A 115,343-nucleotide genomic window follows, 5' to 3' on the forward strand; every position below is an offset into this window, starting at 1 on the left:
CCAGTCCCTGCGTCTTGCCGGCAAGCGCAGTCGGCAGGCTGGTGACGGGTTCAAGATAAAGCGCGTAAGTGGAGTGATGGATCGGCAGTACCTTGCCAGGCCGGAGCTTATCCACGAAATCGGCGGCATGATTTGCGCCCATGCTGATCTGCCCGAGGGGTCCTGAAGTGCCGACGCCGCCAAGATGTGGAATGAGCACGTCCGGCGATCCGAAACCCTTGAGCGCGTCGAGGACATTTGGCGTCGGGAAGGTATCGCCGGTCCAATAGACCGACTTTGCCCAGTCGCCCTGGCGGATCTCCAGCCAGTAGCCATTACCTGGGCCAAGCAGCGAGGCAATCTCCGGGTTTTCCGAGTGTTCGGCAGGTAGTGCGGTCAGCGAGAGCGTGACGTCACCTCTGGTGATCACGTGAGGTTTCATCCAGTCGGCTACCTGAACCTGCGTGAACCCCTTTGCGGTCAATCGCTCCCGGTCATGTGAGGGAACGAGGAATGGCATGTCCGGGGCAATTGCGCTTTCCGCCGTCTGGTCGAAATGATCTTCATGCAGGTGGGACAGCAGGACTTGATCCACCCTGGAAAGATCGACACCGCGAAACGGGGTCAGCCGTTTGTGTGCCACCACGTCGGGTCCCGTGGCGAGATCGAACATCTCGTTGGGATCACCCATGCGGAATGCTTCCTCACCTTCACCGAAAGCCGGGTCGGTCAGGAGGGTGAGGCCCCCGCATTCGATCAGCATGGTTGCACCGCCGAGCCAGGTGATGTCGAGCCGGGGAGATCCTGTTGCGGTTCTTGCGGGAGCGGACGAAACACCGGTCAAGATTGCCGGAGCAGCCAGCGACATGGTGCCGACTGACTTCAGAAAACTGCGCCGTTTCATGGGAATACCTCTTGGGACCGTTGATGGTGCGTTGTAGGTAGACCGCAGATATTGTTCGGTGTAGCTGTATAAAAATGAACAATCTGGCTGAAAATGTCGCGCAATGACAACGTTGGCACATCTGGAAACCTTTGTTGAAGTGGCCGGTCTTGGCAGTTTCGCTGCTGCCGCTCGGCAGCTCGACTTGCCGAGATCGACAGTGACCGCTCGTATCAAGGCGCTGGAGGAAGAGCTTGGCGTCGCCCTGTTCCAACGCACGACCAGGCAGGTGCGCCTGACGGTGGAAGGCGAGGCCTACCGGGAAAAGGTGCAGCCGGCCTTGCGGGATCTGGAGGAGGCCGGAGAACAGCTGAAATCGGCACAGGCGCCGCAGGGGATGGTGCGTGTGTCCGTCCCGGTCGACCTGCCGCTGGATGTTCTGGCAGAGGCGATGGCCAGCTTCAACTTACTATATCCGGAGGTCCGGATCGAAGTGCATGTCAGCGATCGACCCGTTGATCTGACCGGCGAGCGGTTCGACTTCGCCCTCCGCGGCAACCGGGTTGCATCGGAAAGTGTCATCGTCCGCAAGATCGCCTCCAGTTTCCTTGTTCTTGTTGCCCGGCCGGAGCTCATGGAAGAGGCGTCGTTCGGCGAGCTGTTGACGTCAGGACGGGTGATCGATCCCGCCGAAGTGCTGGTGGAGGCAGGGCAAGGAGGAGGCGCCCCTGTTTACAGGACGCGAAACCTGCAGCTTGCGCTGGCCCTGGTGCTGAATGGCGGTGTGGCGGGTATCTTGCCGAAATCGATGTGTGCCGAATTCCTGGCGGATGGACGGTTGGTCGAGGCTGCGTGTCCGGTCGATCTGCCGGAGCTGCCGCTCTTTGCGGTCCTGCCGTCACGACGGTTCATCCCCAAGCGCGTTCGCCTGCTGGTGGATCATCTGGCAAGTGCTTTCGGCTGATCGGATTTTACACGGTCTTGCCCCAACCAGACATTGCCGTTGGGCAGCTTGTCGGCTATCACCGCCCCACCAGACATTAATCGATTTATGAAAGGCATGTTCATGAGCTCAAACGGCGCGGCCGCGGAAATCGGCCTGATCGGTCTCGGTACCATGGGTGGCAACCTTGCGCTCAATATTGCCGAACATGGCTTTCAGATCGCGGTGTTCAACCGGACCACGGAGAAGACTGACCAATTCATGGCGAAGGCCGGGGAACTCGCGCCGAAACTGGTTCCGACCAAGACGCTGGAAGACTTCGTCGCGTCCATCAAGACCCCGCGCGCGGTGATCCTGATGGTTCCGGCCGGTGAAGCGGTCGATGCACAGATCGAGGCTCTGCGGCCACTGCTCGACGCAGGCGATCTCATCATCGATGCGGGCAATGCCAATTACCACGACACCAACCGCCGCGCGGCGGAAGCTGCCGAAAAAGGCCCTCGCTTCATGGGGATCGGTGTTTCCGGTGGCGAGGAAGGCGCGCGCTTCGGTCCGTCCATCATGGGCGGTGGTGCGAAGGACGCCTGGGATCAGGTCGGCCATATTCTGGAAGCGATTTCCGCAAAACACGAAGAAACGCCCTGCGCGGCCTTTCTGGGTGAAGCGGGCGCGGGTCATCTGGTCAAGACCGTCCACAACGGCATCGAATATGCCGATATGCAGATGATTGCCGAAGTCTACGGCGTCATGCGCGACGGTTTCGGCATGTCGGCTTCAGAGATCGGGGATGTCTTCGAGAAGTGGAATGGCGGCATCCTGCAGTCCTACCTGATCGAGATTTCCGGCAAGGTTGCCAAGACGGCGGATCCGGACACCGGCAAACCGATGCTCGACATCATCCTGGACAAGGCAGGCCAGAAAGGCACTGGCCGCTGGACGGCCATCGAGGCGCTGATGCTGGGCACCCCGGCAAGCGCCATCGAGGCGGCCGTTGCCGTGCGCAACATGTCCGCGCGGTATGAGGAGCGCAAGGAAGGCGAAGCCGAATTTGGCGCAGCTCCGAGCGGCATGGACCGCGAGGCCGTGACGATCGATGCGCTGGAAGCAGCTCTCGTTGCCGGCAAGATCATCTGTTATGCGCAAGGCTTCGGTCTGATCCTGGAAGCGGCCAAACAATATGGCTGGGCAATGCCCCTGCCGGAAATCGCCAAGATCTGGCGTAACGGCTGCATCATTCGCTCGTCCATGCTGAACGACATGTCGTCCGCACTGTCCGACGACGCCGAACGCAACCTGATGCTGGCGCCGTTCTTCTCGGCAAAGCTGAAGGAAACCGAAGCGATGCTTCGCCAGGTCGTTGCCCAGTCCGCGCTGCATGGTTTGCCGGTACCGGCCCTTTCGGCGGCGCTGTCCTATTTCGACATCATGCGCACCGGCCGCTCAACTGCCAACATGCTTCAGGGCCAGCGCGATTTCTTCGGCGCCCATGGCTTTGAGCGCACCGACAAGGACGGCGGCGGCTACCACGGCCCCTGGGCGATGGGCTGAGGCCAAGAAAATCAGACGCTCAGGCTTTCGCCTGGGCGTCATTGCGGCTCGGCGTGTGCCCTGCGAAGCACTTGTCCGCAATGACGGCGCACGGTTTTGCGCCGCCTCGCAGTGCCGTCCTGGTGGTTACTGCGCCAGTCCAAGTGCCGCCATGTTGGCAATTGACGCCGGCAGGCCGGAATGGTCGCGCAGTTCGATGATCAGACGGGGATCACTCTCGAGTTTGGAAAGTGCGCCGAACACCGAGTGCCAGTTGATGGTGCCCTGCCCAAGCGTCCAGTGGCGGTCGGCGTAGCCATCCGCGTCCTGCAGGTGGATATGGCGCAGACGATTGCCGGCGGCCCTGACGAAGTAATCGACCGGCGGGGCGCCAGTCGTGCCATGGGCATAGTGAGCGTGTCCGGTATCGATAGAGACTTTCACCGCCTGTGAACCGAAGCTCTCGGCAAGCTCTATCCGGGCATAAGGGTCCTTGTCCTCGATGTTCTCGATGACGAGTTCGCAACCGATATCTTCTGCCCGCTTGACTGCGTCGCTCATGGTCAGGTGACAGAGCTCTATCTTGCGCTGCCGGGCATTTTCATAATTGTCGAGGTTGTAGTAGTCCCAGGTCGTATAGGGGCTGTGCACGACCATATGGGTGCCGCCCAGTGCCTCGCAGACTTCCAGTCCTTGCAACAGGCGCTTGCGTACGATCTCGCGGACATCCACGTCCATGCTGTCGACGGTGAAGCCGAAGAAGGGGCCGTGAATGCCGACACGGCCCTGATGGCCGTCCAGCAGTTTTCGGGCCTTCTCGACAATCGGTTTCCAGTCGCCGTTCAGCACTTCTGCCGGCCAGAAGTCCTGAAGTTCCAGATCCCGCGGTTTGTCCAGCATCAGATTGCGATGGGTTTCCAGCGCGTCGACTGTCAGCGCGGCACCAAGAATTGGGAGATCGGTCATGAAACACCTTTGAAGGAGACGAAACGGTTGTCGCCTGATTAGAGGCTGATCCTTGACACTATTGCGACGGAGAGCGGATCAAATTTCAGTATCCACGTTCCCGGTCGACGGCTGGGGGAACCGTACCGTCTTCAAAATACCGGCCGATGTTGTCTGCCACGATCCTGGACGCTGTGCTGATGATGGTCGGGGCGGATATGTGCGGCAGCACCGTGACCTTGTCATGATCCCACAGCGGACTTGACGGTGGCAGGGGCTCTTCATCGAAGACGTCGAGAACGGCATGGCCGAGCGGGCCGTTGTCGAGTTTGTTGATGAGAGCGGCAGTGTCGATAATAGGGCCTCGGGCGAAGTTGATGATCGAGGCGCCCTTCTTGCAGGCGCTCAGCTCGTCCTGGCCGAGCAATCCGCGTGTTTCATCGGTCAGGGGCATCAGCAGGACGATGAAATCCGACTGGCCGAGCACCTCCAGAAGGCCATCGCGACCATGCCGGCAGGCTATGCCTTCAATTGATTTTTCGTTACGGCTCCAGCCGAGTACGTTGAAGCCGTTGGCTTTCATCCGCAAGGCGGCCACTGCGCCGAGCTTGCCAAGACCCAGAACACCAACCGTGCGTTCCTGTGGACGTTCGAGTACATGGTCCTGCCAGACCTTCTGCCGCTGCTGGGCAATGTATCGGGGCATGCCCCTGTGCAGGTAAAGCGTCCAGGCAAGAACCGCTTCCGACATGGTTTCCGCCATTTGCGGATCCGTCAGGCGGACGATTTTCGGACCGTTTGCGGGAAGCTCACCCATCAGGCGCTCCACCCCGGCCCACAGGCTTTGTACCCAGACCAGATTGGGAAGTGCCGCCACATTGGCGGGGTCGGGATTGGCGACGATGGCAACGCGCGCTTCAGATCGTTGGTCTTCCGTCAGGTCTTCGAACAGCTTGACCTCGGCGATGCCGTCGAGAGCTTTCGGCAGTGCTTCGCGCCAGCTCTGGCGCTCATCAGGGCTTGCAGAGGAAACAAAGGGAACGACGGGCCTCATGCGGCGAAAACCCCGGCTTCATCGGCAAAGCCCTTGATTTCGATTGGGTTGCCGGAAGGGTCCTTGAAAAACATGGTGCTCTGCTCGCCGGGTTGGCCCTCGAACCGGACGGTCGGGGCGATGACGAAGGCGAGGTTAGCGTCTGTCAGTTTTTGCGCAAGCGTCTTCCAGGTCTCCATGTCCAGCACCACGCCCAGGTGCGGCATCGGCACCATGTGATCACCGACCTTGCCGGTGTTGGTCGTCTCGAAAGGCTTGCCGAGATGGAGGGACACCTGATGGCCGAAGAAGTTGAAGTCGACCCAGGTCTGCGTGCTGCGGCCTTCCTTGCAGCCAAGCAGGCCGCCGTAGAACGCGCGGGCTTCGTCCAGATCGGTTACGTGATAGGCAAGGTGAAAACAGGGTTGCATCGCTCGGCTCCTTTGAAAATGGATGTTGAGTAGCAGATCCGATTCAAAACATTTAAGATGTTTTTCTGCTTCTGAGCGAAGGAAAATGTTTTGGACACCCGATTTCTTGAAAGCCTGTTGGCCGTTGCCGAAACCGGATCCATTGCTGCGGCTGCGCGGCAGCAGGGGCTCACGGCCGCTGCCGTCAGCCAGCGTATTCGTGTGCTGGAAGCCGAATTGGGGGCAACGCTTCTCAACCGAACGGCACACGCAGCCCTGCCGACCGAAACCTGTTTCCGGCTGTTGCCCGCAGCACGTCGCCTTGTGCGGGACGCGGAGCAGCTGACAAACCGCATAGATGCTGATGGATTAAGCGGTCCATTTCGGCTTGGGGCGGTATCGACGGCCCTTTCGGACAACGTGCCCGCGGTCATCCAGCAGTTCCGGCAAAAGGCGCCTCAGGCGGTGCTGACCGTTCGGCCCGGCACGTCGGCCGATCTTTACGAAGGATTGCGCAGCGGGGCGTTGGACGCGGCCATTACGGTTGCCGCCCCATTTGAATTGCCCAAGGACATCATCTGCAGAACACTGGAGGCGCAGGCTATCGTTCATGCCTTGCCGCCCGAACGCGATCTATCCAAATCCGAGGCAGGAAAACTGCCCTGGATTGTCTATGACAGGCAATCGTGGGGCGGCCGCAAACTCTGGGCGGATTTTGGCGCGTTGGTTGGCGAAGAACACATCCTGTGTGAACTCGATGCTCCGGAAACGATCGCACAGATGGTGTCTCAGGGAGCTGGACAGGCGATTTTGCCCGTCTGGCGAGGGTTGCGGATGCATGGTCCGGAGATGACCTTCAAAGATCTTCAGGGCGGGGCCGGACGCGAAATGGTTTTCTTGCGAAAGCACACTTGTGCCGCACCGGTACTTGCCGACCTCGTGCACAAGGTGTTGCGCGATCAGGTCATCAGTACACATGGTTAAATTCGGCACTTACTGGTTGATCTTATTGAGTTTAAACACCTTTTAAGGGTGAAAAGAATCACTGTCATAGTAAGAAAATTATGTGTCATGACGAATACCGGCATTAAAATGTCGTTTGCAGGCATGTTCACGAAATTTGACGTATGAATGGTATGAGAATTGCGACTATACTGTTGTGCTAGGAGCCTCTTAATGCAATTGTATTGGTCGTTGGGCCTGAGCTCGGTACAAATACCGAGTATGACCTTCTTCTCAAGTAGAGACGGCGGTCAGGCTTATTTCGAGCAAGAACAACGTATATGCGTCAAATGAAGGCTGAATTAATAAGATTTAATCTAGAGGCCTTCAGGGCTCAATTCTGTTCTCAACTCGTTATTCTTTTCCATTGGACGCGCAGGGAGGTGATTGCTTTCACGGAAGCTTTCGCGCGCCGCGCCCAATTCAATCTCAAGCAAACAGACTGCACAGGAGCATCCTCATGAAGAAGTTGTTTGTCTCGGTCGCCGCGACCGCTCTTATCGGCATGGCCTCGTCCGCCATGGCAGAAGAGTGCGGCACGGTCACCGTTGCGGAAATGAACTGGGCGTCGGCAGGCGCTATTTCGCAGATCGACAAGATCATTCTGGAAAACGGCTACGGCTGTACCGTTGAACTGGTGAGTGGCGATACCATGCCGACATTCACCTCCATGAATGAAAAAGGCGAACCGGACATGGCTCCGGAACTCTGGATCAACGCCGTGCGCGAGCCTCTCGACAAGGCAGTTGCCGAAGGTTCCCTGATCATCGGCGGTGAAATCCTGAACGAAGGCGGCGTCGAAGGCTTCTGGGTCCCGACCTATATCGCCGAAGAGCATGACATCTACACCGTCAAGGATGCCTTGGCACATCCGGAACTGTTCCCCGGCGCGGAAGACGAAAGCAAGGGTGCCTTCTTCACCTGCCCTGCAGGCTGGAACTGCCGCATCACCACCGGCAACCTGTTCCGCGCCTTCGGCTTCGACAAGGGCGGCTTCGAACTGGTCGATCCGGGTTCCGCTGCGGGCCTTGACGGTGCGTTGGCAAAAGCCAACGAGCGCAAGGAAGGCTGGCTCGGTTACTATTGGGCACCGACCGCGATCCTCGGCAAGTACGACATGACCCTGCTCGACTTCGAAGTCCCGCATGACAAGGAAGAGTGGGACACCTGCACCGTGATCGAGGACTGCCCGGAGCCGAAGCCGAACTCCTGGGTGAAGTCTGAAGTCTTTACCGTCGTCACCGACGACTTCGCCAACAAGGCAGGCCCGGCCATGGAGTACATCAAGGGCCGCACCTGGGATAACCGGACGGCCGGCAAGGTTCTTGCCTGGATGACCGACAACCAGGCTGCCAACGAAGATGGCGCATACTATTTCCTCGAAAACTTCGAAGATGTCTGGACCCAGTGGGTCAGCCCGGAAGTCGCTGAAAAAGTGAAAGCCGCGCTCTGACAGGCAAAAGAAACAACAGGGGCCGCTCCAATGGTGCGGCCCCAACCATTTGGGGCAAAAACTAAACCATCGGGACAACAAAGATGGATTGGATAGAATTTCCATCGCTGGGTCGAACAGACCTGCTGGCGATCAAGAAGACAATCGACGGTTCGTTCAGAGGCTTCACCAGAACCTACGGCGACTATATCGACAACTTTTTCAACCCCTTGCAAGATTTCCTGGTCTTCCTCGAAAACCTTCTGATCAACTCGCCCTGGCCGATCATTCTCGCGGTTTTCGCGCTGGCGGTTTACTTATTGAGCCGCAAGATCAGTGTTACGGTCGGAACGGTTCTGGCCCTGGTGTTCATCGGGGTGTTCGGGCTCTGGGAAGACACCATGCGCACCGTCGCCATGGTTACCGTATGCACCTTGCTGGCAATTGTTCTGGGAATTCCGATCGGCATCGTGATGGCGCGGTCCGATCGTGTTCAGGGTTTCGTCAATCCGATCCTGGACCTGATGCAGACGATGCCGAGCTTCGTCTACCTCATTCCCGTTGTGATGATTTTCGGTATCGGCAAGGTCCCGGGTCTGATAGCCGTCGTGATTTACGCCATTCCGCCGATGATCCGCCTGACAAATCTGGGTATCCGGCTTGTCGATACGGATGTGCTTGAAGCTGCTGATGCCTTTGGATCCAGCGCCCGTCAGAAGCTGATGAACGTTCAGCTTCCGTTGGCTTTGCCGACCATCATGGCCGGGATCAACCAGTGCATCATGATGTCGCTTTCCATGGTTGTTGTTGCTTCCATGATCGGCGTACGTGGACTTGGGCAGGAAGTGCTTGTTGCCATTAACAACCAGTACCTGACAGCAGGTATGCTCAGCGGCCTGTCCATCGTCGCGATCGCGATCATCTTCGACCGCGCAACCCAGGCTTTCGGCAAGCGCCTTCAGAAACACTCGGAGGTGGTTCATGGCTGAGGCAACGGGTATCGAGATCAAGAATCTCTACAAGATCTTCGGATCGAACGGCAAGGAGATGGTCAAGAAGGTCAAGGACGGCATGTCCAAGTCCGAGTTGAACGAGAAATTCAACCATGTGCTTGGCCTCAACGACATCAACATCTCCATGCCAGGTGGCAAGATCCAGGTGGTGATGGGCCTTTCCGGCTCGGGCAAATCCACCTTGATCCGCCATATCAACCGGTTGATCGACCCGACCGATGGCGAAGTGCTTTATGGCAACGACGATGTCTGCAAGATGTCTCAGGCAGAACTTCGGGAATTCCGCCGCCACAAGACGGCGATGGTGTTCCAGAAGTTCGCGCTGCTGCCACACCGCACGGTGATGAAGAACGCCATCTACGGCCTGGAAATCCAGGGTGTGCCGGTCAAGGAAGCTGAAGAGCGTGCGGCCCGCTGGATTGCCCGCGTCGGGCTGGAAGGGTTCGAGAACCACTATCCCAACCAGCTGTCCGGCGGCATGCAGCAGCGTGTGGGGCTTGCGCGCGCACTCACCAACGATGCTGACATTCTGCTGATGGACGAGGCGTTCTCGGCGCTCGACCCGCTAATCCGCATGGACATGCAGACCGTGCTTCTCGACCTTCAGGAAGAGCTGCACAAGACCATCGTCTTCATCACCCACGATCTGGACGAGGCGCTGCGCCTTGGCGACAGGATCGCGATCCTGCGCGACGGGGCAGTTGTGCAGCAGGGGACCGGGCAGGAAATCGTTCTGAAGCCTGCGGACGCCTACATTGCCGACTTCGTCAAGGAAGTGAACCGTGGCCGGGTGATCCTGGTCGACACGGTCATGGATACGTCCCGGACGCTGGAAAACGGACCGACGATTTCCAGCGGCATCCTGCTGGAAGAAGCGGCCCGGACCTTTGCCGACACGGGCGAGGGCGAGGCAAACATCGTCAACAGCGATGGCCGTCCGATCGGCGTGCTCAACGTGCATGACACGATCTATGCGATGGTGACGCCGGCAACCCACTGAGCCAATGAAGTGTGAAAACATCAAAACCCCGGAGTTCGCTCCGGGGTTTTTTGTATCCTGGGCGGCAACCTCCACTCTTTCTCGGAAGAAGCCTCGGTGTACCTGCAAGAAGAAAAAGCCCCGGAGTGTTTCCGGGGCTTCAGGATTTCCGGAAAACTCGACTTCAGCGCTCTGTGAAGATCGTTCGTGCCGCACGTGTTACAGGGTGCAGCAGGTAAAGGAGGATCGATTTCGATCCGGTGACCACTTGGGCGTTGACCTGCATGCCAGGGCGGATCGGCCGTTCGTGTGAACCGGCGCCGATGACCTGGCCGGGAAAGGCGAGGGTTGCCTTGAAGTAGTATTCGCCGAATTCGTCCTGGAAACTCGAGGCGGAAATGGTCTCCACTTCCGCGGCCACGGTGCCATAGATGTTCGGGTCGTAGCTGGTGATCGTGATGTCGGCCCTGTCGCCGATGTTGATATGGCCGACGTCCTTCGGATTGACCTTCACCTCGGCAACGAGGTTTTCGGACAGGGGGACGATCTCGGCAATCAGATCGCCGGGATTGACGACTGCACCACGACCGGTCGGGCCAAGGCTCTTGACGTAACCTGCCACCGGCGCCTTAACGAACAGGCGGTCCTGCCGGTCTTTCAGTTTGGCGATTTCCTGTTTCAGTTCGTCGCGCTCCTGGGCAATCCTGGCGCGCTCGTCGGCGACATCCCGGTTCACTTCGGCGCCGGCCTGACTGAGGCTGGCCTGGGCTTCGGTCAGCATTTCACGGGCCTGTGCGAGATTGCCGAACAGCTGTTCCAGTGTGACCTGCGACCGCTGAAAATCCCCCTTGGCCTCCAGGAAGCGGCGACGCGACGTGTAGCCGTCTTTCAGCAAACCTTCCTGGATCTGGAATTTTTCCTTTTCCAGTTCGACCTGTGATTTTTGAAGTTCGACCTGTGCTTCCAGGCTGACCACTTCGGCACGCCTCTGGGCGACACGCGCGGTGTAGGCTTCCTGTTCGTCGGCAACCGCCTTGCGGTTGGCGGTCAAGGCTGCCCGTTGCTGGGTGCTCAGGCCATCCACCGACGGGTCCAGGCGCAGGCCAACGGTGTTGGCATCGCTGTATTCCTGTGCAAGCAGACGGCGTTCCTCAAGTTCCAGATAGCTGAGACGGCTTTGAATGCGGGCGAGTTCCGTGGTCGTATCCTGTTTTTCCAGGTGGGCGAGTGGGTCTCCCGCCTGTACCAGCTGGCCTTCCTCAACAAGGATCTCCGAGACGATGCCGCCTTCCAGGTGCTCCACTTTCAAAATCTGGCCGGCAGGCGCTATCTCCCCGATCGTGTTGGCCACTTCCCGGATCTGGCCGACGGCAGCCCACAGCAACAGGAAGCCGGTCGCGATGGTCAGTCCCATGAGGAGGCGTGAATAAAAGGCTGGGGGCACGCCGTCTTCCAATTCCAGCGGAAGGCCGACGCGGCCGTAGACCGCCTTGCGGAGAGTGTCGGGATCGTCTTTTGCTGCCATTGGAAAGTCCTCGGCGGTTGTCTTGCAGCGGGCCGGCGACGGCCCCTTACGTTATTTCGATTGTTGCTTGAGCACGTCCTCAAGGATGTCCTTCGGGGCTCCGGCCATCGCCACCATGCCGTTCTGCATGTAGACAATGTTGTCTGCCATGCGCATGTGGCTGGGGCGGTAGGTCGTGATGATGACGGTCGACTTTCCGCGAACCTGGTCGATCTTCTTCATCAGGAACTTGTCGCCTTCGAAATCCAGATTTCCGGCAGGGTTGTCTAGCAGATAGATCGGGGCAGGGCGCATGAAGGCCCTGGCCAGCAGCAGGCGCTGTTTGACGTTGTCCGGCAGCACTTCGATCAGCTGGCCGGTCAACCGGGTCTCCACACCCTGGGGCAGAATTTCGCCATAGGCGTTGAGGCCGAATTCCTCGAAGGCCTTGCGAACCTGATCGTTGTCCGCCTGCGGATTGGCCATGCGGAAGTTCTGCGCAATCGTACCGTAGAAGAAATCGTGGTGTTCCGGTGCATAGCCGATGGAGTTGCGCCATTCGCCCGGGTCGAGCTGGCGGATGTCGAGATCGTCGACAAGGACAGCGCCCATATGGGGTCGATAAAGCCCGAGCACGGCCCGCACCAGCGAGGTCTTGCCGCAGCCGCTCGGGCCTGTGATCGCGGTGACGGATCCCTGCTCCATCTGAAGCGAAAAATTGCGCAAGGCCGGTTCCTGGCGGGAAGGGTAGCGCAGCACGACGTTGGAAAAGCGGATCGTGCCCTGGAACTGGCGGTGCAGGCTCGGCAGCCTGCCGGGCTGGCGTTCCATTTCGATTTTCAGAAGGCTGTTGATCCGTTCGATCGTCTGCTGGGCCTGGCCCAGTTGCGATACGCTGAGGAAGGCCTGATGCATCGGGCTGAGCGCACGCCAGGAAAGGGCCATGACGGCAATGAGCGCGCCTTGAGACAGGTCCTGGTTCATGACCAGAACGGCTCCGAAACCGAGGACCCCGATGCCGCACAGGGTCATGAACATCTGCGAGACCACTTGCATGACCTGCGACAGTTGCCTCGTCTTCAGGTTCTTCAGCGCAAAGTCCGCGGAAATTGCCCGGTATTTCTCGACCCAGATGTCGTCGGCGGACAGTTCCCGGATGGCCTTTCGCTTCGACAGGATCTCCACGGTGATGTTCTGCATGCGCGATTTTGCATCGCCGGCCTGATTGATTGCCTGTTTCATGCGCGGAACGATGAGCATGGCCGACAGGACATAGAGCACCAGCAGCCCAGCCGGCAGCAGTGCAAGCGGCCCGCCAATGAAGCCGAGAACCATGACGAAAATCACCGAGAAGGGAAGGTCGATCAACGCATTGGCGAGATTGCCGTGAAAGACGTCCCGCACGCCGTCGAACTGCTTCAGACGGGTGATTTGCGCTCCGATGGGGGCGGACGAAATCAGGGGGAGCGGCAGATGCAGGAAATGGCGGAAGGTGGTGTTGGCGACCACCGCGTCGAGCCTGGCGCCCAGGTAAGCCTGGAGATGCGATTTGGTGCCTCTGACCATCCAGTCCATGATCAGCACAAGTGCAATGCCGATCAGCAGCGTGACCAGCACGGAAACGGATTTGGCGCCGATAGCCTTGTCGTAAACGCTCATGACAAAGAGCGGCAGACCGAGCGCCAGGATGTTCGACAGCAGGCCGACGGTCATGATCGACAGCACCGTGCCCCTGAACTGATGGAACAGGCGGGAGGACCAGTGCTGAAAACCGGCGCTTTCGGTGCTGTCATCCGGCTCGATCACGAAGATCTCGGCATCCTTGAGTTCGCTGAAGGCAATGGCGACCGTGCGATGAGCCTCGCCGCTGTAGGCCTGGAACCGGCCGTCGCTCGAGCGCCCCAGGCCGACCAGTAGATTGTCTCCGTGTTTCACCAGGCAGGGAAACTGTTCCGCGGTCAGCTGCTTTGCGGACCGTCCGGTCGGAGTGACCCGAAAGTTCAGCCGGGTCAGCACGGCGCGAAGGTCGAAGATGCCCTTTATGCCTTCAAGGTGAGGCAGGGCTTCGAAGAGATGGCGTTCCATGCCATCCCAGCCGAGGGCTTCCAGAAGGGGCAGCAAACAGGCCTCTGCCGGAGACGCGCGGTCGATCGTACTGCCTGAATGCTGCTGGACACGGGTTTCCAGGTTCATCCGGCTCTCTGCCGGGTTCAGGTTCTGAAAGATCGAATCCGCGTTTTCAAAAGCCGCCAGGGACATGTTCAGCTCCTAAGCCTGCTTTTTGGTGTCGGCTGGCTCGCGCCGCCGCAATTTGTATCGAGGGGTGTTCGGCGTGTCCGGCAAGGCGCTAATCCGGCCGTGCTCCATCAGAAACTGCTTGTCGGCAATGGCGCGGAAAGAAGGGCGGTGGCTGACGATCAACGTCGTCAACTGGCCTTTGAGCCGCTTCAACGCTTCAACGAGCTGGGCTTCGCTCTTGTGGTCGAGAGCGCCGTTGGCATCGTTGAGGATAAGGATCTTCGGTTCGCCTGCGAGCGCGCGAGCAATGGCAATGCGCTGTACCATGCTGTCGGTGAGATTTTCTTCAATCGCGTTGCCGAGCATTGTGTCGTAGCCCAACGGCAGCAGGTGAATATCCTTTTCAAGGCCGATCAGGTCCGCCGCCAATCGGGCTTTTTGCGGGCTCGCGCGAGATCCGAAGAGAGTCAGGTTCTGCAGGATCGTGCCGGCGAACATCTGGGCGTCGTTGCTGACGTAGGCGATGTGCCGGCACAGATACCGGTGGTCGACACCGTACAAATCCTGTCCGTCTATCATGACCTTGCCGGAGGTCGGTTCGATATCACCGGAAATCAGGCGAGCAAGCGTCGTTCGGCCGCTGCCGTCGCTGCCCTCAAAGGCAACGGTTTCTCCGGCATTGATCGTCAGGCTCAGATTCTGGACAGGCACGATCGCATCGCTGCGCGCGGCGAAGCTGGCATTTTGCAGCTTGATGTTGCCGACAATTACCAGGTTCTTGTTTCCTGATCGCTCTTCCTTTGGCAAATCGAACAGGGCGCGCGCTTCGCGGAAATCATGTTTGACCCGCTGCATGTCCGTCCAGTGGTTGATGCCGCGCAGCAAGGGCTGCACGACCTGACCTGCCAGCAGGGTGCAGGCCGCAACCGCCCCGACACTGATGAACCCGGACATAACCATGAGGGCCCCGGCCGACACCACGCAGACGGTTGTGAGGACGGTGAAGAACCCGGAGGAATTCCGTGCCCGGTTGGTGAGATCGATATAGTCGTAGCCAAGGCGAGAATTTTGCGTCTGCAGGCGTTCAAACCTTCGCAGGATGACGGGCTCGAAGGCCATGGCCTTGATGGTGTTGAGGCCGGACAGGACCTCGAAGATGAAATCGTATTTGCGCTGATCCTGCTCCGCGCGTTTTTCAATCAGGCTGTCGATCCTTGTATTTAGAGCGGCGGTTCTCAGGGCAAACAAGGCCAGGAGAACAAGCGGCACGAAGCCGATCGGCCCCCCGATAAGAAACAGGACGGCAAGAAAGAGGAGGCTGGCGGGAAGGTCGATTGCCAGGAGGCGGGCCTGACCACCGTAATGGTCACCCATTGCTTGCAGCGAGCGCAGCGAGTCCAGGTGTTTGGTCACCGTCGCCTCAGAGTTGATGTCCGCTCTGGAGTGCAGAAGACGTCTGGCCGCTTCGACGTTGGCCTGATGGGTGAAAGAGGCTGCAAGCCAGCCTGTCAGATACGACCGTGTCGTTTTCAGAACCGCATCGATCACCAGCACGAAACCCAGTCCTGCGATCAGGATGACGAGCGTGTCGGTCGACTTGTTTGGCAGAATCCGGTCATAGACCTGCAAGATGGTCAGCGGCATCGCCAAGCCGAGGATATTGATCAGGATGGAAGCGGTTACCACCGAGCGCGGGAGTTTTGGTGTTGATACTTTTTCTCCGGTTTCGGAGGAAAAAAACTCCAGTTGCGGCAGTTTGATACTGGAAAAAGTATCAGTGATAAAAGATGCCATAGTAAGCGCCTCCTTGAATACATTAAGGCGCGTAATTGTTTCAAAATCGTTTACCAAAAATACCGCAAATTCTAAATTTACATCAAGTTATACATGTAATTCGAAGATTGAAGTTGGTTTTTATTAAGGTAACCCTGCGCGTGATGACGTTAGGTTTTAACGGAGCACGTGCAAGTCATGGCCGACACCGATACTTCAGCGAATGCAGGCAAACCGGGCGTTTCTTCTTCAACGGAGAACGCAGCAAAGTCCAACGGCGGATCAGAACCGTCGCCTGCACGCATGGAGGCTCAAGCAGGCGATCCCTACCGTCCGGCCGGTGGCAATGATTATTCCCTGTCCGTGGAACCGGAAGATACCGGTGAAGCAACCTTGGCGAACCTTTATCAGGCTGTGCCCCTCGAAGATCGAGGATCTGGTGCTTCAACCCAGGATGCCGAGGGACTTGGCGGCGACGGCGGCAGAGACGGCCAGGGTGCGCATGGGGGGCTGGGTCAGGGATTGGGCGGAGCTGGAACCGGTGACACGCTACTGCCGGACGGCGGTTCCGAAGTGGCCGAAACCGCCGATGGTGGTCCAAACGATGACGGCGGCCTTGGCGACGGTGCCGTTCCGGAAGCGCGTGGACTCGACCCGACGTTGTCTCAATTCGATCTGGGCGGCGATGGCATTCAGTCATCGGGCTCCCAGGTTGGTGACGGAACCAGCGGCGGAGGCGGAGGTGCTGGTGAAGGCGGCGATGGTGGGAACACCGGGGTCGGCCCTGTTGAGGACGTCGACAGCACCGACAATTTTGTAACGGAAAACGCCGCAGGAGGTACCGTTGTCGGCGTAGTCGCCTTTGCGAATGATCCGGATGCGACAGACACGGTCACCTACTCGATCACCGATAGTCGGTTCGATATCGACCCGGATACGGGCGTTATTACCGTTGCTGATGGCGCGGTGATTGATCGCGAGACGACCCCCTATATCGATATTGAAGTGACGGCGACGTCAACGGATGGGTCAACCTCGACCGGGACCTTCCGAATTACAGTTGGTGATGAAAACGAGTTCGACATCGGCCCGGTGACAGACGTTGATGGTGCCGACAACTTCGTCCAGGAGAACTCTGCCGGTGGCACGGTTGTCGGTGTGACGGCGTTTGCTGAAGACCCGGATGCGACAGACACGGTCACCTACTCGATCACCGATAGTCGGTTCGATATCGACCCGGATACGGGCGTTATTACCGTTGCTGATGGCGCGGTGATTGATCGCGAGACGACCCCCTATATCGATATTGAAGTGACGGCGACGTCAACGGATGGGTCAACCTCGACCGGGACCTTCCGAATTACAGTTGGTGATGAAAACGAGTTCGACATCGGCCCGGTGACAGACGTTGATGGTGCCGACAACTTCGTCCAGGAGAACTCTGCCGGTGGCACGGTTGTCGGTGTGACGGCGTTTGCTGAAGACCCGGATGCCACGGACACGGTTACCTATTCCATCACCGATAGTCGGTTCGAGATCGATCCGGATACGGGCCTTATTACCGTTGCCGATGGCGCGGTGATTGACCGCGAGACAACCCCCTATATCGATATTGAAGTCACTGCCACCTCGACAGATGGGTCAACCTCGACAGGAACCTTCCGGATCACGGTTGGCGATGAAAACGAGTTCGGCATTGGGCCGGTGACGGACGTTGATGGTGCCGACAACTTCGTCCAGGAGAACTCCGCCGGTGGCACGGTTGTCGGTGTGACGGCGTTTGCTGAAGACCCGGATGCCACGGACACGGTTACCTATTCCATCACCGATAGTCGGTTCGAGATCGATCCGGATACGGGCCTTATTACCGTTGCCGATGGCGCGGTGATTGATCGCGAGACGACGCCTTTTATCGATATCGAGGTTACAGCCACCTCAACGGATGGCTCAACTTCGACCGGTATCTTCCGGATCACGGTGGGCGACGAGAACGAGTTCGATATCGGTCCGGTGACAGACGTTGATGGAGCCGACAACTTCGTCCAGGAGAATTCTGCCGGTGGCACGGTTGTCGGTGTGACGGCGTTCGCCGAAGATCCGGATGCGACCGACACGGTCACCTATTCCATCACCGATGGTCGGTTCGATATCGACCCGGATACGGGCGTTATTACCGTTGCTGATGGCGCGGTGATTGATCGCGAGACGACCCCCTATATCGATATTGAAGTGACGGCGACGTCAACGGATGGGTCAACCTCGACCGGGACCTTCCGGATCACGGTGGGCGACGAAAACGAGTTCGATATCGGTCCGGTGACGGACGTTGATGGTGCCGACAACTTCGTCCAGGAGAATTCTGCCGGTGGCACGGTTGTCGGTGTGACGGCGTTCGCCGAAGATCCGGATGCGACCGACACGGTCACCTATTCCATCACAGACAGCCGGTTCGAGATCGACCCGGACACGGGCGTTATTACCGTTGCCGATGGCGCAGTGATTGACCGCGAGACGACGCCTTTTATCGATATTGAAGTGACGGCGACGTCAACGGATGGGTCAACTTCTACCGGCATCTTCCGGATCACGGTTGGCGATGAAAACGAGTTCGATATAGGTCCGGTGACGGACGTTGATGGAGCCGACAACTTCGTCCAGGAGAACTCCGCCGGTGGCACGGTTGTCGGTGTGACGGCGTTTGCTGAAGACCCGGATGCAACGGATACAGTTTCCTATTCCATCACCGATAGTCGGTTCGATATCGACCCGGATACGGGCGTTATTACCGTTGCCGATGGTGCCGTGATTGACCGCGAGACGACCCCCTATATCGATATCGAGGTTACAGCCACCTCAACGGATGGCTCAACCTCGACCGGTATCTTCCGGATCACGGTGGGCGACGAGAACGAGTTCGATATTGGACCGGTGAACGACATCGACCCGGCAGCCAACAGCATTTCAGAGACCGCCAATGGGGGCGAATTTGCCGGGATCACCGCCTTCGCCGAGGATCCTGATCCGGCGGACAGTGTCACCTACCAGCTGACTGGTGATGACAGGTTCGAGATCGATCCGGATACAGGTGTCATCACCGTAAAGAATGGCGCGACGTTCGATGCGGAAACAGAACCTTCCATCGAGATGACTGTCACCGCAACGTCAACGGATGGCTCTTCCTCAACTAAGACCTTCACCGTGGCCGTGACAGACAACAATGAAGCACCGGATCTGATCGTTCATCTGGAAAACGGCTCAGAACAGTTTGTCGTCAACGGCAGCTTCGAAATCTATGACGGGGTTCACGGCGGACCAGCCGGGTCCGGCTGGTACGAAAACCCGACTTCGATCGAGGGTTGGACCTACGACAACGTCGATGTACATGAGGCCGGGCACAATACTTATGGCGCGACTGACGGCGGTCATCATCTGGACCTTGCAGCCATGAACAATGGCTGGGCTTCTCAGCAAATAGAGGGGCAGCTTGATGGTCAGGTCTATCATCTGACATTCGACATGAAGTCGCGCGGCGGCGTGGGAGAAAGTGTCGCCGAGGTCTATTGGAACGGCGAGTTGATCGACACGATCGACCCGGCCACTACGGGAACGGGTTGGCAGTCCTATGCCTATGACATCGTTGGCGGATCCGGCGACGGCTCCAATACGCTGACATTCGTTGAGATCGGTTCCGATAACCTGGGTGGTGCGCTGATCGACAGTGTGTCCATCGTTTCCGACAACCGCACTGCGGTCGTCGAGGAATATTACGGCGCAGAGATTGCACCCTTGTCAGTATTCGATCCGGATGTGGGCGATACGCATATATTCACGGTTTCGGACGACCGGTTTGAGGTGGTCGTATCCGGCGACAGATACCTTCTCAAATTGAAAGACGATCAGGCCTTCGACTACGAAACCGAGACTCAGGTGACCCTTGAGGTGACGGCAACCGACCAGGGCGGTCTTTCCGACACGGAGATCGTGGTGATCGACGTGATCGATATCGACGACACCAATTCTCCCATCGGTCCGCTCGCCGACATTGATGCCAGCGCAAACCAGGTTCTTGAAAACGCCGCGGCAGGTGCCGTCGTGGGTCTGACTGCCTTTGCAAACGATCCGGATGCAGGCGACAACGTGAGTTATCAGCTCAGCGGTGACGCGCGCTTCGAGATCGACCCGGTGTCGGGGGTGATCACCGTCGCCAGTGGGGCAAGTTTCGACAAGGAAACCGAACCGGAAATCGATGTTCTGGTGACGGCTACTTCGACTGACGGATCAGTCTCGACCGAAACCTTCACGATTGCGATTGCCGATGCCAATGAGGCGCCGGACCTCGACTTCGATCCGGAACTTGGACCGGGCGTTTCCGTGACGCTGACCTTTGTCGAGGAATATGCCGGCCACAGCAATGTGCTGGGTGTCTTCTACGTGGACGGCAACGGCAATCCCGTGGCCGGCGAAATCGTCTGGGTCAACCAGAACCAATTGACGCCGGGCGATACGGCGACCCTCTATCTGGAAGGCGTCGAAGCGAGCGAAATCGGCTATTTCCTGATCCCGGATGGTGCAGACACGAACAATGGTCTTCTTGCCGGTGACAAGGTGACGTTCCAGAAAGACGGTCAGGGGAACTGGCAGGCCGTCGGACCTGACGGGACGCTGCTGGTTGGGGCCGATGCCAATGTTCTTTTCTCCGGTAACGGGTCACTCAATCCGGATGGTTACGACTACACCGTGGAAAGCGGCATCAGGATCGGCTTTGAGGACATTGCCGGCGGGGGTGACGAGGATTTCGACGACGTCGTCTTTGACCAGACAACTTTCGAAACCACTGCTCGTGCCGCGGTCTATGAAGAAGATCCGGGGGCGGAAATCGGTACCTTGTCGGTATTCGATCCCGATGTCGGCGATACGCACAGCTTCACGGTTTCCGATAGTCGCTTCGAGGTCATATCGATCAACGGTGAGAACATTCTCAAACTGAAGGACGGTGTGGCGCTCGATTATGAGACCGAAACCCAGGTGAGCGTTGAGGTTACCGTTACCGATAGCGGCGGGCTGTCGGACACGGAAACCATCGTGATCGACGTCATCGACGTGGAGCCGGAAGAGCCTGCCGACGACAATGAGCCGATCGGGCCTGTCAGGGATGTCGATACGGCCCAGAATCTGGTTGTGGCGACAGCTGCTGCCGGAATGGTGATCGGCCTGACGGCATTCGCGGAAGATGCCGACGCCGGAGACACTGTGACCTATTCCATCGACGACAGCCGGTTTGATATCGACGCAGACACCGGTGTGGTGACCCTCGCCAGTGGTGCAACGCTGGTTGCAGGCGAGACCATCGACGTGACGATCACCGCCACATCAAGTGACGGATCCCAGTCGAGCGCGGTTTTCCCCGTGACGGTGACTTCGGGTGTAACTGAGAACTCGCCGCCTGATCTGATCGTCGGCAACGCGATCTACCGGCCGGACCAGGGCAACAAGCACTGGGACGATCATCATGATGGCCATTGGGGACATATCAAGGACGGGGAAACGGGGCACTATCATGAAGATGACGGTGTCCATGGTCAGACCTATCACGGCCACGACGACGACTGTACGGGCAACGAATATCACGTTCCCGAAAATCAGGCAGGTGTCGAACTTGTCGAACTTTCGGTAGTGGACCCCGATATCGGCGACACGCACACCTTCACGGTGTCGGATGACCGGTTTGAAGTCGTGAGCAACGGCGACAGCTATCTGCTGAAGCTGAAGGATGACGCGGCAGTCGACTACGAAACGGAGCAAAGCATCACGATAGACGTTACCGCGACCGACAGCGGAGGCTTGTCGGATACCGAGACAATTACCCTGGACGTGGTCGACTTTGATGATGTGCCCCTGTGCGAGGTCGGGACAAGTAATGCCGATACGATTGTTGGGGGCGATTTCGTGGACAGCATTTCCGGACTTGGCGGAAATGACATCCTGCTGGGTCAGGGAGGCAACGACCTCATCTATGGCGGGGCTGGTGACGATGTGATCCGGGGTGGCGCGGGCGACGACGTTCTTTCCGGTGGCGACGGGTCGGATCTGTTCGCCTACATGCTCGGCGACGGGCATGACAGCATTTACGGCGGCGCCGGCGGGAGCTGGATCGATATCGTCGATCTGAGCAAGGCCGCCGATGGCACCGATATCGGAACCTATGGTGTCGACTGGTCCATCACCATGACGGAAGGTTCCATCGAGAGCATCGATGCAGCGGCGGGCGAGATCACCCTTTCGCAGGATTCGGGGGGCTACATCGAGTTTGCCGATGGCGGACGCATCGACTTCACGGATCTGGAAGGCGTTCAGTACTGATCAGCAGGAATGAAAAAAGCGGGCAAGTTACGCCCGCTTTTTGTGTTGCCGGTTATTGAATCGGAGGCAGTGGTTCTGTCTCGATAAAGACGGTGTCGCTGGTCACGACCTCGACGACGGTTGACTGGAAGACATCGTTCTCCGACGGTCCAAGGCGAAGGTCCCAGGTATTGAACTCAGGCATGAGGCGTGGGACCGGTGCCGGCCGTTCCTCGATGATCCCGAAATGCTGCGGCGCCAGCCGGCCAATGTTGGCCAGCAGGAAGAAGTCCGCAATGCGGCTGTCATAGCGTGCCCGGACATGGTCGACCTTGCTGAGCAATAGTTCGCGCTCGCCGTCCAGAACATCGAGCAGGGACCGCTGACCGCTGTCGAATTCCACCTGCAGGCCCTTGACCGCACGCTGGTTGGCCTCAATCGCGCGCTTTACCGCCTTGACCTTCAGCCTTGAGGCAGCCCGCTGCTTCATGGCACGGACAACGTTCTCGCGGATGATCTGCTGGATGTCGTCCAGCTCGTATTCCTGTTGGGCTGCCGTGAAGTTTGCGCGTTTGACCGCGGCAATGTTGCGGCCTCCGGTGAAGAAAGGGGCCGTGACGCGCACGCCAAAGCGGAAGTCTTCTTCGTCCTGATTGCCAAGGTTGCCCTGGTAACCGGTTTGCCATTCGCTTTCCAGCGAGACACGCGGCAGCATGTCGCCGACTGCGGCGCGTGCGGCGTAACGTGCGGCCCTTGCATCTGCCGTTGCGGCGCGGATGGACGGATTGTTCTGCAGCGCGACGTTGATCGCGTCATCCAGACCGGCGGGCTCGATTGTCTGCGGAATGCCAGGCCAGCCGAGCTTGCCCGGCTTTTGTCCGGTCAGGCGCTCATAGACAGCCTCGGAGGCTTCGAGGTCGCCGACCGCCTGGTCGGAATTCCCCTGCGCTTCACCGAGACGGGCAAGCGCCTGTTCGATATCGGTGCGCGTTGCGTCTCCCGACTTGTAACGGGCGCGGGCGGCGTTCACCTCCCGTTGCACCACGTTGGTGTAGGCCCGCAAGTGAGCGAGGATCGCCCGATCGCGAACAACGCGCAGATAGGCATCGGCTGTGTTGAACAGCAGCGTCTGTTCGGCGCCAATGAGCTGGTTGCGACCGGAATTCGCTTCCTCATGAGCCTGGTTCAGCCGATTGACACCCGCGAAACCCTGAAACACCGTCTGGGACATGGAGATGCCCAGCTCGTGGAAGAAGGACCTGTCGCTGTTGCCGCTGCGTTCGCTGCGGAAGGCGTTCTGTTCCCCCAGGTAGGTGCCGGTAACCGTCGGCAGAAACTCGGACCTGGCGGTCCAGACGTCCTGATTGGTCGCTTCGTAACGCGACCGTTCCGCCTTGAGGCCCGGGTTGATGGCGTAGGCCGACCCCATGGCTTCTTCAAGCGACTGGGCGGATACGGTTGCGCTGGCGAAGGAAAGGCTGATCAGTGACGCGCCTGCCAGCAGACCGGCAAGGCGGGTTTTCAATCCGAGCATCAGTTTGGCAGGGGCAGGGAAGGTCGTCATTGCAGCACCGTGATCGTTGTCTGCCCTTAAGGTAAAATTTTATAGTTAATCAAAAGTAAGTTGAGATTAGAGAATATGGCCAAGAATTTTCAGTAATTACCTAGGGTAATATTTGTTTGACGTCGCTTCTTTTAGGATATTGATATTAATATCAAGGTTTAATTTGATAATAATTTAAGTTGAATTCAGTGATAAGTCAGCTTCCCGTTCGGTCTAAGCTCGGGTGAAACTTTTTGATCTGCGAAGGCAGTAGATGTTTCCCGAACAGAAAGCCCTGCACCTGCAGGCATCCGGCTTGTTGCAGGAATTGCAGCTGTCGTTCCGTTTCGACACCTTCGGCGATTACTGGGATCTTGAAGCTATGGCCGAGCAGAACGGCAGAGCGCAGGATTGCCCGGGCATGGGGGTTGGTTTCCAGCGACTGGGTGAAGGCTCTGTCGACCTTGATCTTGTCGAAGGGAAAGGCTTGCAGCGTGTTGAGCGAGGAATAGCCCTTGCCGAAGTCGTCCATGGCAACGCGCACCCCCATTTTGCGCAGCGAGAGGATCGTCTCGTGAACCCGTTCGTGATCCTCGATCGGGGTGGATTCGGTGAGTTCTACTTCCAGGCGTTCTGCGGGCAGGCCTGTCTTCATCAGCACGGTGGAAACGAGACCGGCAAAATCGCAACGGGAGAACTGCAGCGGGGAAGCGTTGACCGACAGCGTTACCGGATTTTCCCAGCAGGCAGCTTCCTTGCAGGCAGCTTCGAGAACCCAATTGCCGATATCCAGGATGATGCCTGACCGTTCGGCAATCGGAATGAAGTCCTCCGGCGGAATCGGACCTTTTTCCGCGTGACGCCACCGGACCAGCGCTTCGTAGCCAATCAACTCGCCAGTCTTTGTCAGATTCTGTTTCTGGAAGACCAGGTTGAGCTGGTTTTCGAGCGTTGCATTGCGCAAGTCAGCCGCCAGGCCCGCCTCCCAGCGATTGGTTTCCTCCATGCCCGTGACATAGGGCTGGATGAGGTTGCCGCCGATCGATTTTGCTTGCTTGGCAGCAAGGTTTGCCCTTTGCACCAGCTTGTTCAGGTCCTTGCCGTCGCGCGGAAACACGGCAAGGCCAATACTGGAGCGGATGGACAGGCGGTAGGAATTCCACTGAACAGGCCTTCGGGCAAGGGAGCGAACCAGACGGGCGAAGTCTACGGCGTCATCCAATGTGTCGAGCGACGGATTGATGACCAGAAATTCGTCACCGTAGAAGCGGGAGATGAAGACCCTGTCGCTCAGGTTGTTTTTCAGTGTATTGGCCAGGGTGCACAGGACAGTGTCGCCGACTTCGTAGCCGTGAAGGTCGTTGATGGCCTTGAACTGGTCCAGGCTGATCAGCACGACGGCGCATGTCTTGCCCTCCAGTTCGGCCTTTTCCAGAAGGTCTGCCGCAGCCTTCTGCACAAAATGCCGGTTTGGAAGTCGTGTCAGAGAATCCTGCAGCGACAGGTGTTTATAGGCTCGCCTGGCCGCGTTTTTCCTGTACCGGTCGAGCAGCGCACCAGTTGCAGCCACAAAGGTGCATAGACCGAAGATGACCAGCGACATCACCATCATGTGCCTTTCGGACATGAGCATGATTTCGCGCGGGAAACTGACTTCGCGAAGGGGCGTGGCCGGGGAATGCACCGGCATGTGTATCGAAACTGCCGACAGGAAAAGGAACAGCGTTGCACTTACAAATGCGCGTCTGGACTGCAGCTGCGGAACGAAACTCATTGCAATTGCCCCAAGGCACGTTCCGAACAGAAATGTCCAAAGGCCGAAGGCTTCGCTCGTATCAGGTAAACCGGCGATCTCCCTGGCCGTCGTCAGCGTCAGACCCATTCCTGCAATGGCAAGGCCAAAGAGGATGCCGCCAAGTTCCGGTGCGAGCCGGATGTTTCGCCGCACAGCAAGCGCATAACCTGAGAGGAGGCCGGCAAAGACGACAAGCAGGGCAAGCAGAGCCGTTTGAAGTCGGTACCCTGATTCCGCGGGAAGCTTTACCGAAGAAAAGGCGATGATCTGGGCCGCCCAGATTGCCGAGGCGCCGACGAGTGCAGACCAGATGAGCCAGATGAACCGCGCAGGGCTTGCATCGCGGTCGACCTTCGCAAGGAGCAGGAAGGAAAAGGCGCATCCGAAGAGACACGTTGCGATCGCAAGTGTCAAAAGAGCATGGTCATGCTCAAAAGACAAAACTGTTGCGACGCGTTCCATAAAAGCTCCCACCGACGGTTGATTTCATGAAAGCTTAAAAAGCATAACAAACTGTGTTTTTTCGGAGTATTTCAAGTATTGCTCATTGTTTAATCTGGTATTGTTGTAATTGCGTATGAAGTATCCGGTCAATTGGTGGCTTTTATTGTCAGTATTGACCTGTTTTACAAGCGGCTTTGGGGCGCATAGGTGCCGCTTCCGGTTTGCCAGCGTGCAATTGGAGCGGAAGAGCTGCTTCTGAAGAGCGTGGCGAAACCTGCCCTTTGTCTGAGTGAGGTGAATTCGTAAACATCTGCCGCCAAAAGCGCGGCATTTTCAGGTAGTGGCGCGTTCTGCAGCACTGACTTGACGCTTCGGTAACTGGAGCATGTCCTTAAGTCACCGTAATTTTTGACAATATTTTTTCAGCCTCAAGAAAGCCCGAAATTCGTGCAAAATCCAGCGAATGAGCGGATCCGGAAGGTCGCGACTCTGCTCGGGTGCCCTGAGGGCATGGGGATGGATAAAATTCTATCGATATAATTAGCAATACGGCATTGATTTGCTTCCAAAACAGGGCGGCCGCGCCGGAGGGCAATGCCTTCAGCGATCAGAAATGCCGCTCCGGCCTCGAGCGAGAGGTGCGGGACAATGCAAACTGTTTAAGACACGTCAGGAGAACGGGTGCATCCCGCAATGCCAACGAAAGCCAGATCTACTCGCGTCGACAACGCTTATGAACGCTTGAAAACCGAGATCCTGAACGGGCAATTGCCGCCCGGATTTCAGGCGCCGGAACCGGACATCGCGACACGGCTGGGCATGAGCCGGACGCCGGTTCGCGAAGCGCTTATCCGGCTGGAGGCTGACGGTCTGGTGGATCTCGTGCCCCGCCGGGGAGCAAAGGTTCTGCCGATTTCGCTGCAGGACATCTGCGAGATCTACCAGATCCTTTCGGCGCTTGAAGCCCTCGCCGCAGGCACCGCTTGCCGCAAGGCGGGCGACGAGACGCTCGCGGAAATCGAAGAAGTGCTCAACGACGCCGATGATGCGCTGAAACGCCAGGACATCGAGGCCTGGGCCGTTCACGATGACAGGTTCCACAGGCTGATGGCCAAGGCGAGCGGCAATCTGCGTCTGGAAGCTGAAATCGAGGGGTTTCTCGATCAGGTCTACCGGGCCAACACCGTGTTGCTGCGCCTGAACAAGGCACCGGCCTCAAATGCTGCCGATCATCGCAAGATTGTGCAGGCGATCCGGGACGGTGACACCGACAGCGCCACGGAGACTGCGCGGTTACACCGTCTCAACGGAATGCTGCGGATGAAGGATGTGCTGCAGGATTGCGGGCTCAGCCACGTTTGATCATTTTGGCGCGGCGGGGGCCGGGCCGGTGGACTGTCCGATGATCAGCTCCGCGTCCAGATGCAGAGACGCCGGTTTGCTGGCCGGGTTGGAAATCATGTTCAGGAGCAGCTCGGCAGCCTTTTCCCCGGCGTAGCGAACCGAGGAGCGGGTGCAGGTGAAAATCGGCACTTCGCCGCTGTTGGGCAGGAAAGACAGGGCATCGTCATGGGTGATGATGGACACGTCCCTGCCTGTCTTCAATCCGCACTGGCCGACAGCGCGGGCGACACCGATCGCCGATATCATGGACGAAATCAGGAAGGCGGTCGGCGGATTGTCACTTTTCAGCATCTCCATCGCATTGTCGCAGCCGTAGGGTTCGGTCATGTCCGCACTGCGCATCAAGGCCGGGTCCGGTGTCAGGCCCCGTGCTGCCAGCGCTTCCTCGAAGCCGCGCCGGCGCCGGTTGGCGAAGTCCATATGTTCCAGACCGTTCAGCAATGCGATCCGGGTGTGGCCGAGGTCCAACAGCAGGTTCGTCGCCCGCTCGAAGGCCCGCCGGTTGTTCATGTCGATCCACGATGTTTCTTCCTCGGCACCCGGGATGCGTCCGTGAACGACGAAGGGCAGATTGAGTTCTTTCAGAAGCCTGTGCCTGCGCTCGTCATTTGCGGGGCCGTGAATGATCACGCCGTCGGCCTTCTTGCGTGAAGCGATCTGCCTGTAGGCGTCTTCTTCCTTGGCATCGTCGACGACGGAAATGATCATGTCGTAGCCGTGGCGCGAATAGGTCTCCCCGGCACCGGCTATGAACTCCAGAAAGATCGGGTTCATCATCTCGTGAATTGAGCGCGGTATGACATGGCCGATGGCCATTGCGCGGCCGGTTGCAAGCCGCCGTGCCTGGCTGTTGGGCGCGTAGCCGAGCTTGTCGGCCATCTCGGTCACGCGTTTGCGCGTTTCTTCGCTGACTTCCGGATAGCCGTTGAGTGCGCGGCTAACCGTGGTCTGAGACAGGTTCAGCCGTTGCGACAGTTCTTTCAGGTTTACGCCATTGCTCATTCTGGCCCAAAACGCTTTGAAAGCGCCCTCCCAACAGGCTGTTATTGAAATGCAACATTAATTCGCGAGTTGTACGCTTGACAAGGCCGAAGCCTGAAGACATGGTTAGGGCCAAATCCAAAGCGGTTTGGATAAAGGGTTCTGGTAGAATTGCCGACCTGGAAAAACGGGTAGGTATTGCTGCAAGGTGGCGAGGTATGCCACCTTGGGTGGAGTGTTCCAGCATAGGGACAATCTGGGAGGACAGATATGAAACTACGTTTGAAAGCCTGCACGGCAGGTCTGGCGCTTGCCATCGGGCTTGGCGCGGGCTCTGCATCCGCGGCTGACCTGAAATTCGCTCCGGGCGAAGGCCCGTTCAACTGGGACAGCTACAACGCATGGGCTGAGAGCGCGCCTGACCTGAAGGGGCAGACCGTGACGATCGCCGGCCCGTGGCTGCAGCCGGAAGACGGCTATTTCCGCAACGTGCTTGCCTATTTCACCGAAGCTACCGGCGCTGAAGTCATTTACACCGGTTCGGATTCCTTCGAACAGCAGATCGTGATTGATGCAGAAGCCGGCGCCGCACCGAATATCGCTGTCTTCCCGCAGCCGGGCCTTGCCGCCGACATGGCTGCGCGCGGCCTGCTGAAGCCGCTCCCGGAAGGCATGGCTGACTGGGTCGCCAACAACTACGGGGCCGGCGAAAGCTGGGTGAACCTCGGCACCTACAAGGATGCCGACGGCCAGGATCAGCTGTTCGGCTTCTTCTACAACGTCAACGTCAAGAGCCTTGTCTGGTACGTGCCGGAAAACTTCGAGGACGCCGGCTATGAAGTGCCGACGACCATGGAAGAGCTGAAGGCGCTGACCGAGCAGATCGTTGCCGATGGCGAAACACCCTGGTGTATCGGTCTGGGTTCAGGTGCTGCCACGGGCTGGCCGGCAACCGACTGGGTCGAGGATCTGATGCTGCGCACGCAGCCGGCTGACGTCTACGACCAGTGGACCACCAACGAGATCCCCTTTGACGACGAGCGTGTCGTTGCCGCGATCGAGGAATTCGGCTGGTTCGCACGCGACGATGCCAAGGTCGCGGGCGGCGCGGGAGCCGTTGCTTCCACCGATTTTCGTGACAGCCCGAAGGGTCTCTTCTCCTCGCCGCCGCAGTGCTACCTGCACCGCCAGGCATCCTTCGTGCCGGCCTTCTTCCCGGATGGCGTCGAGTTCGGCACCGACGTCGACTTCTTCTACTTCCCGGCCTACGCGGAAAAGGATCTCGGCAGCCCGGTTCTCGGTGGTGGCACGCTGATGGCGATCACCAATCCGTCCGACGCGACCAACGAACTGATGAAGTTCTTCGAACTGCCGCTCTCGCATGAAGTGATGATGGCCCAGACAGGCTTCCTCACGCCTCACAAGGGTGCCAACCCGGCAGCCTACAAGGACGACACGCTGCGCGGTCAGGGCGAGATCCTGGTCAATGCCAGCACCTTCCGTTTCGATGGCTCCGACCTGATGCCGGGTGCCGTTGGCGCGGGCACGTTCTGGACCGGAATGGTCGACTATACCGGCGGCAAGGACGCGAAAGCCGTCGCCGAGGAAATCCAGAAAAGCTGGGACGCCCTCAAGTAATCCTTCAGGCGGCCGGTCTCCCCAGGGAGGCTGGCCGTTCTTCTGACGGATCGGCGAAAACGTCCAAGAAACAAAGTTCCTAAACGCAGGAAGCCCCCGGTCTTCCGGGTGCCTCCCCATAATCAATAATGGGAGGGAACGGCCATGCTATCGGACAATCCGGCACTGTTAGGGCTCTTTACCATCGTCGTTGGCGTCGGAGCCTGCCTTGCCTATTTCTTCTTTTCGAATGTCTTTCTCGACAAGGTTCTGTTTCCGGCGCGCGGCCCCAATGCAGGAAAGAACATCAACCGGGCCAACATGATCCGGCCCTGGCTGTTCCTGTTCCCGGCCTTGTTCGCGCTGACGCTGTATCTTGCCTATCCGGTCTTCGAGACCTTGCGGCTGTCGCTGACAGACCGCTCCCAGGGAGGGGCCTTTGTCGGCCTTGCCAACTATCGCCAGATGATGAACGAGGCGAAGTTCTGGGAAGCGGTGCGCAACAACATGCTGTGGCTGATTGTCGTGCCGGCTGCCTCGACGGCTTTCGGGCTGCTGGTCGCCCAGCTCACGGACCGGATCAGATGGGGCAACTTCGCCAAGTCGCTGATCTTCATGCCGATGGCGATCTCTTTCGTTGGCGCATCGGTCATCTTCAAGCTGATCTACGATACGCGCGCCGCGGATCAGAACCAGATCGGCGTTCTGAACGCGATCTGGCTGAAGTTTGACGGTGGCATCGGCTCCGTTGTCTTTCTTCAGCTTCTGCCGACCCTTCTCCTGCTGGCGTTCGCTGTTGTTGTTGCGTATGTGGCCTGGACCTTCGTGCGCGGCATTGTCGCCCGGGGGGAGGACAAGTCGATCTGGCTTCTGCCCCTGCGCCTTCTGGTCGCCGTTGGCGGGATCTGGCTGATCTGGATTTCGCTGAATTCCGCGCTCGGTGTCTGGATTGCCGAAGTGCCCTACGGCGAACCGCAGACTTGGCTGACCTTGCCGCTGTGGAACAACTTCTTCCTGATGGTGGTGCTGATCTGGATTCAAACCGGCTTTGCCATGGTGATCCTGTCCGCGGCCCTGCGTGGCATTCCGGAGGAAACCGTGGAAGCTGCGATCGTTGACGGTGCCAATCCGTTCCAGATCTTCTTCAAGATCAAGGTGCCGCAGATCATGGGGACCATCGTGGTGGTCTGGACCACGATCACGCTCACCGTGCTCAAGGTGTTCGACATCGTCTTCGCGATGACCAACGGCCAGTGGGAGACGCAGGTTCTGGCCAACTACATGTACGACAAGCTTTTCCGTGCCAACGATTGGGGAGTGGGGTCGGCGAGTGCCATCATCATCATGCTGCTCGTCACGCCGATCCTCGTCTGGAACGTTTACAACGCCCGGAAGGAGATGAAGTGATGGCCAGTATTGCTGGGAAAAAATCCGGCCTGACCTGGGCCGTTCAAATCTCCGTCGCAGCGCTCGTTCTGTTGTGGCTGTTCCCGACCGTCGGGCTGTTCGTCTCGTCCTTCCGGACCGCGGACCAGATCTCCAGTTCCGGCTGGTGGGCGGCGCTGTTTCCAGCGGAACAGAACGAGGTCTACCGGACTTCGGATCCGGACGAGACCCGTGTTGCCGACGGAGACCTTTTCACCGTGTCCGGCAACATCTTCGAAGGTGAGCCGCGCGAGATCCGCTCGTGGGGCGTCTCATCCAGAGACGTGTCTGCTTACCAGGCGGGCGAAACGGCGGATATGGGCGATGGCGAAAGCCTGACGCTCCAGGCCGACGGGTCCTATGTCTGGAAGGGCAATGACAAGCAGATCTCCGGCCGTGGCCAGCGTGTTTTCGTGACCGCGACCGTGCCGCCGGAATTCACGCTGGAAAACTACCAGACCATCCTCTTTTCCGGCACCGGACAGGACAACATGGGCAAGGCGTTCTTCAACACGCTGACGGTCACCATTCCGGCGACGATCATTCCAATCGTCATTGCGGCTTTCGCAGCCTATGCCCTTGCCTGGATGGAATTTCCCGGCCGAGCCCTGTTGATCGCCGCCGTTGTGGCGCTGCTCGTCGTGCCGTTGCAACTGGCGCTCATTCCGCTGCTGCGGCTTCATCTCGCCGTCGGTATCGGCAAGGGATACATGGGGGTCTGGCTGGCCCATACGGCCTTCGGCATGCCGCTCGCGGTCTATCTGCTCAGGAACTACATGGTCGGATTGCCACGGGACATCATCGAGAATGCCAAGGTGGACGGGGCGACGGATTTCCAGATCTTCACCCGCATCATCCTGCCGCTCAGCTTTCCCGCCCTGGCGTCCTTCGCCATCTTCCAGTTCCTGTGGACCTGGAACGATCTGCTGGTGGCCAAGGTGTTCCTGATCGATGCCACAGGCTCGACCACGGTGATGACCAACCAGATCGTGGAACTCCTGGGAACGCGCGGCGGCAACTGGGAAATTCTCGCGACGGCGGCCTTTGTGTCCATCGCAGTGCCGCTCTTCGTGTTCTTCGCGATGCAGCGCTACCTCGTGCGCGGCCTGTTGGCCGGGTCGGTGAAATAACATGAACAAAATCAACAATCGGGAGCAGCCGGCATGACATCGTTGTCCTTGAAGAATGTCAGCAAGTCCTATGGATCGGTCGAAGTTCTGCGCAACATCAACATGGAGATCAACGCAGGCGAGCTGATCGTTTTCGTCGGTCCGTCCGGGTGCGGAAAGTCGACATTGCTGCGGATGATCGCAGGACTTGAAAAGATCACCGGCGGAACGCTGGAGATCGACGGTGTGGTCGTCAACGACGTGCCGCCGGCACAGCGCGGCATTGCCATGGTGTTCCAGTCCTATGCGCTTTATCCGCATATGACAGTCTACGACAACATGGCCTTCGCCCTGAAGCTGGCGGGCAAGTCGCGCGACGAAATCGACAAGGCCGTGCGGGCGGCTGCGGACAGGCTGCAGCTCACTGCCTATCTCGACCGCCTGCCGAAAGCACTGTCCGGCGGTCAACGCCAGCGCGTTGCCATCGGCCGCTCGATCGTGCGGGATCCCAAGGTGTTCCTGTTTGACGAACCGCTGTCGAACCTCGATGCCGCCTTGCGTGTCGCCACCCGGATCGAGATCGCACAGCTGAAGGAGAGCATGCCGGAAAGCACCATGATCTACGTCACTCACGATCAGGTGGAAGCGATGACCCTCGCGACCCGGATTGTCGTGCTGCATGGTGGAGACGTGGAACAATTCGGTGCGCCGCTGGACCTTTACGAGCGTCCCGCAAACACGTTCGTTGCCCAGTTCATCGGCTCTCCGGCAATGAACCTCGTCGATGCCAAGGTGACGGCGACCGGCCAGATGACATCCGTCCAGATGTCCGATGGCGGTCATGCGGATGTACCGATTGCCTCGCTCGACAGCGACAAGGGTGCGCGCGTCAAGCTGGGCGTGCGTCCGGAAGATCTCGGCGTTACCGAAGGTGACGATTATCTGGTCGCGGCGAATGTCGAAATCGTGGAAGCCCTCGGCGAGACAACAGTGCTCTATTTCGCGCCGAGAGAAGGCCACGATGCTTTCATTGCCAAGATCCCGGGTATCTACAAGGTCGAAAAGGGCACGGAACTGCGCCTGACGGCCCCGCCGGAAAAGCTGCATCTGTTCGATGGCGAAGGGCGGTCGTTCCTTTACAGGTGACATTCCCGGCAGGGTTGGGTGTTTTTGGTAACACTGTTGCCCCCCCTACCGCCTCGCCACAAGGGGGAGGGGACTAATGCTTTACCGCGCCACTATGTGGGTGCGCTGAAACCCGCTATCCTTTTTCAGGTATTCGGGCAGACAAGTGAGATCTTTTCAATCTGCACGGACTGATCCCCCTCCCCCTTGTGGGGAGGGGTTAGGGGTGGGGGTATTCATCGACTGAAGCTTGGGATACCAACCCCACTTAATCCCTGCCTCTAATCCCGGCAGATCTAATGCTGATGCCCTGCATGGCTGTGCCGGGTTGCATTGATGGATTCGACCTGGGCCTGCATCTCGATATGGCCGAAATCGAATTCGATCTCGATTTCGAATTCCTCTCCTTCCCGGAAAGGGCGGGTAAGGCCGCCGAGGCGCAGGGCCAGGGCGCTGGGAGCAAGAACGAGGGACTTGCCCGGTTGGATCGGAACGGGCGGCAGGGGATCGTAGCCGGTTTCACCGTCCTTCAGGGCAAAGCCGACCAGTTCGACCTTCGAGGCGATGTCGGTGTGACCGCCAACCAGCTTTACCTGCCGTCCGGAGGTGTTCTCGATGTTGACGAAAAGCAGCGCGGAGTTGCCCGAAGTCTGGCGGATCCAGGCGTGGACAGCACGCACGCCTTCAGACGTGCCTTCGTGGCTGTCTTCATCCTCATCGTGATGATGTTCGGCTTCGTCATGCGTTTCGTGTGCTTCTGCATCGCCATGCCCTGTTTCGGAAGCGGTATGTGTGCCGGACGCCAAAGCAGAGTGAGGCAGGCAGAGCAGCAGCGGCAACAGGACGGCAAGGGCGCGCATTTGGGGCAATCCTTCAGGCTTCAGGTCAGGCGCGCAAATCAGTAATGATATTACGTGACATTGCCATGAAGGCAGGAAGAAGCGCGAGCAGCACCGTCAGACTGACGAAACCGGTGATGAGGTGAAACTCCGGCCAGTCGAGCGTTGCCGTCACCAGAATGTCCGTTCGGGCGGTGACGATTGAGGAGAGGACATCGACCGCGATCCAGCCGACGCTGAGCCCGACGGCCGAGCCCAGGACAATCAGGGTGGCGGCATAGGACCAGACCACGGCAAAGACGAAGCGTCCCGGTGCCCCGAGAGCCCGCAGGAGTGCCAGACGCCTGGCGAACAGCCGGGCAAGGGCTATCAGCCCCGTCAGGACACCCGCGGTCACCAGCACCTGGGTCAGCACGGCCATCACCGACATGATCTGACGGAAGTCCCCCATGAGCGCGTGAAGTTGCGCAAGCACCGCGCCTGGGAAGAACGCCATGGTGTCGTCGCGGGTAAACTCGGACCGCAGGGCGTAATTCGCCCAGAGCTCATTGGCATGAACGAGTATCGCCGGTGTTCCCGGGAAATAATCCGCGTCAAACGGCGGGCCGATCTGTGTCTGTCTATCCGGGCCATGGCCATTGGTCAAACCGTGCACTTCCCAGACGCTTTCCACCGGAACGAGAATGGCCTTGTCCCACGGGCTGCCGGTGGGCGGCATCCTGCCGACGATGGTGAGCGCGTGGCCGGCGTGGGCATCTTCTTCCGCGCTGTCACCAATGCCGTGCGCGGGTTCGAATGTCTCGCCAAGCTTCAGGTCGACCCGCGAGCCGGCAACCGCTTCCCCGCTGCCGGCAAAGAGCCTGCCTTCGGCAAGGTTCCCTGCCAGATGGGTGACGAACTGCGGCGTGGTGCCGACAACGGGTGACGACAGATAGCTGTCGCCGAAGGCAATCGGGGCGGCAAGGTCGACGTCGTCATGGGTGGCAATCTCGTTGTAGATCTCGCCTCCCAGAAGCAGCACGTCGCTTGGTTGCAGATAGACGGCGGCAAACATCATGGTGATTTCGCTGCCAGGGGCTGCGACGATCAGATCGAACTTTTCCGCTGCCCGTGCCGTTCCCTTTCTGAGGCCGCGTTCCTGGGCTATCAGGCCAACGCCGATACCGATGGAAATGGCGATCAGGAAAACGAAGGTCAGATTGGTCCAGCGGAAGCGCCAAAGCAGTGCTCCGACCAGCGCCTGAGGCCGGAAGCCCCAGATCACGCTCAGGCCGGTTATCACGGCTGGGAGCAGAAGCAGCACGAGCCACAGTGTGTCCTGGGCAAGCGGCGAAAGGTCCTGCCAGCGGTCTGCGAAAAAGTCAGGCACCGGCGGCCTCCGTCTGCAGCTGGCCGTCCGTCACTTCGACGATCCTATCCATCCGGTCCAGCAGATGCTGGTCGTGGCTGACGGCGATCAGCGTCTTGTTCCGCGCGCGGGTCAGGCTGATCAGGTCTTCGATCAGGGCATCGGCGGTCTTGCGGTCGAGGCTTGCCGTCGGTTCGTCCGCGAGAATGATCTCGGGATCGTGGGCCAGCGCGCGGGCGATCGCAGTGCGTTGGCGTTCGCCGCCGGAAAAACTGTCTACGGTCCGCGCCTCTGCCGGCACCTTGAGGCTCTTGAGAAAATCCCGTGCGGTGTCGGTGATCGACCGGCGCTTCGCTGCCGGGTTGAACGCCGTTGCAAGGGAGGCGTTGCCAAGGGCGCTCAGTTCTTCAAACAGCAGGAAGTCCTGGAAGATCAGCCCGACATGGCTGCGGCGGAACGCGGCGCGGGCGGCGTCGTTCAGCTGCACCAGGTCGGTTGCACCCCAGCGGATATGACCTGTCATGGCCGGATGCAGTCCGGCGAGCGCGTAGAGAAAGGTCGATTTCCCGGCACCTGACGGACCACGCAGGCCGATGGTCGCACCTGGTGTTGCATCAAAGTGATCGCAGGAGAGCAGCACCCGGCCACCGGGTGTCCCGACGCGGAGATCGTCGACTTTAAGAGCAAGATTCATGAGAAGCTGTCAGCTGCGTTCATAGACAGCATCGACAAGTCTTGCCCGGCTGACGAACCCGGTCTCTGGATCCTTGAAGGTTCCCAGTTCCAGAACGCCCCGTGTCACGATCTTGCTGTTGAAGGCGACCACGTCGACTATGCGCTTGGTGTAGATGGCGAGAATGTCCCGCGGCCATTCCGCCTCGGTTTCACAGAACGGGCAAACTGCCATCGGAATCTTGGTGAGCACGAAGAACTGGCTGTCGGCCTTCAGGGGTGGGGCCATGTAGCCACCGACCGATACCCTGGAGCCTTCCAGTGAATGGGCGAGGTCGGAAAAGCTCCGGTCCTTGTTGTAAAGCGTGCGCAACTTGAGGGGGGCATCTGCCGCACAGGCGGTGTCCGGCAGCAGATTCCCGGCAAACGGAGCGAGGCCGAGCCCGGCGATAAGCTGTCTGCGGTTCATGACATCCCTGGTTCTGGCCAATTCATGCTCCTAACTTATCCGGCTAATATGACAAACAGGCAAAGGCCTGCCGGGCGGCAGGCCTTCAGGATCCCTGGCCGGTATTCGACTAGGGATCCCGCTGAGCGCGTGTTGGACGCTGGCTGAAAGCTTATTGGGCGTTCACAGCGTGGTTCATGACGTGGAAGATCACGTTCTGCTCGATGGTGCCATCGACCAAATGTGCCCACGGGCCCTTTGCGTAGACCGCAACATCTTCACCCGAATGGGTTTCGGAGGACTTGGGGATCAGCGCCTGCTGGACGTAGTCCAGATCGGTGGCGGTTTCCTGGTCCAGGTCCGGGCGCGAGCCGGTGTAGTCGTTTTCGCCTTCGCCCTTCTTCAGAACCGAACCGGTGCCGTTCAGATAGCCGATCACGGTGTACGGCTTGCCGTCATCCGCGGTCAGAACCTTGTCGGAATGCTTGATGCCCACCTGAGCAACGTCATAGCAAAGGCCGAGGATGGCCGAGCCGCGGCCGCAATAGCCGTTGAAGGCGATGGCATGTTCGTGGTCGGCGGTGACGATGATGAGCGTGTCTTCATCGTTGGTCAGCTCGTCAGCAATGGCAACGGCTTCTGCAAAGGCGACACCGTCGCGCATGGCGCGGGCCGCATTGCCGTCATGGTTGGCGTGGTCGACGCGGCCGGCTTCAATTTCCAGGTAGTAGCCGCCTTCGTTCTTGGACAGATATTCGATGGCTGCCTTGGTCATGTCGGCCAGGGACGGCTCGTCATTGTCGGCGCGGTCGGCCTCATATTCCATGTGGCTGTTGTTGAACAGGGCCAGGACTGGGCTGGAGCCGTCAAGCTTCAGCGACTGGAAACCGGCGGTGTCGGATGCGAACTGTGCACCCAGTCCGGTTGCACGCTCAACCAGGTCGACATTGTCTTCGCGGCGGCCCTTCAGCCCACCCATTTCCTTGTCCTTCGGCAGGAAGTAACGGCCACCGCCGCCCATTGCCAAATCAACGGTGCCGGCTTCCATGGCGTCGATCAGCTGGGTCGCGATGTCCTTCTGCGCGGTGCAGCCTTCCGGCACGGCGTCTTCCCAGTTGCGGTTCGCGGTCTTGGCGTAGACGGCAGCCGGAGTTGCGTGGGTCAGGCGGGCGGTGGAAACCACGCCGACAGACTTGCCGGCTTCGGTCATCATTTCGGAGAACAGGGCAAGCTGGTTGCCTTCGACGGTGGAGCAATCGTCATGGATGGCTTCTTCGCCGAGGTTGATCAGGTTGAAGCGCTGCTTCACGCCTGTGTTCATCGAACCGGCGGTCGGAGCGGAGTCCGGCGTCTGGGCGTTGATGTTGTAGGTCTTGACCAGGGCGCTGTAGAACTCCGGAGTTTCGTACGGGAGAACGTTTTCCTCGCCCAGCATGCCTTTCTGCTGACCGTCGAAAAGGCGAGTGGCGTAGTTGGTGCCGACACCGTTGCCGTCTGCGATCAGCAGGATCACGTTCTTGGCGCGGTTGGTGTTCGGCTGACGGTCCAAAATGGCCTGAATGGCGGCTTCGCCATCCTTGTACCACTGGCTGGAGGCTTGCGGCAGGGCGTCCTGAGCAAAGGCGACAGAGCCGGTCAGGGCCAGCGCCAGCGAAGTGCAAACGATCGTTTTCATGATATCTCCCGGAGGTGAGGGTGCATCCCGGGAGCTACTTAAAAACGCTGCATGACATCTGATTGACAGTTGGATGACGAAACAGATTTGTTATTTTATTACATAACTTCCACGATTGACTTCAACTCTTCTACTTCTGCGCCGTCATGTCTGTTCTTCGGTAGCGTCTTGTCATCGAACCGCAGGGTTGGCCCCGGCCGGGTCATCGGCCTGGCGGCCTCGTGAAAAGCCCGGGCAATTACAGATAGAAAAATGGAGTCCTGAAATCTGAGGACGCTGTCGCGTCCTGTGTTCCTGGGCTGCCCGCTATCCCCTATTGTCACATCATTTTCATATGAGCGTCGAATAAGGTTCATATGAAAATGTTTTAACGGGCTTCGAAGTCAGGCTTTTTCGAGTCAACATGATGCCTTTGGAGCAACTGGCCTTCTGCATTTGCAGGAGGAGAGGGGACGATGGCGGATCAGAAGAACATGCTTGGGCAAATAGACATTTCAAAGCGTCAGGCCGAAATCGCGGATCTGGTACAAAAGGCAGGGTTTGCGTCCGTCGAGGAACTGGCGGACCGGTTCGAGGTGACCACGCAGACAATTCGCAGGGACGTCAACGGTCTTTGCGAACTGGGGATCCTGCGCCGGACCCACGGCGGCGTCGAGCCTCCTGCGCCGGCGTCCAACATCCATTATTCCACCCGGCAGATCCTCAATCTTCCGGAAAAGCAGCTGATTGCGAAACTGGTGGCCGGCCATGTCGGCAACAACCAGTCGATCGCGTTTTCCATCGGCACCACCCCGGAGATCGTGATGCAGGCCCTGGTTGGGCACGAGAAACTGGCGGTTTTCACGAACAATCTGAACGTGGCCTTCACGGCTTCGGTCAATCCGTCGTTTCAGGTGACCATCACCGGCGGGCGGTTGCGTCATGGCGACCGCGACGTGCTGGGGTCCGCAGCGCAGGCGTTCTTCTCCAACTACAAGGTCGATATCGGCATTTTTGGTGTTGCCGGTGTCGATGAAGACGGCACGCTGCTGGATTTCCACGAGGACGAAGTGGCGGCCCGCCAGTCGATACTCGCCAATTGCCGCCGGTCCTATCTGGTCCTCGATCACAGCAAGTTCGGCCGGAACGCCCATGTGCGCGGCGGTCAACTCAGCGATGTCGATGCGATCTTCACCGATTGCCCGGTGCCGGATGTTTTCCTGGCATCGCTGGAAGGCACGAAAACGGAAGTGTTCGTGGCCGACGACGGGGATGAGGCGTGACATCAGATCCGCATATCCCGGGTGCAAAACCCTCTGGCGCCGGCAAGCCGATCGTCCTTGCAACGGTGTCGCGTACCTGGGGTGAGACGGTGGCCGTCGATGGCCTGTCGATCGATATTCCGGCAGGCTCCTTCACGGCACTTCTGGGGCCGTCCGGCTGTGGCAAGTCAACGACATTGCGCATGATTGCGGGCCTCGAGAATGTCAGCAGCGGACGCATCCTGATCGGCGGAGAGGATGTCACCGGCCGTCCGTCGGCCAAGCGTGACCTTGCCATGGTGTTCCAGTCCTATGCGCTGTTTCCGCATCTCAATGTCGGTGAGAACATCATCTTCGGCCTGAAGGTCCGCCGGGTTGGCAGGACCGAGCGGGACCGGCGTCTTGCACGGGTTGCCGATCTGCTGGGCCTTGGCCAGTTGCTGGAACGCAAGCCGGGTCAGCTTTCGGGCGGTCAGCAGCAGCGTGTCGCGCTTGGGCGGGCAATCATCGGCGAAAAGCCGATCTGCCTGATGGACGAGCCGCTGTCCAATCTCGACGCCAAGCTGCGCCATGAAATGCGGGTGGAGATCCGCGCGCTGCAGCAGCAGCTCGGCTTCACGATGGTCTATGTCACGCATGATCAGGTCGAGGCCATCACCATGGCCGATCAGGTGGTGCTTTTGAATGGTGGCAGGTTGGAGCAGGTGGCGAGCCCGCGGGATCTTTATGAAAAACCGGCGACGCCCTTTGCCGCCCGTTTCATCGGTACGCCGCCAATGAACCTCTTTCCGGCCAATGCCTTCAGGAAGCTGTGCACAGCGCCGGACTTCAAGCTCGGCCTGCGCCCGGAGGCAATGCATCTGGAAGACGGCGGCCCGGTCAACGCGTCTGTTCGTGCCGTCGAGTATCTGGGGGCGGATGTGCTGGCCGATTGCGAAGTTGCCGGCACCGGTTTTCAGGTGCGCCTTCCGGCCAGCCGGGCCTTCACGCCCGGCCAATCCGTGCAGCTCGGCTTTTCGCCGGACGATCTTCATGTTTTCGACGCCGATACCGGCCGCCGCCGGGACGATCTCATTTCCGAGTTCGGAGCCTTGTTGCGCTCCTGACCTGCTGCGCACGCCCGCGTAGACCGACCGCAGACCTGCGGATTTTCGAACCTTAGGAAGTAAACTGATGTTGAAGTCCACTTTCCTGAAAGCCGTTGCGGCAACGGCGCTTTCCTTCAGCACCTGGGCCTCCGCTCAGGCTGTTGATTTGCAATTCTATTTTCCGGTCGCCGTTGGCGGCAAGGCTGCTGACACCATCCAGGAACTGACCGACGCCTATGTTGCGCAGAACCCGGACGTTACAATCGACGCCGTTTATGCCGGCTCCTACCAGGACACTGTCGCCAAGGCGATCACCGCTTCGCGCGGCGGCAACCCGCCCCAGCTTTCGGTGATCCTGTCTGCCGACATGTTCACCCTGATCGATGAAGACCTGATCCAGCCCTTCGACGACTATCTGACCAGCGACGAAGACAAGAAATGGGTCGAAGGTTTTTATCCGGCATTCATGGAAAACAGCCAGACCGGCGGCAAGACCTACGGCATTCCGTTCCAGCGCTCCACGCCGGTGCTCTACTGGAACAAGGAAGCCTTCGAAGCGGCCGGGCTTGACCCGGAGGTCGCTCCGGCAACCTGGGACGAAATGGTCGAATTCGGCAAGAAGCTGACGAAGAAAGACGACAGCGGCAATGTCACCCAGTGGGGCGTGCGTATTCCGTCTTCCGGTTTCCCGTACTGGCTGTTCCAAGGCCTTGCCATCGAAAACGGCGCGATCCTGGCCAATGCCGACGGCAACAAGACCAACTTCGATGATCCCAAGGTAGTCGAGGCGCTGCAGTATCTTGTCGATCTCAGCACCAAGCACGAAGTGATGGCTCCGGGCATCATCGAGTGGGGCGCAACGCCGAAAGCCTTTTTCGAAGGCCAGACGGCCATGATGTGGACCTCCACCGGCAACCTCACCAACGTTCGTGACAATGCCCCGTTCAAGTTCGGCGTTGCCATGCTGCCGGAAAAGGCACAGCGCGGCGCACCGACCGGCGGTGGCAACTTCTACCTGTTCAAGGGGGCTTCCGACGAACAGAACAAGGCTGCCGTCAAGTTCGTGCAGTGGATCACGGCTCCGGAACAGTCTGCGAAGTGGACCATCGCAACAGGCTACGTCGCTCCGCGCGCCGAAACCTGGGAAACCGACACGATGAAAGCCTATGCGGCTGATTTCCCGGCTGTCCTGGTTGCCCGCGACCAGCTGGACTTCGCCAAAGCTGAACTGGCGACCTACCAGAACCAGCGCGTGACCGGCATCTTCAACGATGCGCTTGCTGCTGCCATCACCGGCCAGAAGGATGCCGAAACGGCTCTGAAGGAAGCTCAGGCGCAGGCCGACGAGATCCTGAGCGAATACCGCTAACGCCATTCGGGGCGGAGCGCCGGGTCCCACTCCGGTGTTCCGTCCCGTTCCCCAGACCTTTCGCCGTCCTAACCGCAATTTGCTTTAGGTCGGGTTTTTCTCCTTATCGGGGCCTAGACCATGAAGCGGGGCATTGCCTTGAAACGCGACTGGATCCACGGCTGGCTGCTGTTGCTGCCGGCGATGGTGTTCCTGTTTGCCTTTACCCACATCCCCGCGGTCACGACGTTCCTGAACAGCTTCTTTTCCACCCCGCGCGGACGCCGCCCGGCCAAGTTCATCGGCCTATCCAATTATGAGCGCATGCTGGATGACCCGGTGTTCTGGAAAGTGCTCTGGAACAACGTCTGGTTCGCCTTTGGCACCATTCCGGTCTCCGTTGGTCTGGCGATCGTCATGGCGCTCTGGGTCAACGACAGGCTGGTTGGCAGAAGCTTCGTGCGCATGGCCTATTTCACGCCGACCGTTCTGCCTCTGATCGCCGTCGCCAACATCTGGATGTTTTTCTACACGCCCGGCTTTGGCCTGGTCGACCAGATCACCGGTGCCCTGTTTGGCTGGCCTGCCAGCAACTATCTCGGCAACCCGGACACCGCGCTCAACGCCATCATCGTGGTCACCGTCTGGAAGGAAGCGGGCTTCTTCATGATCTTTTACCTTGCGGCGCTGCAGGCAATCCCGGTCACGCTGAAGGAGGCCGCGCAGATCGAAGGCGCCGGGCGCTGGACGATCTTCTGGCGGATCACCTTTCCACTCCTGATGCCGACGACCCTGTTCGTCTGCGTCAACGCGGTCATCAATTCCTTCCGCCTGGTGGACCATATCTTCATTTTGACGGACGGTGGGCCGGACAACGCTTCGGCACTGCTGCTGTTCTACATCTACGAGGTCGCCTTCCGCTTCTGGGAAACCGCCTATGGCGCAACGCTCACCGTCGCTCTTCTGGTGCTTCTGTCGCTGCTTGCCATCGGCCAGTTCTTCTTCTTCGACCGCAAGGTGCATTACAAATGACCGGCGCCGGCTTTTCCTTCGACAGGGTGCTCAACACCTTCGCTGCCTGGGCATTGGCACTGTTGTGGGTGCTGCCGCTGGCCTATGCCATCTGGACCGCGTTTCATCCGGCAGCCTATGAGGCACGGTTCGAGCTTCTTGCACCGCTGACACTCGACAATTTCGTAAAGGCCTGGGATGCGGCGCCCTTCGCCCGTTACTTCCTGAACACCTTCCTGCTGGTGTCGATGATCCTTGCCGGGCAGTTTTTCCTCGGCACGCTGGCCGCCTTTGCCTTCGCCCGGTTCCAGTTTCCGGGGCGCAATATCCTCTTTACGCTTGTCTTGCTGCAGCTTCTGGTGATGCCGGACATCCTGATGGTGGAAAACTATCAGACCATGCGCATGCTCAATCTGGTGGACACCATCCCCGCCATCGCGCTGCCCTACATCGCGTCCGGCTTTGGCATCTTCCTGCTGCGGCAAACCTTCATGACCATCCCGAAGGAACTGGACGAGGCAGCGCGCATCGAGGGTGCTTCGGTTCTGGGCGTGTTGTGGCGGGTCTATATTCCGCTCGCAAAGCCGACCTATCTTGCCTATGGCCTCGTTTCCGTCAGTCACCACTGGAACAATTTCCTGTGGCCGCTGATCGTGACCAACTCGGTGGACACCCGCCCGGTTACCGTCGGTCTCAGCATCTTCTCGGCCATCGACAGCGGGGTGGAATGGTCGGTCATCAATGCCGCGACGTTGATGACCTCCGGGCCGCTGCTGATCGCCTTTCTGCTGTTCCAGAGGCAGTTTGTCCAAAGCTTCATGCGCGCCGGCATCAAATAAAATTAATCCGAGAAACAGCAGAAACCGGGGATGAATGACCATCGTCCGGACGGCCAAACCGCTTTGGCAAGGGGCATAGACCTTTGTGCCACTTTTTAAGGCAGGGACTTTTATGCTAATGGATTTAAATCCCGGTTTTCTGCGGGGTTTTCGCCTTTAGTTTTTCTGATCCCCGAGCATCGAGGAGCTCTGCCGTGTCACTCAAATTCCTTGCCATTGGCGAATGTATGGTTGAGATGGCACCAACGGGTGAGGGCACCTATGCCATGGGGTTTGCCGGCGATACGCTCAACACCGCCTGGTATGCGCGCAAATGCCTGCCTGTCGACTGGACCGTCGGCTATTACACTGCAGTTGGCCGCGATCAGGTGTCGGAGCAGCTGCTTTCTTTCCTGAAAGAATCCGACCTGGAGACGGCTGCCATCCAGAAGCGGGACGACCGGACCGTCGGCCTCTACATGATCCAGCTGAAGGACGGCGAACGCAGCTTCGCATACTGGCGTTCGCAATCGGCAGCCCGGTGTCTTGCCGCGGACGGGACACATCTTGCATCTGCGCTTAGTGGTGCGGGGTTGATCTATTTCAGCGGGATTACCCTTGCGATCCTTCCACCGGAAGATCGAGCAAAATTTCTGGACGCACTCAGAACCGCGCGAAAAGCCGGTGCCAAAACGGCGTTCGACCCGAACCTGCGCCCGCGTCTTTGGGAAGATGCGGACACCATGCGGGCAAGTGTTACGGAAGCTGCCGGCTGCTGTGATTTCCTGATGCCGTCCTTCGAGGACGAGCTGGCCCATTTCGGTGATTCAACGCCAGACGTCAGCGCCGACCGCTATCTGGCAGCAGGGGCAGGCATGGTCGTGGTCAAGAACGGGCCGGAAGAGGTGATCTGCGCGGATGCCGGTTCCCGGCAGGCTTTCCAGCCTGCGCCGGTTTCCAACATTGTCGATACGACTGCAGCCGGCGACAGCTTCAACGCGGCGTTTCTGGCGAAGTATCTTTCGGTAGGAGATGTCCCGGCAAGCGTTGATGCGGGTGCAAGTCTCGCCGGCAAGGTGATCCAGCATCGTGGTGCCCTCGTTGCCTGCCTCGAAACTGCCTAAGGGTAAGTGCGTATGATTCGGCTGGTGATTGATTTCCTCAAGAAAAGGCGTTCAACCCAAAAGAGAATATATTGCGAATATTGACAGTATGATTTGGAGGCTGTTCCGAATTCTTTCGCCAATATTTGCCTGAAAATAACTTTATGCGATGAAATTAAGTTTTCGTTCGCTCCTTGTCCTTACCCTACGTTCGGTTTTGATCGTTGGCTGAATGGGCCATCTGAGGGGGGCACGAATGTTCTCAGGCATGCGTTTGTCGAAAAAGATTCCGGTGCTGGTTTTGGGCGCCGCTGCGGTGGTTGGCATCGGTGTCGGTGTAGAAAGCTACCTCACGTCTTCTGTGATCGTGAAAGAACTGACGAAGGAACGCCTTCAGACGGCTGCCGAGACTGGCGAAAAGGAAACAGTCGCCTATTTGCAGGCGATCGAACGCGAGCTCATTCTGACGGCTGAGCACCCTGGCACAGCAGCCGCTGTCCAGGATTTCGCCTCTGTTTGGGATTTCTGGAAAATGTCCGGCGGCAATCCGCAGGAAGAACTGCAAGCTGCGTATATCACCGGCAACCCGCATCCGACCGGCGAGAAACACAAGCTCGACCGGGCCGAGACCGGGTCGGCTTACGACGAGGTGCACGCCAAATATCACCCCTGGTTCCGAAAACTGCAGCAGGACCAGGGTTATTACGACGTGTTCCTGTTCGACGCCAAGGGCAACCTCGTCTACACGGTTTTCAAGGAACTGGATTACGCCACGAATTTCGAAAAGGGTGGTGGCCAGTGGGCGGATACCGACCTCGGCGAAGTCTATCGCAAGGCGATGGCGATCACCGCAGAGGACGAAGTCGCCTTTGAGGATTTTGCCGCCTATAAACCGAGCTTCGACGCCCCTGCCAGCTTCATGGCGCACCCGATTCACGCGAACGGTGAAACGGTTGGTGTTCTGGCCTTCCAGATGCCGATCGACAAGATCAATTCTCTCATGAGCAGTGGTCTCGGGCTTGGAGAAACCGGTGAATTGGCTTTGATCGGCGAAGATCGCATGATGCGCAACGATACGCCGCTCACTGCCGACAAGAACGATATTCTGGCTACGGAACTGAGTGGGCCCGTCATCGACAAGGCCTTCGCGGAAGGCAGCGCCTTCGGCATGTCTACCTACTTTGGTGACGAACTGATGGACGTAGAAGCCGAGAAATTCACCTACCAGGGCAAGAACTTCGCCATCGTCGCCATGCAACCTTATGCAGAAGCCGTTACCCCGCTGACAGATATGCGCAACCGGATGGTCCTCGCCGGGCTCGCCTTGCTTGCGATTGCCGCTGCCCTTGGCTTCTTTGCAGCGCGCTCCGTAACAAAGCCGATCAACATGGTAGTCTCCGCCATGAACCGGCTTGCCGATGGGGACACACGCGTAGATACGGACGGTTCCGAGCGGGGCGACGAGATCGGCGACATGTTCAAGGCTGTGGCGATTTTCAAGGAAAACGCCATTCAGCGCCGTCATCTTGAAGACCAGGCCCGCAACGAACGTGACAGGGAACGCCAGCGCCAGGCTTTCCTGGAAGGGGTGATCACGGACTTCAAGTCGATCATGACTGATCGCCTGGCAACCGTGTCCGACCAGATGGAACGGATGCGCGATGCTGCCACAACGCTGGAAGACCTGGCATCAAATGCGAAGTCTGAATCCGATCAGGCAGGCCACGCCTCCATCAGTGCTTCTGAAAACGTCGCCGCCGTTGCCGCCGCAACAGAAGAAATGACGGCCACGGTTCAGGAAATCGCCAACCAGACCGAAGCCACCACCCGCATCGTTCTGGAGACCGTGGAAGCGGCGGAACAGACCAACCGCAACGTTCAGACGCTGTCGGAAGCCGCCGAGCATATCGGCAGCGTGGTCAATCTCATTCGCGATATCGCCGAGCAGACCAATCTTCTGGCGCTCAATGCCACCATTGAGGCAGCCCGTGCGGGGGAAGCCGGTCGCGGTTTTGCGGTCGTGGCGTCGGAAGTCAAACAGCTTGCAGAGCAGACTTCCAAGGCGACGGACGAGATTTCCGGTCGGATTTCAGGCATCCAGTCCTCGGTTCGCGATGCAGCGGGTGCCATCGAGCACATTGCCGAGAAGGTGTCCGACATCAAGAACCTGACCAGTTCCGTGGCAGGGGCTATCGAGGAACAGCGGGCGGCAAACCAGGAAATCGCGCGCTCGGCCCGTTCGGCCAGTGACAGTACAGGCAATGCTGCCAGCAGCATGTCGTCTGTTTCCGGTGCAGTTGAACAAACGTCGACTGAAGCCGGATCGGTCAACACTGCGTCCGACCTGGTTTCGGAGGCAAGCGACAGCCTTGCCCGCGAGGTCGAGAAGTTCCTGGCGGACGTCACGAAGGACGTAGAGGACCGGAGACGTTCGGTGCGCAAGGCGATTTCCGAGGATGTTGCCATCACGTTCGCGGACGGTCGCAAGCGCACCGCGCAGCTGATCGACGTCAGTGTCACCGGTGCGCAGATCCTGGATATGACCGACCTGCCGATCGGCGAACGGATGACGCTGGAATTCCTGGATGGCACCGTGCTGCAAGGCAAGGTCGTGCGCCAGACAGGAGCAGGCTGCGGCGTCGAATTCGCCGAACAGCTAGCAGAAAGCCACATTCTCATCGCCGCATAAGATGGCAATCTCAGGAAACGAAAAGGGCGCCTGTCGGCGCCCTTTTTTTGTTGACGAAAGCCCTTGGCTCACCGATCCGATCCGCTGCGTCTGGGATGAAGGGTGAGGGGAAAATGAAAGGTGCCGTTGGCGGCCTCTTTTCAGGAAAGACCTCTCCGTCGTCATCCCGGCCAAGCGCAGCGCGAGCCGGGACCGGGGAGCCTCCGAGCCCGTTGCCATTTCTGTTGGCACCAGATGGAAAGGCCCTGGCGCCCCGATCCCGGATCTTCGCTTCGCTGCGTCCGGGATGACGGATGAGGGGGAAAGGAACGTTGCCGTTGGCGGCCTCTTTTCAAGAAAGACCTCTCCGTCGTCATCCCGGCCAAGCGCAGCGCGAGCCGGGACCGGGGAGCCTCCGAGCCCGCTGCTATTTCTGTTGGCACCAGATGGAAAGCCCTTGGCTCACCGAACCCGGAGCTCCGCTCCGCTGCGTCCGGGATGAAGGATGAGGGGGAACGGAACTGTGCAGTTGGCGCCTTTTTCCTGTCCTCATCATGCACGATCCTCATGCTGAGGAGGGCCAAAGGGCCCGTCTTGAAGGATGGGCCACTTGCTCAGTCTCAGCTGCTTGAGCCTACCCAGCGTCCCGTTGGGCAATCCAGTCGTGATCCGGATGGTTCTGGAAGCGCCACTTGCGCATCGGGCCGGCCATGACGTTCAGATAATACATCTCGTAGCCGTAGGGCGCGCCGCAGGGGTGATGGCCCTTGGGGACCAGCACCACGTCGCCATCGGCAACAGCCATTGTCTCGTCCAGCTCGCTGTCCTCGGTGAAAACGCGCTGGAACCCGAAACCCTGTTTCGGGTTCAGGCGGTGGTAGTAGGTCTCTTCCAGATAGGTCATGTCCGGAAAGTTGTCTTCGTCGTGCCGGTGCGGCGGGTAGGACGACCAGTTGCCCTGGGGTGTGAACACTTCCGTCACCAGCAGGCTGTCGGCGATATCGCTTTCTTCCATCGCAATCGGGTGGATATAGCGGGTGTTCGCTCCCTTGCCGCGTTCCACCTGGCCGATGTCCGTGATCACACGGGCCTTGTAGTTGCCCTTGCCGGGGGCGGTGCAGACCGCCAGAACGCAGTCGGTTGTCGCCGTTGCGGACCAGCTGCTGCCGTTGGGCACATAGACGCAATGCGGCTTCTTGCGCTCGAACACGCTCATCCTGTCGCCCAGCTCACCAAAGCTTTCATCTCCAGCGGAAATTGACGCCTTGCCTTCCACGAGGACAAGGATGACTTCCTTGTCACCGGTTTCTTCCGATGCAGACTGTCCCGCTTCCAGATGATACAGGCCGAAGCCGACATAGCCCCACCTGGCGCTTTCAGGCGTGATGTCGTGCACCTTGCCGGAGGTGCCGGACGGTTTGACGAGAAGATGGCTCATGTCAAATCCACTTCCTTTGCGAGTTGCTTGAGAGTCTTGAGGCCGAGGCTCTGATACTGGAACGGATTGCGGACTTCCGGGTCCTGCTCTGCCTCGATAACGATCCAGCCTTCGTAGCCGGTATCCTTCAGGATCTGGAGAAGAGGTTTGAAATCAACGCCGCCTTCCTCGTCACCCGGCACGGTGAAGACGCCGGCACGGACGCCGTCCATGAAGGACTTCTTGTCTTCGCGGATATCCTTCATCACGGCAGGCCGAACGTTCTTGGCATGGAAATGCTTCACGCGGGCAGCGTGTTTTTCCAGAACCGGCGCCGGATCCTGACCATTGCTGCCGAAATAGCAATGACCGGCATCAAACAGCAACTTGGTCGCCGGGCCGGTGGCATCCATGAAGGCGTCGATTTCCGCCGGTGTCTCGACCACAGTGCCCATGTGGTGGTGGTAGACAAGGTCGATGCCCTGGCTTGCGCAGAAGGCCGCGAGTTCCTCGATCTTGGCGCCGAAGGCTTTCATCTCTTCTGCGGTCAGAACCGGGCTGGTGTTGATGTCAACCTGAGAGCCCTGAATGGTGTTGGAGGTCTCGCAGGCAATGCAGACCTTGCAGCCATTGTGTTTCAACTTGTCCAGATGCGGCTGAATGGCCTTCTTTTCGGCCTCGACCGACTGGGCCAGCAGGTTGAGCGAGTACCAGCCGGAAATGAACTTGAGCCCATGGCCGCCCAGAAGCTGTTTCAGCTCTTCCTGATCGTTCGGCCAGCGGTGGCCGTTCTCGATACCGTCAAAGCCGATTTCGGAAGCTTCCGACAGGATCTGCTCGGTCGGAATATGTGCGCCAAGGGTCTGGTCGTCATCATTGGCCCAGGCGATCGGGTTGGTGCCGTAAAGGATCATGTCTGTTGTCCTGTAACGCATTGGAGCGTTGGAGTTGATCGTAACTTTCGAACCTCATCCTGAGGAAGCGCTTCAGCGCTGTCTCGAAGGATGGGCCACTTGTTCGGTATATGCCGCCCATCCTTCGAGACGGACCTGACGGTCCTCCTCAGGATGAGGTGTGACTGGGTGGAAAAGCTGGGCTGGTGTTCTGCTTTCCCCTCAATCGACCAGGTTCTGGTGCTTCAAAGCGTCGACATAGCCCTCACGGGCCTTGTTGACTTCGGTCCGCTCAGAAACCTCCGGCACGGCGACGTCCCACCAGTGACCGCCACCGTTCTCGCCTGGCCCATGCATCGGGTCCGTGTCGATGACGATTACCGTCGGAATGGCCCGGTCCTTTGCGGCGAGGATCTGCGCTTCCAGGTCGGAGATGTCCTTTGCCTTTACCGCGTGGGCGCCCATGGCGGCCGCGTGGGCGACGAAGTCGATCGCCGGCTGCGCCTCGACATTGCAGTTTTGATAGAGGTTGTTGAACTGGTTGCCGCCGGTGCCCATCTGCAGCCGATTGATGCAGCCGTAGCCGCGGTTGTCCGTGAGTACCACCGTGAACGGCACCCGCCTCATGACGGCGGTCGCAAGTTCCGAGTTGGCCATCATGTAGGAGCCGTCACCGACGAAGCAGACGACATCCCGCTCCGGCTGCGCCAGCTTGATGCCCATGGCACCGGCAATCTCGTAGCCCATGCAGGAATAGCCGTATTCCATGTGATAGCCACCCTGCGGCGCCTGCCACAGAAGCTTCAGGGCGCCCGGCATGGTGCCGGCCGCGCACATGGCGATGGTCTTTTCCGAACACGTCCGCTGCACCGCGCCGATGACTTCGGCGTCGAGCGGCAGGTAACCTTCCGGCACATCGGTCCGCGCACTGCAGTGGGCATCGACCTTCGCCAGCCAGTCAAGACGGGACTGCGGATTGAAAGCCGATTTTGTCTCTGAGCCAAGGGCCGCTGAGATCTTCTCCAGAGACACCTTCGCATCGCCGATGACGCCGACGGCGCCATGCTTCAAGGCGTCGTAGCCCTGGACGTTGATGGAGACGAGCTTGCGGCCCGGTTCCTTGAAGAGCGCCCAGGAGCCGGTGGTGAAGTCCTGGAAACGGGTGCCGATGCCGATGACGAGGTCTGCGCTTTCGGCGATCTCGTTGGCGCAGGCCGAGCCGTCGACCCCGGCAGTGCCGAAGTTCATCGGATGAGACTGCGCCAGCGCCGACTTGCCCGCCTGGGTCTCGATCACTGGAATGCCGTGCCTGGTCGCAAACGCGCCGAGGGTTTCCTCTGCCTGCGAGTAGATCACCCCGCCGCCGCAAACCAGAACCGGGTTCTTTGCGGATTTGATGAGGGCGACAACATCGGCGATGTCCCGGCTGTCGGGTTCCGGGCGACGGATGCGCCAGACCTTCGGCTCGAAGAAGCTTGCCGGATAATCGAAGGCTTCTGCCTGCGTGTCCTGGCAGAACGCCAGGGTCACAGGGCCGCAATTGACCGGATCGGTCATCACGCGGAAGGCGCGCGGCAGGGCCGTCAGCAGGTGTTCCGGGCGGCTGATGCGGTCGAAGTAGCGCGATACCGGACGGAAGCAGTCATTGGCCGAAACCGTGCCGTCGTCGAAATCCTCCACCTGCTGCAGCACCGGGTCGGGTGCCCGATTGGCAAAGACATCGCCGGGGATCAGCAACACCGGCAGGCGGTTCACATGGGCAAGGGCTGCGGCGGTCACCATGTTGGTGGCGCCGGGGCCAATGGACGAGGTGACGGCCATTGCCCGTGTGCGCTTCTTGGCCTTGGCATAGGCGATGGCCGTATGGGCCATGGTCTGCTCGTTCTGGCCGCGCCAGGTCGGCAGGGCATTGCCCGCCCGCTCCAGCGCTTCGCCGAGACCGGCAACATTGCCGTGGCCGAAGATTGCCCAGATGCCGTCGATGAAACGCTCGCCGTCCTCGGTCATTTGCGCGGAGATATACCGCACCATGGCCTGGGCGGCGGTGAGACGGATCGTGCTCATGCGGAAATTCCCTGGAGTTCGTTGACGTGTGCCTCGGTTCCGGCTTCTGCGCGCGCCGTGTCCCAGATGCTGCACAGGCGGGCGAAGCGGCTCACCATGTCGGCGACGGCAGCTTCGTCTGTCAATTCACCTGCCAGCCATTTGCGGGCTGCTTCGGCAAAAATCGTGCGGCCGACCGCAAAGCCCTTGACCAGCGGGAAGCGGGCCGCTTCGGCAAAACTCGCGGCGAGTTCCTCTTCCGGGGCATCAAGACCGAGCACCACGATGCCGCGGGTGTGAGGGTCGTTTTCGGAAATCGCGTCGCAAGCCTTCGCCCATGCTTCTGCCGAGGTCATGGGTTCCAGCTTCCACCAGTCCGGATAGATGCCGATCTCGTAGAAACGGCGGATGATATCTGCCGTGGTGTCGGCATCAACCGGACCAACCTTGGAGGGGATGATCTCCAGAAGCATTTCAAGCCGGTTGCGGCGGCAGGCGGCAAACAGCCGCTTCAGGACATCTTCCTGCTCGGCCTTCATCGCGTCGGTGTCATGCGGATGATAGAAGCACAGCACCTTGACCACATGCTCCGTCGGCCATTCGGCCAGGCCGCCGAAATCCGGACCGATTTCCGGTTCCAGTGTCAGTGGCCGGGAGGTAGGCCACTCCACCGGATGACCGATCCAAAGCCCGGTTCCGGCGGCCCGATAAAGCGCCTCGCGGCCGTGTCGGCTGTCGCACAGAATGCCATAGCCCGGCTGGCCGTCTGCGACCGAAAGTGCCGCGTCGAGGCAGAGTTTCTTGAACGATCCGATCCGCTCGTGACCGGCGTTGGCCGTATCGGCCATCTGTTCGAGCTGAATACGGTGGTCGAAGGCAAAGACACGCATGGTCGACCAGTCGCCGCCGTGCAGCCGGTGCCGGTTTGTGGACCAGTGGATCTGTTCCAGTTCCGGGTCCTTGCGCAGGGCCTTGTCCTTCACGCCCCGTTTCAGGAAGAACTGCAGCTCTCCCCAGCTCGGATAGGCCGGCGTGCAGCCGTGCCGGGAGACGGCAAACGCGCCGCAGGCGTTGGCATAGGTCAGGGCCGTGACCCAGTCTTCTCCGGTGATCCAGCCTTTCAGCAGCCCGGACATGAAGCCGTCGCCGGCCCCCAGAACGTTGAACACCTCAATCGGGAAGCCAGGGCCGGAAATGCCCTCGTCGAGGCTGTCGGGGATCGCGCCTTCGAAGGCGGTTGCCCCCATCGGTCCGCGCTTGCAGACCAGCGTCGCACCCGACACCTTGCGCACGTTGCGCAGTGCCTCGACCGTGTCCGTGGTTCCACCGGCAATGTGGAATTCTTCTTCCGTGCCCACGATCAGGTCGAACAGATGCAGGCTCGATTGCAGCTTGGCCGTCACCTTGTCGGAGGCAATGAAGCGGTTCTCGCCGTCGCCGTGCCCCGACAGGCCCCAGAGGTTGGGGCGGTAGTCGATGTCGAGCGCGGTACGGCTGCCGTTTTCGCGGGCAAGCTTCAATGCCTTCAGAACGGCAGCTTCCGTTTGCGGATGGCTGAGGTGCGTGCCCGTGGCGACCACGGCCTTGGCCGAGGCAATGAACGCGGGATCGATATCATCTTCGCCAAGTGCCATGTCGGCGCAGTTCTCGCGGTAGAAGATCAGCGGGAACTGTTCCTGGTCGCGGATGCCGAGCAGCACGAGCGCGGTGAGCCGCTCCTTGTCGGTGATCACGCCTTGTGTGTCGACACCGTGCCGTTCCAGTTCCTCGCGGATGAAACGGCCCATGTGTTCGTCACCGACACGGGTGATCAGCGCGGATTTCAGGCCGAGCCGAGCCGTGCCGCAGGCCATGTTGGTGGGCGAGCCGCCGATATACTTGTTGAAGGACGCCATGTCCTCCAGACGGCCGCCAGCCTGGGCTCCGTAGAGGTCGACCGACGAGCGGCCTATCGTGATGACATCGAGTTTCTTCACGTGCACATTCCGTTTTTGATTCAGCCCGTCAGATGGTGCCGCCGAGGGAGCCTTCCAGTTCCGCCAGTTCCTGGCCACCGGCCATCAGGTCCTGAAGTTCTTCCGCTTTTATGTCTCCGCGCTCTGCGGTGCCAAGCGTCTTGCCGCGGTTGAGCACCGTGAACCTGTCGCCCACGGCCATGGCATGGCGCACGTTGTGGGTGATGAAGACAACACCGATGCCTTTTTGGCGGACCTTGTCGATCGTCGCCAGCACGTTGGAGGTCTGGCGCACACCCAGGGCAGATGTCGGTTCGTCGAGGATCAACACCTTGGCCCCGAAGAAGACGGCGCGCGAGATGGCGACCGTCTGGCGTTCACCGCCCGACAATGTGCCGACCGCCTGGTCCGGCGAGCGCAGGTGAATGCCCATCTTGGCCATCTCGGTCATGGTGACTTCGTTGGCTTCGGAAAAATCGAAGAACTTGAACGGGCCGAAGCGCCTTTGCGGTTCGCGGCCCATCCAGAAGTTCCGGGTCACCGACATCAGCGGGATCATCGCCAGGTCCTGGTAGACGGTCGCGATGCCGGCTTCCATGGCGTCCCGCGGGCTGTTGAAGCTGACTTCCTTGCCTTCCATCAGGATCTTGCCCTTGGTCGGCTTGTGGACGCCGGACATGGTCTTGATGAAGGTGGACTTGCCTGCGCCGTTGTCGCCCAGAAGGCAGTGGCATTCACCGGCCTTGACGGACACGGAGACTCCATTGAGGGCGATCACCGGGCCGAAGTGTTTTTCGATATCGACGAGTTCGATGAGGTTGTCGGACATCTTAGCGTTCCCCCGTGATCATGCGGCGGATGTAGGTGTTGAGGATCACGGCGAGCAGCAGGATTACGCCGAGGAAAACCCGGAAGAGCGAGCTTTCGACCCCGGCGAAGAAGAGGCCTTGCTGAACGACGCCGAAGATCAGTGCGCCAAGCGCCGCGCCTACCACCGAACCGTAGCCGCCGGTGAGAAGTGCGCCGCCGATCACCACGGAAATGATGGCTTCGAATTCCTTCAGGAGGCCGCGGTCAGCTGCGGCCGAGCCGAATTCCATCACCTGACAGGTGGCGAAAATAGTGGCGCAGAAGGCGGAGAACATGAACATCAGGATCTTGACCCGGTTCACGGGCACGCCGACGTAGCGGGCAGCCTGGGCGTCGCCGCCGGCGGCGAAGATCCAGTTGCCGAAGCGGGTGCGGGTGAGCAGGACATGGCCGAACACAATCAAGATGATTGCCCAGATCATCAGCATCGGAATGCCTTCGACCACCGGAAGTCCTGCTTTCGGGCCGGCAACGAACTTGCCGACAATGCCGAGATCGGCCAGCCAGACAAAGAGGCCGGAAAAGACCTTGCCGCCGAAAAGCCATGCGATCGGATCACCTTCCGCCGCTTCACGCACGCCGCCGATGATGGTCTTGCGGGTGGTGGCGATGGAAATGAAGATCGTCAGACCGCGCAGAATGTAGAGGAAGGCGAGGGTGACGATGAAGGAGGGCAAGCCGGTCTTGATGACCAGGTATCCGTTGAGCCCGCCAATGGCCAGCGCCATGGCAAATGCGACCAGGATACCGAACCATGCGGGGAACCCCCACTGAACAGTGAAGAGCGCGATGATGACGCCGGAAAAGCCGATCATCGAGCCGACGGAGAGGTCGAACTCTCCCGCGATCATCAAAAGGCAGGCGCCGACGGCGATGATGGCGAACTGGGCAGAGACTGTGCCCCAGTTGATGATGCCTTCCGGGGCAAACATGCCGCTGTCGCTGGCGATGCCGAGGAAGAACATGAATACGAGAATAGTGCCGCAGATCGCGCCCAGCTCCGGGCGGATCAGGGCCTTGCGCATGGGCGACATTTCGCGGATGCGCTCGTCTTTCCGAGGGGCGGCTGCCGATTGTGTCTCAGCCATAGGTCTCCTCCTGCGTGCCGGGGTGGCCGGCCGCGTCCAGTATGCGGCCCGGCCGCAGAACAGTGTTCTGGAATTCAGCGCTTACCCTTCGGGGTGCGCGAGCGTGTCAGTTGCAAGGGAGAGGCGGAAGGCCGCCTCTCCACAGGGCCGCGCCTGGCGGCCCTTCAGTTTAGCGGTATTCGCCGGCGTATTTTTCCACCAGGGCAATGTTGCCCTTGGTCACGAAACCCGGGCCGGAGTTGATGGAGTTGCCCGGAACCACGCCGTAACGAGCCAGGTTCGTCAGGATGACGACCGGCAGGTAGCCCTGCAGGTAAGGCTGCTGGTCGATGGCAAAGGCGATCACGTCGCCTTTGATGGCTTCAGCGATTTCACCGGAAAGGTCAAAGGTGCCGAAGTGGATGGTGCCGGACTTGCCCATGTCTTCCAGCGCAGCCAGCGTCGGATGCGCAGAGGTCGGGCCGAGGGTCAGGACGCCATTGGTGTCCGGGTTGCCCTGCAGGTAGGCCATGACCTTGGACTTGATTTCAGCCGGGTCCTGGCCACTGTCGATCATCTGGCCGCCCAGTTCGACGCCCAGTGCATCAGCATAGCCCTGGCAACGTTCAACCGAAGCCGGGTTGGTGATGTAGTGGTTCACACAAAGGAAGCTGGTGACGCCGGCCGCCTTGGCCTTTTCACCTGCACCCTTGCCGGCATCGTATTCCGGCTGGCCGACATGCATCAGAGCGCCGATTTTCTTGGACTGCTCTTCAGTGCCGGAGTTGATGGTGATGACCGGAATGCCCTTGGCGACCGCGTTGGACAGCGGGCCGCTCAGAACGTCGTAGTCGGCGATCGTCGCGATGATGCCGTTCGGGTTGGACGCAGCAGCCTGTTCGATGATGCGAGCCATGTCGGCAAGATCACCTGTCGGCGGGTTGCGGTATTCCACTTCAACGCCCATCTGGCCACCGGCAACGGTGATGGCGTTCTTGATCGTGTTCCACCAGCTGTCGCTGTCCGGTGCATGGCTGACCAGAACGAAACGTTCGCCATCAGCGGAGGCCGGAGCGGCAAGGCCGGTAAAGGCAACGGCGGCAGCCGCCATTGCAATAAGTGTCTTCTTCATGGTGTTCCTCCCAGAACGTGGACCGCGGGCCTCGAACAATCCCACCCGCGTCATCAGAAGTCTGTGGCGGCTCGGGATCGCCGTTGCCGCATTTGGAATATAAATTCCATTTTTATCGAAGCGCAACAGATTTTTTCCAGAAAGATCACAGCCTGTTCCGTTGAGCCCCCACGGAAACGGCCAGGGCAATGGCCAGGGAGAGACTTGCGGACAGCGCCCGGAACGCGCCTACGTCCAGTTCCGATACCAGTAGCTGGATTGCTTTCAGGCGCGCGAGCGGGCTGGTCACGACATCCGTAATCGCGACAATGTCAGCGCCGCTGGCACGGGCCTTGGTGGCCATGTCGATGGTCATTTCCGTGTACGGGGCGAAGGTCACCGCGATGACCGCGTCGTTCGGCCGGATCAGGTGTTCCATGTTGATGTTGGCGATGCCTGAATGGAGAACCGCCGGCACGTCCATCTTTTCGAAGGCATAGGCAAGATACGACGTGACCGGGAAGGCTCTGCGGAAGCCGATCATGTGAATCGTCTCGGCACGGGCCAGCACATCGACTGCCTGTTGAAGCGCGGTCGGGTCGACGGTTGTCAGCAGGTTTTCCAGCGAAGAACGGCCAACCTCGACGAATTCGGCCAAGAGCGCAGAAGGGGACTCGGTGCCGTGCTCGCGCAGTTTGGCGAGGCGGGTGGCGTAGTCCGGCCATTTCTGGGAATAGTCCGAGCGGAACAGTTTCTGCATTTGCGAAAAACCGGAAAAGCCCATTTCCTGGCAGAAACGCATCACGGCGGACGGCTGAACGTCGGCGCCTTCGGCAAGTTCGGCAACCGTGGAAACCGCCACCTTGTCCGGATTGGCGGCGATGTAGTTCGCGAATTGTTTCAGGCGCTTGGGCAGTCTTTCGGCGGTGCTGCCGAGCCGGGCAAAAAACGCATCGATCGACTGCGGCGGCGCAAGGATTTCGGCGGTGGCGAGATTGGGTTCATTTTCTGGATCGGGCGAGGCGTCATTCATTGTCTTCTTCTTTTCCGGCTTGACACATTCCGTCGAAAATGATTTTGGAATTTTTATTCTAAATTGGCAAGCGCTGGTTCAAACCGCTCTGCCACATGTCATCCGGGAGGAAGTATCATGGCCGTCAATGTCGCCCTGCTTGGGGCTGGACGTATCGGTAAAGTGCACGCAAAGGCCGTTGGCGCGGCCGCCGGTGCGACGCTCGTCGCTGTTGCGGACGCCTTCCCGGAAGCCGCCGAAACGCTTGCAGCCGCCTATGGCGCCCGTGTCAGCACGATCGACGAGATCGCTGCCGCCGGAGATGTCGACGCGGTGATCATCTGCACGCCGACCGACACCCATGCCGATCTGATCGAGAAGTTCGCACGCGCAGGCAAGGCGATCTTCTGCGAAAAGCCGGTCGATCTGTCGCTGGACCGGGTGAAAGCCTGCCTGAAGACGGTAGAAGACCTTGGCGCAACCTTGATGCTGGGGTTCAACCGCCGTTTCGATCCGCATTTCCGCGCCGTGCGCGCAGCCATTGACGAAGGGCGGATTGGCGACGTGGAAATGGTGCAGATCACCTCGCGCGATCCGGGTGCGCCGCCGCCATCCTACATCACGTCGTCCGGCGGCATCTTCCGTGACATGACCATCCATGACTTCGACATGGCCCGGTTCCTGCTCGGCGATGAAGTCACGACCGTCTACGCGACGGCGTCGGTTCTGGTCGATCCGGAAATCGGCAAGCTCGGCGATTACGACAGTGCGATGGTGGTGCTGACGACGGCGTCCGGCAAGCAATGCTCCATCTCCAATTCCCGCCGGGCAACCTATGGCTACGACCAGCGCATCGAGGTGCATGGCTCCAAGGGTGTGGTGAGTGCGGAAAACCAGCGTCCGGTATCCATCGAAGTGGCAACCGAAGCCGGATACACCCGTCCGCCGCTGCATGATTTCTTCATGACCCGCTACACGGAAGCCTATGCGGCTGAAATCACCGCTTTCGTCGAGGCTATCGAAACCGGTAGTGCGCCGTCACCGAGTGGCGAGGACGGATTGAAGGCACTCGCCCTGGCTGAAGCTGCCCTCAAGTCCATCGCCGAACGCCGCGCCGTCGGCATGGACGAAGTCTGAGCGTCAGAACCACTATGACCTCATCCTGAGGAGGACCGTCTGGTCCGTCTCGAAGGATGGGCGGCACACTCATGAGCAAGCAGCCCATCCTTCGAGACAGCGCCAAGGCGCTTCCTCAGGATGAGGTTAAAGGGCGGAACGGTCCGCTTCGTCACCTCCGGGAGGATCGGATTACATGACAAGTCTCGGTATCGGATTGATCGGCACCGGTTTCATGGGAAAGTGCCATGCGCTTGCCTATGGTTCGGTGAAAGCGGTGTTCGGCGATGTGCCGGCGACCCGCCTGGAAGTGCTGTGCGATGTTCCTGCAGAAAAGGCAGAAGCCTTTGCCGACCAGTTCGGCTTTGCTAGGGCAACGAGCGACTGGAAAGATCTGATTGCGGATCCGAAGGTCGATATCGTCTGCATCACCACACCCAACAAGGTGCACAAGGAAATGGCGCTTGCCGCGCTCGAGGCCGGCAAGCATGTGCATCTGGAAAAACCGATGGCGCTCAGCCTGGAGGACGCCAGACAGATGCTGGCTGTTGCCGAAAGAACAGGTGCGAAGACCATCGTCGGCTACAACTACCTGCATAATCCGGCGATTTCGCATGCCCGCAAACTCATCGCGGATGGCGCCATCGGCCGGATCGTGCATTTTCGCGGCATGGTCGATGAAGACTACCAGGCTGATCCAAACCTCGCCTGGACCTGGCGGGCAACCAAGGCCGATGCCGGCCTCGGCACGCTCGGCGATCTTGGCTGCCATCTGATTTCGCTCGCAACCGCGCTCGTCGGACCGGTCGAAAGCCTGGTCGCGGAGACAAGAACGGTTCATGAAACACGGCCCATGGGCAATGGCTCAAGCGAGCGGCGTCCGGTTGAAAACGAAGACATAGCTTCTGCGCTGCTGACCTTCGAAAACGGTGTCCATGGTGTCGTATCGACCTCGCGCAGTGCCTGGGGCCGCAAGAGCTACATCGGCTTCGAGGTGCATGGAACGGAAGGCATGATTACCTTTGATCAGGAGCGCATGAACGAACTCCGTCTCTATCAGAACCGGGGCGAGCTTGCCGAACAGGGTTTCAAGACGTTGCTCAGCGGGCCAGCTCATCCGCCGTACGGGCAATTCGTTCCGGCCGCCGGCCATCAGCTCGGGTTCAACGATCTGAAGGTGATAGAGGTTCATGAGTTCCTGACGGCGATTTCAGAAGGGCGCAATGCCGTGCCGTCGTTCCGGGAGGCGCTTCATTTTGAAGCGGTCATTCATGCGATTGCCGAGGCTGGAGAGACGGGCACCCGGGTGCGGGTCTCCAGAGCGGACTGACGCCGACAGCATCCCACTGTCTATCGCTCACTTTATTGTTCAATGGGCGCGAACAGGCCGGTTCCTGTTCGCGCCCTTTATCTGTTGCGGATGATCCCTATAAACTCTTGAGAATACAGACCGTTGGTTTGCCTTGCCTGGCGGGCCTTGCCGGCTCTGCGGGCTTACTCAGATCCGGGAGATCCTCTTGGCCAAGGTAATCGTTTTCTTTGCCCACCCACGACCGCACAGGTCGGAGGTGAACCTGCCGCTGTTTGAAACCGCGCGGTCGATCAAGGAGATCACAACCGTCGATCTTTATGCGGACTATCCGGATTTCAGCATCGATATCGACCGGGAACAGGACCGCCTGCGGGCTCATGACGTGGTTGTCTTCCAGCATCCGCTTTACTGGTATTCGGCTCCCGCCATCATGAAAGAGTGGCAGGATCTGGTTCTGGAACATGGCTTTGCCTATGGTCATGCCGGCAAGGCATTGCATGGCAAGGTGTTTCTGAACGCGGTCACGACCGGTGCCAAACCGGATGCCTATTCGCAAACGGGCATGAACCATGCCGAGTTGCGCAGCTTGCTGGGCCCATTCGAAAAGACGGCGGATCTGTGCGGCATGCGCTACCTTGCGCCCTTTGCGCTGTTCGGGGCCGGGCGAGCACTGGAGGAAAACCGCTTTGAGGCCCACCGCCATGCCTATGGAAAGCTTCTGAATGCTTTGGTCCGCGATCAGCTGGATCTTGCAAAGGCGGCCGTAGCGCCGGTGCTGCCGGATGACCTGGATGCGTTCCTGCTGGCAGGGGAGACGGTTTGATGGCGCTGCTCAGCGAAGCCTTCGTCTATCTGTGCGCGGCCGTCATCGCGGTGCCGATTGCCAACCGGCTTGGTCTTGGCTCCGTGCTTGGTTATCTGATCGCCGGTGTGGTGATCGGGCCTGTCATCGGCATCGTCGGGTCGGAAGCGGCCGACGTGCAACATTTTGCAGAATTCGGCGTGGTTATGATGCTGTTCCTGGTCGGGCTGGAACTGCAACCCGCCATGCTCTGGAAAATGCGCCAGCAGCTTGTCGGGCTTGGCGGCTTGCAGGTTGTCGGGACAGCGCTCATCTTTGCCGCGGCCGGTCTGGCGTTCGGTCTTCACTGGCAGAGCGCTTTGGCGCTCGGCATGATCCTGTCGCTTTCCTCCACCGCCATCGTCTTGCAGACCCTCAACGAGAAGGGCTGGCTGAAAACGCAAGGTGGGCAGAGTTCCTTCTCGGTATTGCTGACCCAGGATATCGCGGTCATTCCGATGCTGGCACTTCTTCCGTTGCTTGCCATCAGTGGCCATGGCGGGGAAGGAGCCGCGGACGGGCATGGCGAGAGTGCCGGTCATGGTGGTGAAGCTCTGGCGGCCTTGCCGGGCTGGGCACAGGCTCTTGTCATTCTGGCTGTTATTGCCGCCATCATCCTGGCAGGGCGTCATCTGCTGCGGCCTGTCTTCCGGTTCATAGCCGAAGCACGCCTGCGGGAAATCTTCACGGCAACCGCGCTGCTGCTCGTAATCGGCATCGCCCTGGTCATGGATTTTGTCGGCCTGTCGCCGGCACTCGGAACCTTTCTTGCCGGGGTTGTCCTGTCCGACAGCGACTATCGTCATGAGCTGGAAAGCGATATCGAACCCTTCAAGGGCCTGTTGCTTGGCCTGTTCTTCCTGACGGTCGGGGCGGGGATCGATTTCGACCTGCTGTTCGGTGCCCCTTTATCGATCCTTGGACTCGCGCTCGGCTTGATGGCAGTCAAGTTTCTGGTGCTGTTCCTGCTTGCAGCCCTCTTTCGCCTCACAGGGCCAGATCGGTGGCTGTTCGCGCTCGGGCTGGCACAGGCAGGGGAATTCGCTTTCGTGTTGTTCGGATTTGCCTCGGGCAGCGGGGTGCTGGAACCATCGCTGATCAAGACCATGACCCTGGTGGTGGCGATTTCCATGCTGCTGACACCCGCGTTGTTCATCTTCTACGAAAAAATCGTCGCTCCACGGGCTCTGGCGAAAGCGGATCGGGAACCGGATGTCATCGACAGGCGCGGCCGGGTCGTCGTCGCGGGCATGGGCCGGTTCGGTCAGATCGTCTCGCGACTGCTGCTGACCAGTGGCTACGACGTGATCATTCTCGATCATGACCCGCAGACGATCGAAAACCTGCGCAGGATAGGCATTCGAACCTTCTATGGGGATGCGACCCGGCCGGACCTTCTGCACGGTGCCGGGCTGGACGATGCCGACCTCTTCGTTGCCGCGCTTGATGATCGCGACAAGCAGACCGAACTGGTGGAACACGTTGCCAAGACCTATCCGAATGTCCGGATCCTCGCCCGTGCCCGGGACCGGCATCACGTCTACGAACTGGAAAATGCCGGTGCTCATTGTGCCGAGCGAGAGGTCTTCGAAGGGGCCTTGGCGCTTGGGCGCCAGGCCTTGACCGAGCTGGGGTACCATCCGTTCCGGGCGCGCACCAAGGCGAGGGAATTCCGTCATCACGACATTGCGATGCTCGATGACCTTCGCGAGAATTTCAACGACGGTGGCGTCGACACTTCCTATATCGATGCCATGCGGGCGCATTCCGAAACCCTGTTCGAAATCATGCAAGTCGACAGGGGCGGTGATCGCCCTGAAGGATCGGAGCGTGGCTGGACACCTCCCCCAAAGGGCGATGCGACGCTCTGACGGGAGGCGGAAAGCAGCGTTCCGACGAAAGAATGAGGTTTCCCCTTGGTAACCACTGCCTTTTCCCGGCTGGCAGCGGCTCCTATATGCGGGGCAAGACAGACAATGGCGCCAGCCAGACACGCGGCTGACTGCGCCGGAACAGGAACCAATCATGACTTCGCAAGACACCGACACAACCGGCCTCGATGATGTGTTGCAGATCGACATTGTTTCCGATGTCGTCTGTCCGTGGTGCATCGTCGGCTTCAAGCAGCTCGAACAGGCGATCGCAAGGACCGGCGTTACGGCCGCCATCAAATGGCATCCTTTTGAACTCAATCAGGATATGGCTGCGGAGGGAGAGAACCTGCGCGAACACATCATGCGCAAATACGGCTCCAGCGCGGAGCAGTCCCAGGCGGCGCGGGACCGGCTGACGGACCTTGGCGCGAGCCTTGGTTTCGAGTTCAACTTCACCGACGACATGCGCATGGTGAACACCTTCAAGGCGCACCAGTTGATCCATTGGGCCGGTGATAGCCGCAAGGAACACCAGTTGAAGATGGCGCTGTTCCAGGCCTATTTCGGCGACCGGAAGGACCTCAATGAGAATCAGGTTCTGGCGGATGTGGCCGAAAGCATTGGTCTCAACCGGGCCGAAGCCCTTGCCGTTCTGGAAGACGGCCGCTTTGCCGAAACCGTTCGCGCGGAAGAAGCCTTCTGGACCGGCAACGGCATTCACGGCGTTCCGGCTGTCATCTTCGAGCGTCAGCACCTGGTATCAGGCGCACAGGGCGTCGACAATTTCGCGGCCATCATCACCGAGCTGACGAAGGGCAAGGCGGCCTGACGACACAGCCTTGGAGATAACCTGTAGATCGTCCAATTTCTTCGTCATGCCATGGCTACCATGGCATCCATGCAGTTCCGGTTCCGCTCTGCAGCCTTTGTTTGCGGCACTGTCACGGCGTGGATTGCAGGATCAAGTCCTGCAATGACGGGGTGGGGGCGGTTGTTGGCGTTCTCAACTCAGCGCATCGTGATTGCGGCTGCGGTTACGAAACCCGGTCCAACCACTCGTCATGCCATGGCTCGACCATGGCATCCACACCGTTCCGGTTTCGCTCGACGGGTCTAGGTTTGCGGCACTGTCACGGCGTGGATTGCAGGATCAAGTCCTGCAATGACGGGGTGGGGGCGGTCGTTGGCGTTCTCAGCCCAGATCAACGTCCGAGAGGTGCGGTTACGAAACCCGGTCCACCCACTCGTCATGCCATTGCTCGACCATGGCATCCACGCCGTTCCGGTTTCGCTCGACGGCTCTAGGTTTGCGGCACTGTCTCGGCATGGATTGCAGGATCAAGTCCTGCAATGACGGGATGGGGACGGTTGTTGGGGTTCTCAATTCAGCGCGTCGTGACTGCGCGTGCGGTTACGAAACCCGGCCCACCCACTCGTCATGCCATGGCTCGACCATGGCATCCACGCCGTTGCGATCCCGCTCGACAGCCCTTTGTTTGCGGCACTGTCGCGGCATGGATTGCGGGATCAAGTCCTGCAATGACGGGGAGGAGGAAGAGCTCGGTTATCTAACCACTCCCAGGGTAGAACCAACTTTGCCTTACAGCTTTTCGAACAACACCCCTGCAGCTTCGATCCGACCGGCAGGTGTGTCGGCAGGCTCGGCGCCGTAATTTGTCCAAATCCTCAGACCATCGGTCACGCGGCAGCGGACACCGCCGGCAATGTCGAGCGTGTCGATCCCGGCTTCTTCGCATAGCATGGTGTAGAGGCGCTTCAGCACGGTTTCGTCACCCCAGCCACCGACATAGACGAGATGTTCCTGGCGGTAGGCTGCGGGTTGGCCGTCTTCCAGTTCCAGGATGACTTCGCCAGCACCTTCCAGTTCCTCGCGGTAGCTGGTGAAGGCGCCGCCGCCCTTAAGCGGCATCGGCATATCCGGGCGCAGGCTTTCGACCCGCGAGACCGCAAGATCGAGCCCGGGCATGTCTGGTGGCAATGGCACGGGAATGACCATGTCGGCGTTGCGGGCGGCTGTGCGCGGGCCCATCACCACCAGCGCTTCGGTTTCGGCAAGCACCTGTTTCAGGTGCTGCGGCACGTAGATCAGGCCAGGCAGGGCAACAATCTTGTAGCCGGAAAAGTCACGGGTCTCGCCGCGCAGGATATCGACCGAAAGCCCGAGCTTGCGCAGCGCCTTGTAGGTGTCGAAAACAAGCTGGAAATAGGAAAGCTCCTTGCCGTGCGGCTGGGTGGTCCAGGCGAAATCCGCGTCATAGTCGAAGATCAGTGCAACAGGTGCCTGTGGGGCCGAGACGTCAGGCGCATCGCGCAATTCGTCGGCGACCTTGCGGGCTTCTAGCAGCGCCGGCGCATCGGCATTGTCCGGGCGCAGCATGCCGGCATGCATCTGTTCCTGCGCGAAAGGCGCCTGTCGCCAACGGAAATAGCACACGGCCTCGGCCCCATGGGCATAAGCCTCCCAGGCCCAAAGCCGCATCATGCCCGGCAGAGGAGCAGGATTGTGGGGGGCCCAGTTCACCGGTCCCGGCTGTTGTTCCATCACCCACCAGCGGCCCTTGCCAACGGCACGGTAGAGATCGTGGTGGAAGGCCTGGAAGTCCGGATCGCCCTGGCGCATGAAGGCCCGCTGATGGGCGTCATCCGCGCCGACACGGTCTTCCAGAAAACCGAGCGGGTAGCTGTCCCATGTCGCGATCTCGAGATCGTCGCCGACCTTGAAGTGGTCGAAATCCGTTACGCGGCCCATGTAGTTGTGGCTGATCGGTGCGCTGGAATGCGCCCGGATGATATCGACCTGGCGCTTGTTGAAGGTAACCACCTGATCGGAGGAGAACCGCCGGAAGGCAAGTGTATGTGAGGGGTTTGGTTCGGTTACGGTCAGGTTCGGCAGGTCGATCTCGTCAAAGGAGAGATACTCCATAGACCAGAAAACGTTGCCCCAGGCGCGGTTGAGCGCCTCGATGGAGCCGTAGCGGCCCTTCAGCCAGACCCGGAACGCTTTTCGGGCAGCATCCGAATAGGAGAGAATCGTATCGTGGCAACCATATTCGTTGTCGGTCTGCCAGGCGGCGACATGCGGATTGTTGCCGTAGCGCTCGGCGACAAGCTTCACGATCCGGTCGCTCTCCTGGCGAAAGCCCTCGTGTGAAAAGCAGTAGTGGCGGCGGGAGCCGAACTTGCGGGGATTGCCGCCGGCATCGACGGCGACCATGTCCGGATGCTTGTCGACAACCCAGCGCGGCGGCGTTGCGGTCGGTGTGCCGAGCACGACCTTCAACCCGGCACGGCCGAGGGTCTCGATGGCTCTGTCCAGCCACTCGAAGTGCAAGTCACCGGGACGAGGCTCGAGGCGCGACCAGGCGAATTCACCGATGCGGATCCATGTCAGCCCGGTCTCGGCCATCCGGCGGGCATCAGCTTCCCAGATTTCTTCCGGCCAGTGTTCCGGATAATAGCAGGTGCCGAGAGTGCGTTTCATGATGGATGCTCACTGCTTGATGGTTCGGCAACGCTCATCCGGATGGTGAAGCGTTGCCACATATTCCGTGTCATCCCCGCGAAGGCGGGGCCTGAGGACCCTTCAAAGGTCCACTGAACTAGCATTTTGTCCCGGTGCTCCCAAAACTTTGCCCGGTAGATGGACGGCGGACCTGTTAGAGCAAGACCCTGTGCTCGCTCTGTCCACGAACCTTCACTTGCGCGAAATAGGTCTTGCCTTCGTGCTCGCCGGTAAGACCTTCGGCGGCGGATGTGGCAAAGAGCGTCTGCAGATCTGCCCCGCCGAATGCCGGGCAGGAAATCTGTTTTGCAGGCATGGAAACGGCCTCGGCAAATTTCCCGTCCGCATTATAGCGTGCAACGTGGTTCGCCCCCCAATGGGCGTTCCACAGGAACCCCTCGCTATCGACCACGGCGCCATCCGGATTGAACCCGTCGGCGGACAGATCGACGAACAGGGACGGCGCACCTGCTGGCCAGCCCTCGGCGTCCAGGGCGACCTTCTGAATGGTCAGGGTGTCGGTGTCAGCGAAATAGGCCGTCTTGCCGTCCGGCGAAAAACAGATCGCGTTGGAAATGGTGATGTCGGAGAACAGCTTGCGCAGCTCTCCCTTGTAATAGCGGTAGATCGATCCGGCGTTCTTTTCGGCGCCAAATCCCATGGTGCCGATCCAGAAACCTCCCTTGGGATCTGCTCTGCCGTCGTTGGACCGCGTGATTGTGTTGTCGGCCTCCAGATCGCAGATCTTTGCGGAGGCTTCCGTTTCCAGATTGAACAGGAACAGCTTCGTAGAGCTGGCGATCAGGAGTTCGGTCCGGCTGACCCAGCCTGCGGCAGAAACATATTCATCGAACTGCCAGGTTTTTTCCGTGCCGTTGTCACGGCTGAGCAGGCGCTTGTTGAGAATGTCGAACCAGAACAGCTGCTGGCGTTCGGGATGCCACAACGGGCCTTCGCCAAGGGTGCACTGGCGCTCGTCGAAAACTGTGCTCATGACATCACCTGCATGCTGCAACGGCCGCGTCGTAGGCGGCGACGATTTTTTCGGCCCGTTCGCTGACTTCGGCAACACTAACACCGGGTTTGAACAGAGCCGTTCCGATGCCGAAGCCGGCAGCCCCGGCCTTGATCCAGTCCCCGAAATTGTCCGGGCCGGCACCGCCCACGGCATAGGTCGCAGTGCCCTTCGGCAATACCGCCAGCATCGCCTTCAGTCCGTCCGGACCTATGAGCGAGGCGGGAAAGAATTTGAGGCCATCTGCCCCGCTGCGCAGCGCCGTGAAGCACTCGCTTGGTGTCATCACACCGGGAAAAGAAGACATGCCTTCGGCTTTTGTCGTCTTGATGACATCCGGATTGCAGTCGGGTGACACGATCAGCGTGCCGCCGGCGTTCTTGACGTCGCGCACCTGTTCGGGCGCCAGCACGGTGCCTGCGCCGATCTCGGCATTCGAGGAAAAGGCCTTTGCCATGGCGGCAATGCTAACAAGCGGGTCCGGCGAGTTGAGCGGAACCTCGATACGAGTGATGCCGGCGGCAATCAGGCATTCGGTAACGGGCAGAGCCTCGTCCAGGGTCAGGCCGCGCAGGATGGCTATCAGGTTACGGCTCATGAATGCTCCGGTTCGTAGAAGGAATAGGCAAGGGTCAGGCCCTTCAAGGTGATGGTTTCCGCATCGAGCTGCCTTGAGGCATGGCCGAGATGTGTCAAGGCGCTGCGATAGGCACCGGCGATCATGTCGCTGCCCAGCAGGGCCGTGTTACCAAGGTCGAAATCACGGCTGACAGCGGCCAGTTCGGCTCCGATCAGAAGCCCCGATAATCTGCCGCTTGCCTGTGCAGGGCCAAGGTCCGCGACAAGGCCGGCGGCGCGCACGCCAAACAGATCGGCAGTCAGCGCTTCGGGGGCATTGAAACTGTGTTCGGCCGCTTCGGCAAAGGCTGTGCTGTCGAGGTCATCGGCGGAAAGGCCGTGCCGCAGGACGGAGTGTTTGGACAGAAGCGCGAAGGTCTCTCCTGTCATGAAGGTGCGGAACCGCTCAATTCGTCCGTCCTGGAGAGCGACCCACTTGGTGTGCGTTCCAGGCAGGCACAAGGTGCCGGAATAGGTCTGATTTTCCGAAAGGAATCCGGCGATCTGCGTTTCCTCGCCGCGCATGACATCGGGAGGTGTGAGCTGCTTGATGCCCGGCAGGATGCGCACGTCAAGGCGCGGGTCGGCTGCATCCACCCCGGTAGCGTTCCGGATCGACGGCGGCGCGCAGGGTACGGTCATGTAGGGAGCTTCGGCCCAACCCTGCCGGGACCCGGCCATGCCGCAGACGATCACAGGTGTGACCTCACCGTCCCTCAGAAGGTCAGCGATCAGTTCGATCAGGGCAGGTTCGAAATCCTGTTTCTCCAGTCGGCCCATGCCCTTTTCGGAGCTGCGATGGGCAAGGATGCCACTGGCTTCGTCAAGCGCCCAGATGCGCAGATTGGTGGTGCCCCAATCCGCTGCGATCCAGGACGCTTTTGGATGTGTGTTCATCCCGTCACCACCACGCCGCCATCCACGACCAGCGCCTGTCCGGTCATCGCCTTGCTGGTTCTGGAGGCAAGGAAAAGCACCGGGTCAACCATGTCGTCCGGCTGCAGTTCAACCTTGAGACACTGCCGGTCGATGTGCGCTGCCAGACCTTCCGGCGTTACCCAAATGTCCTTCTGCTTCTGGGTCAGGACCCAGCCGGGCGCAATTGCGTTGACGCGGATGTTCTCCGGGCCGAATTCCCGTGCGAGGCTGCGGGTCATGCCGTTGATGCCGGAATTCGCGGTCGTGTAGACCGGGTAGCCCGCATTGCCCATCATGTAGGAGATGGACGAGAAGTTGACGATGGAGCCACCGCCGGCCGCTCGCATGCCGGCAACCACATGCTGGCAGGCAAAGAAATAGGCTTTCAGGTTGATCGCCACGGACCAGTCCCAGAACGCCTCGTCAACCTCTTCGGTCTTGTGGCGTTTGTCGTTGGCGGCATTGTTGACCAGAACCGTGATCGGGCCATGGGCTTCTGCTGCCTGATCCATGGCCGCCTTGAGGGCAGCCATGTCTGTGATGTCACAAGGCAGGTACAGCGGACGGCGACCGTATTTCTGTTCCATCTCGTCGCAGAAGGGCGCTGCGTCGGAACGCTGCACAAAGGCGACCTTCGCCCCCTGCCGCAGAAAGCCCTCCGTCAGCGCCGCGCCAATGCCGGAGCCGCCACCGGTGATGAATACCGATGCGTTGTCGAGATCCGGGTATGTTGCGTACATGGCACTTCCTCAATTGTTTTGGCGGCCTAAGCCGAAATCGGTTCGTTTTGAGTAACGTTACTCAAAGACGTTCGCCTTCCACAACCCAGACGGTTTCTGGGAACCGCCAGGGGAGCGTGAGCCCGTGGGACATCAGATATTGTCCACTGGCTTCAAGGTCTTGATGTTTCAGGAGAGGCGCACCGCGGGACAGCCGGGGCGCTTCGTCCCGATTGACGAGAGATAGCCTGTATCTGCCTTGCGGGTCCAGACCAGTCAAGCGCAACGGACGCGGCAGGATCTGGTCACTTGGTCGCGTCAGCGCGGCAAACGCAACGAACCGGCTGCCGTCGCCGGCAAGCTGCTGTTCTGCGATCACGGCCGGATCGGCGCTGTCGAGCCGCAGGATATCGGCCTGCATCATCCAGTCCCGGTTGGCTTTCCACCAGCTCGTGACATTGCGCAGCGTTTCGGCTTCGGCTTCCGTCAGCTCACGCGGGTCCATCTCGAAGCCCATGTGGCGTTGAGCCGCGGTCCAGGCGCGCAGACGAATGTCCAGCGTGCGGCCGGAAGTATGGCAGTGACGGGGCCCGACGTGAGAGCCTGTTACCAAGGCTGGCAGGAACAGGGCGGCATCGTGCTGAATACGCTGGCGTTCCAGCGCATCGTTACTGTCCGAAAGCCAGACCCGGTGCGTGCGTTCCAGGACGCCGAAGTCGATCCGCCCGCCGCCGGACGAGCAGCTCTCGATCTCCACTGCCGGAAAATCGGACCGCAGACGGTCGACCAGCTCGTAAAAGCCTTCGGCCTGTTCGGCATCGACCACGGGCAGGATGCGGTTGTGGTCCCACTTGATGTAGCCGATGTCGTTGTTTTTCAGGACGTCGGCGATGTGGTCATAAAGATAGTCGCGAACCTCCTGGTTGGACATGTCCAGCACCAGTTGCTGGCGTCCGCGGATCTGGTCTGCGTGACCGAGCACCCAGTCGGGATGAGCGCGGCAGAGGTCACTGTCCTCGTTGACCATCTCCGGTTCGAACCAGATTCCGAACTCCATGCCGAGCGCCTTGATATGGTCGATCAGCGGGGTGAGGCCGTCCGGGTACTTGCGTTTGTCGATCACCCAGTCTCCCAGAGACGAGGTGTCGTCATCCCGGTGGCCAAACCAGCCGTCGTCCAGCACAAAGCGCTCGGCGCCCAGGCCCGCCGCTTGGGAGGCGATGGCTTTGAGTTCGTCGAGGTCGTGTTTGAAATAGACCGCTTCCCAGCAATTGTAGTGGACCGGGCGGGGAGTGCGGGCTCCCTGAACCACATGGTCGCGAACATGGCGCTGGAACCGAACGGCGGTACCGTTGAAGCCGGTGGCGGAATAGGTTGCGTAGAGCGGTGCGCTGACGAAGTGGCGTCCGCTGGCAAGGCTGGCAGTGGCGTGGCCGAACTGGACCTGACGACGCCCATCGGCAAGTTCCTCGGCAACCATCTTGTGGCCCCCGGACCAGCCATAGTGAAACGCGAAAGCTTCACCGGCCGTGTTGGACGTTCCGGCATTGCAGACGACAAGCCCCGGGAAATGGGCGTGGTCCGTGCGGCCCGTGCGGTTGTCGCGGACTCGGGCACCGGGCGCAAACGGCAGGCGGCGGGTCAGGAATTCCGCGCACCAGCGGCCGGAAAACTCGATCATCTCACCGGTGTGAGCCGGGACCGGCAGAACCGGAGCCGCCAGCCAGTCGACCGTGATCTCATCGGCGCTTTCCAGCCGTGTCTGAAGCTTTAACAGGGAGGTTTCCGGTGTCAGGACGAGATCGAAGACGAGGCTGAGATCAAGGCTGTTGTCGGCAAAGACAAGCGTCAGGCCATGCTCCGAAGCGGCTTCGCTTTCGAACCGGAAACTGGGCATGAGCGGCGCGCCGGATGTGTTCCTTGCAGTCAGGCCGGTTTGCCCGGGGAAGCTTTCGGAGGCTTCCGGACACAGGCTCAGACCGGCGTTGCGGTCGACCATGCCACCGGTGACGTCGGCAAGTGCGGCTGCCGAAAGCGTCTCCAGGTTTTCGCCAGTGGGAAGGGCGGGCCCCCAGTAGACAGCTTCCGGCAATCGGTCGTCGAAGCTGGCCAGGACCAGGCTCTGTCTGTCATCTCCAAGATGCCAGCTGCGGATCATTTCACGGCTCCGAGTGTGAGGCCTGCAATAAAGTGGCGCTGCATCAGGAAGAACATGGCGACAGGCGGCAGGGCGGCCACGATGGAACCGGCGCTCATCAGGTGGTAGGCAGCACGATATTGCGCGTTGAAGGACGTGATGCCGGCGGTGACAGGCTGGCTTTCAACGCCCTGCGTCAGCACCACGGCCCAGAAGTAGTCGTTCCAGATGAAGGTGAAGATCAGCACCGACAGCGCGGCAATGGCCGGCTTCATCAGCGGCAGCACCACGTACCAGAAGATCCGCCATTCGGAGACGCCCTCAACGCGCGCGGCCTCTATCAGCTCAAACGGCAGAGCACGGATGAAGTTGCGCATGAAGAGTGTGCAGAAGCCGGTCTGGAAGGCGATGTGGAACAGAACCAGACCGGTGATGGTGTTGTAGAGGCCCATCTGCAGGGTCAGGTCGCGCACCGGCACCATCAGGATCTGGAACGGCACGAAGTTGCCCGCAACGAACATGAAGAAGAGCCAGATATTGGCCTTGAACTTGTAGATGCCGAGGGCGAAGCCGGTCATGCACGAGAGGCCAACCGCGCCGATCACCGTTGGAATGGTGATCTTGAACGAGTTCAGCAAATACTGCGGCATGTCCGAGCCGGTGAAGACCAGCGCGTAGTTGGTGAAGCCTTCGAAGGATGACGGCCAGCCCCAGTAGTTGGCGTTGGCAAAATCCGAATCCGGCTTGACCGAAAAGATGGCGACCGCGATCAGCGGCAGCAGCCACAGGATCAGCGCCAGCGGAAGCAGCGTCTGATAGGTGATCTGCCAGGGGCGGGACGTGCGTTCGATCGGTGTCGGGAACATGTCAGCGCGCCTTTTCTTCTTTGTACATCGACCAGAGGAAGTAGGCGATGAAGGCCAGCATGATCAGGAACAGCACCACGGCAATGGCCGCGCCGTAGCCCATGCGGAAGCCGTATTCGGAGAGTGCGACCTCGAACATGTAGAAGCTGAGCACTCGACTGGCGCCGAAGGGCCCGCCGTTGGTCATGACCGAAATCAGGTCGAAAGAGCGCAAAGCGCCGATGATGGTGACGACGAAGGCGATGAAGGTGGCCGGGCGAAGCTGCGGCACGATGATGTACCAGAGCATGCGCCAGCCCTTGGCGCCGTCGAGGCGTCCTGCCTCGATCTGCTCCGGATCAACCGCGTTGAGGCCGGTAAGATAGAGGATCATGCAATAGGCCGTCTGGGGCCAGAGGCCCGCGACGATGATGCCCACGGTGACCCAGTTCTCGTCCCCCAGCACGTTGAGCGGCGGCAGGCCGACCGCGCCGAGCAGAACGTTGAGGATGCCGAATGTCGGGTCGTAGAACCAGGTGAACACCAGGCCGACGACGACCTGGGAGATCACGAAGGGAAAGAAAAACAGGGATTTGTAGAGCCGGATGCCGGTGACGGTCTGGTTCAGGAACAGCGCGATGAACAGACCGGCCGGAATGGCAAGCAGATAGAGCAGCAGCCAGATGACGTTGTTCTTCAGCGAGGTGTAGAACGCGTCATCCCAGTAGAGTTCCTCGTAATTGTAGAGCCCGACATATTCCGCCTGGCCCAAACCGTCCCACTCGTAGAGCGACAGGTTGAACGACTGGAAAATCGGAAAGATCACATAGAACAGGAAGAACAGGATCCCGGGTGCCAGGAACAGCCAGGGTGTCAACTGCTGCTGGTTGCGATGCCACCAGGAACTCTGGCGGGTCTCGGCGACGGATGCTTGGGCCATTTTCGGAACTCTTCGTGAGTCGTCGGCGTATACCGGAAAAGAGGACAGGGAGCGGTTGCCCCCTGTCCGGTCATGCGAAGGCAGACCTTATTTGTAGATACGCTGTTGGGCGCGGTCCAAACGGTCCAGGATCTTGTCCAGGTTGTCCGGCTTGACCATGAATTCCTGCAGGCCTTCCATGGCAACCTTTGCCATTTCAGCCGGGGCGTCGCGGTCGAAGAACTGGGCAACGCCGCCCGGGGAGTTCGTGGACAGCATCTCAAAGCCCTGTTCCAGGAACTTGTCCTGGTCCACGGACGACTTGGCGTTCACCGGGAGCTGGCCGAGGTGCTTGCCGTCGTTGATCCAGGTCTGGACGTCCGGCGAGACCGCGAACTTCAGGAATTCGCGCGCGTTTTCCTTGTTCTCGGCATTGGCCGGAATGTGGAAGGTATCGGTCGGCGCGTCTTCCGCCTTGGCGATGCCCGGCGTGATTTCCACGAACTGGTAGAAATCGATCTGGTCATCGGAAAGACCAGCTTCGCGCAGCGGTGCCACGGCGAAGTTGCCCATCAGGTAAGCGGCTGCATCGCCCTTGACCATGAACGGCAGAGCTTCCTGCCAGGAGTAGGTCTGATGGTTGTCGATGAAGGCGCCCATGTCGATGAGCTCGCGCCAGTTGGCGAAGGTCTTGCGGACTTCGTCGGACTTCCAGGACGCCTTGCCTGTGAGCAGGTCCATGTGGAAGTCGAAGCCGTTGGTGCGCATGTTCAGGTAGTCGAACCAGCCACCTGCGGTCCAGAGAAACTTGGTACCGATGGTGTAGCACTTCTTGCCGGCATCGATGATCTTCTGGCAGTTCGCCTTTTCTTCTTCCCAGGTAGTGGGTTCGGACAGGCCAAGCTCGTCGAAGATGTCTTTGCGGTAGTAAACACCCCACTGATAGTAGGTGTAGGGCACGCCCCACTGCTTGCCGTCGATGGTCATCGCACCCTTGGTAGAGGCGAGGTTGTCGGCAATTGCCGGATCCGCCCAAAGGTCGGACACGTCCTCGAAGAGGCCGGCCTCCACGTAAGGCCGCATGCGGTTGGCCGCGTACCAGGTCGCAACGTCCGGCGCATTTGCCGTCAGGAAGTTGCGGATCTGGGTCTTGTAGGCTTCCCGGTCAATCACCGTCGTCTCGATGTTCAGCTCCGGGTTCTTCTCCTGGAACTGAGCGATCATCTCTTCCATGGTCGCACGCGGCGCCGGGTTCGATGTGTCGAGAAAGATTTTCAGATTGCCTGTCAGGCCGTCAGCAGAAGCTGCGCCCATCACGGCTGCCAACATGGCAAATGCCGCTACGGACGTTTTCAGCATGGAACGCATGGTGTCCTCCCTTTTGGTTCCATTATGTGAAACTTAGTTTTGTATATTGATACTTTGATGCGATGGCGATAAGTTGTCAACAGGCTCGACGACAAGAAACGGGCCGAAGGAGGAGCTGATGAACAAACAGGCGGGGTCATCGACAGGTGACGGCACGGTCGGCAAGGCGCTGGAAGTGCTGGACAAGGTTGCGGCTGTGGGCCGGCCTGTGCGCTTTTCCGAACTGCTGTCTGAAAGCACTCATCCCAAGGCGACGCTGTACCGGCTGCTGCAGACGCTGGTGAGCCAGGGCATGCTGGCCTACGACGAGCGCCAGCAGACCTATTCGCTGGGTATCCGCCTGGTGCGGCTGGCACATGCGGCCTGGCGGCAAAGTTCCATCGCGCCGATTGCGCGTCCCTTCGTAGGCGCCTTGTCGGAAGCTGTCGGCGAAACGGTTCACCTGGCACAGCTCGACAGCGGGCAGGTGCTTTATGTCGACAAGCGCAATCCGACCAATGCCATCGACATGTTTTCGCAGGCCGGCAAGGTTGGTCCGGCCTATTGCACCGGGGTCGGCAAGGCCCTGATGGCCTTTCTGGAGCCTGCGGACCTCGATCACGTTTTGAAGAAGCAGTCGTTCTATCGCTACACCCCGGCAACGCTGGCCAGCGAAGCTGAACTGCGGGCGGACCTGGAAAAGATCCGCGAAGAGGGGCTGTCCTACGACCGCGAGGAACACGAGCCCGGCATCATCTGCATTGCAGCGCCGATCCTGTCGTCCAAGGGGCGGCCGGTCGGGGCGCTTTCCGTTACCACGTCCACACAGCGCAAGAGCCTCGAACAGCTTCTGGAGGCACGGCCTGCACTGCTGGATACGGCCTCGAAGATCGCGGCGGCGGTCGAGGACTGGCAGTTCCCTGCCTAACAAGAATCCCAAGGGAGAGAGAATTACATGTCTGGCGTCACACTGACAAAAGCCGTCAAGAAATATGGCGACCTGGAAGTCATCCACGGAGTGGACCTTCAGATCGAGCATGGTGAATTCTGCGTTTTTGTCGGTCCGTCCGGCTGTGGCAAGTCCACCCTTCTGCGCATGATCGCCGGGCTGGAGGAAACGACCGACGGCAGGATCGAGATCGGTGGCCGTGATGTGACCAAGACAGACCCGGCGGAACGGGGCGTTGCCATGGTGTTCCAGACCTATGCGCTTTACCCGCATATGACGGTCGAGGAGAACATGGGCTTCGGGCTGAAGATGAACGGTCATCCGAAGGCCGAGATCCAGTCCAAGGTTGCCGAGGCCAGCCGCATCCTGAAGCTGGACCCTTATCTGAAGCGCAAGCCGAAGGCGCTTTCCGGCGGGCAGCGCCAGCGCGTCGCCATCGGCCGGGCCATTGTGCGCGGACCGGAAGTGTTCCTGTTCGACGAACCGCTCTCCAACCTGGATGCCGAGCTGCGTGTCGACATGCGCGTTGAAATCGCCCGCCTGCACAAGGATATCGGCGCAACGATGATCTACGTGACGCACGACCAGGTCGAGGCGATGACGCTGGCAGACAAGATCGTGGTTCTGCGCGGTGGCAATATCGAGCAGGTCGGCTCGCCGATGCAGCTCTATTCCGATCCGGACAACAGGTTCGTTGCCGGCTTCATCGGCTCGCCCAGCATGAATTTCGTGGAAGGTATTGCCGGGGAGGGCGAGGTCAGTGTTGCTGCGTTCGGCGGTGTTGCCGTGCCGACATCGGTCGCGCTGCCGGCCAAGGGCGAAAAGGTGCTGGTCGGTCTGCGCCCACAGCATCTGAAAGTCTCGCCTGCGCAGGAGGGAGCGAAGGTCGACCTGTGTGAGCAACTCGGCGGCGTCGCCTATTCCTATCTCATCTGCCCGACGGGCGAGCGTGTGATCGTGGAAACCAAGGGTGAGGATGCGCCTGTTTCTGATGGAACTGTCGCCATCGACTTCGACCCGGCTTCGGCGCTGTTCTTCGATGCGAAGACGGAACAGCGGCTGAGGTAGTCTCGCCGAGGCGACTTGTCTAGGCGGCCCACCTTCCGCACGTGATTTTTGACAAGTGAGGCAATGCCGAACCGGCAACCGGATATCAGCCGCGCCATTGGCGCGTCTCCTCGTACGAAAAAGAGTTCGCTACACTCACGCAGATGCGCTGGATTCCGGATCTGCACGCAGCTTATGCTGCGCTTGTCCGGAATGACGGTGGACAGCCGTAGATGGTGACGTTCCCGAGGGGCTGGCAACCGGATTGCGCAGGGAGCTGAGAACACCTTTCCACTTATGCCCGGACGCAGGGCATCTGGTCTGCGGGTCGCTTGCATTGCATTCGTCTGGTGGCGAGTCTGTTTTTTGACGATTTTGGCGGCTCTCCTGTCAGGGCCGATTTTTTCCCTCTGTCATCATAATCCTTCAGACAGTCTTTATCACATGACTGTCTGGCATTGCGTTGCCGCTCTTGGTGCTGTGTCTTTGCAGGACCGGGTTGCATTCATCTGTCATGAGCTCGTGTTACGCTAACTGACGACCCGCCCGGAAAGGCGGCCGCTTCGAACACGTATCTTGCCTTGACATGAATACTGATTCATGTGTCATATATTCCAGCGTCAGGCGATGATGTTACCCTGTGGAGGCCGTGGGAGCGGCCGGGCAGGTTTGCCGGCCTTTCGCGCAACGGGAGGAGAATTCATGACGAAACGCGTTTTCCGCTGGGCCGTGCCGCTTTTGGCTGGCATCAGCGTGGCGGCGGCCGGGATTGCCGGTGCCCAGGCCGACGATATCAAGATCGCCCATGTCTACGGCAAGACCGGTGCCCTGGAGGCCTATGCGAAACAGTCGCATACCGGCCTGATGATGGGCCTCGAATATGCCACCGACGGCACCATGGAAATCGACGGCCGCAAGATCGTGGTCATCGAGAAGGACACCCAGCTGAAGCCGGATATCGGCAAGGCCGCGCTGGCGGAAGCCTATGGTGACGATGAAGTCGATATCGCCGTCGGCCCCGTCTCCTCCGGCGTTGCGCTGGCCATGCTGCCGGTCGCCGAAGAATACGAGAAGGTGCTTCTGGTGGAGCCGGCGGTTGCCGACAGCATCACCGGCGAGAACTGGAACCGCTACATCTTCCGCACCGCGCGGAACTCGTCCCAGGACGCGATCGCCAACGCCGTCGCACTGGGGCAGGAAGGCGTCTCCATCGCGACGCTTGCACAGGACTATGCCTTCGGCCGTGACGGCGTCGCCGCCTTCAAGGAAGCGCTGGAAGGCACGGGTGCCAAATTGGTGTTCGAGGAATATGCGCCGACCGATACCAAGGATTTCACAGCCAACGCGCAGCGCGTCTTTGATGCCCTGAAGGATGAGCCGGGCCGCAAGTTCCTGTTCGTGATCTGGGCCGGTGGCGGCAATCCTATCAGCAAGATCAAGGCAATGGAGCCGGAGCGCTTTGGTGTCGAAATCGCCACGGGCGGCAACATCCTGGCGGCCATGGCGGCCTACAAGGAGCTGCCGGGCATGGAAGGCGCGACCTACTACTATTACGAAATCCCGAAGAACCCGGTAAACGACTGGCTGGTGGCCGAACACCAGAAGCGCTTCCACGCGCCGCCGGACTTCTTCACCGCGGGTGGCATGTCTTCCGGCATTGCCATTGTCGAGGCGATCCGCAAGGCCGGGTCCACGGAGACCGAAGACCTGATCACGGCCATGGAAGGCATGGAGTTTGAAACGCCAAAGGGCAAGATGATGTTCCGGGCGGAAGATCACCAGGCTCTGCAGTCGATGTATCACTTCAAGATCAAGGTCGATCCGGATGTCGAATGGGGCATCCCGGAGCTGGTGCGCGAGTTGACAATCGAGGACATGAACATCCCGGTGCGCAACCAGTAAGCCGAAAGAAGACGCGGCGGAGCCTTCAGCTTCGCCTGCGTGGCCCCAAGACCCTTAAGTTTGCCCGGCTGGTGTGAAATCCGTCCGGCCGGGCACTCATCCGATACAGCTTTCGCGACAATTCAAGCCTGGGAACGCGCATCGTGGCCAAGGAACACCCGATTCTGGAAACGAGGGACCTGACCATTCGCTTCGGTGGTCATGTGGCGGTCGATCACGTTTCCTGCGCCTTCGAGCGAGGCACCCTGACGGCAATCGTTGGGCCGAACGGCGCGGGCAAGACCACCTATTTCAACCTGATCTCCGGTCAGCTGGCAGCGACCTCCGGGGCAGTACTGCTCAACGGCGAGACCATCACCCGACTGTCGGTGCCTGAACGCACCGACAGGGGGATCGGCCGGGCGTTCCAGCTGACCAATCTCTTTCCGACCCTGAGCGTGCGCGAAAACGTGCGGCTTGTAGCGCAGGCGAAGGCACGCAAGGGGTTCGATCTCTTCACCGTTGCAGAAAGTCATGTGGAACTTCTGGAGCGGGCAGACCACGTGCTGGCGGAGGTCCGGCTGATCGATCAGGCCGACCAGACCGTTTCCGCTCTGCCCCATGGTGACCAGCGCAAGCTGGAAGTAGCGCTGCTGATCGCGCTTGGGCCTCAGGTGCTCATGTTCGACGAGCCGACCGCCGGCATGAGCGTCGACGAGGTGCCGGTGATCCTGGAGCTTATGCAGAAACTGAAGAGCGACATGGACCGGACGATCCTGCTGGTGGAGCACAAGATGGATGTCATTCGCACCCTGGCCGACCGCATCATCGTTCTGCACAACGGGGCACTGGTGGCCGACGGAGAACCGTCGGAAGTCATAGCCCTGCCAATCGTGCAGGAGGCCTATCTCGGCAAGGCGCCGGCTTCCTCCGGGGAGGCTGCGTGATGGCGGAAAACCTGCTTACCCTTTCCGGGGTGCACACCCACATCGGCCCTTATCACATCCTGCAGGGTGTGGAGCTCGCGGTGCCGGAAGGCGGCGTGACCGTTCTGCTTGGTCGCAACGGCGCGGGCAAGACCACCACCTTGCGCACCATCATGGGGCTCTGGACGGCCAGCCAGGGCGATATCCGGTTTGGCGATCATGTCATCACCAGATTGTCGACGCCCGAGATTTCCCGCAGGGGAATTGCCTTCGTGCCGGAAGACATGGGCATCTTCACCGATCTGACAGTTGCCGAAAACATGATCCTGGCCGCTGCCAACGGGCCGATGGATCAAAAGCGCCTTGCCTGGATCAAGGAGCTGTTTCCGCCGATCGGCAGCTTCTGGAATTCCTCCGCAGGAACGCTGTCCGGTGGTCAGAAGCAGATGCTGTCCGTGGCGCGGGCGATCATCGAGCCGCGCCGGCTGATCCTGATCGACGAGCCGACGAAAGGCCTCGCACCGGCGATCATCAAGGCGATGACCGATGCGCTGAAGGAACTGAAGGAAACCGACACCACCATCCTGCTGGTGGAGCAGAATTTTGCCATGGCATCCGGCATCGGCGACACGGTCGCGGTGATGGATGATGGCCGCATCATTCATTCCGGCCGCATGGACGAACTGGTGGCGGACGTCGCCTTGCAGGAAAAACTCATGGGGCTGAGCCTGGAGGCGCATCAATGAGCGAGACGGCGATCAAACCGCGGATCGAGAAAATCCCGCTGAAGGAACAGCTTGCCCAGAAGCTGCCGGTGCTGCTGGTGCCGGTGCTGGCTGCCGTCGGGCTCATTGCCATCGGCAATCCGGCGAGCTGGCTGACACTGACGGTGGCCGGGCTGGCCATGGGCATGATGATCTTCATCATGGCGTCGGGATTGACCGTGGTTTTCGGGCTGATGGACGTGATCAACTTCGGCCATGGCGCCTTTGTTGCCGTCGGCGCCTTTGTCGGCTTCACGGTTCTGGCCTGGCTGGCCGGCTGGACGGCTTCGCCGAGCGTCTTCATGAATCTCTCCGCCGTGCTGATTGCCATCCTTGCGGCCATGCTCGTCACCGGCCTTCTCGGTCTTGCCTTCGAGCGGGTGATCGTGATGCCGGTCTACGGCGAACATCTGAAGCAGATCCTTGTCACCATGGGTGGGCTGATCGTGGCCCAGCAGATGATCTACGTGGTCTGGGGGCCGGACGAGCTGCATATGTCCCGCCCGGAAGCCTTGCAGGGATCGCTGGTGATCGGCGAAGCGGCCATCGAAAAATATCGCCTGGTGGCGGTCGGCATTGGTCTCGCGCTGTTCATCGGCATGCGCCATATCCTGAAGAACACCAAGATCGGTCTGCTGGTGCGCGCCGGAGTGGAGAACGGCGAGATGGTGGAAGCACTCGGCTACCGCATCCGCCGGCTGTTCCTGATCGTGTTCATGACCGGGTCGGCGCTGGCCGGGCTCGGGGGCGTCATGTGGGGCCTCTATCAGGAAACGATTACCGCGCACATGGGCTCGGAGATCATGGTGCTGGTGTTCATCGTGGTGATCATCGGCGGCCTTGGCTCGGTCGAGGGCTGCTTCATCGGCGCCATGTTGGTGGGACTGCTTGCAAACTACACGGCTTTTCTGGCGCCGAAGGTGGCGCTGATCTCGACCATCGCGCTGATGGTCGCGGTGCTGATGTGGCGACCGCAGGGCCTTTATCCGGTGGTCAAGGCGAAGTAGGGACGGAACAAGATCATGCTGACCAGACTTCTTTCCGGCGACACGCCGCGCAGCGGTCTTCTGACTGCGCTGCTGCTGATCGTGTTGATCTCGCTCGCCTTTGCACCGTTTCTCTTTCCCGGCACCAAGTCGCTGGAGACGGCCGCGCGGATCTGCATCTTCATCGTGCTGGTGGCAAGTTATGACCTGTTGCTGGGTTATGCCGGTATCGTTTCCTTCGCCCACACCATGTTCTTCGGCATCGGCGCTTATGGGACCGCGCTTGCCCTGTCGACCACCGGGCCGAACTACGGTTCGCTGATCTGGGGTACGGCGGCGGGTGCCGGGGTTGCGGCCCTGTTCGCGCTGGCCATCGGGCTGTTCTCGCTTCGGGTGAAGGCGATCTTCTTCGCCATGGTGACGCTGGCGGTCGCAAGCGCCTTTGCCGTGCTGGTGTCGCAGATGTCCTGGCTGACAGGCGGTGAGGACGGGCTCAACTACAAGATCCCGCGCGAACTGACGCCCGCCTTCAAGCTTATCAAGACGAAGGTGTTCGACGTCAGCATCAATGGCAAGATCCTGGCCTATTACCTGGTGTTCTTCGCCGCCGCGATCCTGTTCCTGATCATGCTGCGCATCGTCAATTCGCCGTTCGGCCGCACGCTGAAGGCGGTTCGCGACAATGCCTTCCGGGCGGAGGCGATCGGTTACCGCGTGGTCTGGTATCGCACCACGGCCACCGTTCTGTCGGCAGTCATGGCAGCGCTTGCGGGCTCTCTTCTGGCCATCTGGCTGCGCTACACCGGCCCGGCAACAACGCTCTCCATGGAGATCATGATCGACATTCTGCTGATGGTCGTGATAGGGGGCATGGGCACGCTCTATGGGGCCGTGCTCGGGGCAACCCTGTTCATTCTGGCGCAGACCTATCTGCAGAACCTGATGGGTGTTGCTGCAGAAGCAACCAGCGCGGTGCCGGTGTTCTCGACGCTGGTGGCGCCGGAACGCTGGCTGTTGTGGCTGGGTGTTCTCTTCATTCTGTCGGTCTATTTTTTCCCGACGGGCATTGTCGGACGGCTACGGGCGGGGCGTGCGTGAGCGGGAATATGCTGCATATCCGCGACGAGGGAACGGGCAGACCGCTGGTGCTGATCCACGGCTGGTCTTGCCCGGGCCGGTTCTTCGAAGGCCAGATCGAGGCTCTGAAAACTGACGCCCGTTGCATCGTTCCGGATCTGCCGGGCCACGGCAAAACAGCGGGCCGGTTGCCATTGACCATCGAGGCAGCAGCCGATGCGGTTCATGCGGCTTTGGCCGAGCGCGAACTAACTGAAGTAATCCTCTGCGGTTGGTCGATGGGTGCGTTGGTTTCCTATGCAATGATCGAGCGGCACGGCGCGGACCGGATCTCGCAGTTCGTTGCCATTGACATGACGCCGAAGGTTCTGAACGACCCCGACTGGCAGAACGGAACGCTGAACGGCCTCAATGCCGAACTCAACGACCATTTCCTGAATGCCATTGTGGCGGATTGGGCCAAACTGCCGGCCCGGATCGCGAGAAGACTGTTCGCCGAAGGCCTGCCCGTGCCGGAGTGCGTTGCGGAGCTAGCCCGCAAAGAGATTGCTGCAGCCGATCCTGTGCTCTTGAAGCCGATGTGGTCCTCACTCACAGCGCAGGATTTCCGCCCTCTTTTGAAAGCCTTTCCCGTGCCGTTTCATCTGGTTGCGGGTCTGCGCAGCCAGCTTTACGGCCCGGGTGTCCATCGCTGGCACGCGGACAATGTTCCGGATTTCCATTTCCATGGCTTTGAAGCGTCGGGCCACGCGCCGCACATGGAAGAGCCGGACAAGTTCGACAGCCTGCTGCGGAACCTTGTGAAGGGCTGAGGCGCACTAACTTGGCTTTTTGGGACGGCCATCCTGACCGTTTCCTCAGTGTCCGCCGCCCAGCTTCGCCTTCATGAATTCAATGATCCGATCCAGGATGCTCAAAACCAGGAACACGGCGAGCAGGCCGACGAAGAAGCGGAGGTCGCGCAGCAACGTGCCGGGGGCAAAATTCTGGACGCTGCTGTTGGCGTAGGTCCACACAGCCCAGGCGATCCCGGCGAGGAGTGCCGTCATCACCAGCGAGATCACGATGGTCTGCCAGAGTGGCTTTTGCGGCTGGTCGCTCATTTCAGCACCCTTGCGGTCAGAAGGTCTGCCTTGAACACCATCAGGTCGTCCAGCTGTTCGACCTCGCCTTCGACCTCAATGTAAAGCGCCAGCAGCGGATCGATGGCCTCGCCAAGAAGCTGGCCGTCCTTGCCTGCCAGAAGAAAGAAATTGCGCCCCTCGACCGGTCCGGACGAGACGAAGACCGGGGGAATGCCGCCGGTCAGGCAAAGGTCCGCGCAGGCCTTGTGCGCAAGGCCCCGGCCCGGGCGCATGGCGCCCGCATAGCACTTGCCGTCGCAGATTTCACCGGTCAGTTTCCAGCGGCCCAGCGAGATGGGTTCGGATGGGGTGAAGCCGGGCGCATCGTCCATAGCAGGTGCTACCTGTCCCACCTGGATCATTGTCAGATCGCCCCGGTTCACGGGCACTCCACGCAAGGTCACCGGCATCTCGCGATTTGCTTCGGCCTGTTCAAAGACACCGCGTTTGCCCTGGCCTGCCAGCATGTAGGTGTGGGCAGGGGTGTCGCCATCAGCCGGAATGCGGAACACCGGATAGGGCCGAAGTTCGAGCAGGCCTGTTTGCTCGAACCTGTTGCCCCACTGAAACGTGCCGCTGCCCGGATCGTTCTGGGTGGTGGACAGGGCGAAGGCTGCAAGGCCCAGTCCCGCGACAAAACACAGGGAGAAGACCCCGAGAAAGGCCACCAGCGGCTTCGGCACCTTGTTGAGATAGCCGACGAAAAACGGCGCCGCCTTGGTTTGTTTCCAGCTCATGCCGCACCTCCGATCACCACCGGCTCGACATAGGTGCCGGGTGGCAGAGCGTTGGGATCGAGCAGGACGGTGGAGCCGACCAGCTTCAGCTTGTAGGTGGCGATCTTCTCGGTGAAGGGCGCGGGTGCTCGGCCGTCGGCCAGATTGTACTGGTACCCGTGCCAGGGGCAGGTGATGCAACCCCACAGCACCTTGCCTTCGCCAAGCGGACCGTTCTGGTGGGCGCAGACATTGGTGACAGCCGACAGCTTGCCGTCATACTTGAAGATCGCGACACGCTCCTCTTCGCTCAAGGTCACGACCTTGGCGCATTTGTCGTCGATTTCGTCCACCTCTCCGGCGACGACCCAACCGGCTTCCTCAAGGGAAGCCTTTGCCGTGGCATCGCCTTCTTCCCGATTGGCTTCCAGGCGCCCGCTTGCAAAGTGAAGACCGCAGACCATGACAACGCTTGCCGCAACCATGCCGGTGAAGATGGGATCGGACGGGCCTTGCAGAGCGCCGAGCGCGACATGCAACACTACGAAGGCGTAGGCGGCATAGATGAACATGTGCAGCGCCTTCCAGATCGGCGCTCCCAGAAAGCTGAGCCAGAAATCATGGCTGGTGGCAGCCAGTACGAACAGGATCAGGAGCGCGGCGATACCGAAAGCCTCGAAGGGAAAGCCGATCACCTGCCCGTAGCTTGTGTTGGACGACAGTAACGCGACGTAGCTTTCTGTCGGTGAGAAGTTGAAATACCAGCCAAGCACATAGTTGGCGTGAACGGCGGCAATACCGGCGGTCATCACACCGAAATGGCGGCGGTTATAAAGCAGCGGCAAAAAGCGCCGGTCGAGCCGGGCCAGCGGCCCGATGCACAGGATCACCGTCAGCATCAGGAAGGCACAACTGCCGAAGGCACGCATCCTCAGGATGGCACCGTCGATTGGCCGGGTGATATCCTCATAGAACGGCCCGACACGAATGAAGATGTAAAGATAAAGTGCGACGGCAATCAGCAGGATGGCGTCATAGACCATCTTGTTGCGGTTCCAGATCACCGGTGTGTATTGCACGCTCATTGGCTTGCCTCCCCGGAGCTTTCCACCGGAGCTTCAATCAGCACAGCCGGTCTGTCCGCGGGCGGCGACTGACGCATCGCCAGAATGGTGAAGAAGACCAGCGGCAGGAGCAGGCCAAGGACAGTCCAGATACGGGCATGAGCTTTGCGATGTGCACGTTTCACCGGCCAGCCTCCCCATGCTTTTCAAGCACGTACCAGCGATAGAGCACCAGCGGCCAGATCAGGCAGATGCCGGGAATGAGCAAGGGCCGGAAGACATGAGACCCGCGTGCGGATGGCTCCACCCGGTCGATGCCGATGACAAGAAAGAGTGCCGCGACCAGCCCGCCGGCCATGAGATAGTATTTTCCGATGTCGATCAGAATGGCTGCTGTTTGCAAGTGGACCCCCGCCAGGTCTGGATGTGATTGGTGTCAGCTTAGCTCATTACGAAGCATTGCCAACGGCCTCTTCAAGTCTTCCGGTCCGAGTTGGCCTCTCTTCTCTTCTCACCCCGTCATTGCAGGGCTCGACCCTGCAATGACGGAGGAGGAGGTGATGCTCGAGTGGCCTTGCCGCGTAAAAGGAGCGATTGAGACCTTGTCACGGTTTCCATCAAACCAGATCCGCATCGGTAATGATCTCCACCAGTGACGGACCGTCGTGGGCGATCGCATCGGCGATGGCGTCTTTCAGCTCGGCGGGGTCGGTCACCCGGTGGCCGTGACCACCGCACAGGCGCGCGAAAGCGGCGAAGGACGGGTTGGTGAGGTTCGTTTCCCAAACCGGCCATTCGCCCGAGCGCTGCTCCTTGGAGATCTTGCCGAGCTCGGAATTGTTCAAAAGGATATGGGTTATATCCATTCCGTATTTGACGGCCGTGGTGAACTCCATGGCGTATTGACCAAAGCCTCCGTCACCCGAAATCGAGATCACCTTGCGGCCCCGGAATTCCTCGAAGTCCTGGGTCGCGCTCCAGGCGCCGAGGGCTGCCGGCAGGCTGAAGCCGATGGAGCCGAGATAGCCGGACATCAGGATGCGCTGTCCGCAAGGCTCAAAATACCGACCGAAGGAATAGGTGTTGTTGCCGACGTCGACCGGGATGATCGCGTCTGGTGGGCACAGATCGCTCAAAGCCTTGAAAACGGCCGCCGAGTGAACGCCCCTGCCGCCGTCCTCGGAAAGACGAAGGTCCTTTTCCGCGCGCCAGATTGTCCAGCGTTCCACCAGCTCGCTCGCCTGGTCGGGGGCATCTGCCGGTTTCAGCACCTGATCGACAATGGCTTCGCAGAAGGTGCCGATCTCGCCCCAGACAGGCAGGGTCACGGGATGGAACTTGCCAAGCTGCATGCGTTCGAAATCCACCTGGATGATGGTCTTGTAGGGGGCGATGCCTGTGTGGTTGGCAAAGGAAGACCCGAGCGAGACGATCAGATCCGCCTCGTTCATGAACCAGCTTGCAATGGGCGTCCCGGAGCGGCCAAGAACACCAGCCGCCAGCGGGTGGGTGTCCGGGATCAGGCCCTTGCCCTTGAAAGTGGTCAGGACCGGAGCGCCGAGCTTTTCGGCAAGCGCAACGACCTTGTCGCGAACATCCTTGGCGCCGTAGCCAAGCACAATGACCGGGCGTTTCGCTGCGTTGATCATCTCAACGGCCTTTGCGAGGTCCTCGCCGGAGGGCGTGATGCCGGTTCCGCCGAGGCGGCCTTCGGGTTTGCCTGCCTCCCTGCTGCTCGGGTTGGTCTGGACGTCGTCGGGGAAAATGAGATTGGCGACATCCCGTTCCACCAGCGCGGTTTTCAAGGCCAGCGACATCAGCTCGGCATGGTTGGAGGTGCTGAGCACCGGCTGGGAAAACTTCGAGACGGCTTCGAACGCGGATTTGAGATCAATGTCCTGAAAGGCCCCTGGGCCGAACACCTGGGTCTGAACCTGGCCGGTGAGGGCCAGAACCGGTGACCGGTCGACCTTGGCGTCCCAGAGGCCGGTCAGAAGGTTGGTTGCGCCGGGGCCGGCAATGGTGAGGCAGGCTGCCGGTTTGCCTGTCAGCTTGCCATAGGCGGATGCGGCGAAGGCGGCGGCACCCTCGTGGCGTATGCCAATATAACCCAAGGTGCCCTTGTCGACCTGACGGCGTATCGCATCGGCAAGGCCGAGGTTGGAGTGGCCGACCATGCCGAAGACACGCTTGACGCCCCAGTTGACCATGGTTTCGGCCATGACGTCGGTCACCGTGCGTTCATGGGGCGGCTCCGGATCCAGGCCGATGTAGATCTCGTCGCCATCGATCCTGAGGGGATAGAGCTTTTGGCCACTGTCTTCGTGACCGCCGGGAGGCGTACCTGTCAGCGGATCGAAATCCCAGCCGTGCCAGGGGCATCGGATCCAGCATTTGCCGTCCGATCCCTTCTCGATGGAACCTTCCCCGAGCGGGCCGCGCTGATGCGGGCAATGATTGTCCATCGCCGCCCACTGGCCTTCGAAATGCGACAGGCAGATCGAGGTTGTACGCGCCGTAACCGTTTTCACCCGGCCTTCGGGCAGGTCGTTGACGTGCCCAACCTTGATCCAGTCGAGATCCTGTGCGTCCATTGGTCTTCCTCCCTTAAACGTCGCGATCGGTCACGCGATGCCGCCATAGGCAACGCCGGATAGCTCGGCCATTTCCCGTTTCCAGGTCGTCAGGTCTTCCAGGGTGAACTGGCTCAGGTGCGAATGGCCGCAGGCCCTTGCCATCACCTGCATCAGTTCAACCGATGCTTCGAAGAAGTTGGTCAGCTGACGGGCGGATTTCTCGATTTCCAGCCGATTGACCAGATGCGGTTTCTGGGTGGCGATCCCGACCGGGCAATTGTTGGTGTGGCAGGCTCGCATGGCGATACAGCCGATGGCCTGCATGGCCGAATTGGAAAGCGCCACCGCGTCGGCACCGAGCGCCAGGGCCTTGATGAAATCGGCGGGTTTGCGCAGGCCGCCTGTGATGATCAACGTGATGTCCGGCCGTTCCGACGTGTCGAGATGCCTCCGGGCGCGGGCGAGCGCGGGAATGGTCGGCACGGAGATATTGTCGCGGAAGATGATCGGTGCTGCCCCGGTGCCGCCGCCACGGCCATCAAGGATGATGTAGTCGACACCCAGCTCCAGCGCCGCGTCGATATCCTTTTCGACGTGCTGGGCCGACAGCTTGTAACCGATCGGGATGCCGCCGGTGCGGGTGCGGACCTTGTCGGCGAAATCCTTTATCTGGGATCGATCTGTCCAGTCCGGAAAGCGGGGCGGCGAGATCGCGTCTTCGCCTTCCTTCAAGCCGCGGACCTCGGCAATCTTGCCCTTGACCTTGGCACCGGGCAGATGACCGCCGGTGCCAGTCTTGGCACCCTGACCGCCCTTGAAGTGAAACGCCTGAACCTTGTCGAGCTTGTCCCACGCAAAACCGAAACGGGCCGAGGCAAGTTCATAGAAATACCTGGAATTGGCCTGTTGTTCTTCCGGTAGCATGCCGCCTTCGCCGGAGCAGATGCCGGTTCCGGCAAGGTCTGCGCCTCTGGCAAGGGCAATCTTGGCCGGCTCCGAAAGGGCGCCAAAGCTCATGTCGGAGACCAGCAACGGGATCTTCAGTTTCAGCGGTTTCTGCGCGTTCGGCCCGACAACAACGTCGGTGCCGACCGGTTCGTCCTCCAGAAGCGGGAATTTCTGCAGTTGGGCCGTCAGGATCTGGATATCGTCCCAGTCGGGCAGCTGGTTGCGCGGCACGCCCATGGCGTCGACGCGGCCATGATGACCTGTCTTTTTAAGACCGTCGCGGGCGTATTGCTGGATCAGGCCGTTGTAAGGTTCTTCCTCGGTGCCGTGGCTGGTGTCGGCATAAAGGCCGAGGTAGCTGCTGCGGTTGAACGGCTGCGGATGCTCCCGAGCCCAGGCGGCGACCTCGTCCTCGTCGACCAGGATATCGTCGCCTTCCACCCAGCTCTTGAATTTCGGCAGGGCCTCGGAGTTGTTGTATTCGGAGACGCCGCTGTCGAGCCGGTAATCCCAGTAATGAACACCGCAGATGAGGTTGTTGCCGCTGACATAGCCATCTGACATGAGCGCGCCGCGATGCAGGCAGCGGCCGTAGAAGACGGAGATGTCGTCGTCGAAGCGAACAACCACAAGGTCAACATCGGCGACGAGGGCATAGGTCGGTTTTCTGTCGGGCAATTCGCTGAGTTTGGCAACAACCTGTTTTGTCATGTTTTCCCCCGGCTACTGGCGATATGCGCCCTGGCTATTGGGTTGGTCGAAATTCAGTCGGCAGGCACTTCCGGCCGCATGGGCGGCATGGCCTTGAGTTCCGCTGCCCCGTCCTTGCCGGACATGTGAGCACCGTACCATTTGGCAAAAGGCACGGCTGTGACACCATGCAGGACCGCGCTGATCCAGACCGCGTTAACGGCCAGGTTCAGGAGCTGTTCGCCGATTGCGTGATCGATCTGGTCGACGACGAGCAGCGCAAAAAGGGCTGTTGCCAGTCCACGCGGGCCGAACCAGCCGAAAAAGAGCTTGGTCAGCGGGGCGGCATCCGTGCCGGCAAGCGACAGCCAAACCGCTAGTGGTCGCACCACGAACAGGCTCACCAGAATGAGCGCAAGGCTGGCGGCATCAAGGTGAGCGATGGCATCGGGCAACAGGGCAAGACCGATCAGGAAAAAGGCACCCCAAGAAAGCATCTGGCCTTCGCTTTCGGTGAATTCGTAGATGAAGGCGCATTGCCCCTTGATGACGTTGCCGAAGAAGAGCCCTGCGACGAACGCTGATATGAAGCCGTTGCCGCCAATTTCGCCGGCGGCCAGATAAGCGCCGCAAGCCATGGCAATGGCGCCGATGCCTTCGATGGTATCGGTGGTCATGCCCCGGCGTTTGGCAGCCAGAAACAGCACCCCGCCCGCAGCACCGATGGCCGCGCCCGCCAGGGGGCCAAGGATCAGTTGCTTGGCGCCAAACATCAGCCAGTCTGTCGCGCCCGGCTGCATCATTTCCCCGGCAAGGCTCGCGAACAGCAAGATGGCCGGCAGGGCCAGTCCGTCATTGAGGCCGCTTTCCAGCGTCAGCGCCCGGCGCACCCGCTCCGGCACCGCCTTGTTGGTGATGACAGCCTGGCCGAGAGCAGCATCGGTCGGGGCGAGCAGCGCGGCAGCAAGAGCGGCGACGATGAGCGGTTCGCCGCTCAAAAACGGTATGGCCGCCATGGTTCCGATAATGATGGCAAGTGGCAGGCCAAGGGCGAGCATGCGCAAGGGCCATTGGTGACGCTGGCGCAGGGCCTGAAGATTGATCTGGGCAGCGTCCAGGAACAGAAGGACGATGAGAGCCAATTCGGCAACGATATGCAGAAGGCGTTCAGCATCGGTTCCAGGCATCAGCCCGGTCTGGGCCATCAGGTAACCGAAGCCGATGAAGAGGATCGGCGCTGTCAGGACGCCGTTCGACAATTTCCTGGCCAGCAGCGTGTAGCAGACCGTAAACAGCGCCAGAAGCAACAGGCCGGTTGTCATGAAACGGTATCCCCCTCGAACGATGTGACGTTAGGACAGCGCGAGCTGCCGTCTCAAATCATAATGCGATGACGTGGTTGTGCGACAGCCGTGATTTGCCAATGGCGAAAATGCGTCTGGAAAGGGTGGGTCCAAGGACCGTGTGAGGGTTACTGCAAGGCTGCCAATTGCTTCAGGATGCGCTGCGCATCGGCGGGTTTGGCGGCGATTTCAAGGATCAGTTTCTTGCGCACTGCTTCGGCAAATGTCGCTGGACTGTCGGCAGTCACCACAAAGGCGGCCGGACCACCGATGATGCTCTCGTAGAACCGCTTTTCCAGATCGTAGGCAATCGGCCGGCCGGAACAATGCCGGCACAGAACCGCCAGGCCGTTGATGACAATGCCGGAGGAAACCACGATATTCCGGGCTTCGGGTATGGTCGGACCGTTCCAGTTGTTGGCGCTGTCGGCAGAAAGGTCGATCACCCTGCGCAAGCCTGCAAAGGCATTGTCGTCGATCAGCTCCTTGCCTTTCAGAAGCGCTGCGCCGATGGCGTTGCGGCCGTAGGCGCGGCGCGGGGCTGCCATCAGTTCCGTTGCAAAATGCTGGGCGCTCTCCGGTCCGTCGATGACTGTCCAGTCCACGACAACATCCTGCGAGTGCATGTCTGCCCATTCGACATAGGTGACGACGATCTTGCCGTAGATGTTGCTGGCGATCGCATTCAGCACTGACGGATCCGTGATCGCGTCGGCATAGCCCTTGCGTTGAAACCGAATTTCTTCGTCATCGATGGACCCGGTCGCATCGGCCAGGAGCACCAGTTCCAGGTCGAGTTCTTCGGAAAAGGCTGGGGGGATCAGAAAAAGGAACCAGACAACAACAGCAAGGATTATCCGCATCGCAACCGTCTCCCCGTGGCAAAGGCATTTGAGAGTAGCTAGGGCAGGGTCGGGAAAAGGGCAGGGTGGATGATGGTCGTGTCGCGAAGTTTGTCGTTGTTTGCACATGTCATAATACGGCTTGCCCCACTCGTATCCGGGGAAGCTCTCGCCACAGGATATTTGCACTCAAGCACTGGCAACTTGTCATCCCTGCGCAGGCAGGGATCCAGTAACCCGCAGAGTTTGCGTTTTTCGTCTCATACGACACGGCGTACTGGGTCCCGGTCTTGCTGCTGACGCAACAAACCGGGACGACAAATCATGGAGGTTCGGATGTGCATAATCCCGCAATCCATGCCAATGCGTTACCTCGTTCACGCACTTTGTATGGAGGTGCAACGGCTTGGATCCCGTGGTCATGCCATGGGATGACGACGCTTGGAAATGAAGAACCAAAAAACCCGCCTTCCATCGGAAAGCGGGTTTTGCAGGGTCTGCTTTTAACCAGAGCTTACGCGACAGCGCGGGCCAGTGCGCATTGCGACCACAGGTCATTGATCGCGTTGGCGAGGTGTTCGATGTCTTCGGCCGTGTGCAGCGGTGTCGGGGTGAAGCGCAGGCGCTCCGTGCCGACCGGAACCGTCGGATAGTTGATCGGTTGAACGTAGATGCCGTAGGTGTCCAGAAGGATGTCGGAGATCCATTTGCACTTCTTGGCATCACCCACCATCACCGGAACGATGTGGCTCGGGTTTTCCATGTGCGGGATGCCGCGCTTGTCGAGAGCGGCGCGGACCTGGGCGACCCGGTCCTTGTGCGCCTTGCGCTCGAACGGGCTGTCCTTCAGGTGACGGATGGAGACGGCTGCGCCTGCTGCCAGCGCCGGCGGCAGGGCGGTGGTGAAGATAAAGCCGGAGGCGAAGGAGCGGATAAAGTCGACAACCGTCTTCGAACCGGTGATGTAACCGCCCATCACGCCGAAGGCCTTGCCGAGCGTGCCTTCGATAATGGTCAGACGATCCATCAGGCCTTCGCGTTCGGCAACGCCGCCGCCACGCGGGCCATACATGCCAACGGCATGCACTTCGTCGAGGTAGGTCAGTGCACCGAACTTGTCGGCAACGTCACAGATTTCCTTGATCGGCGCGATGTCGCCATCCATGGAATAGACGCTTTCGAATGCGACCAGTTTCGGCGCGTCCGGATCGTCCGCCGCCATCTGGCGTTCCAGGTCTTCATAGTCGTTGTGCTTGAAGATGCGCTTTTCGCAGCGGGCGTGGCGGATGCCTTCAATCATGGACGCGTGGTTGAGCGAGTCCGAATAGACGATCATGCCCGGAACCTGGGAGGCGAGCGTACCCAGCGCTGCCCAGTTGGAAACATAACCGGACGTGAAGATCAGAGCAGCTTCCTTGCCGTGAAGGTCGGCCAGCTCGTTCTCCAGAAGAACATGGTAGTGATTGGTGCCGGAAATGTTGCGCGTTCCGCCTGCGCCTGCGCCGCATTTGGAGATCACGTCCTGCATCGCGGTCACGACCTTTTCGTTCTGGCCCATGCCGAGATAATCGTTGGAGCACCAGACGGTCACGTCCTGAACCGAACCATCTTCGCGGTAACGGGTTGCGCGCGGAAAAGCACCTGCCTGGCGTTCCAGATCTGCAAACACACGGTAATTGCCGTTGTCATGCAGTTTGCCCAGGCGTTCTTCCAGATACGCGTTCACGTCCATTCTCAGGATCCTCTCATCGCGGGCACCTTTGCCAGCGCCTCTCTCCTGCCCGCGCAACTCGCGTCCCGCGCGGCCAATTTGCTGCCTGGAACCTTTCCGTCCGATTCCAGACTAGCAGCTAACTTATAGCCATTCAAAACTGCTTATCAAAGTTTTGGCCTTGATCAAGGTCAAAAACCCCGGCTGCGTCCAATCGCCATAGTGTCCGTTGCCGTGGTTTGCCAAGGAAAACCGGCCTTGTTCCCTTGTCGGAAAAAGAGCGCAATTCCCGGTGAAACCGAAGAATATCCCAAGGTGATTGCCGGAAAGTTTTCGCGGTTACAGCAAACATGGGTACGGCATCGGAATGTGCATGGGGCCAAATTGCCGCATTCTTCGGCCCGGTTTGAAGAAGTTTCTTGCTTTCAACCCTTAAACATGAATACTGATTCATGTTTCATGAATTGGGAGGAAACAGCAGGTGCGCAAACCAGCCGCAGAAGCAGACGCGCCGCAAAAGGCTGCAGGCAACCAGCCGAAAACGGCGCGCGGTGAAGCCACCCGAAAGGCAATCCTGACCGCTGCCGAAAGGGTGATCGGCGAGAAGGGCTACAACGACGCCTCCATCGGTCACATTACCAGTGAGGCAGGCGTCGCCCAAGGCACTTTCTATATCTACTTCACCACCAAGGAGCAGGTGTTCTCGGAGCTTGTCCTGGAAATGGGGCGGCTGGTCCGACATACGATCGCTGAGGCAACGCAGGGCATCGGCAACCGGCTGGAAGCGGAAAAAGCCGGCTTGCGGGCCTTCCTGGAATTCGTCCAGGCCCATCCGGACCTCTACCGGATCGTACAGGAAGCACTGTTCGTCGATCCTGCCGCCTATGAGGAATATTACAAGACATTCGCCGCCGGTTACCGGTCGGGACTGGTTGCCGCCGAGGCCGCCGGCCAGATCTCCAAGGGGGACACGGAAACCCGTGCCTGGGCCCTCATGGGCATCGCCCGGGCCCTTGGCGAGCAGCTGGTCGTGTTCAAGTCGGAAAAACCCATTTCCGAACTGGTTGCCAGTGCCTACGACCTGATTGCCAACGGCATCAAACCCTGAGGCGCATGTCATGGGCCTCGTTGAGACAGAAACACGCGGCGGCGCGATCTGGATATGGTTGAACCGGCCGGACCGGCACAATGCCCTGGTTCCGGCGCTGGTTTGCGAACTGCGGAGCGCCATTGCCGAAGCGGCGATGGCCGAACCGGTGGCGCTGGTTCTGTCGGGCCGCGGATCCAGCTTTTCGACCGGTGGCGATATTGGCGGGTTTTTGGACCATGCCGGATCGCAGGGTAAACTCGTGGCCTACTCGGACGAGCTTGTCGGCAGCCTGCACGAGACGATCCTCGGCCTGCTGTCCTTTCCGGCGCCGGTGCTGGCGGCGGTCAATGGGCCGGTGACGGGTGGTTCTGCTGGCTTGATGCTGGCGGCAGACATGGTCGCCATGTCCGGGACAGCCTTTGTCCAGCCCTACTACAATCAGGTGGGGTTCGGTCCGGATGGCGGCTGGACAGCCTTGCTGCCGGACCGCATCGGCACTTCGAAGGCACTTGCGATCCAGTATCGCAACACGCGCATCAGTGCTTCGGAGGCCGTGGAACTGGGGCTTGCCGTCTGTCAGGTGCCGGGGGCTGAGCTTGTTGCAACTGTTGACGGCTGGGTCGTGGATCTCGGCAAAGGCTTCGCCCAGACCCATCGCACGACACGGCAGAGTGTTTGGGATGCACGCAGATGCGCGATGGTGCGAGACCGTCTCGACCAGGAAAAAGCCAGGTTCCTGGACCTGGTGAGCCGTCAAAGCACGCTCGACGGCATGAAGGAATTCACCAGGAAACGGGCCTGAGGAGAAGCCCGTCCGAAGGACCGGGACGGCGACTGCAAGACGGACACCTCGCCTTGCAGGGCGCTGGCTCGAGGCCCCGCCAGGTGTTGGGAGGACGCATGGAATATTTAACCGACATGGCCGCAAAACGGGCGGAGCTCACGCCCGGGGCGACAGCCTTTGTCGATCATGAAAGCGGCAGATCTTTCAGTTTCTGCGAGATCAACGAACGCGCCACCCGATTGGGCAACCTTCTGCTCGGTCGCGGTCTTGCCAAGGGCGACCGCATGGCGGTGCTTTGCCATAACCACCCGGATTTCTTCGTGCTGCTGTTTGCGGCTCAGAAAACCGGCATTCTGCTTGTGCCTCTCAACTGGCGACAGCCGGTTGCTGAGCTGCAGCCCATATTGGCGGCCTCCGGTGCGAAGCTGCTGTTTCATGATCTTGCGTTTGTCGAGATTGCCGAAGAACTTGCCGCCACAACCGGCCTGTCGCTTCTGCCGCTGGGCGCCGAGGGCCGGGGTGGCAGCGCTCTTGATCGTCTTCTGACGGGGGCAAGTCCTGCAGCGATCGGCTGCGGCAAGGTCAAGGCTTCAGCCCCCTGGTATCTGCTTTACACCTCCGGAACGACGGGCCTGCCCAAGGCGGTTATCCAGACGGCGGGCATGGCCTATGCCAACATGATCAACTACTGTCAGGCCACGGGTCTTTCGATCGGCGAAAAGGGCGTCAATTTCCTGCCGCTCTTCCATACGGCGGGGATCAACCTGCCGACGCTGCCGATCTTCCTGAACGGCGGCATGTCGACTGTCTTGCGCAAGTTCGATCCGGAGACCGTGCTTGATCTCGTTTCCGCCGGAAACGTCACCTGCTTCTTCGGTGTTCCGGCGATCTATCAGGCGCTGGCGCTGTCACCCAGGATCGGCAAGACGAACTTTTCGAAGGTCCGGTCGCTCGGCTGTGGCGGTGCGCCGGTGCCGAAACACCTGTTGTCGGAGTTTCAGGAGCGGGGCGTCACCATCTGCAACGGCATGGGCATGACCGAGACCGGGCCAACCGTGTTCCTGATGGACAAGGGCCATGCGCCCGCCAAGATCGGTTCAGTCGGAAAACCGCAGATCCTGACGGATGTTCGCCTGGTCGACGGCGATGGCGGTATCGTCGAAGGGCCGGGGGAAGGGGAAGTCCAGTTTCGCGGGCCGAACATCACGCCGGGCTACATGGACAACAAGGAAGCGACGGTTGCCACCTTCACGGTCGATGGCTGGCTGAAATCCGGTGACATCGGGCGCCGCGACGAGGACGGCTACTACTACATCGTCGACCGGATCAAGGACATGTACATATCGGGAGGCGAGAACGTCTATCCGGCTGAAGTCGAGAAGGTTCTTGTCGGTCATCCGGCCGTTCTGGAGGCTGTGGTGATTGGTGTGCCTGATGCTAAGTGGGGCGAGGTCGGTGCGGCCTTCCTGATTGTGCGTCCCGGCGAAGACCTCGATACGACGACGTTGGCCGACTGGTGCCGCAAGCAGCTGGCGCCCTACAAGGTGCCGAAAAGCTTTACCGTCGTTGACGACCTGCCGCGCACCGCGGCGGGCAAGGTGCGCAAGAACATTCTGAAAGACGACTTCCTTGCCGACAATTCCCTGGAGAAAGTATAACCGATGAGCCTGACCGCTGACGCGCAGCACAGCGCAACGTTTAGCTGGATCCCCCGTCAGGAGGATTTCGATGCCTTTGCCGATCTGTCCGGTGATGACAACCCGATCCACGTCGATCCCGAATTTTCGGCTCGCACACGGTTTGGACGGACGGTCTCCCACGGAATGCTGCTTTATACGCGGGTCTTTGCGCATCTGGAGGCCCTCCATCCGGGGCGAAGCCATGCCGTGCAGACTTTGATGTTTCCCAATCCGGCCTATGCGGATGAGGAGCTAACGTTTTCGTTCACGCCGAGCGAGGACGATGGGGACCTGATCCTGATCGAGGTCGCCCGTGCGGCGGACGGGGCCGTGACCTTGTCCGGTTCCTGCAAACTGGGGGTGCGGACATGAGCCTGGAAGTCGGAGCGCGCGCGGAAGTCAAACGCAGCTACACAGAAGACGACATGCGTGGTTTCGCGCAGCTTGCCGGAAACGGTACGGAAGTCCCGGTGTCTGTTCCGGGGCCACTGATCGGCGGGCTCTTTTCCTATCTGCTGGGCGTCGAGCTGCCGGGGAGAGGAACCAACTACCTGAAGCAGAACCTGGAGTTTCTGGCGCCCGCTCCGGTCGGGGAGACGCTGACGGCCTCGGTGACCATCACGCGCCTGCGGCCGGAAAAACACCTGGTCGATCTGGAAACGGTCTGTGAAGCAGAGGACGGCACCCGCATCTGTCAGGGCCGGGCGCTTGTCTATGTCGAGGATGTCGGCAAGGACTGAGCCGTTGTTACAGATTTTCGGCTGCTGCGCGGCGTTAGGCAGACCGGGCGCGTATTCGAGAGCCTTCTACTCACCCTCGATGATCCGGACCTTGGATGGCCAGAAGGCGTAATGTCCGGCAAGTTTCTCCGCCATCGGCACCGGCGATCTGTAGACCCAGCCGATCTCCTCGCCATCATGGGAAATGTAGCTGGCGTCGCCCTTGATGGGGCAATGGGTAGACTTGTCGACATACCCGAACCGGGTCTTGAGATCGGCTTCCGGCACGTAGATCACGGGGTCATAAAAAGACTTGCCGATTTCAAGAACGCGAACCGCATTGATGCTGTCCGCCAGCAGGGCCGCGCCCTGATAGATGCGAATACGCCGGGGCACGTCCTTAATCACCATCAGGTGGTCGGGGTTTTCCGGGTTGCGGATCGCCGTATCGAAGGCGGGCATTGTCTGCGCAGTCATGAGGTCCTCCGTGGAATTGGCCCTCATGTGAGGATGGTGACGGTGAAACGCAAAACAATTCTATGCTGCAGGGCACACGGTTTCGCTGGGTTTTGGGCGTTCGCAGGTTGAAGCTCATCGTTTCGGCCTTGATAATTCCTGCAGTTCTGCGCTCAAACAGGAGAACATGAATTTAGGAAGAAGTGGTGCCATGGCCGAAAGCGTTCAGGATTTTTTGAAACGGCTGTTCCTGCGGGCCGTCGAAGTGGCGGACCCGATGCAGAGTCTTGGTGCGTTTCTGCCGGAGAAACCAGTGGGCCGCGTCGTAGTGATCGGCGCAGGCAAGGCCTCCGCCCGAATGGCGGAAGCGGTCGAAAACATCTGGGGGCCGTGCGAAGGCCTGGTGATCACGCGCTATGGTTACGCGAGGCCGTGCGAAGGGATCGAGATCGTGGAGGCCGCGCATCCGGTTCCGGACGAAATGGGGTTTGTCGCGACCAAACGCATGATCGAGCTTGTTTCCGGCCTGGGTGAGAACGACTACGTGCTGGCGCTCATGTCCGGTGGTGCTTCGGCCTTGCTGATTGCGCCTGCCGGAGAAATCTCGCTGGCCGAAAAACAGGCGGTCAACCAGGCGCTTCTGGCCTCCGGTGCACCAATCGGCCAGATGAACGTCGTGCGGAAACATCTGAGCCGGGTGAAAGGCGGGCAATTGGCAGCGGCCGCCTATCCTGCAAAGATGCTGGCTCTGCTCATTTCGGATGTTCCAGGTGACAATCCTGCTGAAATCGGGTCCGGTCCGACGGTTGGTGATACCAGCACGACGGCCGATGCCAAGGCGATCCTGGAGCAGAGGAAGATCGAAGTGCCGGCTTCGGTGCAACAGGTTCTCGCCGCCGGAAGCGGTGTGTTGAAGCCCGATGACGAAAAGCTCGGCCGTGTGTCGAATGTCATCTTCGCAGCTCCTTCCCAGTCGCTGGAAGCTGCCCGAAACCTTGCTGAAGCAGAAGGCTGTGATGTCGAGATCCTGGGGGACGCCCTGGAAGGCGAAGCGCGGGAAGTGGCGCGTGCCCATGCAGAGCTTGCCCTCAGCCGCCAGAGCGAGCGCCCCGACGGTAGCCGGCCCTTGCTGCTCCTGTCCGGCGGTGAGCTGACGGTAATCCGACGCGGCGAGGGCATTGGAGGGCCGAACGCCGAATACGCCCTGGCTCTTGCTTTTGCCTTGCGCGGGGCTCCGGGTATCCACGCGATCGCTTGCGACACGGACGGTGTCGACGGAGCGGCAGAAGTAGCGGGTGCCGTCATTGGCCCGGATACGCTGGCGAGGGCGGACAAGGCGGGTGCCGATGTGGAAGAGGCACTTCTTACCAATGACGCTCACCGCTTTTTCGACACGATCGGAGATCAGGTTGTCACCGGGCCGACACTGACGAATGTCAATGATTTCCGTGCCATATGGATTGGATAGCGCATTGGCCGGGACGAACGCCCGCAAATCCTTTACCCGGCAAATTGCGCCGGAATTCCCAAGGGACCGGACTTGACTGAAATCACCATCACCCGTGTGGCGCGCCTGCCGGATCCGTTTCGGATCGAACGGTTTCTGTCCAATCCGAAGCTTGGCCCGAGGACGTTGTTCTTCAGCGGTGGATCGGCACTCAACGGTGTCGCCCAGTGCCTGAAGCGCTACACGCATAATTCCATCCACCTGGTGACACCGTTCGATTCCGGTGGCAGCTCGCAAGGGCTCAGGATTGCCTTCAACATGCCGGCCATCGGTGATCTCAGAAGCCGGTTGATGGCACTCGCCGACGAAACGGTGCTCGGCCATCCGGACGTTTTTCGCCTGTTCACACATCGGTTTTCGAAAACAGCCTCGCAAGTGGATCTGGCTGCCGAGCTGGAAAGCATGATCGCCGGAACGCATCCGCTGGTGGAGGCGATAGAGCAGCCGATGCGCACGCTCATCCAGAATCAGCTGGGCATGTTTCACGCCGCACGACCGATAGATTTCGACCTGCTCGGCGCCAGCATCGGCAACCTGATCCTGGCAGGTGGTTACCTCAACCAGAACCAGCAGCTCGAGCCGATCATCTTTCTGGTGGCCAAGCTGGTGGGTGTTCAGGGCACCGTCCGGGCCGTTGCCGACGACAACCTGCACCTGGGGGCAGACCTTGAGGATGGCGAGGTTGTCATCGGCCAGCATCTTCTGACCGGCAAGGAGCATCCGCCACTGGTCTCGCCGATCCGAAACCTGTTCCTCAATCGGGGGCTGACCGGCAAGGACCCTGCGGAAGCAGCGTTTCCGGACCGCAACCGGAGCCTCATCCAGTCTGCTGACCTCATCTGTTATGCGCCGGGCAGTTTCTATACCAGCCTGATCGCAAATCTTCTGCCGAAAGGCGTCGGAAAAGCCATTGCCGCACGCACCGTTCCGAAGGTCTATGTGCCCGGAACGGGGCAGGATCCGGAAACCGGCACGATGAGTGTTGCCGACAAGGTGCAGACCCTGCTTGCCTACTTGCGGCGGGACGCGGGCAGCGATTGCCCGGTCGACCGTCTGCTAAACTTCGTGATCGTCGACCAAGCGGTTCCGGAGAAGGAAACGGAAGCGCTGCAGGCGCTTGGGCTTTCCGTGCTTCAGCTCGATCTCGTCAGCAAGGCGTCCGCACCCTATTATGCCCCTGTGCCGCTTTGCGAAACTCTGGTCTCGCTGACGTAAGCACCACCGAACATTCAGGACAAGGCCATGAAACGTACGAAGCTTCTAAACCGGCATCTCAGCAAACTGGTAGCCTCGCTCGGCCATATGGACGAGATCGTCCTTGCCGATGCAGGCCTCCCGGTTCCTGCCAATGTTGGTGTGATCGACCTGGCAGTCAGCCCCGGTATTCCGGCCTTCTTTGATGTTCTGGAAGCGCTGGCCGATGAAATGATCGTCGAGCAGGCGGTCTTTGCGAACGAGGCATCGGAAGATCTCGTCACGCAGATCGAGGTCCGACTGGCCCATTGGGCGGCTGACACCGGCAAGCCGATCGAACATGTCCGCATGTCCCACGAGGACTTCAAGGAGCGTTGTTCGAAGGCACGTGCGGTCATTCGCACCGGTGAATGCACGCCTTACGCAAATCTGATTCTCGTCTCCGGCGTACCGTTCTGACAATCGCCGCAGACGGTGTCTGCAAGGCCTGTCTCGACAGCCATCGATGAGAACTGACCGATGCGAGGGAGGAGCGGAAGTGCTCCTCCCATTTTTGTTTTCCGAAACGTTGCGACGGCATGTTTCGTTGCAACGTCAGTCGCTTCCCGCTCTGCAAAAAATAAAAATTTGATCTCCAAAACCGATTTTGTTGACTTACAAAATCGGTTTTGTAAAAATTTTCCTCAATAAAACAATCTGTTGCCTTTTGAGGCTGCAGGCCGGGAATTGAGCCCTTCGGGCTCGCAGGGAGGATCGATGTCGCGACTTCGCGATTCCGTCACCATTGATGACGTGGCGCGCCATGTGGGCGTTGCGAAAGGAACCGTGTCGCGGGTCCTCAACAATTACACCGATATTTCCGAAGCCACCCGCAAACGTATCCTCAAGGCTGTTCAGGATCTGGGCTATCAGCCGTCGGCCACCGCACGCAATCTGAAGCGCGGACGTCAGGACACGCTCGGCATCGTCATCCCCGTGGGTCACGGCAGTGGAGCGGATCCGTTCCTGTCCGAATTCATCGACGGCATCGCAAGAGCTCTCGACGAACTGGGGCTGGACCTTCTGGTGACCACTGCCCATTCACGCGAACACATGATCGAGACCGTCAAGCGGCTGATCGCCAGGCGCAAGGTGGACGGTTTCATCGTCACCCGAACGGAAGTGGACGATCCGCGCATCGCCTATTTGCGGGAACAGAATTTTCCATTTGTCGCCCATGGCCGCACGCGCGATCCGGCAGGCTATGCCTGGTTCGATATCGATAACGAGGCGGCCTTTGCCGATGGCGTTCGCCACCTCTACAGCCTCGGACACGAGCGGATCGGGTTCATCGGCGGTCCGATGGAACTCAACTTCGCGCTTCAGCGCCGCAACGGGTACAGGCAGGGTCTGGAGGCCCTGGGCCTTGCGCATGATCCGGCATTGGAAAATCTTCAGCCGCTCAGCGAAAAAGGCGGCTTTGCAGGGGCCGAGGCGCTGTTGTCGCTGGAGGCGCCGCCAACCGCACTTTTGTGCGTGACCGACGCCCTTGCCATCGGAGCGGTGCAGTACTGCCGCAAGTTCGGTCTGAAGGTCGGCTCTGATGTTACCGTCGTCGGCTATGACGGCCTGCCGGTGGGCGAATATCTGGACCCGCCGCTGACGACCTTTTCGCAAAGTGCCCAGGAAGCAGGCGGCAGGGTTGCCCGCATGCTTATCGATGTTCTGGACGGCAAGAACCCTACGGATCTGCAGGCCCTTGCCAAGGCAAACCTGATCCGGCGCGCCTCGGATGGCGCTCCGGCAAATTCATCGGAGGCGCTTGCAAGCGCGCTCCGCGACCGGCTGAACCAACAGCCACATTCCGGCAGGAAGGGAGAGTAATATGTTTGGGAGGACAACATTCCTGGCCTCGACCATCGCGGGCGTTCTGACGCTCGGTCTGACGGCCGCACAGGCCGAGACGTTGCGGTTCTGGACGACTGAGGAACAACCGGAGCGCCTGGCCAAGCAGGAAGAAATGGCCGCCGCGTTCAAGGAAAAGACAGGCATCGAGGTGGACGTCATTCCGGTGACGGAATCCGATCTCGGCACGCGTGCCACGGCAGCCTTTGCCGCCGGCGATCTGCCGGATGTCATCTATCACACACTGCAATACGCGCTGCCCTGGGCGGAAGCAGGCATCCTGGATACGGAAGCTGCGACCGAAGTGTTTGAAAAACTGGGTGCCGGCACATTCGCGCCGGGTGCGGTTGCCATGGCTGCCGTTGAGGACGGCGTCGCCTCCGTGCCTGTGGACGGCTGGACCCAGATGGTGATCTACCGCAAGGACCTCTTTGAGGAAAACGGCCTTGCCGCTCCGGACAGCTATGAAGACATTCTGGCGGCCGTCGAAAAACTGCATAACCCGCCCGAGATGTTCGGTTTCGTCGCCGCAACCAAAGTTGACGAGAACTTCATGAGCCAGGTGCTGGAGCACGTGCTTCTGGCCAATGGTGTCAGCCCTGTCAGTGACGACGGTTTCAAGCCGCTGGACGAGAAGAAGACTGTCGAAGCGCTGGAGTTCTACAAGGCCATCGCCAAGGCATCGCCTCCCGGAGACCTCTTCTGGAAGCAGTCGCGCGAGCTTTATTTTGCCGGCAAAGCAGCCATGATCATCTGGTCACCGTTCATCCTGGATGAGCTTGCCGGCCTGCGGGACAGCGCTCCGCCGACCATCACCGACGATCCGACCTCCACGGAACTTGCTTCCAAGACCGGTGTAGTCACCACGCTGAGCGGCCCGTCCAATCCAGATGGGGCAGCCTGGGCCGACATCCGTTACTTCGGCATCACCAATGACGCGGACACGGAAGCGGCAATGCAGTTCGTCGAGTTCTCCATGGATGACGGCTACCTGTCGACCCTGTCGATCGCGCCGGAAGGCAAGTTCCCGATCCGTCGTGGTTCTGCCGACAACGCGACCGAATTCGTCGATGGCTGGGCAAAGCTCCCGGTGGGTGTCGACCGCAAGGCGCCGCTGACCGATCTCTACGATGCCGACACAATCAAGACCATCGTCTCCGGTCTCGACACCGCCAGCCGCTGGGGCGTCAAGGAAGGTCAGCTCTCGCTTGCCTCCAAGATGATCAACAGCCAGGTGATGAACCGACTGGTGCGTGAATACATCGACGATGAACGCGATGCTGCGGCAACCGTTGCCAAGCTCAATGAGGAACTGGCCAAGATCCAGTAACGCCTTTCCACCCCTCAAGACCCCACGAGGGGGTGGGAAAGCCCGCACATAACGGCCCGGACCGGGCGTCTATCGGATGCCCGGTCCTTCCCAATCTCCTGCCGCTGCATTGCCGGCAGCCGAGATGGGCTCCAGACAGTTGCCGGTTGGGACTTGTCGGTCGCCAACGGCAGAACGGGATCTAGACCCCGGGCGGAAACATGAACACCAAAACCGAAGCTGACGCTTCCTCAGGGCCGCCGAAAGGCATCGGTCCGATGCAGCGGCGTGAAATGTGGCTGGCGTATCTGATGCTGGCGCCGACATTTGCCATCATCCTGATGATTGTTGCCGGACCGCTGCTTGCCAATTTCTGGATCAGTGTGAAACCGGTTCAGCTTGCCGACCTGCGGCCGCCGACCGTGCTCGTCAACGAACGGGTTCGTGGTCGGCCAAATGCACCAGGCGACGAGGCTCGGCTGGAATACAGGCTGCGCAATTCGTCTCAGGACGAGGAAGTCCGCAACGTGACGCTGAGCGATGTGGTGCCCGATGGGTTCACGGTGACTTCGCATTCCGAAAACTGTTCGCTCAATGGCGCCGCGCTGACGTGCGATCTTGGAACCGTAGCGCCTGGCTGGCGCGGAGATGTCGAACTGGTTGGAACCGTGTCGCAGGGGTTTCTGGATGCAAACCGTCCCGAACGTGCGAGCGAGCCGGTTATTTCGGGCGAAGCCAACAATGTGCTGACCAACTTCGAATTCACGTTCGAGAACTTCAGCCGGATCTTCAGCGCGGACGAGTTCTGGTCAGTGCTGCGCATTACGTTCTACTACACCATCTTCGGGACAGGTGGCGCGTTGGTGCTGGGTCTCTTTGCGGCGCAGCTCCTGAACACGACCTTCCCCGGTCGCGGTGTCCTGCGGGGCCTGTTCCTGTTTCCCTACGTCTCGCCTGTGATCGCGGTTGCCTTTACCTGGGTCGTGCTGTTCGACCCGTTTTCCGGCACGCTCAACGCGCTGCTAACCAAAATGGGCGTTGTCGCCGATCCGATCAATTTCTTCGGCCAGAGGGCGATAGAGTTTTCCGTTCTCGGCATTCCGATGGAGTTTCCGCTGGCGCTGACGACGGTGATAGCCTTCGAGGCCTGGCGTTACTTCCCGCTGTCTTTCCTGTTCATCCTGGCGCGCATGCAGTCGATCAACACCGACATGTATGAAGCTGCCGAAATGGACGGTGCGACGCCGTTGCAACAGTTCTGGTACCTGTCGCTGCCGCAACTGATGGGGATCCTCTCGGTCCTGTTCCTGCTGCGCTTCATCTGGACCTTCAACAAGTTCGACGACATCTTCCTTCTGACCGGCGGCAACGCGGGCACGCGTACGCTGACCGTCGATGTCTATGAGCAGGGATTTGCCCTGTCCAATCTCGGCGCCGGTGCGGCCGTTGCCGTGGTCGTCTTTGTCGTCCTTGTCACCTTCGCCACTTTGTTCATCCGCTTTTCGCCGAAGGAGGAAGGGCTATGAGACCCGGCAGTATCGTTCTCGCGGCGCTGACCGGCCTGATCTGGGGCGTCACTGCCATGGTGGTCATCGGTGTCACGCTGACACTGGTGACCGGCGATGTGGCGCAACCGCAGGCAACGGCGGCAGGTCTTGCAGGGCTTGTCAGTGCTCTGGTTCTGGTCTGGAGGCAGTCGACCGGGGGCGCTGGAGCCATGGCGGACAGGGGGCTTTGTGCTGCCGTCCTGTTCGTCGTCCTGATGGTGGCTTCCTTCGCGGCTCCCTTCGGTCTGTCGCTTGGTCAGCACTCCTTATGGCAGGGACTTGGTCTGGTGATGTTTGTCGCCGGTGTTACCGGTGCCAATGCGATCTGCCTCGGTGGGGCCCGGCTTGGTGCCATGTCGCGCTATGAGCGTGAGGTCGTCTATATTCGCATCGCGAAAGGTGTCGGCTTCGTCGTCTTCTCGATCATTGTCGCCTTGCCGTTCTACGTCATGATCATGACCTCGCTCAAAAGTCAGCAGGCACTGCTGGCCAATCCGCTGGACCTGTCGATCGACGTCAGTCAGGGCATCAGCGGGCTTTTCCGGTCCTATGTCGAGCTTTTCACCCAGTTCAACTTCGGTCGTTACCTGATGGTGTCCGCCTTCGTGTCGGTGGCAACCGTCGTGCTGACACTGCTGTTCTCGGTGCCGGGCGCCTATGCCGTGTCGCGGCTGCGGTTTCCGGGGCAGGCATTCCTGGCCCGCTCCGTGCTGCTCATCTACATGGTGCCGGCGATCGTGCTGGTGATCCCGCTCTATGCGGTGTTCTCGCAGCTTGGCCTGCGCAACACGCTCACCGGTCTGTTGATCGTCTATCCGGCAACCACCATCCCGGTCGCGCTCTACATGCTGCAGGGGTACTTTCGCGGTCTGCCGTCGGAGCTGGAGGAAGCCGGACTGATGGACGGGCTGTCGCGCATCGGCGTGATCCTCAAGATCACCCTGCCGCTGTCCCTTCCGGCGCTGGCTTCCGTTTCCCTTTACGTCTTCATGATCGCCTGGAACGAGTTCCTGTTCGCGTTCATGTTCCTGGATGATCCGGACATCTTCACGCTGTCGCGCGGAGTGGTGTCCCTCAATTCCTCCGAGGTGCCACGTCAGCATCTCATGGCGGGCGCGGTAATTGCGACCGTGCCCGTCCTTTTCATTTTCCTGTGGTTCGAACGTTTCCTTGTCCAGGGCCTGACGGCCGGCAGCGTCAAGGGTTGAACGATCAAGAGAAGGGGCTCTGAAGAGCCCGAGGGAGTACGCTGTGGCACACTCAGATCTAGACCAGGCGGCAAAGGCCATCCTGACCGAAAACGACCAGGGCGGGTACACGATCCCGACGAAGGGTCTTTATCCGTACCAGTGGAACTGGGATTCCGTCTTTGTCGCCCTGGGGTTTGCGGAATTCGACCAGGACCGGGCCTGGCAGGAAATCGAGATGCTGTTCCAGGGCCAGTGGCGCGACGGAATGGTGCCGCACATCCTGTTTCGCAAGGACGATCCGAGCTATTTTCCCGGACCGGGCGTGTGGGGAACCGACGGCGGTCCGATCCCGAGTTCCGGTCATTCCCAGCCGCCGGTGGCCGCGTCCGTCGTCCATAGCCTGGTGGAGGCTGACCGGACCGGCAAGGCACTGGAGCGGGCGAAGGCCTTGTTGCCGAAACTGATGGCCTGGCATCGCTGGTATCTTGCCTATCGCGACCCGAAAAACCTTGGTGTCATTGCCGTCATTCACCCCTGGGAATCCGGCCGGGACAATCTGCCGGACTGGGACGAGGCGCTGCGGGCGGTCGAGGTCAAGGACATTGGTCCTTATGAGCGGAAGGACACCTCTCATGTCGATCCGGCCATGCGGCCGCACAAGGAGGACTACGACCGCTATCTCAGCATTGTCGCTGCTTGCCGAAAGGTAGGCTGGGATCCGGAAAAAGTCGCTGAAACCTGCCCGTTCTTCGTTGCCGACCCGGGCGTTACCTTCATCTTCCTGCGCGCCAACCGGGATCTTCTCGCGCTGGCCGAAAAACTCGGCATGAGCGCGGAAGCCGACGAGATCCGAGGGTGGATCGCGGCGATGGAAAAAGGCAGCCGGACGCTTTGGAATGATGAGGTCAAGGCACATGTCGCTTTTGACGAGCGTCGCGGCAAGCAGACAGATGGCATCTCCAGTGCTTCCTTCCTGGCGCTCTATGCCGGGCTCCATGATCCGCAGACCCTTGGTGCGCTTCAGGCGCATTTCGACAGGATCGCGGAGCGGGTCGAATACCTGATGCCGTCCTATGATCCCGATCACCGCAGTTACGAGCCCTTGCGGTATTGGCGCGGACCGGTGTGGGCGATGATCAATTACATGATCGCGAAAGGCTTTGCCGAAGCAGGCGATGCCGTCCGAGCCGAACGACTGCGCGCCGACACCGCGCGGCTGATCGAAACCGGGGGCTTTGCGGAATATTTCAGCCCGGAAACGGGCGCAGGAGCAGGTGGCGGATCGTTCTCCTGGACGTCGGCCATCTGGCTGACCTGGGCTTCGCCTTCACACGCCGAGCAGGCAGCTTAAGGGGGACGCGATGGGAGCGATCCAGCTCAACAAGGTTGAAAAGTGGTTCGGCAACCTGCAGGTCATCAAGGGCATCGACCTCGACATCAAGGATGGCGAATTCGTCATCTTTGTCGGACCGTCCGGCTGCGGGAAGTCGACACTGTTGCGTCTGATCTCAGGGCTTGAGGAAACCAGCCGTGGTGCTATCGAGATCGATGGCAAGGACGTCACTGCACTGCCGCCATCGGGGCGGGGACTGTCGATGGTCTTCCAGTCCTACGCGCTTTACCCGCATATGTCGGTGCGCGAGAACGTCGGTTTCGGTCTGAAGACGGCAGGCTTTCCCAAGGCGGAGATCGACCGCAAGGTGAATGCGGCTGCTGAAGTGCTGAAGCTGGACGAATATCTCGACCGGCGCCCCAAAGCGCTTTCGGGGGGACAACGCCAGCGGGTAGCCATCGGCCGCGCCATTGTTCGCGAGCCAAGTGCCTTCCTGTTCGATGAGCCGTTGTCGAACCTGGACGCAGCGCTTCGCGTTGAAATGCGTTTTGAGGTCGCCCGGCTCCACAAGAGCCTCGGCACCACCATGATCTACGTGACACACGATCAGGTGGAAGCCATGACGCTGGCCGACAAGATCGTGGTTTTGCAGGCCGGCAGGATCGAACAGGTCGGATCACCGCGCGAACTTTATGAACGGCCGGACAATCTGTTCGTGGCCCAGTTCATCGGTTCGCCGAAGATGAACGTGTTGCCCTGTTCACTCGAAGAAGGACGGTTTTCGCTGCGCGGGCATGGCGGCGGTCCTTATCCGTATGCCGGCAGCGGACAAACACCGGTGAAACTCGGCATCCGTCCGGAGCACATCAGCCTTGCAACACCGGGCGAGGGGCATTGCACCGGAACGGTGGAAGTGGCCGAATATCTGGGTGCAGACACTTTCCTTTACGTGGCGCTCGACGGGCTTGAAACGATCCTGGTGCGCATCAGCGGTGCCGAAGACGTGGAGGAGGGCACTCGTGTTGGTCTGACCTTCGACGAGAGCCGCCTGCATTTCTTCGACGGCGAAGACAAGGCTATCCGCTAAGACAGTCTGTCGGAAAGAACCCGGCCTTCTCGGCAGGTTCAGTTCCGGCAGAGCACCAGCACGGTGTATTGAGAAGCCTCCTCGTCGATCCGGGTCGGGCTCTTGATGTTGGTGATGGTGTTGTAGGAAGGCGCCAGGCCGAGATCTTCCATGAACTCCGCCATCAGCTTGCCCCTGACCGCGAAATTCACGTTTTCCGGCAGGTCACCGGCCAGCTTGAGCGTCTTGAACTTGTCCAGACGAGACACAACGGTGCCGACGACGGCTCCCGTCCTGTCCAGAACCGGGCCACCTGAATTGCCTGGCTGTACCGGTGCTGTCAGCATGAAATGACGGCTGTCGCCCTTGACCCCTGCCAGCGACGAGATCATGCCGGGAGTGAAGTTCAGGTTGTTGTCCAGGATCTGGGCAAAGGGATAGCCGATCACGAAAATCTCCTCTCCGCGAACGATCGGCTGTTTTGAGCGGAACTGCGCAACATCATCCGACTTGCCGCTGTCGAGCTGCAGGATCGCGAGGTCGTTTTCCGTGTCCGCCTTCACCAGCCTCGCAGTTCCGTGGCCTGGAATATCCAGCGAGCGGCAGTTGCCGACCACATGCGCATTGGTGCCGATGTGGCCTTCGCTCGTCAGGAAATAGCCGCTGCCGGAGGAGGAGGTCTTGCGGCCGATAATATCCTTGCGTGCTCCCTTGGGAAGCGGATCGCTGCTGCTGTCCTCTTCCAGAACCTGCAGGCCCGGAGCTGATGTAACCGCGTCCAGTTTCTCCTCATCTGTTCCGTCGTAAAACGTCATGCTGTTCGACATGGCAACTGCCACGCGGTCCATGAAGACGGCATGGCGTGCCTGCCAGGCAAGCGAAAAACCGCGGCTGTCAGAAGAGGTCTTCATCATGCGCAGGTAGAAATCACGTCCATCCTGCCGACCGGAGACGACGAAGTAGTCATTCCGGAATTGCTTGTGCTCCACGGTCCGCCCGTCGCTGGTATCGGTCAGACGCTTGTAGAGGGCCGCGTAGTCGGTTTCTTCCGCCGAAACCTGCAGGGTTTCCAGTTCGATGCTGTTGTCGTAGGCCCGCCAGAGGTGCCCGCGCGGCGTCTGGGTGGACGGCTCGAAGAGCTTGCCCGGAACGCCGAGCTGCAATCCGGAAACGGGGTCCTTGTAGGTTTCAAAACCAACCCGTTCGACAAGGTCGAGACCATCGCGCTGGAGGATCTGCATCTGCTCGTCGTCGAGCACACCGTTCGGGGTGAAGTCCCGGTGCTTCTGGAAAGTTGTGAGCGCGTTATAGGTGAGCCTGCCGAAGGTTCCGTCCACCTGTGAGGCGTAGTCTCCCGTAAAGACCAGCAGGAACTGGATCCGGACCCGTTCTCGCCAGTCCCTGGCATGGAACCAGTCCTTGGACTGATCGTAACCTGCCTGCACGGTGCCGGCTGATACCAGCAAAAACACGATGGCATGAAGAAACGAACGCATAACCAGCTCCCCTTGGTCGCGTTCCACATTTTAGCAAAACGGCGATGATGGAAACAGGCTCGCCCTGCTCAGCCGGGGATATCTCGCGATAAAATTCCGGAGGCGGTGTTCAGATGGAGCGGCCTTAAAAACCATGTTTCAAAGCGGAACAACATCGACCTTGTGATCGGTGGTTTGAGACCCTGACGTGCGCAACACGCCTTTCACCGGTGCCGCGTCTCCATAGTCGCGGCCATGCGCGACAACGATGTGATCCTGTCCGACCCTGAGAGCATTCGTGGGGTCATATTCGATCCAGCCGATCTCGATGCCGCACCAGGCCCTGACCCAGGCGTGCATGGCATCCGCACCTTCCAGCCGTTCCTGGCCTTCCGGCGGAATGGTCCGGAGAAAGCCGCTGACGTAGCCTGCCGGAATGCCGATGCTTCTGAGGCATGCGATCATAATGTGCGAAAAATCCTGGCAGACGCCATGACGTCGCTCGAACGCCTCGATGGCCGGAGTATCGACCGTTGTGGCCTCGGCATCGAAACGCATGTCCGCGTTCAAGGCCTTGCCGATGGCTTCGACGGCGGAAATCGTGCTCATGCCCGGGACGACATGGTCCTGCGCATAGACTGCGAACGCGGGGTCGAGGGGAAGGCGCGGCGAGGCGGAAAGAAAATGGACCGGCGCCCTGGGGGCAAGAGACTGAACGCCGGAGAGCTCCCTTGCCAGCGCGTGCAACGGCGGTGAAATATCGAGCTCTTCCGGCACCGCGGTTCTGTCGATACGGGCCTTAAGCTTGAAACTGAGTTCGCTGTGGCTGCGCCGGTAGGCAACGTCGGTGACAGCATTGCCGAAGAAGTCCGTCCGGTCGTGACGCTCAGAAGGGCCAGGCACGATATGGATCTGCCCTGCCATCAGCTTCTGCTCGCCGGGAATGGTCGCCGGCATCAGCCGGAGCGCATGATGTCCGTAGTTGGCCGGGCTGGCATAGTCGTAGGTGATTTCAAGCGTTACATCGTAATGCACGGGCGCCTCGCGTCGGGCGTGTCGGGTGAAAGCGACCGTCCGTTACCGGATATAGGCATCGGTCAGCTCCACGGAGAGATAGGAAATCTGATCGCGAAGATCGGCAAGAGAAGCCGGTGTCAGTGTCTCCGGGGTGGCGATTGCCAGAAGTGTATGAACCTGCAGGACGGAGCGGGCCAGCTCCGAAAGATGTCCGTTTTCCGTCGCGTTGGGCAGCACGCCGATATGGTCTTTCATGTCGGTCAGCTGGTAGAGCACCGCGCGCGGGTTCTTGGTGTCCATCGCCAAAAGGTCCAGCACGGTGGCATGGCTGAGAGAGACCGCATAACGCCGGCTCATGGACATGGCACTGTCGCCAACCTCAAGCAGCAGTTCAAGAGAGCCTTCCGGGGCGTCTTCGTCGGTAAAGACCGACAGGAGATCAGCCATCCGGTGGGCGCGTTCCAGTGCACGGCCGATGGACAGGAAGCGCCAGCCGATAAACCTGTACATGTTTTCATGCACAAGACCCGAAAAGCCTGTGATCTTGCGCAGCAGCAGGCCCATGGCTCTGGTAACGTCGGCATTGTCGCGCATCGTGCGCTTGGCACCGTTCGCGGCCTGGGCAAGGTCGTTCAGCGCCAGCCAGCCATCGACGGAAAACCGGTCGCGTACCTTTGCAGCGCTGGCGACGGCCGATTGCAGCATGTCGCACAGGCCATCGGGAACCGGCTCGACGGGCGCCATGCCGATCTTGTCCAGATATTCCGCCGTCAATGCCACAAGCGGGGCTTCCGGGTCCGCCGTTTCCATCAACCGGGCATGATAGGCACGCAGCAGCCGCACCGCGCCTTCCGCACGCTCCACGTAGCGGCCGAGCCAGAACAGATTGTCGGCTGCGCGCGATGGCAGGGAACCGGTCTGTGATTTGAAGAACGGCGATTCCGTCTGGTGGAGCAAGGTTTCCTTGTGCGGCTTCTGACCGCCGACGATCCACACATCGGCCGCCGATCCACCCGCCTGCATGGCGATCGCACTTGCATCTTCCGTTTGTCCGATCCGGGCAAAGCCGCCAGCCATGACTTCCCAGCCGTTGGTCGTTCGGGCCAGAAAGACGCGCAGGCTCATCGGCCGGGGGACCAGAAGCCCGTTGTCATAAGCAGGCGTCGTCGACAGGGTCACGGCTTCCTGCCCGACCAGCTTGTCGCTCTTGCTGTCGATCCAGGTTTCCAGAATGCCCTTGTGGAACTTGTCGAAATCCTTGCCGATAAAATCGGTATGGGAGGACGTGAAGGGCAGCGCGGTCGACAGAGCGGGGCTGAACATCATGCCTTCCGCATTTTCTTTCACGTAGGCTTTCGTTCCCTCTTCACCGCACCACCAGGTCGCGACGTTCGGCAGCTTCAGCGGCTCGCCGAGCAGGTGTTCGCTGATGCGCGGCAGAAAGGCAAGGAGCGCGCGCGTTTCCAGAATGCCGGTGCCGAGCGCATTGATCATGGTGACTGCGCCGCTGCGGACCGCCTGAACAAGACCCGGTGTACCGATGTGAGAGGTTTCGTTCAATTCCACCGGATCGGCCCAGGCGGCATCAAGGCGACGCCAGAGAACGCTGACGGGTCTCAGTCCGGCGACCGTGCGAACCATCAGCTTGCCGTTTTCAACCGTCAGGTCCTCACCTTCCAGCAGCATGAAGCCGAGATAGCGGGCGATGTAGGCATGCTCGAAATAGGTGTCGTTCAGCGGGCCTGGTGTCAGGATCGAAACGCGGCTTTCGCTTTCTCCACGCAGCTCGACCAGGTGGTCGCGGAACCGCCGGAAAAACCCGGCCAGCCGATGGACATTGGCACGGGCGAAGAACTCGTTGAAGACGCGTCCGGTTGCGACCCGGTTTTCCAGTGCGAAGCCGGCACCGGAAGGCGCCTGTGCCCTGTCGGACAGGACCCACCAGGTTCCGTCCGGCCCGCGGCCGATCTCGAACGACAGGAAATGCAGGAAATGTCCGGATTTCGGCTTGATGCCCACCAGCGGACGCTGCCACTCCGGGCTTTGCGCAATCAGGCTTGCCGGCAGATAGCCGTTGGTCACCAGCCTGTTGTCGCCATAAAGATCGGCGACAACCTGTTCCAGAAGTTCGGCGCGCTGGGTCAGACCGTCTGCAATCACCTGCCAGTCGTCCTGGCTGATGATCACCGGAATATGGCTCAACGGCCATTCCCGCTCATTCGCCCCGTCCTGCCCGTATTGACGGAAATAGACCCCGGCATCGTTCAGATACTGATTGCCGCGCGCGAAACGCTCGGTGATTTCCTCCGGCGTCAGAGCGCTCAGATGCTCCAGAAACGGCCGCCAGACCGGTCTTACCCGGCCATCAGGGAAGAGCAGCTCGTCCGAAACATCCGGAAAGGGACGATAGGCCTTCAAGAGGCCGTAGCGAAGCGCTCCGGGTTCTGCGTTTTCGTCCAAGCTCATGCATCGTTTCCAGTCGGCGGGGCTGCCGGTTCGTCAGACATTCTGCGGTCTGCGCAGGTCCAACGTCAACGGAAACTCCGGATGCGGCCGTTCAAGCCCCGGAAGATAGAGCCCGGGCGTATGGCCGTGCGGCTCGAACCTTGCAAGGCGACGGGCTTCTGCCTCGTTCCCGTTGACAGGAAACGTGTCATAGTTCCGTCCGCCCGGATGAGCAACATGATAGACGCAGCCACCAAGGGCCCGGCCGCTCCAGCGATCGAAGATATCGAAGGTCAGCGGGGCGTCGACCGGATGCACGGGGTGCAGCGCCATGGCCGGTTGCCAGGCCTTGTAACGGACACCGGCAACCGAAACGCCGTTGGTCTCGGTTTTCCTGAGCGGCAAGGTTCGCCGGTTACAGGTGACGGCGTAACGGTCCGGATCGCTAGTGGTGAGCTTGACCTGCAGACGTTCGGTGGAGCTGTCCGTATAGCGCACGGTGCCGCCGATGGCGCCGGTCTCGCCCAGTACGTGCCAGGGTTCCAACGCCTGTCGAAGTTCAAGGTGAACACCATCGACCTCGAGTTCTCCGCAGAAGGGGAAGCGGAATTCGGCCTGGGCTTCGAACCAGTCCGGACGCATCTGAAAACCGTGATGCTCCAGATCACCCAGGACGTCGAGAAAATCGGTCCAGACATAATGCGGCAACATGAACCGGTCGTGCAGGGCCGTGCCCCAACGGGTCAGGTT

Annotated in this window: 93 protein-coding genes (2 of these 93 running past the window's edge); 46 read left to right on the forward strand and 47 right to left on the reverse strand. The window is 60.0% G+C overall.

Going from position 1 to position 115,343, the window contains the following annotated elements:
• Positions 1-883 carry the 5' portion of an MBL fold metallo-hydrolase gene (locus B0E33_RS16720; RefSeq protein WP_077291801.1) on the reverse strand. 38 nt of this gene lie to the left of the window's left edge, so 883 of the gene's 921 nt are visible here — the first part of the coding sequence; it begins with the start codon at positions 881-883; the stop codon falls past the left edge of the window.
• 103 nt (positions 884-986) lie between these two features.
• Here B0E33_RS16720 and B0E33_RS16725 point away from each other — a divergent pair, with 103 nt between their 5' ends.
• Together B0E33_RS16725 and gnd are read left to right on the forward strand one after the other, a co-directional pair.
• The gene (locus B0E33_RS16725; RefSeq protein ID WP_077291802.1) at positions 987-1,826 is read left to right on the forward strand and encodes a LysR family transcriptional regulator; all 840 of its coding nucleotides are present in this window, start codon (positions 987-989) and stop codon (positions 1,824-1,826) included.
• A 102-nt stretch (positions 1,827-1,928) separates the two neighbouring features.
• Positions 1,929-3,353, forward strand: coding sequence for an NADP-dependent phosphogluconate dehydrogenase (gene gnd / locus B0E33_RS16730; RefSeq protein WP_208997645.1), 1,425 nt, complete (start codon positions 1,929-1,931; stop codon positions 3,351-3,353).
• Positions 3,354-3,479: 126 nt separating this feature from the next.
• Here the strand turns inward: gnd and B0E33_RS16735 are convergent, their stop codons facing one another.
• From B0E33_RS16735 to B0E33_RS16745, 3 genes are all read right to left on the reverse strand, one after another.
• A complete protein-coding gene (locus tag B0E33_RS16735) occupies positions 3,480-4,298 on the reverse strand; it encodes a sugar phosphate isomerase/epimerase family protein (RefSeq protein ID WP_077291804.1) in 819 nt (272 codons plus the stop codon).
• A gap of 85 nt (positions 4,299-4,383) precedes the next feature.
• Positions 4,384-5,331, reverse strand: coding sequence for a 2-hydroxyacid dehydrogenase (locus B0E33_RS16740; protein WP_077291805.1), 948 nt, complete (start codon positions 5,329-5,331; stop codon positions 4,384-4,386).
• Complete coding sequence (locus B0E33_RS16745; protein ID WP_023003365.1) at positions 5,328-5,741, reverse strand: VOC family protein; 414 nt, start codon at positions 5,739-5,741, stop codon at positions 5,328-5,330. The genes B0E33_RS16740 and B0E33_RS16745 overlap by 4 nt, the downstream gene beginning before the upstream one ends.
• A 90-nt stretch (positions 5,742-5,831) precedes the next feature.
• Here B0E33_RS16745 and B0E33_RS16750 point away from each other — a divergent pair, with 90 nt between their 5' ends.
• The 4 genes from B0E33_RS16750 (at position 5,832) to B0E33_RS16770 (ending at position 10,167) form a co-directional block, all read left to right on the forward strand.
• Complete coding sequence (locus B0E33_RS16750; RefSeq protein WP_077291806.1) at positions 5,832-6,704, forward strand: LysR family transcriptional regulator; 873 nt, start codon at positions 5,832-5,834, stop codon at positions 6,702-6,704.
• A gap of 478 nt (positions 6,705-7,182) precedes the next feature.
• Entirely contained in the window at positions 7,183-8,175 is a 993-nt protein-coding gene (locus B0E33_RS16760; protein WP_023003362.1) for an ABC transporter substrate-binding protein, read from the forward strand.
• 83 nt (positions 8,176-8,258) lie between these two features.
• Positions 8,259-9,143 carry an ABC transporter permease gene (locus tag B0E33_RS16765; RefSeq protein ID WP_077291808.1) on the forward strand — a complete coding sequence of 295 codons (885 nt, stop codon included), beginning with the start codon at positions 8,259-8,261 and terminating at the stop codon, positions 9,141-9,143.
• Positions 9,136-10,167, forward strand: coding sequence for a quaternary amine ABC transporter ATP-binding protein (locus tag B0E33_RS16770; protein ID WP_077291809.1), 1,032 nt, complete (start codon positions 9,136-9,138; stop codon positions 10,165-10,167). Before B0E33_RS16765 ends, B0E33_RS16770 begins: the two co-directional genes overlap by 8 nt.
• Positions 10,168-10,330: 163 nt before the next feature.
• On the opposite strand, the gene B0E33_RS16775 is transcribed toward B0E33_RS16770, so the two are convergent.
• From B0E33_RS16775 to B0E33_RS16785, 3 genes are read right to left on the reverse strand one after another with little or no spacing between them, the layout of a single operon-like run.
• Entirely contained in the window at positions 10,331-11,671 is a 1,341-nt protein-coding gene (locus tag B0E33_RS16775; protein ID WP_023003359.1) for an HlyD family type I secretion periplasmic adaptor subunit, read from the reverse strand.
• Between the two features lie 51 nt (positions 11,672-11,722).
• Positions 11,723-13,909, reverse strand: coding sequence for a peptidase domain-containing ABC transporter (locus tag B0E33_RS16780; RefSeq protein WP_077291810.1), 2,187 nt, complete (start codon positions 13,907-13,909; stop codon positions 11,723-11,725).
• Between the two features lie 9 nt (positions 13,910-13,918).
• Complete coding sequence (locus tag B0E33_RS16785) at positions 13,919-15,682, reverse strand: peptidase domain-containing ABC transporter (RefSeq protein WP_077291811.1); 1,764 nt, start codon at positions 15,680-15,682, stop codon at positions 13,919-13,921.
• Positions 15,683-15,859: 177 nt separating this feature from the next.
• Here B0E33_RS16785 and B0E33_RS16790 point away from each other — a divergent pair, with 177 nt between their 5' ends.
• On the forward strand, positions 15,860-22,021 hold the full coding sequence (locus B0E33_RS16790) for a cadherin domain-containing protein (protein WP_077291812.1): 6,162 nt from the start codon (positions 15,860-15,862) through the stop codon (positions 22,019-22,021).
• 52 nt (positions 22,022-22,073) lie between these two features.
• On the opposite strand, the gene B0E33_RS16795 is transcribed toward B0E33_RS16790, so the two are convergent.
• A complete protein-coding gene (locus B0E33_RS16795) occupies positions 22,074-23,564 on the reverse strand; it encodes a TolC family outer membrane protein (RefSeq protein WP_208997646.1) in 1,491 nt (496 codons plus the stop codon).
• 196 nt (positions 23,565-23,760) lie between these two features.
• Positions 23,761-25,800: a putative bifunctional diguanylate cyclase/phosphodiesterase gene (locus B0E33_RS16800; RefSeq protein WP_077291813.1), complete on the reverse strand. Its 2,040-nt coding sequence runs from the start codon at positions 25,798-25,800 to the stop codon at positions 23,761-23,763.
• 675 nt (positions 25,801-26,475) lie between these two features.
• Here B0E33_RS16800 and B0E33_RS16805 point away from each other — a divergent pair.
• Positions 26,476-27,144, forward strand: coding sequence for a GntR family transcriptional regulator (locus B0E33_RS16805; protein ID WP_077291814.1), 669 nt, complete (start codon positions 26,476-26,478; stop codon positions 27,142-27,144).
• On the opposite strand, the gene B0E33_RS16810 is transcribed toward B0E33_RS16805, so the two are convergent.
• A complete protein-coding gene (locus B0E33_RS16810) occupies positions 27,145-28,188 on the reverse strand; it encodes a LacI family DNA-binding transcriptional regulator (RefSeq protein WP_023001178.1) in 1,044 nt (347 codons plus the stop codon).
• A 249-nt stretch (positions 28,189-28,437) separates the two neighbouring features.
• Between B0E33_RS16810 and B0E33_RS16815 the strand changes: the two genes are divergently transcribed.
• From B0E33_RS16815 to B0E33_RS16830, 4 genes are all read left to right on the forward strand, one after another.
• Positions 28,438-29,805, forward strand: coding sequence for an ABC transporter substrate-binding protein (locus B0E33_RS16815; protein WP_023001179.1), 1,368 nt, complete (start codon positions 28,438-28,440; stop codon positions 29,803-29,805).
• A 144-nt stretch (positions 29,806-29,949) separates the two neighbouring features.
• Complete coding sequence (locus B0E33_RS16820; protein ID WP_055656417.1) at positions 29,950-31,191, forward strand: carbohydrate ABC transporter permease; 1,242 nt, start codon at positions 29,950-29,952, stop codon at positions 31,189-31,191.
• A complete protein-coding gene (locus tag B0E33_RS16825) occupies positions 31,191-32,339 on the forward strand; it encodes a carbohydrate ABC transporter permease (protein ID WP_077291815.1) in 1,149 nt (382 codons plus the stop codon). Before B0E33_RS16820 ends, B0E33_RS16825 begins: the two co-directional genes overlap by 1 nt.
• Before the next feature lie 33 nt (positions 32,340-32,372).
• On the forward strand, positions 32,373-33,464 hold the full coding sequence (locus B0E33_RS16830; protein WP_077291816.1) for an ABC transporter ATP-binding protein: 1,092 nt from the start codon (positions 32,373-32,375) through the stop codon (positions 33,462-33,464).
• Between the two features lie 275 nt (positions 33,465-33,739).
• On the opposite strand, the gene B0E33_RS16835 is transcribed toward B0E33_RS16830, so the two are convergent.
• From B0E33_RS16835 to B0E33_RS16855, 5 genes are all read right to left on the reverse strand, one after another.
• Positions 33,740-34,303 (reverse strand): copper chaperone PCu(A)C, encoded by a 564-nt coding sequence (locus B0E33_RS16835; RefSeq protein WP_077291817.1) that lies wholly within the window; start codon positions 34,301-34,303, stop codon positions 33,740-33,742.
• 25 nt (positions 34,304-34,328) lie between these two features.
• Positions 34,329-35,651: an ABC transporter permease family protein gene (locus tag B0E33_RS16840; RefSeq protein WP_077291818.1), complete on the reverse strand. Its 1,323-nt coding sequence runs from the start codon at positions 35,649-35,651 to the stop codon at positions 34,329-34,331.
• Positions 35,644-36,324, reverse strand: a complete 681-nt coding sequence (locus tag B0E33_RS16845; protein ID WP_077291819.1) for an ABC transporter ATP-binding protein — start codon at positions 36,322-36,324, stop codon at positions 35,644-35,646. Before B0E33_RS16845 ends, B0E33_RS16840 begins: the two co-directional genes overlap by 8 nt.
• A 9-nt stretch (positions 36,325-36,333) precedes the next feature.
• Complete coding sequence (locus tag B0E33_RS16850; protein WP_208997647.1) at positions 36,334-36,792, reverse strand: hypothetical protein; 459 nt, start codon at positions 36,790-36,792, stop codon at positions 36,334-36,336.
• A 130-nt stretch (positions 36,793-36,922) separates the two neighbouring features.
• Entirely contained in the window at positions 36,923-38,425 is a 1,503-nt protein-coding gene (locus B0E33_RS16855) for an alkaline phosphatase (protein WP_077291821.1), read from the reverse strand.
• 455 nt (positions 38,426-38,880) lie between these two features.
• Between B0E33_RS16855 and B0E33_RS16865 the strand changes: the two genes are divergently transcribed.
• From B0E33_RS16865 to B0E33_RS16895, 7 genes are all read left to right on the forward strand, one after another.
• Positions 38,881-39,687 carry a DeoR/GlpR family DNA-binding transcription regulator gene (locus B0E33_RS16865; RefSeq protein WP_023001188.1) on the forward strand — a complete coding sequence of 269 codons (807 nt, stop codon included), beginning with the start codon at positions 38,881-38,883 and terminating at the stop codon, positions 39,685-39,687.
• A complete protein-coding gene (locus B0E33_RS16870) occupies positions 39,684-40,772 on the forward strand; it encodes an ABC transporter ATP-binding protein (RefSeq protein WP_077291823.1) in 1,089 nt (362 codons plus the stop codon). The genes B0E33_RS16865 and B0E33_RS16870 overlap by 4 nt, the downstream gene beginning before the upstream one ends.
• 67 nt (positions 40,773-40,839) lie before the next feature.
• Complete coding sequence (locus B0E33_RS16875; RefSeq protein WP_023001190.1) at positions 40,840-42,123, forward strand: ABC transporter substrate-binding protein; 1,284 nt, start codon at positions 40,840-40,842, stop codon at positions 42,121-42,123.
• A gap of 120 nt (positions 42,124-42,243) precedes the next feature.
• A complete protein-coding gene (locus B0E33_RS16880) occupies positions 42,244-43,134 on the forward strand; it encodes a carbohydrate ABC transporter permease (protein ID WP_077291824.1) in 891 nt (296 codons plus the stop codon).
• Positions 43,131-43,952, forward strand: coding sequence for a carbohydrate ABC transporter permease (locus B0E33_RS16885; RefSeq protein WP_062487164.1), 822 nt, complete (start codon positions 43,131-43,133; stop codon positions 43,950-43,952). Before B0E33_RS16880 ends, B0E33_RS16885 begins: the two co-directional genes overlap by 4 nt.
• 194 nt (positions 43,953-44,146) lie before the next feature.
• A complete protein-coding gene (locus B0E33_RS16890) occupies positions 44,147-45,055 on the forward strand; it encodes a sugar kinase (RefSeq protein WP_077291825.1) in 909 nt (302 codons plus the stop codon).
• 247 nt (positions 45,056-45,302) lie between these two features.
• Positions 45,303-47,723: a methyl-accepting chemotaxis protein gene (locus B0E33_RS16895; protein ID WP_208997648.1), complete on the forward strand. Its 2,421-nt coding sequence runs from the start codon at positions 45,303-45,305 to the stop codon at positions 47,721-47,723.
• Positions 47,724-48,336: 613 nt separating this feature from the next.
• Here the strand turns inward: B0E33_RS16895 and iolB are convergent.
• From iolB to B0E33_RS16935, 8 genes are all read right to left on the reverse strand, one after another.
• Complete coding sequence (gene iolB, locus B0E33_RS16900) at positions 48,337-49,140, reverse strand: 5-deoxy-glucuronate isomerase (RefSeq protein ID WP_077291827.1); 804 nt, start codon at positions 49,138-49,140, stop codon at positions 48,337-48,339.
• Positions 49,137-50,033 carry a myo-inosose-2 dehydratase gene (gene iolE / locus B0E33_RS16905; protein ID WP_077293399.1) on the reverse strand — a complete coding sequence of 299 codons (897 nt, stop codon included), beginning with the start codon at positions 50,031-50,033 and terminating at the stop codon, positions 49,137-49,139. The genes iolB and iolE overlap by 4 nt, the downstream gene beginning before the upstream one ends.
• A 201-nt stretch (positions 50,034-50,234) precedes the next feature.
• On the reverse strand, positions 50,235-52,076 hold the full coding sequence (gene iolD, locus B0E33_RS16910; RefSeq protein WP_077291828.1) for a 3D-(3,5/4)-trihydroxycyclohexane-1,2-dione acylhydrolase (decyclizing): 1,842 nt from the start codon (positions 52,074-52,076) through the stop codon (positions 50,235-50,237).
• Positions 52,073-54,031 (reverse strand): bifunctional 5-dehydro-2-deoxygluconokinase/5-dehydro-2-deoxyphosphogluconate aldolase, encoded by a 1,959-nt coding sequence (locus B0E33_RS16915; RefSeq protein ID WP_077293401.1) that lies wholly within the window; start codon positions 54,029-54,031, stop codon positions 52,073-52,075. The genes iolD and B0E33_RS16915 overlap by 4 nt, the downstream gene beginning before the upstream one ends.
• A 28-nt stretch (positions 54,032-54,059) precedes the next feature.
• Positions 54,060-54,839 (reverse strand): ATP-binding cassette domain-containing protein, encoded by a 780-nt coding sequence (locus B0E33_RS16920; protein WP_023003004.1) that lies wholly within the window; start codon positions 54,837-54,839, stop codon positions 54,060-54,062.
• Position 54,840: 1 nt separating this feature from the next.
• Positions 54,841-55,968, reverse strand: coding sequence for an ABC transporter permease (locus B0E33_RS16925; protein ID WP_055656387.1), 1,128 nt, complete (start codon positions 55,966-55,968; stop codon positions 54,841-54,843).
• A gap of 169 nt (positions 55,969-56,137) precedes the next feature.
• Positions 56,138-57,079 carry a sugar ABC transporter substrate-binding protein gene (locus B0E33_RS16930; RefSeq protein WP_023003006.1) on the reverse strand — a complete coding sequence of 314 codons (942 nt, stop codon included), beginning with the start codon at positions 57,077-57,079 and terminating at the stop codon, positions 56,138-56,140.
• A 145-nt stretch (positions 57,080-57,224) separates the two neighbouring features.
• Positions 57,225-58,091: a MurR/RpiR family transcriptional regulator gene (locus tag B0E33_RS16935; protein ID WP_077291829.1), complete on the reverse strand. Its 867-nt coding sequence runs from the start codon at positions 58,089-58,091 to the stop codon at positions 57,225-57,227.
• 117 nt (positions 58,092-58,208) lie between these two features.
• Here B0E33_RS16935 and iolG point away from each other — a divergent pair, with 117 nt between their 5' ends.
• The 5 genes from iolG to B0E33_RS16960 all read left to right on the forward strand — a co-directional run bounded on the left by iolG (position 58,209) and on the right by B0E33_RS16960 (position 64,042).
• The gene (gene iolG / locus B0E33_RS16940; RefSeq protein WP_077291830.1) at positions 58,209-59,207 is read left to right on the forward strand and encodes an inositol 2-dehydrogenase; all 999 of its coding nucleotides are present in this window, start codon (positions 58,209-58,211) and stop codon (positions 59,205-59,207) included.
• A 175-nt stretch (positions 59,208-59,382) separates the two neighbouring features.
• Positions 59,383-60,516 carry a Gfo/Idh/MocA family protein gene (locus B0E33_RS16945; protein WP_077291831.1) on the forward strand — a complete coding sequence of 378 codons (1,134 nt, stop codon included), beginning with the start codon at positions 59,383-59,385 and terminating at the stop codon, positions 60,514-60,516.
• A gap of 187 nt (positions 60,517-60,703) precedes the next feature.
• Positions 60,704-61,321 carry an NAD(P)H-dependent oxidoreductase gene (locus B0E33_RS16950; protein ID WP_077291832.1) on the forward strand — a complete coding sequence of 206 codons (618 nt, stop codon included), beginning with the start codon at positions 60,704-60,706 and terminating at the stop codon, positions 61,319-61,321.
• Positions 61,321-63,210 carry a monovalent cation:proton antiporter-2 (CPA2) family protein gene (locus B0E33_RS16955; protein WP_077291833.1) on the forward strand — a complete coding sequence of 630 codons (1,890 nt, stop codon included), beginning with the start codon at positions 61,321-61,323 and terminating at the stop codon, positions 63,208-63,210. The genes B0E33_RS16950 and B0E33_RS16955 overlap by 1 nt, the downstream gene beginning before the upstream one ends.
• Before the next feature lie 154 nt (positions 63,211-63,364).
• Positions 63,365-64,042, forward strand: coding sequence for a DsbA family oxidoreductase (locus B0E33_RS16960; protein WP_077291834.1), 678 nt, complete (start codon positions 63,365-63,367; stop codon positions 64,040-64,042).
• 771 nt (positions 64,043-64,813) lie between these two features.
• Here the strand turns inward: B0E33_RS16960 and B0E33_RS16965 are convergent.
• From B0E33_RS16965 to B0E33_RS17005, 9 genes are all read right to left on the reverse strand, one after another.
• The gene (locus tag B0E33_RS16965) at positions 64,814-66,715 is read right to left on the reverse strand and encodes a beta-galactosidase (protein ID WP_077291835.1); all 1,902 of its coding nucleotides are present in this window, start codon (positions 66,713-66,715) and stop codon (positions 64,814-64,816) included.
• 175 nt (positions 66,716-66,890) lie between these two features.
• A complete protein-coding gene (locus tag B0E33_RS16970) occupies positions 66,891-67,730 on the reverse strand; it encodes an SMP-30/gluconolactonase/LRE family protein (protein WP_077293403.1) in 840 nt (279 codons plus the stop codon).
• 4 nt (positions 67,731-67,734) lie between these two features.
• Positions 67,735-68,349: a 2-dehydro-3-deoxy-6-phosphogalactonate aldolase gene (locus B0E33_RS16975; RefSeq protein ID WP_077291836.1), complete on the reverse strand. Its 615-nt coding sequence runs from the start codon at positions 68,347-68,349 to the stop codon at positions 67,735-67,737.
• Complete coding sequence (locus tag B0E33_RS16980) at positions 68,346-69,266, reverse strand: 2-dehydro-3-deoxygalactonokinase (protein WP_077291837.1); 921 nt, start codon at positions 69,264-69,266, stop codon at positions 68,346-68,348. The genes B0E33_RS16975 and B0E33_RS16980 overlap by 4 nt, the downstream gene beginning before the upstream one ends.
• A complete protein-coding gene (locus B0E33_RS16985; protein ID WP_077291838.1) occupies positions 69,263-70,027 on the reverse strand; it encodes an SDR family NAD(P)-dependent oxidoreductase in 765 nt (254 codons plus the stop codon). The genes B0E33_RS16980 and B0E33_RS16985 overlap by 4 nt, the downstream gene beginning before the upstream one ends.
• A 61-nt stretch (positions 70,028-70,088) precedes the next feature.
• Positions 70,089-72,164 carry an alpha-galactosidase gene (locus B0E33_RS16990; protein WP_077291839.1) on the reverse strand — a complete coding sequence of 692 codons (2,076 nt, stop codon included), beginning with the start codon at positions 72,162-72,164 and terminating at the stop codon, positions 70,089-70,091.
• Positions 72,161-73,009 carry a carbohydrate ABC transporter permease gene (locus B0E33_RS16995; protein ID WP_023003019.1) on the reverse strand — a complete coding sequence of 283 codons (849 nt, stop codon included), beginning with the start codon at positions 73,007-73,009 and terminating at the stop codon, positions 72,161-72,163. The genes B0E33_RS16990 and B0E33_RS16995 overlap by 4 nt, the downstream gene beginning before the upstream one ends.
• A 1-nt stretch (position 73,010) precedes the next feature.
• Positions 73,011-73,928 (reverse strand): carbohydrate ABC transporter permease, encoded by a 918-nt coding sequence (locus B0E33_RS17000; protein ID WP_023003020.1) that lies wholly within the window; start codon positions 73,926-73,928, stop codon positions 73,011-73,013.
• 87 nt (positions 73,929-74,015) lie between these two features.
• Positions 74,016-75,275 carry an ABC transporter substrate-binding protein gene (locus tag B0E33_RS17005; protein ID WP_075284229.1) on the reverse strand — a complete coding sequence of 420 codons (1,260 nt, stop codon included), beginning with the start codon at positions 75,273-75,275 and terminating at the stop codon, positions 74,016-74,018.
• A gap of 118 nt (positions 75,276-75,393) precedes the next feature.
• On the opposite strand from B0E33_RS17005, the gene B0E33_RS17010 reads away from it, so the two are divergent.
• From B0E33_RS17010 to B0E33_RS17045, 8 genes are all read left to right on the forward strand, one after another.
• Positions 75,394-76,182, forward strand: coding sequence for an IclR family transcriptional regulator (locus B0E33_RS17010; RefSeq protein ID WP_077291840.1), 789 nt, complete (start codon positions 75,394-75,396; stop codon positions 76,180-76,182).
• 27 nt (positions 76,183-76,209) lie between these two features.
• Positions 76,210-77,271 (forward strand): ABC transporter ATP-binding protein, encoded by a 1,062-nt coding sequence (locus B0E33_RS17015; RefSeq protein WP_062487193.1) that lies wholly within the window; start codon positions 76,210-76,212, stop codon positions 77,269-77,271.
• A 681-nt stretch (positions 77,272-77,952) separates the two neighbouring features.
• Positions 77,953-79,152: a substrate-binding domain-containing protein gene (locus B0E33_RS17020; protein WP_077291841.1), complete on the forward strand. Its 1,200-nt coding sequence runs from the start codon at positions 77,953-77,955 to the stop codon at positions 79,150-79,152.
• Positions 79,153-79,295: 143 nt separating this feature from the next.
• Positions 79,296-80,078 (forward strand): ABC transporter ATP-binding protein, encoded by a 783-nt coding sequence (locus B0E33_RS17025; RefSeq protein WP_208997649.1) that lies wholly within the window; start codon positions 79,296-79,298, stop codon positions 80,076-80,078.
• Positions 80,078-80,803, forward strand: a complete 726-nt coding sequence (locus tag B0E33_RS17030) for an ABC transporter ATP-binding protein (protein WP_077291843.1) — start codon at positions 80,078-80,080, stop codon at positions 80,801-80,803. The genes B0E33_RS17025 and B0E33_RS17030 overlap by 1 nt, the downstream gene beginning before the upstream one ends.
• On the forward strand, positions 80,800-81,828 hold the full coding sequence (locus B0E33_RS17035) for a branched-chain amino acid ABC transporter permease (RefSeq protein ID WP_077291844.1): 1,029 nt from the start codon (positions 80,800-80,802) through the stop codon (positions 81,826-81,828). Before B0E33_RS17030 ends, B0E33_RS17035 begins: the two co-directional genes overlap by 4 nt.
• A gap of 15 nt (positions 81,829-81,843) precedes the next feature.
• Entirely contained in the window at positions 81,844-82,905 is a 1,062-nt protein-coding gene (locus B0E33_RS17040; RefSeq protein WP_077291845.1) for a branched-chain amino acid ABC transporter permease, read from the forward strand.
• Positions 82,902-83,696 (forward strand): alpha/beta fold hydrolase, encoded by a 795-nt coding sequence (locus tag B0E33_RS17045; protein ID WP_208997650.1) that lies wholly within the window; start codon positions 82,902-82,904, stop codon positions 83,694-83,696. The genes B0E33_RS17040 and B0E33_RS17045 overlap by 4 nt, the downstream gene beginning before the upstream one ends.
• A 45-nt stretch (positions 83,697-83,741) precedes the next feature.
• On the opposite strand, the gene B0E33_RS17050 is transcribed toward B0E33_RS17045, so the two are convergent.
• From B0E33_RS17050 to hemA, 10 genes are all read right to left on the reverse strand, one after another.
• Positions 83,742-83,987: a hypothetical protein gene (locus B0E33_RS17050; RefSeq protein ID WP_077291847.1), complete on the reverse strand. Its 246-nt coding sequence runs from the start codon at positions 83,985-83,987 to the stop codon at positions 83,742-83,744.
• Entirely contained in the window at positions 83,984-84,745 is a 762-nt protein-coding gene (locus B0E33_RS17055) for a hypothetical protein (RefSeq protein ID WP_077291848.1), read from the reverse strand. The genes B0E33_RS17050 and B0E33_RS17055 overlap by 4 nt, the downstream gene beginning before the upstream one ends.
• Positions 84,742-85,809 carry a Rieske 2Fe-2S domain-containing protein gene (locus B0E33_RS17060; protein WP_077291849.1) on the reverse strand — a complete coding sequence of 356 codons (1,068 nt, stop codon included), beginning with the start codon at positions 85,807-85,809 and terminating at the stop codon, positions 84,742-84,744. Before B0E33_RS17060 ends, B0E33_RS17055 begins: the two co-directional genes overlap by 4 nt.
• Entirely contained in the window at positions 85,806-85,973 is a 168-nt protein-coding gene (locus B0E33_RS31130) for a hypothetical protein (RefSeq protein WP_167579551.1), read from the reverse strand. Before B0E33_RS31130 ends, B0E33_RS17060 begins: the two co-directional genes overlap by 4 nt.
• Positions 85,970-86,191 (reverse strand): hypothetical protein, encoded by a 222-nt coding sequence (locus B0E33_RS17065; protein WP_062487206.1) that lies wholly within the window; start codon positions 86,189-86,191, stop codon positions 85,970-85,972. The genes B0E33_RS31130 and B0E33_RS17065 overlap by 4 nt, the downstream gene beginning before the upstream one ends.
• Positions 86,192-86,405: 214 nt before the next feature.
• A complete protein-coding gene (locus B0E33_RS17070) occupies positions 86,406-88,382 on the reverse strand; it encodes a thiamine pyrophosphate-binding protein (protein ID WP_077291850.1) in 1,977 nt (658 codons plus the stop codon).
• A 30-nt stretch (positions 88,383-88,412) separates the two neighbouring features.
• Entirely contained in the window at positions 88,413-90,023 is a 1,611-nt protein-coding gene (locus tag B0E33_RS17075; protein ID WP_077291851.1) for a glutamate synthase-related protein, read from the reverse strand.
• Positions 90,024-90,076: 53 nt separating this feature from the next.
• Positions 90,077-91,324, reverse strand: a complete 1,248-nt coding sequence (locus B0E33_RS17080; RefSeq protein WP_077291852.1) for a cation:proton antiporter domain-containing protein — start codon at positions 91,322-91,324, stop codon at positions 90,077-90,079.
• Between the two features lie 149 nt (positions 91,325-91,473).
• Positions 91,474-92,208, reverse strand: a complete 735-nt coding sequence (locus tag B0E33_RS17085; protein WP_077291853.1) for a DUF1194 domain-containing protein — start codon at positions 92,206-92,208, stop codon at positions 91,474-91,476.
• A gap of 493 nt (positions 92,209-92,701) precedes the next feature.
• A complete protein-coding gene (hemA, locus tag B0E33_RS17090) occupies positions 92,702-93,919 on the reverse strand; it encodes a 5-aminolevulinate synthase (RefSeq protein WP_077291854.1) in 1,218 nt (405 codons plus the stop codon).
• A 460-nt stretch (positions 93,920-94,379) separates the two neighbouring features.
• Between hemA and B0E33_RS17095 the strand changes: the two genes are divergently transcribed.
• From B0E33_RS17095 to B0E33_RS17115, 5 genes are all read left to right on the forward strand, one after another.
• Positions 94,380-95,006, forward strand: coding sequence for a TetR/AcrR family transcriptional regulator (locus B0E33_RS17095; RefSeq protein ID WP_077291855.1), 627 nt, complete (start codon positions 94,380-94,382; stop codon positions 95,004-95,006).
• 10 nt (positions 95,007-95,016) lie between these two features.
• A complete protein-coding gene (locus B0E33_RS17100) occupies positions 95,017-95,790 on the forward strand; it encodes an enoyl-CoA hydratase/isomerase family protein (protein ID WP_077291856.1) in 774 nt (257 codons plus the stop codon).
• A 98-nt stretch (positions 95,791-95,888) separates the two neighbouring features.
• Positions 95,889-97,430, forward strand: a complete 1,542-nt coding sequence (locus tag B0E33_RS17105) for an AMP-binding protein (protein WP_077291857.1) — start codon at positions 95,889-95,891, stop codon at positions 97,428-97,430.
• A 3-nt stretch (positions 97,431-97,433) separates the two neighbouring features.
• Positions 97,434-97,823: a MaoC/PaaZ C-terminal domain-containing protein gene (locus B0E33_RS17110; RefSeq protein WP_077291858.1), complete on the forward strand. Its 390-nt coding sequence runs from the start codon at positions 97,434-97,436 to the stop codon at positions 97,821-97,823.
• Positions 97,820-98,191: a hotdog family protein gene (locus tag B0E33_RS17115; RefSeq protein WP_077291859.1), complete on the forward strand. Its 372-nt coding sequence runs from the start codon at positions 97,820-97,822 to the stop codon at positions 98,189-98,191. The genes B0E33_RS17110 and B0E33_RS17115 overlap by 4 nt, the downstream gene beginning before the upstream one ends.
• A gap of 66 nt (positions 98,192-98,257) precedes the next feature.
• Here B0E33_RS17115 and B0E33_RS17120 read toward each other — a convergent pair whose 3' ends face one another.
• Positions 98,258-98,647 carry a DUF427 domain-containing protein gene (locus B0E33_RS17120; protein WP_208984244.1) on the reverse strand — a complete coding sequence of 130 codons (390 nt, stop codon included), beginning with the start codon at positions 98,645-98,647 and terminating at the stop codon, positions 98,258-98,260.
• Between the two features lie 166 nt (positions 98,648-98,813).
• Between B0E33_RS17120 and B0E33_RS17125 the strand changes: the two genes are divergently transcribed.
• The 9 genes from B0E33_RS17125 to B0E33_RS17165 all read left to right on the forward strand — a co-directional run bounded on the left by B0E33_RS17125 (position 98,814) and on the right by B0E33_RS17165 (position 109,677).
• The gene (locus tag B0E33_RS17125; protein ID WP_439126661.1) at positions 98,814-100,094 is read left to right on the forward strand and encodes a glycerate kinase type-2 family protein; all 1,281 of its coding nucleotides are present in this window, start codon (positions 98,814-98,816) and stop codon (positions 100,092-100,094) included.
• A gap of 72 nt (positions 100,095-100,166) precedes the next feature.
• Entirely contained in the window at positions 100,167-101,348 is a 1,182-nt protein-coding gene (locus B0E33_RS17130) for a GAK system CofD-like protein (RefSeq protein WP_077291861.1), read from the forward strand.
• Positions 101,349-101,375: 27 nt separating this feature from the next.
• Complete coding sequence (gene rbsD / locus B0E33_RS17135) at positions 101,376-101,786, forward strand: D-ribose pyranase (RefSeq protein WP_077291862.1); 411 nt, start codon at positions 101,376-101,378, stop codon at positions 101,784-101,786.
• 297 nt (positions 101,787-102,083) lie between these two features.
• The gene (locus tag B0E33_RS17140) at positions 102,084-103,190 is read left to right on the forward strand and encodes a LacI family DNA-binding transcriptional regulator (RefSeq protein ID WP_023003050.1); all 1,107 of its coding nucleotides are present in this window, start codon (positions 102,084-102,086) and stop codon (positions 103,188-103,190) included.
• Between the two features lies 1 nt (position 103,191).
• Complete coding sequence (locus B0E33_RS17145; RefSeq protein ID WP_077291863.1) at positions 103,192-104,541, forward strand: ABC transporter substrate-binding protein; 1,350 nt, start codon at positions 103,192-103,194, stop codon at positions 104,539-104,541.
• A 200-nt stretch (positions 104,542-104,741) separates the two neighbouring features.
• A complete protein-coding gene (locus tag B0E33_RS17150) occupies positions 104,742-106,046 on the forward strand; it encodes a carbohydrate ABC transporter permease (RefSeq protein WP_077291864.1) in 1,305 nt (434 codons plus the stop codon).
• Positions 106,043-107,275, forward strand: a complete 1,233-nt coding sequence (locus B0E33_RS17155) for a carbohydrate ABC transporter permease (RefSeq protein WP_077291865.1) — start codon at positions 106,043-106,045, stop codon at positions 107,273-107,275. Before B0E33_RS17150 ends, B0E33_RS17155 begins: the two co-directional genes overlap by 4 nt.
• A 43-nt stretch (positions 107,276-107,318) precedes the next feature.
• A complete protein-coding gene (locus B0E33_RS17160) occupies positions 107,319-108,608 on the forward strand; it encodes an MGH1-like glycoside hydrolase domain-containing protein (protein ID WP_077291866.1) in 1,290 nt (429 codons plus the stop codon).
• 10 nt (positions 108,609-108,618) lie between these two features.
• A complete protein-coding gene (locus tag B0E33_RS17165; protein WP_023003055.1) occupies positions 108,619-109,677 on the forward strand; it encodes an ABC transporter ATP-binding protein in 1,059 nt (352 codons plus the stop codon).
• A gap of 38 nt (positions 109,678-109,715) precedes the next feature.
• Here the strand turns inward: B0E33_RS17165 and B0E33_RS17170 are convergent, their stop codons facing one another.
• The 4 genes from B0E33_RS17170 to B0E33_RS17185 form a co-directional block, all read right to left on the reverse strand.
• Entirely contained in the window at positions 109,716-111,152 is a 1,437-nt protein-coding gene (locus B0E33_RS17170) for a serine protease (RefSeq protein WP_077291867.1), read from the reverse strand.
• 138 nt (positions 111,153-111,290) lie between these two features.
• Positions 111,291-112,166 (reverse strand): transglutaminase family protein, encoded by an 876-nt coding sequence (locus B0E33_RS17175; protein WP_077291868.1) that lies wholly within the window; start codon positions 112,164-112,166, stop codon positions 111,291-111,293.
• 42 nt (positions 112,167-112,208) lie between these two features.
• Positions 112,209-114,614, reverse strand: a complete 2,406-nt coding sequence (locus B0E33_RS17180; RefSeq protein WP_077291869.1) for a circularly permuted type 2 ATP-grasp protein — start codon at positions 114,612-114,614, stop codon at positions 112,209-112,211.
• A gap of 33 nt (positions 114,615-114,647) precedes the next feature.
• Positions 114,648-115,343 carry the end of a transglutaminase family protein gene (locus B0E33_RS17185; RefSeq protein WP_077291870.1) on the reverse strand. The gene runs 2,637 nt beyond the window's last position, so the window shows 696 of its 3,333 coding nt (coding positions 2,638-3,333); the start codon falls outside the window, past its right edge; the stop codon is at positions 114,648-114,650.

The organism is Roseibium algicola (genome assembly GCF_001999245.1).
Taxonomy (GTDB): Bacteria; Pseudomonadota; Alphaproteobacteria; order Rhizobiales; family Stappiaceae; genus Roseibium; species Roseibium algicola.

What these genes read in the sequence shown, in the direction of transcription:
- B0E33_RS16725 (WP_077291802.1), top strand. Translation starts at nt 987, where the DNA reads ATGACAACGTTGGCACATCTGGAAACCTTTGTTGAAGTGGCCGGTCTT.
- B0E33_RS16790 (WP_077291812.1), top strand. Translation starts at nt 15,860, where the DNA reads ATGGCCGACACCGATACTTCAGCGAATGCAGGCAAACCGGGCGTTTCT.
- B0E33_RS17125 (WP_439126661.1), top strand. Translation starts at nt 98,814, where the DNA reads ATGAATTTAGGAAGAAGTGGTGCCATGGCCGAAAGCGTTCAGGATTTT.
- B0E33_RS17150 (WP_077291864.1), top strand. Translation starts at nt 104,742, where the DNA reads ATGAACACCAAAACCGAAGCTGACGCTTCCTCAGGGCCGCCGAAAGGC.
- B0E33_RS17140 (WP_023003050.1), top strand. Translation starts at nt 102,084, where the DNA reads ATGTCGCGACTTCGCGATTCCGTCACCATTGATGACGTGGCGCGCCAT.
- B0E33_RS16880 (WP_077291824.1), top strand. Translation starts at nt 42,244, where the DNA reads ATGAAGCGGGGCATTGCCTTGAAACGCGACTGGATCCACGGCTGGCTG.
- B0E33_RS17085 (WP_077291853.1), bottom strand. Translation starts at nt 92,208, where the DNA reads ATGCGGATAATCCTTGCTGTTGTTGTCTGGTTCCTTTTTCTGATCCCC.
- B0E33_RS16775 (WP_023003359.1), bottom strand. Translation starts at nt 11,671, where the DNA reads ATGGCAGCAAAAGACGATCCCGACACTCTCCGCAAGGCGGTCTACGGC.
- B0E33_RS17165 (WP_023003055.1), top strand. Translation starts at nt 108,619, where the DNA reads ATGGGAGCGATCCAGCTCAACAAGGTTGAAAAGTGGTTCGGCAACCTG.
- B0E33_RS16985 (WP_077291838.1), bottom strand. Translation starts at nt 70,027, where the DNA reads ATGTACGCAACATACCCGGATCTCGACAACGCATCGGTATTCATCACC.
- B0E33_RS16825 (WP_077291815.1), top strand. Translation starts at nt 31,191, where the DNA reads ATGGCCAGTATTGCTGGGAAAAAATCCGGCCTGACCTGGGCCGTTCAA.
- B0E33_RS16805 (WP_077291814.1), top strand. Translation starts at nt 26,476, where the DNA reads ATGCCAACGAAAGCCAGATCTACTCGCGTCGACAACGCTTATGAACGC.
- B0E33_RS16955 (WP_077291833.1), top strand. Translation starts at nt 61,321, where the DNA reads ATGGCGCTGCTCAGCGAAGCCTTCGTCTATCTGTGCGCGGCCGTCATC.
- B0E33_RS16830 (WP_077291816.1), top strand. Translation starts at nt 32,373, where the DNA reads ATGACATCGTTGTCCTTGAAGAATGTCAGCAAGTCCTATGGATCGGTC.
- B0E33_RS16745 (WP_023003365.1), bottom strand. Translation starts at nt 5,741, where the DNA reads ATGCAACCCTGTTTTCACCTTGCCTATCACGTAACCGATCTGGACGAA.
- B0E33_RS16845 (WP_077291819.1), bottom strand. Translation starts at nt 36,324, where the DNA reads ATGAATCTTGCTCTTAAAGTCGACGATCTCCGCGTCGGGACACCCGGT.
- B0E33_RS16740 (WP_077291805.1), bottom strand. Translation starts at nt 5,331, where the DNA reads ATGAGGCCCGTCGTTCCCTTTGTTTCCTCTGCAAGCCCTGATGAGCGC.
- B0E33_RS17060 (WP_077291849.1), bottom strand. Translation starts at nt 85,809, where the DNA reads ATGAGCGTGCAATACACACCGGTGATCTGGAACCGCAACAAGATGGTC.
- B0E33_RS17115 (WP_077291859.1), top strand. Translation starts at nt 97,820, where the DNA reads ATGAGCCTGGAAGTCGGAGCGCGCGCGGAAGTCAAACGCAGCTACACA.
- B0E33_RS16810 (WP_023001178.1), bottom strand. Translation starts at nt 28,188, where the DNA reads ATGAGCAATGGCGTAAACCTGAAAGAACTGTCGCAACGGCTGAACCTG.
- B0E33_RS16995 (WP_023003019.1), bottom strand. Translation starts at nt 73,009, where the DNA reads ATGTTCCCGACACCGATCGAACGCACGTCCCGCCCCTGGCAGATCACC.
- B0E33_RS16855 (WP_077291821.1), bottom strand. Translation starts at nt 38,425, where the DNA reads ATGAAAACGATCGTTTGCACTTCGCTGGCGCTGGCCCTGACCGGCTCT.
- B0E33_RS17035 (WP_077291844.1), top strand. Translation starts at nt 80,800, where the DNA reads ATGAGCGAGACGGCGATCAAACCGCGGATCGAGAAAATCCCGCTGAAG.
- B0E33_RS17070 (WP_077291850.1), bottom strand. Translation starts at nt 88,382, where the DNA reads ATGGACGCACAGGATCTCGACTGGATCAAGGTTGGGCACGTCAACGAC.
- iolG (WP_077291830.1), top strand. Translation starts at nt 58,209, where the DNA reads ATGGCCGTCAATGTCGCCCTGCTTGGGGCTGGACGTATCGGTAAAGTG.
- B0E33_RS16765 (WP_077291808.1), top strand. Translation starts at nt 8,259, where the DNA reads ATGGATTGGATAGAATTTCCATCGCTGGGTCGAACAGACCTGCTGGCG.
- B0E33_RS16975 (WP_077291836.1), bottom strand. Translation starts at nt 68,349, where the DNA reads ATGAGCCGTAACCTGATAGCCATCCTGCGCGGCCTGACCCTGGACGAG.
- B0E33_RS16935 (WP_077291829.1), bottom strand. Translation starts at nt 58,091, where the DNA reads ATGAATGACGCCTCGCCCGATCCAGAAAATGAACCCAATCTCGCCACC.
- B0E33_RS17000 (WP_023003020.1), bottom strand. Translation starts at nt 73,928, where the DNA reads ATGGCCCAAGCATCCGTCGCCGAGACCCGCCAGAGTTCCTGGTGGCAT.
- B0E33_RS16785 (WP_077291811.1), bottom strand. Translation starts at nt 15,682, where the DNA reads ATGGCATCTTTTATCACTGATACTTTTTCCAGTATCAAACTGCCGCAA.
- B0E33_RS16990 (WP_077291839.1), bottom strand. Translation starts at nt 72,164, where the DNA reads ATGATCCGCAGCTGGCATCTTGGAGATGACAGACAGAGCCTGGTCCTG.
- B0E33_RS16735 (WP_077291804.1), bottom strand. Translation starts at nt 4,298, where the DNA reads ATGACCGATCTCCCAATTCTTGGTGCCGCGCTGACAGTCGACGCGCTG.
- B0E33_RS17110 (WP_077291858.1), top strand. Translation starts at nt 97,434, where the DNA reads ATGAGCCTGACCGCTGACGCGCAGCACAGCGCAACGTTTAGCTGGATC.
- B0E33_RS16965 (WP_077291835.1), bottom strand. Translation starts at nt 66,715, where the DNA reads ATGAAACGCACTCTCGGCACCTGCTATTATCCGGAACACTGGCCGGAA.
- B0E33_RS16865 (WP_023001188.1), top strand. Translation starts at nt 38,881, where the DNA reads ATGGCGGATCAGAAGAACATGCTTGGGCAAATAGACATTTCAAAGCGT.
- B0E33_RS16800 (WP_077291813.1), bottom strand. Translation starts at nt 25,800, where the DNA reads ATGGAACGCGTCGCAACAGTTTTGTCTTTTGAGCATGACCATGCTCTT.
- B0E33_RS17040 (WP_077291845.1), top strand. Translation starts at nt 81,844, where the DNA reads ATGCTGACCAGACTTCTTTCCGGCGACACGCCGCGCAGCGGTCTTCTG.
- rbsD (WP_077291862.1), top strand. Translation starts at nt 101,376, where the DNA reads ATGAAACGTACGAAGCTTCTAAACCGGCATCTCAGCAAACTGGTAGCC.
- iolD (WP_077291828.1), bottom strand. Translation starts at nt 52,076, where the DNA reads ATGAGCACGATCCGTCTCACCGCCGCCCAGGCCATGGTGCGGTATATC.
- B0E33_RS17080 (WP_077291852.1), bottom strand. Translation starts at nt 91,324, where the DNA reads ATGACAACCGGCCTGTTGCTTCTGGCGCTGTTTACGGTCTGCTACACG.
- B0E33_RS16780 (WP_077291810.1), bottom strand. Translation starts at nt 13,909, where the DNA reads ATGTCCCTGGCGGCTTTTGAAAACGCGGATTCGATCTTTCAGAACCTG.
- B0E33_RS17145 (WP_077291863.1), top strand. Translation starts at nt 103,192, where the DNA reads ATGTTTGGGAGGACAACATTCCTGGCCTCGACCATCGCGGGCGTTCTG.
- B0E33_RS16925 (WP_055656387.1), bottom strand. Translation starts at nt 55,968, where the DNA reads ATGGCTGAGACACAATCGGCAGCCGCCCCTCGGAAAGACGAGCGCATC.
- B0E33_RS17120 (WP_208984244.1), bottom strand. Translation starts at nt 98,647, where the DNA reads ATGACTGCGCAGACAATGCCCGCCTTCGATACGGCGATCCGCAACCCG.
- hemA (WP_077291854.1), bottom strand. Translation starts at nt 93,919, where the DNA reads ATGGACGTGAACGCGTATCTGGAAGAACGCCTGGGCAAACTGCATGAC.
- B0E33_RS17030 (WP_077291843.1), top strand. Translation starts at nt 80,078, where the DNA reads ATGGCGGAAAACCTGCTTACCCTTTCCGGGGTGCACACCCACATCGGC.
- B0E33_RS17005 (WP_075284229.1), bottom strand. Translation starts at nt 75,275, where the DNA reads ATGCGTTCCATGCTGAAAACGTCCGTAGCGGCATTTGCCATGTTGGCA.
- B0E33_RS16895 (WP_208997648.1), top strand. Translation starts at nt 45,303, where the DNA reads ATGCGTTTGTCGAAAAAGATTCCGGTGCTGGTTTTGGGCGCCGCTGCG.
- B0E33_RS16835 (WP_077291817.1), bottom strand. Translation starts at nt 34,303, where the DNA reads ATGCGCGCCCTTGCCGTCCTGTTGCCGCTGCTGCTCTGCCTGCCTCAC.
- iolE (WP_077293399.1), bottom strand. Translation starts at nt 50,033, where the DNA reads ATGATCCTTTACGGCACCAACCCGATCGCCTGGGCCAATGATGACGAC.
- B0E33_RS17170 (WP_077291867.1), bottom strand. Translation starts at nt 111,152, where the DNA reads ATGCGTTCGTTTCTTCATGCCATCGTGTTTTTGCTGGTATCAGCCGGC.
- B0E33_RS16770 (WP_077291809.1), top strand. Translation starts at nt 9,136, where the DNA reads ATGGCTGAGGCAACGGGTATCGAGATCAAGAATCTCTACAAGATCTTC.
- B0E33_RS16885 (WP_062487164.1), top strand. Translation starts at nt 43,131, where the DNA reads ATGACCGGCGCCGGCTTTTCCTTCGACAGGGTGCTCAACACCTTCGCT.
- B0E33_RS17020 (WP_077291841.1), top strand. Translation starts at nt 77,953, where the DNA reads ATGACGAAACGCGTTTTCCGCTGGGCCGTGCCGCTTTTGGCTGGCATC.
- B0E33_RS17050 (WP_077291847.1), bottom strand. Translation starts at nt 83,987, where the DNA reads ATGAGCGACCAGCCGCAAAAGCCACTCTGGCAGACCATCGTGATCTCG.
- B0E33_RS16760 (WP_023003362.1), top strand. Translation starts at nt 7,183, where the DNA reads ATGAAGAAGTTGTTTGTCTCGGTCGCCGCGACCGCTCTTATCGGCATG.
- B0E33_RS17055 (WP_077291848.1), bottom strand. Translation starts at nt 84,745, where the DNA reads ATGAGCTGGAAACAAACCAAGGCGGCGCCGTTTTTCGTCGGCTATCTC.
- B0E33_RS16875 (WP_023001190.1), top strand. Translation starts at nt 40,840, where the DNA reads ATGTTGAAGTCCACTTTCCTGAAAGCCGTTGCGGCAACGGCGCTTTCC.
- B0E33_RS17010 (WP_077291840.1), top strand. Translation starts at nt 75,394, where the DNA reads ATGAACAAACAGGCGGGGTCATCGACAGGTGACGGCACGGTCGGCAAG.
- B0E33_RS17075 (WP_077291851.1), bottom strand. Translation starts at nt 90,023, where the DNA reads ATGACAAAACAGGTTGTTGCCAAACTCAGCGAATTGCCCGACAGAAAA.
- B0E33_RS16820 (WP_055656417.1), top strand. Translation starts at nt 29,950, where the DNA reads ATGCTATCGGACAATCCGGCACTGTTAGGGCTCTTTACCATCGTCGTT.
- B0E33_RS16920 (WP_023003004.1), bottom strand. Translation starts at nt 54,839, where the DNA reads ATGTCCGACAACCTCATCGAACTCGTCGATATCGAAAAACACTTCGGC.
- B0E33_RS16960 (WP_077291834.1), top strand. Translation starts at nt 63,365, where the DNA reads ATGACTTCGCAAGACACCGACACAACCGGCCTCGATGATGTGTTGCAG.
- B0E33_RS17105 (WP_077291857.1), top strand. Translation starts at nt 95,889, where the DNA reads ATGGAATATTTAACCGACATGGCCGCAAAACGGGCGGAGCTCACGCCC.
- B0E33_RS17015 (WP_062487193.1), top strand. Translation starts at nt 76,210, where the DNA reads ATGTCTGGCGTCACACTGACAAAAGCCGTCAAGAAATATGGCGACCTG.
- gnd (WP_208997645.1), top strand. Translation starts at nt 1,929, where the DNA reads ATGAGCTCAAACGGCGCGGCCGCGGAAATCGGCCTGATCGGTCTCGGT.
- B0E33_RS16815 (WP_023001179.1), top strand. Translation starts at nt 28,438, where the DNA reads ATGAAACTACGTTTGAAAGCCTGCACGGCAGGTCTGGCGCTTGCCATC.
- B0E33_RS17180 (WP_077291869.1), bottom strand. Translation starts at nt 114,614, where the DNA reads ATGAGCTTGGACGAAAACGCAGAACCCGGAGCGCTTCGCTACGGCCTC.
- B0E33_RS16930 (WP_023003006.1), bottom strand. Translation starts at nt 57,079, where the DNA reads ATGAAGAAGACACTTATTGCAATGGCGGCTGCCGCCGTTGCCTTTACC.
- B0E33_RS16980 (WP_077291837.1), bottom strand. Translation starts at nt 69,266, where the DNA reads ATGAACACACATCCAAAAGCGTCCTGGATCGCAGCGGATTGGGGCACC.
- B0E33_RS16970 (WP_077293403.1), bottom strand. Translation starts at nt 67,730, where the DNA reads ATGAGCACAGTTTTCGACGAGCGCCAGTGCACCCTTGGCGAAGGCCCG.
- iolB (WP_077291827.1), bottom strand. Translation starts at nt 49,140, where the DNA reads ATGAGCCATCTTCTCGTCAAACCGTCCGGCACCTCCGGCAAGGTGCAC.
- B0E33_RS16795 (WP_208997646.1), bottom strand. Translation starts at nt 23,564, where the DNA reads ATGACGACCTTCCCTGCCCCTGCCAAACTGATGCTCGGATTGAAAACC.
- B0E33_RS17100 (WP_077291856.1), top strand. Translation starts at nt 95,017, where the DNA reads ATGGGCCTCGTTGAGACAGAAACACGCGGCGGCGCGATCTGGATATGG.
- B0E33_RS16945 (WP_077291831.1), top strand. Translation starts at nt 59,383, where the DNA reads ATGACAAGTCTCGGTATCGGATTGATCGGCACCGGTTTCATGGGAAAG.
- B0E33_RS17155 (WP_077291865.1), top strand. Translation starts at nt 106,043, where the DNA reads ATGAGACCCGGCAGTATCGTTCTCGCGGCGCTGACCGGCCTGATCTGG.